The organism is Dyadobacter sp. NIV53 (assembly GCF_019711195.1).
Lineage (GTDB): Bacteria > Bacteroidota > Bacteroidia > Cytophagales > Spirosomataceae > Dyadobacter.
The window spans coordinates 1,730,145-1,845,487 of record NZ_CP081299.1; the positions used below are offsets into that span (position 1 = coordinate 1,730,145).

111 protein-coding genes, 1 tRNA gene and 5 pseudogenes (2 of these 117 cut by a window edge) are annotated in these 115,343 nt (G+C 41.7%); 58 read left to right on the top strand and 59 right to left on the bottom strand.

Translation table 11 applies throughout. The features are described 5' to 3' along the window. Both KZC02_RS06965 and KZC02_RS06970 read right to left on the bottom strand, forming a co-directional pair. Positions 1 to 291, bottom strand: partial view of a PadR family transcriptional regulator gene (locus tag KZC02_RS06965; protein ID WP_221394970.1) — the 5' portion only. The gene continues 63 nt to the left of window position 1, outside the view; the window shows 291 of its 354 coding nt (coding positions 1-291); it begins with the start codon at positions 289 to 291; its stop codon lies off the left edge, out of view. Positions 292 to 383: 92 nt separating this feature from the next. After that, positions 384 to 854, bottom strand: coding sequence for an Lrp/AsnC ligand binding domain-containing protein (locus KZC02_RS06970; RefSeq protein ID WP_221393436.1), 471 nt, complete (start codon positions 852 to 854; stop codon positions 384 to 386). Between the two features lie 719 nt (positions 855 to 1,573). Here KZC02_RS06970 and lepA point away from each other — a divergent pair. The 4 genes from lepA (at position 1,574) to hslV (ending at position 6,378) form a co-directional block, all read left to right on the top strand. After that, positions 1,574 to 3,361 carry a translation elongation factor 4 gene (gene lepA, locus KZC02_RS06975; protein ID WP_221393437.1) on the top strand — a complete coding sequence of 596 codons (1,788 nt, stop codon included), beginning with the start codon at positions 1,574 to 1,576 and terminating at the stop codon, positions 3,359 to 3,361. A 215-nt stretch (positions 3,362 to 3,576) separates the two neighbouring features. Then, on the top strand, positions 3,577 to 5,286 hold the full coding sequence (locus KZC02_RS06980; protein WP_221393438.1) for a pyruvate dehydrogenase complex dihydrolipoamide acetyltransferase: 1,710 nt from the start codon (positions 3,577 to 3,579) through the stop codon (positions 5,284 to 5,286). 26 nt (positions 5,287 to 5,312) lie between these two features. Beyond that, a complete protein-coding gene (locus KZC02_RS06985) occupies positions 5,313 to 5,726 on the top strand; it encodes a hypothetical protein (protein ID WP_221393439.1) in 414 nt (137 codons plus the stop codon). Positions 5,727 to 5,835: 109 nt separating this feature from the next. After that, positions 5,836 to 6,378, top strand: coding sequence for an ATP-dependent protease subunit HslV (gene hslV / locus KZC02_RS06990; protein ID WP_221393440.1), 543 nt, complete (start codon positions 5,836 to 5,838; stop codon positions 6,376 to 6,378). 60 nt (positions 6,379 to 6,438) lie between these two features. Here the strand turns inward: hslV and KZC02_RS06995 are convergent, their stop codons facing one another. The 3 genes from KZC02_RS06995 to dacB form a co-directional block, all read right to left on the bottom strand. Continuing rightward, positions 6,439 to 6,852: a GNAT family N-acetyltransferase gene (locus KZC02_RS06995; protein WP_221393441.1), complete on the bottom strand. Its 414-nt coding sequence runs from the start codon at positions 6,850 to 6,852 to the stop codon at positions 6,439 to 6,441. A gap of 3 nt (positions 6,853 to 6,855) precedes the next feature. Continuing rightward, complete coding sequence (locus tag KZC02_RS07000; protein ID WP_221393442.1) at positions 6,856 to 7,872, bottom strand: hypothetical protein; 1,017 nt, start codon at positions 7,870 to 7,872, stop codon at positions 6,856 to 6,858. Positions 7,873 to 7,958: 86 nt separating this feature from the next. After that, positions 7,959 to 9,428: a D-alanyl-D-alanine carboxypeptidase/D-alanyl-D-alanine-endopeptidase gene (gene dacB, locus KZC02_RS07005; protein WP_221393443.1), complete on the bottom strand. Its 1,470-nt coding sequence runs from the start codon at positions 9,426 to 9,428 to the stop codon at positions 7,959 to 7,961. A gap of 276 nt (positions 9,429 to 9,704) precedes the next feature. On the opposite strand from dacB, the gene KZC02_RS07010 reads away from it, so the two are divergent. From KZC02_RS07010 to KZC02_RS07035, 6 genes are all read left to right on the top strand, one after another. Beyond that, positions 9,705 to 11,129, top strand: coding sequence for an MBL fold metallo-hydrolase RNA specificity domain-containing protein (locus KZC02_RS07010; protein ID WP_221393444.1), 1,425 nt, complete (start codon positions 9,705 to 9,707; stop codon positions 11,127 to 11,129). Positions 11,130 to 11,164: 35 nt separating this feature from the next. Next, positions 11,165 to 12,118 (top strand): acetyl-CoA carboxylase carboxyltransferase subunit alpha, encoded by a 954-nt coding sequence (locus KZC02_RS07015; protein ID WP_221393445.1) that lies wholly within the window; start codon positions 11,165 to 11,167, stop codon positions 12,116 to 12,118. A gap of 84 nt (positions 12,119 to 12,202) precedes the next feature. Then, on the top strand, positions 12,203 to 12,838 hold the full coding sequence (locus KZC02_RS07020) for an HAD family phosphatase (RefSeq protein WP_221393446.1): 636 nt from the start codon (positions 12,203 to 12,205) through the stop codon (positions 12,836 to 12,838). Then, entirely contained in the window at positions 12,828 to 14,021 is a 1,194-nt protein-coding gene (locus KZC02_RS07025; protein ID WP_221393447.1) for a site-2 protease family protein, read from the top strand. Before KZC02_RS07020 ends, KZC02_RS07025 begins: the two co-directional genes overlap by 11 nt. A 27-nt stretch (positions 14,022 to 14,048) precedes the next feature. After that, a complete protein-coding gene (locus KZC02_RS07030) occupies positions 14,049 to 14,618 on the top strand; it encodes a 1-acyl-sn-glycerol-3-phosphate acyltransferase (RefSeq protein ID WP_221393448.1) in 570 nt (189 codons plus the stop codon). An 81-nt stretch (positions 14,619 to 14,699) separates the two neighbouring features. Next, the gene (locus tag KZC02_RS07035) at positions 14,700 to 15,704 is read left to right on the top strand and encodes a phosphotriesterase (protein WP_221393449.1); all 1,005 of its coding nucleotides are present in this window, start codon (positions 14,700 to 14,702) and stop codon (positions 15,702 to 15,704) included. Between the two features lie 177 nt (positions 15,705 to 15,881). Here KZC02_RS07035 and KZC02_RS32840 read toward each other — a convergent pair whose 3' ends face one another. The 12 genes from KZC02_RS32840 to KZC02_RS07090 form a co-directional block, all read right to left on the bottom strand. Further along, positions 15,882 to 16,487: a HAMP domain-containing sensor histidine kinase gene (locus KZC02_RS32840; RefSeq protein ID WP_310590417.1), complete on the bottom strand. Its 606-nt coding sequence runs from the start codon at positions 16,485 to 16,487 to the stop codon at positions 15,882 to 15,884. A 5-nt stretch (positions 16,488 to 16,492) separates the two neighbouring features. After that, on the bottom strand, positions 16,493 to 17,161 hold the full coding sequence (locus KZC02_RS32845; protein WP_310590418.1) for a hypothetical protein: 669 nt from the start codon (positions 17,159 to 17,161) through the stop codon (positions 16,493 to 16,495). Positions 17,162 to 17,163: 2 nt separating this feature from the next. After that, the gene (locus KZC02_RS07045; RefSeq protein WP_221393450.1) at positions 17,164 to 18,537 is read right to left on the bottom strand and encodes a sigma-54 dependent transcriptional regulator; all 1,374 of its coding nucleotides are present in this window, start codon (positions 18,535 to 18,537) and stop codon (positions 17,164 to 17,166) included. A gap of 130 nt (positions 18,538 to 18,667) precedes the next feature. Next, on the bottom strand, positions 18,668 to 19,081 hold the full coding sequence (locus tag KZC02_RS07050; protein WP_229254048.1) for a putative toxin-antitoxin system toxin component, PIN family: 414 nt from the start codon (positions 19,079 to 19,081) through the stop codon (positions 18,668 to 18,670). Then, positions 19,078 to 19,299 carry a hypothetical protein gene (locus KZC02_RS07055; RefSeq protein ID WP_221393451.1) on the bottom strand — a complete coding sequence of 74 codons (222 nt, stop codon included), beginning with the start codon at positions 19,297 to 19,299 and terminating at the stop codon, positions 19,078 to 19,080. Before KZC02_RS07055 ends, KZC02_RS07050 begins: the two co-directional genes overlap by 4 nt. A gap of 173 nt (positions 19,300 to 19,472) precedes the next feature. Continuing rightward, complete coding sequence (locus KZC02_RS07060) at positions 19,473 to 20,639, bottom strand: ABC transporter permease (protein WP_221393452.1); 1,167 nt, start codon at positions 20,637 to 20,639, stop codon at positions 19,473 to 19,475. A gap of 100 nt (positions 20,640 to 20,739) precedes the next feature. Then, positions 20,740 to 21,984, bottom strand: coding sequence for an ABC transporter permease (locus KZC02_RS07065; RefSeq protein WP_221393453.1), 1,245 nt, complete (start codon positions 21,982 to 21,984; stop codon positions 20,740 to 20,742). Between the two features lie 14 nt (positions 21,985 to 21,998). Beyond that, a complete protein-coding gene (locus KZC02_RS07070) occupies positions 21,999 to 22,382 on the bottom strand; it encodes a four helix bundle protein (RefSeq protein ID WP_229254049.1) in 384 nt (127 codons plus the stop codon). Between the two features lie 125 nt (positions 22,383 to 22,507). Next, positions 22,508 to 23,170, bottom strand: a complete 663-nt coding sequence (locus KZC02_RS07075; protein ID WP_221393454.1) for an ABC transporter ATP-binding protein — start codon at positions 23,168 to 23,170, stop codon at positions 22,508 to 22,510. Positions 23,171 to 23,242: 72 nt separating this feature from the next. Continuing rightward, positions 23,243 to 24,685, bottom strand: coding sequence for a TolC family protein (locus KZC02_RS07080; protein ID WP_221393455.1), 1,443 nt, complete (start codon positions 24,683 to 24,685; stop codon positions 23,243 to 23,245). A gap of 7 nt (positions 24,686 to 24,692) precedes the next feature. Further along, complete coding sequence (locus KZC02_RS07085) at positions 24,693 to 25,940, bottom strand: efflux RND transporter periplasmic adaptor subunit (protein WP_221393456.1); 1,248 nt, start codon at positions 25,938 to 25,940, stop codon at positions 24,693 to 24,695. Between the two features lie 235 nt (positions 25,941 to 26,175). Beyond that, positions 26,176 to 27,441: an asparagine synthetase B gene (locus KZC02_RS07090; RefSeq protein ID WP_221393457.1), complete on the bottom strand. Its 1,266-nt coding sequence runs from the start codon at positions 27,439 to 27,441 to the stop codon at positions 26,176 to 26,178. 197 nt (positions 27,442 to 27,638) lie between these two features. Here KZC02_RS07090 and KZC02_RS07095 point away from each other — a divergent pair, with 197 nt between their 5' ends. Continuing rightward, on the top strand, positions 27,639 to 28,883 hold the full coding sequence (locus KZC02_RS07095) for an ABC transporter permease (RefSeq protein WP_221393458.1): 1,245 nt from the start codon (positions 27,639 to 27,641) through the stop codon (positions 28,881 to 28,883). Positions 28,884 to 28,998: 115 nt separating this feature from the next. Further along, positions 28,999 to 29,082, top strand: a tRNA-Leu gene (locus KZC02_RS07100). A gap of 349 nt (positions 29,083 to 29,431) precedes the next feature. Here KZC02_RS07100 and KZC02_RS07105 read toward each other — a convergent pair. The 4 genes and pseudogenes from KZC02_RS07105 to KZC02_RS07125 all read right to left on the bottom strand — a co-directional run bounded on the left by KZC02_RS07105 (position 29,432) and on the right by KZC02_RS07125 (position 32,108). After that, positions 29,432 to 29,644, bottom strand: coding sequence for an SEL1-like repeat protein (locus KZC02_RS07105; RefSeq protein WP_221393459.1), 213 nt, complete (start codon positions 29,642 to 29,644; stop codon positions 29,432 to 29,434). A 3-nt stretch (positions 29,645 to 29,647) separates the two neighbouring features. Further along, positions 29,648 to 29,992, bottom strand: a pseudogene (locus tag KZC02_RS33245) (tetratricopeptide repeat protein); the annotation flags it as partial. After that, positions 29,974 to 30,675 carry a toll/interleukin-1 receptor domain-containing protein gene (locus KZC02_RS07120; protein ID WP_221393460.1) on the bottom strand — a complete coding sequence of 234 codons (702 nt, stop codon included), beginning with the start codon at positions 30,673 to 30,675 and terminating at the stop codon, positions 29,974 to 29,976. The gene KZC02_RS07120 and the pseudogene KZC02_RS33245, both read right to left, overlap by 19 nt. A 278-nt stretch (positions 30,676 to 30,953) precedes the next feature. Further along, positions 30,954 to 32,108 (bottom strand): DUF4236 domain-containing protein, encoded by a 1,155-nt coding sequence (locus KZC02_RS07125; protein ID WP_221393461.1) that lies wholly within the window; start codon positions 32,106 to 32,108, stop codon positions 30,954 to 30,956. A gap of 295 nt (positions 32,109 to 32,403) precedes the next feature. Between KZC02_RS07125 and KZC02_RS07130 the strand changes: the two genes are divergently transcribed. Then, positions 32,404 to 32,550 carry a hypothetical protein gene (locus tag KZC02_RS07130; protein ID WP_221393462.1) on the top strand — a complete coding sequence of 49 codons (147 nt, stop codon included), beginning with the start codon at positions 32,404 to 32,406 and terminating at the stop codon, positions 32,548 to 32,550. 560 nt (positions 32,551 to 33,110) lie between these two features. Here KZC02_RS07130 and KZC02_RS07135 read toward each other — a convergent pair. Together KZC02_RS07135 and KZC02_RS07140 are read right to left on the bottom strand one after the other, a co-directional pair. Next, the gene (locus tag KZC02_RS07135) at positions 33,111 to 33,587 is read right to left on the bottom strand and encodes a hypothetical protein (protein ID WP_221393463.1); all 477 of its coding nucleotides are present in this window, start codon (positions 33,585 to 33,587) and stop codon (positions 33,111 to 33,113) included. Positions 33,588 to 33,612: 25 nt separating this feature from the next. Beyond that, positions 33,613 to 35,004, bottom strand: coding sequence for a hypothetical protein (locus KZC02_RS07140; protein WP_221393464.1), 1,392 nt, complete (start codon positions 35,002 to 35,004; stop codon positions 33,613 to 33,615). Between the two features lie 251 nt (positions 35,005 to 35,255). Between KZC02_RS07140 and KZC02_RS07145 the strand changes: the two genes are divergently transcribed. Next, positions 35,256 to 36,433 (top strand): IS3 family transposase gene (locus tag KZC02_RS07145; protein WP_221389931.1). Its coding sequence is split into 2 segments (ribosomal slippage): positions 35,256 to 35,526 and positions 35,526 to 36,433, totalling 1,179 coding nucleotides; the frame shifts between segments, so codons are not numbered across the junction. 13 nt (positions 36,434 to 36,446) lie between these two features. Here KZC02_RS07145 and KZC02_RS07150 read toward each other — a convergent pair. From KZC02_RS07150 to KZC02_RS07175, 6 genes are all read right to left on the bottom strand, one after another. Then, entirely contained in the window at positions 36,447 to 36,626 is a 180-nt protein-coding gene (locus KZC02_RS07150) for a hypothetical protein (protein WP_221393465.1), read from the bottom strand. 415 nt (positions 36,627 to 37,041) lie between these two features. Then, complete coding sequence (locus KZC02_RS07155) at positions 37,042 to 37,884, bottom strand: IS3 family transposase (protein ID WP_221393466.1); 843 nt, start codon at positions 37,882 to 37,884, stop codon at positions 37,042 to 37,044. Positions 37,885 to 37,968: 84 nt separating this feature from the next. After that, complete coding sequence (locus KZC02_RS07160) at positions 37,969 to 38,121, bottom strand: hypothetical protein (RefSeq protein WP_221393467.1); 153 nt, start codon at positions 38,119 to 38,121, stop codon at positions 37,969 to 37,971. Between the two features lie 506 nt (positions 38,122 to 38,627). Next, positions 38,628 to 39,560 carry a hypothetical protein gene (locus KZC02_RS07165; protein ID WP_221393468.1) on the bottom strand — a complete coding sequence of 311 codons (933 nt, stop codon included), beginning with the start codon at positions 39,558 to 39,560 and terminating at the stop codon, positions 38,628 to 38,630. 237 nt (positions 39,561 to 39,797) lie between these two features. Continuing rightward, the gene (locus tag KZC02_RS07170; RefSeq protein WP_221393469.1) at positions 39,798 to 40,004 is read right to left on the bottom strand and encodes a hypothetical protein; all 207 of its coding nucleotides are present in this window, start codon (positions 40,002 to 40,004) and stop codon (positions 39,798 to 39,800) included. Positions 40,005 to 40,720: 716 nt separating this feature from the next. Further along, positions 40,721 to 41,191, bottom strand: coding sequence for a JAB domain-containing protein (locus KZC02_RS07175; protein ID WP_310590419.1), 471 nt, complete (start codon positions 41,189 to 41,191; stop codon positions 40,721 to 40,723). A 682-nt stretch (positions 41,192 to 41,873) separates the two neighbouring features. Between KZC02_RS07175 and KZC02_RS07180 the strand changes: the two genes are divergently transcribed. Continuing rightward, positions 41,874 to 42,074, top strand: coding sequence for a hypothetical protein (locus KZC02_RS07180; RefSeq protein WP_221393470.1), 201 nt, complete (start codon positions 41,874 to 41,876; stop codon positions 42,072 to 42,074). A gap of 497 nt (positions 42,075 to 42,571) precedes the next feature. Here KZC02_RS07180 and KZC02_RS07185 read toward each other — a convergent pair whose 3' ends face one another. Both KZC02_RS07185 and KZC02_RS07190 read right to left on the bottom strand, forming a co-directional pair. Next, entirely contained in the window at positions 42,572 to 43,087 is a 516-nt protein-coding gene (locus tag KZC02_RS07185; protein WP_221393471.1) for a hypothetical protein, read from the bottom strand. Positions 43,088 to 43,113: 26 nt separating this feature from the next. Further along, positions 43,114 to 43,596, bottom strand: coding sequence for a DUF6933 domain-containing protein (locus KZC02_RS07190; RefSeq protein WP_221393472.1), 483 nt, complete (start codon positions 43,594 to 43,596; stop codon positions 43,114 to 43,116). A 245-nt stretch (positions 43,597 to 43,841) separates the two neighbouring features. Between KZC02_RS07190 and KZC02_RS07195 the strand changes: the two genes are divergently transcribed. The 4 genes from KZC02_RS07195 to KZC02_RS07210 all read left to right on the top strand — a co-directional run bounded on the left by KZC02_RS07195 (position 43,842) and on the right by KZC02_RS07210 (position 55,762). Then, on the top strand, positions 43,842 to 46,361 hold the full coding sequence (locus KZC02_RS07195; protein WP_229254050.1) for an AAA family ATPase: 2,520 nt from the start codon (positions 43,842 to 43,844) through the stop codon (positions 46,359 to 46,361). Positions 46,362 to 46,959: 598 nt separating this feature from the next. Further along, complete coding sequence (locus KZC02_RS07200) at positions 46,960 to 50,817, top strand: DNRLRE domain-containing protein (protein WP_221393473.1); 3,858 nt, start codon at positions 46,960 to 46,962, stop codon at positions 50,815 to 50,817. 107 nt (positions 50,818 to 50,924) lie between these two features. Continuing rightward, the gene (locus tag KZC02_RS07205) at positions 50,925 to 54,725 is read left to right on the top strand and encodes a malectin domain-containing carbohydrate-binding protein (RefSeq protein WP_221393474.1); all 3,801 of its coding nucleotides are present in this window, start codon (positions 50,925 to 50,927) and stop codon (positions 54,723 to 54,725) included. A 641-nt stretch (positions 54,726 to 55,366) separates the two neighbouring features. Beyond that, entirely contained in the window at positions 55,367 to 55,762 is a 396-nt protein-coding gene (locus KZC02_RS07210; RefSeq protein WP_221393475.1) for a hypothetical protein, read from the top strand. A gap of 102 nt (positions 55,763 to 55,864) precedes the next feature. Here KZC02_RS07210 and KZC02_RS07215 read toward each other — a convergent pair whose 3' ends face one another. Beyond that, positions 55,865 to 56,038 carry a hypothetical protein gene (locus KZC02_RS07215; protein WP_221393476.1) on the bottom strand — a complete coding sequence of 58 codons (174 nt, stop codon included), beginning with the start codon at positions 56,036 to 56,038 and terminating at the stop codon, positions 55,865 to 55,867. 882 nt (positions 56,039 to 56,920) lie between these two features. On the opposite strand from KZC02_RS07215, the gene KZC02_RS07220 reads away from it, so the two are divergent. Genes KZC02_RS07220 through KZC02_RS07245 form a run of 6 tightly spaced genes read left to right on the top strand, consistent with a single transcriptional unit; the run spans position 56,921 to position 60,646 of the window. Beyond that, on the top strand, positions 56,921 to 57,250 hold the full coding sequence (locus tag KZC02_RS07220; RefSeq protein ID WP_221393477.1) for a helix-turn-helix transcriptional regulator: 330 nt from the start codon (positions 56,921 to 56,923) through the stop codon (positions 57,248 to 57,250). Positions 57,251 to 57,298: 48 nt separating this feature from the next. Continuing rightward, positions 57,299 to 57,877, top strand: a complete 579-nt coding sequence (locus tag KZC02_RS07225) for a DUF6428 family protein (RefSeq protein WP_229254051.1) — start codon at positions 57,299 to 57,301, stop codon at positions 57,875 to 57,877. Between the two features lie 18 nt (positions 57,878 to 57,895). Further along, positions 57,896 to 58,393, top strand: coding sequence for a GNAT family N-acetyltransferase (locus KZC02_RS07230; protein WP_221393478.1), 498 nt, complete (start codon positions 57,896 to 57,898; stop codon positions 58,391 to 58,393). 5 nt (positions 58,394 to 58,398) lie between these two features. Continuing rightward, a complete protein-coding gene (locus KZC02_RS07235) occupies positions 58,399 to 58,812 on the top strand; it encodes an arsenate reductase ArsC (RefSeq protein ID WP_221393479.1) in 414 nt (137 codons plus the stop codon). A gap of 8 nt (positions 58,813 to 58,820) precedes the next feature. Beyond that, a complete protein-coding gene (arsB, locus tag KZC02_RS07240) occupies positions 58,821 to 59,900 on the top strand; it encodes an ACR3 family arsenite efflux transporter (RefSeq protein WP_221393480.1) in 1,080 nt (359 codons plus the stop codon). Further along, positions 59,897 to 60,646, top strand: coding sequence for a metallophosphoesterase (locus tag KZC02_RS07245; protein ID WP_221393481.1), 750 nt, complete (start codon positions 59,897 to 59,899; stop codon positions 60,644 to 60,646). Before arsB ends, KZC02_RS07245 begins: the two co-directional genes overlap by 4 nt. Positions 60,647 to 60,718: 72 nt before the next feature. On the opposite strand, the pseudogene KZC02_RS07250 reads toward KZC02_RS07245, so the two are convergent. Further along, positions 60,719 to 61,287: pseudogene (locus KZC02_RS07250) on the bottom strand (recombinase family protein); the annotation flags it as partial. 176 nt (positions 61,288 to 61,463) lie between these two features. Here KZC02_RS07250 and KZC02_RS07255 point away from each other — a divergent pair. The 5 genes and pseudogenes from KZC02_RS07255 to tnpC all read left to right on the top strand — a co-directional run. Beyond that, entirely contained in the window at positions 61,464 to 62,498 is a 1,035-nt protein-coding gene (locus tag KZC02_RS07255) for a DUF4158 domain-containing protein (RefSeq protein WP_221393482.1), read from the top strand. A gap of 21 nt (positions 62,499 to 62,519) precedes the next feature. Further along, entirely contained in the window at positions 62,520 to 63,218 is a 699-nt protein-coding gene (locus tag KZC02_RS07260) for a plasmid pRiA4b ORF-3 family protein (protein WP_221393483.1), read from the top strand. A gap of 65 nt (positions 63,219 to 63,283) precedes the next feature. After that, positions 63,284 to 63,904 carry a recombinase family protein gene (locus KZC02_RS07265; protein WP_221393484.1) on the top strand — a complete coding sequence of 207 codons (621 nt, stop codon included), beginning with the start codon at positions 63,284 to 63,286 and terminating at the stop codon, positions 63,902 to 63,904. Positions 63,905 to 63,918: 14 nt separating this feature from the next. Next, on the top strand, positions 63,919 to 65,313 hold the full coding sequence (locus tag KZC02_RS07270) for an ISKra4 family transposase (RefSeq protein WP_221393485.1): 1,395 nt from the start codon (positions 63,919 to 63,921) through the stop codon (positions 65,311 to 65,313). Positions 65,314 to 65,347: 34 nt separating this feature from the next. Continuing rightward, positions 65,348 to 66,599 (top strand): annotated as a pseudogene (tnpC, locus tag KZC02_RS07275) (IS66 family transposase); the annotation flags it as partial. Here the strand turns inward: tnpC and KZC02_RS07280 are convergent. Together KZC02_RS07280 and KZC02_RS07285 are read right to left on the bottom strand one after the other, a co-directional pair. Next, entirely contained in the window at positions 66,585 to 67,535 is a 951-nt protein-coding gene (locus KZC02_RS07280) for a DDE-type integrase/transposase/recombinase (RefSeq protein ID WP_221393486.1), read from the bottom strand. The pseudogene tnpC and the gene KZC02_RS07280 overlap by 15 nt on opposite strands. 367 nt (positions 67,536 to 67,902) lie before the next feature. Then, complete coding sequence (locus KZC02_RS07285; RefSeq protein WP_221393487.1) at positions 67,903 to 69,096, bottom strand: IS3 family transposase; 1,194 nt, start codon at positions 69,094 to 69,096, stop codon at positions 67,903 to 67,905. 62 nt (positions 69,097 to 69,158) lie between these two features. Between KZC02_RS07285 and KZC02_RS07290 the strand changes: the two genes are divergently transcribed. The 3 genes from KZC02_RS07290 (at position 69,159) to KZC02_RS07300 (ending at position 74,579) form a co-directional block, all read left to right on the top strand. Continuing rightward, entirely contained in the window at positions 69,159 to 70,085 is a 927-nt protein-coding gene (locus KZC02_RS07290; RefSeq protein WP_221393488.1) for a YhcG family protein, read from the top strand. A gap of 164 nt (positions 70,086 to 70,249) precedes the next feature. Next, positions 70,250 to 73,498: a type I restriction-modification system endonuclease gene (gene hsdR, locus KZC02_RS07295; RefSeq protein WP_221393489.1), complete on the top strand. Its 3,249-nt coding sequence runs from the start codon at positions 70,250 to 70,252 to the stop codon at positions 73,496 to 73,498. 37 nt (positions 73,499 to 73,535) lie between these two features. Further along, positions 73,536 to 74,579 (top strand): N-6 DNA methylase, encoded by a 1,044-nt coding sequence (locus KZC02_RS07300; RefSeq protein WP_229254052.1) that lies wholly within the window; start codon positions 73,536 to 73,538, stop codon positions 74,577 to 74,579. Between the two features lie 241 nt (positions 74,580 to 74,820). Here KZC02_RS07300 and KZC02_RS07305 read toward each other — a convergent pair whose 3' ends face one another. After that, a complete protein-coding gene (locus KZC02_RS07305) occupies positions 74,821 to 75,735 on the bottom strand; it encodes an IS3 family transposase (RefSeq protein ID WP_221393278.1) in 915 nt (304 codons plus the stop codon). Positions 75,736 to 75,740: 5 nt separating this feature from the next. Beyond that, on the bottom strand, positions 75,741 to 76,133 hold the full coding sequence (locus KZC02_RS07310; protein ID WP_221393279.1) for a hypothetical protein: 393 nt from the start codon (positions 76,131 to 76,133) through the stop codon (positions 75,741 to 75,743). Between the two features lie 63 nt (positions 76,134 to 76,196). On the opposite strand from KZC02_RS07310, the gene KZC02_RS07315 reads away from it, so the two are divergent. From KZC02_RS07315 to KZC02_RS07325, 4 genes are all read left to right on the top strand, one after another. Further along, positions 76,197 to 76,760 (top strand): hypothetical protein, encoded by a 564-nt coding sequence (locus KZC02_RS07315; protein ID WP_229254053.1) that lies wholly within the window; start codon positions 76,197 to 76,199, stop codon positions 76,758 to 76,760. Between the two features lie 78 nt (positions 76,761 to 76,838). Further along, positions 76,839 to 77,960, top strand: a complete 1,122-nt coding sequence (locus KZC02_RS07320) for a PAS domain-containing sensor histidine kinase (protein WP_255637289.1) — start codon at positions 76,839 to 76,841, stop codon at positions 77,958 to 77,960. Between the two features lie 13 nt (positions 77,961 to 77,973). After that, positions 77,974 to 78,072, top strand: a complete 99-nt coding sequence (locus tag KZC02_RS32460; RefSeq protein ID WP_255637290.1) for a hypothetical protein — start codon at positions 77,974 to 77,976, stop codon at positions 78,070 to 78,072. A gap of 36 nt (positions 78,073 to 78,108) precedes the next feature. Then, positions 78,109 to 79,182 carry a response regulator gene (locus tag KZC02_RS07325; protein ID WP_221393490.1) on the top strand — a complete coding sequence of 358 codons (1,074 nt, stop codon included), beginning with the start codon at positions 78,109 to 78,111 and terminating at the stop codon, positions 79,180 to 79,182. Here KZC02_RS07325 and KZC02_RS07330 read toward each other — a convergent pair. Further along, positions 79,166 to 80,947 carry a hypothetical protein gene (locus KZC02_RS07330; protein WP_221393491.1) on the bottom strand — a complete coding sequence of 594 codons (1,782 nt, stop codon included), beginning with the start codon at positions 80,945 to 80,947 and terminating at the stop codon, positions 79,166 to 79,168. The two genes, KZC02_RS07325 and KZC02_RS07330, sit on opposite strands and share 17 nt — an antisense overlap. A 442-nt stretch (positions 80,948 to 81,389) precedes the next feature. Between KZC02_RS07330 and KZC02_RS07335 the strand changes: the two genes are divergently transcribed. After that, the gene (locus tag KZC02_RS07335; RefSeq protein ID WP_221393492.1) at positions 81,390 to 81,581 is read left to right on the top strand and encodes a hypothetical protein; all 192 of its coding nucleotides are present in this window, start codon (positions 81,390 to 81,392) and stop codon (positions 81,579 to 81,581) included. 248 nt (positions 81,582 to 81,829) lie between these two features. Further along, on the top strand, positions 81,830 to 82,693 hold the full coding sequence (locus KZC02_RS07340; protein ID WP_221393493.1) for a universal stress protein: 864 nt from the start codon (positions 81,830 to 81,832) through the stop codon (positions 82,691 to 82,693). Between the two features lie 6 nt (positions 82,694 to 82,699). Here the strand turns inward: KZC02_RS07340 and KZC02_RS07345 are convergent, their stop codons facing one another. The 6 genes from KZC02_RS07345 to KZC02_RS07370 form a co-directional block, all read right to left on the bottom strand. Next, positions 82,700 to 83,212, bottom strand: coding sequence for a DUF6691 family protein (locus KZC02_RS07345; RefSeq protein ID WP_221393494.1), 513 nt, complete (start codon positions 83,210 to 83,212; stop codon positions 82,700 to 82,702). Between the two features lie 8 nt (positions 83,213 to 83,220). Then, the gene (locus tag KZC02_RS07350) at positions 83,221 to 83,784 is read right to left on the bottom strand and encodes a YeeE/YedE family protein (protein WP_221393495.1); all 564 of its coding nucleotides are present in this window, start codon (positions 83,782 to 83,784) and stop codon (positions 83,221 to 83,223) included. Positions 83,785 to 83,802: 18 nt separating this feature from the next. Continuing rightward, positions 83,803 to 84,111 (bottom strand): rhodanese-like domain-containing protein, encoded by a 309-nt coding sequence (locus tag KZC02_RS07355; RefSeq protein ID WP_221393496.1) that lies wholly within the window; start codon positions 84,109 to 84,111, stop codon positions 83,803 to 83,805. Between the two features lie 9 nt (positions 84,112 to 84,120). After that, entirely contained in the window at positions 84,121 to 85,542 is a 1,422-nt protein-coding gene (locus tag KZC02_RS07360; RefSeq protein WP_221393497.1) for a rhodanese-like domain-containing protein, read from the bottom strand. A gap of 73 nt (positions 85,543 to 85,615) precedes the next feature. Further along, positions 85,616 to 86,116, bottom strand: a complete 501-nt coding sequence (locus KZC02_RS07365) for an isoprenylcysteine carboxylmethyltransferase family protein (protein ID WP_221393498.1) — start codon at positions 86,114 to 86,116, stop codon at positions 85,616 to 85,618. A 29-nt stretch (positions 86,117 to 86,145) separates the two neighbouring features. After that, complete coding sequence (locus KZC02_RS07370) at positions 86,146 to 86,946, bottom strand: sulfite exporter TauE/SafE family protein (protein WP_221393499.1); 801 nt, start codon at positions 86,944 to 86,946, stop codon at positions 86,146 to 86,148. A gap of 193 nt (positions 86,947 to 87,139) precedes the next feature. On the opposite strand from KZC02_RS07370, the gene KZC02_RS07375 reads away from it, so the two are divergent. From KZC02_RS07375 to KZC02_RS07400, 6 genes are all read left to right on the top strand, one after another. Continuing rightward, positions 87,140 to 87,778, top strand: coding sequence for a Crp/Fnr family transcriptional regulator (locus KZC02_RS07375; protein ID WP_221393500.1), 639 nt, complete (start codon positions 87,140 to 87,142; stop codon positions 87,776 to 87,778). Between the two features lie 141 nt (positions 87,779 to 87,919). Next, positions 87,920 to 88,492: an HdeD family acid-resistance protein gene (locus KZC02_RS07380; protein WP_221393501.1), complete on the top strand. Its 573-nt coding sequence runs from the start codon at positions 87,920 to 87,922 to the stop codon at positions 88,490 to 88,492. 14 nt (positions 88,493 to 88,506) lie between these two features. Further along, positions 88,507 to 88,788 (top strand): hypothetical protein, encoded by a 282-nt coding sequence (locus tag KZC02_RS07385; RefSeq protein WP_221393502.1) that lies wholly within the window; start codon positions 88,507 to 88,509, stop codon positions 88,786 to 88,788. Between the two features lie 10 nt (positions 88,789 to 88,798). After that, positions 88,799 to 90,511 carry an alpha-amylase family glycosyl hydrolase gene (locus tag KZC02_RS07390; RefSeq protein WP_221393503.1) on the top strand — a complete coding sequence of 571 codons (1,713 nt, stop codon included), beginning with the start codon at positions 88,799 to 88,801 and terminating at the stop codon, positions 90,509 to 90,511. Between the two features lie 128 nt (positions 90,512 to 90,639). Continuing rightward, a complete protein-coding gene (locus KZC02_RS07395) occupies positions 90,640 to 93,294 on the top strand; it encodes a cation-transporting P-type ATPase (protein ID WP_229254054.1) in 2,655 nt (884 codons plus the stop codon). A 175-nt stretch (positions 93,295 to 93,469) separates the two neighbouring features. Then, positions 93,470 to 94,141: a BON domain-containing protein gene (locus tag KZC02_RS07400; protein ID WP_221393505.1), complete on the top strand. Its 672-nt coding sequence runs from the start codon at positions 93,470 to 93,472 to the stop codon at positions 94,139 to 94,141. Between the two features lie 309 nt (positions 94,142 to 94,450). Here KZC02_RS07400 and KZC02_RS07405 read toward each other — a convergent pair whose 3' ends face one another. The 5 genes from KZC02_RS07405 to KZC02_RS07425 form a co-directional block, all read right to left on the bottom strand. Next, a complete protein-coding gene (locus KZC02_RS07405) occupies positions 94,451 to 95,356 on the bottom strand; it encodes an AraC family transcriptional regulator (RefSeq protein WP_221393506.1) in 906 nt (301 codons plus the stop codon). A 23-nt stretch (positions 95,357 to 95,379) separates the two neighbouring features. Then, positions 95,380 to 96,381: a trans-acting enoyl reductase family protein gene (locus tag KZC02_RS07410; protein ID WP_221393507.1), complete on the bottom strand. Its 1,002-nt coding sequence runs from the start codon at positions 96,379 to 96,381 to the stop codon at positions 95,380 to 95,382. Position 96,382: 1 nt separating this feature from the next. After that, the gene (locus KZC02_RS07415) at positions 96,383 to 96,709 is read right to left on the bottom strand and encodes a hypothetical protein (RefSeq protein ID WP_221393508.1); all 327 of its coding nucleotides are present in this window, start codon (positions 96,707 to 96,709) and stop codon (positions 96,383 to 96,385) included. 52 nt (positions 96,710 to 96,761) lie between these two features. Beyond that, positions 96,762 to 97,328 carry a DUF2652 domain-containing protein gene (locus KZC02_RS07420; protein ID WP_221393509.1) on the bottom strand — a complete coding sequence of 189 codons (567 nt, stop codon included), beginning with the start codon at positions 97,326 to 97,328 and terminating at the stop codon, positions 96,762 to 96,764. A gap of 162 nt (positions 97,329 to 97,490) precedes the next feature. Further along, positions 97,491 to 98,069 carry a TetR/AcrR family transcriptional regulator gene (locus KZC02_RS07425; RefSeq protein ID WP_221393510.1) on the bottom strand — a complete coding sequence of 193 codons (579 nt, stop codon included), beginning with the start codon at positions 98,067 to 98,069 and terminating at the stop codon, positions 97,491 to 97,493. A 150-nt stretch (positions 98,070 to 98,219) separates the two neighbouring features. Between KZC02_RS07425 and KZC02_RS07430 the strand changes: the two are divergent. The 6 genes and pseudogenes from KZC02_RS07430 to KZC02_RS07455 all read left to right on the top strand — a co-directional run. Next, positions 98,220 to 98,704 (top strand): annotated as a pseudogene (locus KZC02_RS07430) (SDR family oxidoreductase); the annotation flags it as partial. A gap of 42 nt (positions 98,705 to 98,746) precedes the next feature. After that, positions 98,747 to 99,028, top strand: coding sequence for a hypothetical protein (locus KZC02_RS07435; protein WP_229254055.1), 282 nt, complete (start codon positions 98,747 to 98,749; stop codon positions 99,026 to 99,028). 111 nt (positions 99,029 to 99,139) lie between these two features. Further along, the gene (locus tag KZC02_RS07440; RefSeq protein WP_221393513.1) at positions 99,140 to 99,454 is read left to right on the top strand and encodes an antibiotic biosynthesis monooxygenase; all 315 of its coding nucleotides are present in this window, start codon (positions 99,140 to 99,142) and stop codon (positions 99,452 to 99,454) included. 11 nt (positions 99,455 to 99,465) lie between these two features. Continuing rightward, complete coding sequence (locus tag KZC02_RS07445; protein WP_221393514.1) at positions 99,466 to 100,383, top strand: AraC family transcriptional regulator; 918 nt, start codon at positions 99,466 to 99,468, stop codon at positions 100,381 to 100,383. A gap of 197 nt (positions 100,384 to 100,580) precedes the next feature. Beyond that, positions 100,581 to 100,958 (top strand): VOC family protein, encoded by a 378-nt coding sequence (locus KZC02_RS07450; protein WP_221393515.1) that lies wholly within the window; start codon positions 100,581 to 100,583, stop codon positions 100,956 to 100,958. A gap of 95 nt (positions 100,959 to 101,053) precedes the next feature. Beyond that, entirely contained in the window at positions 101,054 to 101,941 is an 888-nt protein-coding gene (locus tag KZC02_RS07455; RefSeq protein WP_221393516.1) for an SDR family oxidoreductase, read from the top strand. Positions 101,942 to 102,063: 122 nt separating this feature from the next. On the opposite strand, the gene KZC02_RS07460 is transcribed toward KZC02_RS07455, so the two are convergent. From KZC02_RS07460 to KZC02_RS07470, 3 genes are all read right to left on the bottom strand, one after another. Next, positions 102,064 to 102,522: a nuclear transport factor 2 family protein gene (locus KZC02_RS07460; RefSeq protein ID WP_221393517.1), complete on the bottom strand. Its 459-nt coding sequence runs from the start codon at positions 102,520 to 102,522 to the stop codon at positions 102,064 to 102,066. Positions 102,523 to 102,738: 216 nt separating this feature from the next. Next, complete coding sequence (locus KZC02_RS07465) at positions 102,739 to 104,118, bottom strand: MFS transporter (protein ID WP_221393518.1); 1,380 nt, start codon at positions 104,116 to 104,118, stop codon at positions 102,739 to 102,741. A 192-nt stretch (positions 104,119 to 104,310) separates the two neighbouring features. Continuing rightward, entirely contained in the window at positions 104,311 to 105,054 is a 744-nt protein-coding gene (locus KZC02_RS07470) for an SDR family NAD(P)-dependent oxidoreductase (RefSeq protein ID WP_221393519.1), read from the bottom strand. 111 nt (positions 105,055 to 105,165) lie between these two features. Here KZC02_RS07470 and KZC02_RS07475 point away from each other — a divergent pair, with 111 nt between their 5' ends. Beyond that, positions 105,166 to 105,531 (top strand): helix-turn-helix domain-containing protein, encoded by a 366-nt coding sequence (locus tag KZC02_RS07475; RefSeq protein WP_221393520.1) that lies wholly within the window; start codon positions 105,166 to 105,168, stop codon positions 105,529 to 105,531. Between the two features lie 117 nt (positions 105,532 to 105,648). On the opposite strand, the gene KZC02_RS07480 is transcribed toward KZC02_RS07475, so the two are convergent. After that, positions 105,649 to 106,446, bottom strand: coding sequence for an SDR family NAD(P)-dependent oxidoreductase (locus KZC02_RS07480; RefSeq protein ID WP_221393521.1), 798 nt, complete (start codon positions 106,444 to 106,446; stop codon positions 105,649 to 105,651). Positions 106,447 to 106,575: 129 nt separating this feature from the next. Here KZC02_RS07480 and KZC02_RS07485 point away from each other — a divergent pair, with 129 nt between their 5' ends. Then, a complete protein-coding gene (locus KZC02_RS07485) occupies positions 106,576 to 106,956 on the top strand; it encodes a helix-turn-helix domain-containing protein (RefSeq protein ID WP_221393522.1) in 381 nt (126 codons plus the stop codon). A gap of 236 nt (positions 106,957 to 107,192) precedes the next feature. Here the strand turns inward: KZC02_RS07485 and KZC02_RS07490 are convergent. Both KZC02_RS07490 and KZC02_RS07495 read right to left on the bottom strand, forming a co-directional pair. Continuing rightward, a pseudogene (locus tag KZC02_RS07490) lies at positions 107,193 to 107,470 on the bottom strand (alcohol dehydrogenase catalytic domain-containing protein). Positions 107,471 to 107,646: 176 nt separating this feature from the next. Beyond that, complete coding sequence (locus KZC02_RS07495) at positions 107,647 to 108,216, bottom strand: DUF4136 domain-containing protein (protein WP_221393524.1); 570 nt, start codon at positions 108,214 to 108,216, stop codon at positions 107,647 to 107,649. Positions 108,217 to 108,502: 286 nt separating this feature from the next. Here KZC02_RS07495 and KZC02_RS07500 point away from each other — a divergent pair, with 286 nt between their 5' ends. Genes KZC02_RS07500 through KZC02_RS07515 form a run of 4 tightly spaced genes read left to right on the top strand, consistent with a single transcriptional unit; the run spans position 108,503 to position 111,349 of the window. After that, positions 108,503 to 109,351 (top strand): universal stress protein, encoded by an 849-nt coding sequence (locus tag KZC02_RS07500; RefSeq protein ID WP_221393525.1) that lies wholly within the window; start codon positions 108,503 to 108,505, stop codon positions 109,349 to 109,351. A gap of 37 nt (positions 109,352 to 109,388) precedes the next feature. Further along, entirely contained in the window at positions 109,389 to 110,273 is an 885-nt protein-coding gene (locus tag KZC02_RS07505; protein WP_221393526.1) for a universal stress protein, read from the top strand. Further along, positions 110,270 to 110,515 carry a hypothetical protein gene (locus tag KZC02_RS07510; RefSeq protein WP_221393527.1) on the top strand — a complete coding sequence of 82 codons (246 nt, stop codon included), beginning with the start codon at positions 110,270 to 110,272 and terminating at the stop codon, positions 110,513 to 110,515. Before KZC02_RS07505 ends, KZC02_RS07510 begins: the two co-directional genes overlap by 4 nt. 15 nt (positions 110,516 to 110,530) lie before the next feature. After that, a complete protein-coding gene (locus tag KZC02_RS07515) occupies positions 110,531 to 111,349 on the top strand; it encodes a universal stress protein (protein ID WP_221393528.1) in 819 nt (272 codons plus the stop codon). A gap of 91 nt (positions 111,350 to 111,440) precedes the next feature. On the opposite strand, the gene KZC02_RS07520 is transcribed toward KZC02_RS07515, so the two are convergent. The 3 genes from KZC02_RS07520 to KZC02_RS07530 are packed head-to-tail and all read right to left on the bottom strand — an operon-like array spanning position 111,441 to position 113,904. Then, positions 111,441 to 112,190, bottom strand: a complete 750-nt coding sequence (locus KZC02_RS07520) for an SDR family NAD(P)-dependent oxidoreductase (protein ID WP_221393529.1) — start codon at positions 112,188 to 112,190, stop codon at positions 111,441 to 111,443. A 48-nt stretch (positions 112,191 to 112,238) separates the two neighbouring features. Then, positions 112,239 to 112,760: a hypothetical protein gene (locus KZC02_RS07525; RefSeq protein WP_221393530.1), complete on the bottom strand. Its 522-nt coding sequence runs from the start codon at positions 112,758 to 112,760 to the stop codon at positions 112,239 to 112,241. A 25-nt stretch (positions 112,761 to 112,785) separates the two neighbouring features. After that, positions 112,786 to 113,904: a L,D-transpeptidase family protein gene (locus KZC02_RS07530; protein ID WP_221393531.1), complete on the bottom strand. Its 1,119-nt coding sequence runs from the start codon at positions 113,902 to 113,904 to the stop codon at positions 112,786 to 112,788. A gap of 199 nt (positions 113,905 to 114,103) precedes the next feature. Between KZC02_RS07530 and KZC02_RS07535 the strand changes: the two genes are divergently transcribed. After that, the gene (locus KZC02_RS07535; protein WP_221393532.1) at positions 114,104 to 114,796 is read left to right on the top strand and encodes a hypothetical protein; all 693 of its coding nucleotides are present in this window, start codon (positions 114,104 to 114,106) and stop codon (positions 114,794 to 114,796) included. Between the two features lie 145 nt (positions 114,797 to 114,941). Here the strand turns inward: KZC02_RS07535 and KZC02_RS07540 are convergent, their stop codons facing one another. After that, on the bottom strand, positions 114,942 to 115,343 hold the 3' portion of the coding sequence (locus KZC02_RS07540; RefSeq protein WP_221393533.1) for a DinB family protein. It continues 84 nt past the right edge of the window; only the last 402 of its 486 coding nucleotides appear in the window; its start codon lies off the right edge, out of view; it ends in the stop codon at positions 114,942 to 114,944.

The following is a 115,343-nucleotide window of genomic DNA, read 5'->3' on the forward strand; positions in this document are numbered from 1 at the left end:
ATCGTTTGTTTTATCACGTGCAGCTTCATTACCGGGTGTAGTCAGCGAATAATATTTCCTCAGCCTGCCATCCACTTCAACCGATTCCGTGATCAGCAAACCTTCCTGTTCCAGCTTATGAAGTACCGGATAAAGCGCTCCGAAAGTCAGTGCAATCGCTCCACCCGTCCGGTCTTTCACTTCCTGGGTTATTTCATAGCCATACATGCGGTCATGTTCTGCCAATAAATTTAATACGATGGTCTTCAAAGTTCCACGTACATATTCGTTACTTGTTGCGTTGTTCTCCATAATTCCGATTTGACTCATCAAATATATATAAGTTTTTTATATATACAATATGAATTTAAAATATTTATTTCAGTTTCTTTTTCCAGCTCCTTTTATTCATCCGTCAACGGAATAGATCTGTTTATTCTTTCTTCTAAAGAGATAAATGTTTCAGTCCTTTGTATTCCGCTAACTTTCTGAATTTTATCATGTAGTATCTCCCTGAGATGGCCGGTATCCCTGCAAACGATTTTTATAAAAATGCTGTATATACCGGTAGTATAATGGATATTGACCACCTCCGGGATACCTTCCAGCTCTGTGGCAACCTGTTCGTAAAGAGAACTTTTTTCCAGATAAATACCTAAGAAAGCGCTGATATCCCAGCCAAGTTTTGTAGGATCAATAACAAGCTGGGACCCTTTTACGATCCCCAGCTGTTCCAGTTTTTTCATCCGCACGTGTACTGTCCCTCCCGATACAAAAACGCGCTTGCCTATCTCTGTATATGGAAGTGCCGCGTTTTCTATCAATAAAGCCAGGATACGAAGATCAGTACCGTCAATGTCTGAATATTTTTGCATTTATATATTTTCCATTAGATATTTCGCAACAATTAACCACAATTTATGCCAAAATGATAAATTTTACGAATTTATTATGTAAAAATTTTATTATTAAAATCTTTACTACTAGTTTTGCAAAGTCAATTTAAGAAGCATTTATTGTTAAAGTGCCTGAATTGATAAAAATATCACATTGTAGGGTGATGAAACTGGCAGCCATGCCCTCCTGTCTCGGGGGTGGTGAATAAGGGATAAACGCAGCATAATGCCGACGCAAGTCGACTGGGGTGGACCACCAAATCAGTATTGTACCGTAGCTAACCGCACCGTGGGTGGTTCGAATCCCCCTCCTACAACAAAAAAACTTGACAAGCGATTATTTTCGTAGTAGTTTTATTTGGTTTTTAGTTTGTTGATGAAGTGTAATTTGACACGCGGGTTCATTTTGAAACCTGCGTGTTTTTCTTTTTATGCATAATCAACTGATTTAGTGAAGGTTATTTAAAATATTTCTGACATCCTGAACTGTTGTCTCAAATAAACTGCTAAACGTTACTTTTAACATATTGGAAAGTATCCGGGTGATTTGAAGTAACAGCCATATTTTATTGTAAGATTTCTTATCAGATATCAGAAAATTTAATAAATAAATCTTCCATTCTGTTAAAATCCCCAACAGCCTCGTAATTTTGTGCATCAATGACAAACCGTAAGTGGTTGTCGGCTTAATTTACTACATGAAGAAAATTCGTAATTTTTGTATTATCGCCCATATTGACCATGGGAAAAGCACACTGGCTGATCGTTTATTAGAATTCACTAAAACGGTAACGCAGCGTGAAATGCAGGCCCAGCTTTTGGACAATATGGATTTGGAACGCGAGCGCGGGATAACCATTAAGAGTCACGCCATCCAAATGACTTACCTCTACAAAGGAGAAGAATATACACTAAATCTTATTGATACTCCGGGACACGTCGATTTTTCATACGAAGTATCCCGTTCTATTGCAGCCTGTGAAGGTGCATTGCTATTAGTGGACGCGTCACAAGGAACAGAAGCGCAGACAATTTCCAATTTATACCTGGCGATCAATCATGACCTGATGATTATTCCGGTACTTAATAAAATAGATCTTCCAGGGGCAAGGCCTGAGGAAATAAAGGATGAAATGGTTGATCTTCTGGGTTGCACACGGTCGGATATTATCCCTGCAAGTGGCAAAGAAGGAATTGGAATTGAAGAAATCCTGAATGCCATTATAGAGCGCATTCCTGCACCGGTCGGTGACCCCGAAGCTCCTTTGCAGGCACTTATTTTTGATTCTGTTTTTAACTCTTACCGCGGTATTGAAGTTATTTTCCGTGTAAAGAACGGTAGTATAAAAAAAGGTGACCGTGTAAAATTCATGGCGACCGGTAAAGAATACAACGCAGACGAAATCGGAACATTAGGCTTGGTTCAAATTCCGAAGCAAGTCGTAGAATGCGGAGATGTAGGGTACCTGATCTCTGGTATCAAAGTAGCAAAGGAAGTGAAAGTAGGTGATACTTTCACGCATACTAACCGGCCTGCAAGTGAAGGAATTATTGGATTTTCGGAAGTAAAACCAATGGTTTTTGCGGGTATTTATCCTGTGGATACCACTGAATTTGAAGAGCTGCGCGAAGCTATGGAAAAACTTCAGCTGAACGACGCGGCCCTGGTTTGGGAACCGGAAACATCTGCTGCACTTGGCTTTGGATTCCGCTGCGGTTTCCTTGGCATGCTTCATATGGAAATTGTTCAGGAAAGGCTGGAACGGGAATTTGACATGACTGTGATCACAACGGTCCCGTCGGTTCAGTTCAGAATTCTGAACACAAAAAACCAGATGCTGAATATCAGTGCTCCGTCTGAAATGCCGGATTCTACGCATATCAAATCAATTGAAGAACCGTTTATCAATGCTCAGATCATTACCAAATCTGATTACATCGGCCCGATCCTCAACTTATGTATGGACAAGCGCGGAATCCTGAAAAACCAGGTTTATCTGACAGCAGACCGGGTAGAATTACAATTTAAAATGCCTTTGGCAGAAGTTGTATTTGACTTTTTTGATAAACTCAAAACCATTTCGCGGGGTTACGCTTCACTCGATTATGAGTTGGCAGGCTATCAGGAATCTGACATGGTGAAACTGGATGTGATGCTTAACGGCGAACCGGTAGATGCACTTTCTGCGATCGTTCACCGTTCCAAGTCATACGAATGGGGTAAAAAATTATGTGAGAAATTACGGGAATTAATTCCCCGCCAAATGTTTGAAATTGCAATTCAGGCAGCTATCGGACAAAAAATCATCGCACGTGAAACAGTTAAGGCCATGCGAAAGGATGTATTGGCAAAATGTTATGGCGGTGATATTTCCCGTAAACGTAAATTGCTCGAAAAGCAGAAAAAAGGAAAGAAACGCATGCGTCAGGTTGGGAACGTAGAGATTCCACAAGAGGCATTTATGGCTGTCTTGAAGATCAGTTAAGTTCCGGATATTACTGGCTCTGTTTCAGTCAACATCATTTGTCTTTTTGAAAATTACCCAAACACGCATGAGCGTTGCCTGATTACATTACGGATTTCCATAATGTTGTCATTATAGAATTTATACCAAAAGGAAGTGCTAAATTAGCCTTTTGTTGTAATTTTGACTGAAATCTTATTTTTAGACCGAGAAACTAAAATACCTTAACAAGCGATATGGCAGAAGTAATCCGTATGCCCAAGATGAGCGACACCATGGAAGAAGGTGTTATCGCAGAATGGCACAAAAAAGTTGGTGATAAAATCAAATCCGGTGAAATTATAGCTGAAGTCGAAACAGACAAAGCGACAATGGATCTTGAGTCATATTATGACGGTACGCTTCTATATATAGGCGTACAAAAAGGAGATGCAGTACCTATTGATGGTATTATGGCTGTTGTTGGCAACGAAGGAGAAGATTATAAGTCTTTACTGGAAGGTAGCAGCGAAAATGGTAAATCCAACGGCGCTCCGGAAGTAAAAGCAGAATCAGCTCCACCTGTTTCCACTGCCGCAGTGGAAACTGCCGCAGTGGAAACTGTAACGCCTGATAAAGAAGAGAAAAAACCTGCTCCGGCAGCACCTGCCAAATCAACCGAAAAGATAAATGCAACTGTCGTTCGTATGCCTAAAATGAGCGATACGATGGAAGAAGGAACTTTGGTGTCCTGGCAGAAAAAAGTTGGTGATAAGGTAAAATCAGGAGACATTCTGGCGGAAGTTGAAACCGACAAAGCCACAATGGAACTGGAAGCATATGAGGACGGAACGCTTCTGTATGTGGGTATAAAAGAAGGAGAAGCGGTACCGGTTGATGGTATCATAGCAGTAATAGGTGAAGAAGGAGCTAATGTAGAAGCATTGCTTGCACGTGAAAACGGAGAAGCAGAGCCAGAAGCAGCTGCGGCTACTGGCAGCAGTAATGGTGCTCCTGCACCGGATGCTTCAGCAGAAAAAGCGGTTTCTGTTGCAGATTCTGGTGACCGTATTAAAGCATCGCCTCTTGCCAAGAAACTTGCTGACGAAAAAGGAATTAATTTAAGCCAGGTAGAAGGAAGTGGTGACAACGGTCGTATCGTTAAACGCGATGTGGACGAGTTCAAACCTGCCGCAAAAGCAGAGGCTCCGGCAGCAGCTCCTGCAGCAGAGCAAAAACAAGCAGCTCCAGCAAGTGCACCTGCAGCCACTACACCGGCTACCGGCGACTTTACCGATACGCCGATTTCGCAAATGCGTAAAACCATAGCACGACGTTTGAGCGACAGTATATTTACTGCACCGCATTTCTATGTAACAATGGAAATTGTGATGGATAAAGCGATGGCTCTTCGTCCTCAGTTAAATGAAGTGAGCCCTGCTAAAATCTCTTTCAACGACTTTGTTATTAAAGCTTGTGCTGTTGCACTGAAACAACATCCTGCTGTAAACTCTGCATGGCTGGGCGATAAAATCAGAAGATACAATTACGTTAATATTGGTGTAGCCGTTGCCGTTGACGAAGGCTTGCTCGTTCCGGTAATCCGTGATGCCGACAAAAAAACGCTATCGACTATTTCAGCAGAAGTAAAAGATCTGGCTGGCAAAGCAAAAGATAAAAAATTACAGCCGAAGGACTGGGAAGGAAATACATTCTCCATCTCGAACCTGGGTATGTTTGGTGTGGACGAATTTACAGCCATCATCAATCCACCGGATTCTTGTATCCTTGCGATTGGAGGTATCAAAAAAGTAGCTGCTTTCAAAGAAGACGGAACAGTTTACCCAACAAATATCATGAAAGTAACGATTTCAGCTGATCATCGTGTTGTGGATGGAGCATTGGCTGCTGCTTTCCTGAATACGGTGAAGAAATTACTGGAAGAACCGATGAGTATGCTCGTTTAAAATTAAATTAAGAAGCAACACACACTATGAAATCAGGAGACCGCTTAGACCAGATTGAGCCATTAATAGTTGAAATGTTAATTAAGATCGATGCAACTTCTACGAAGGTTGATTCCCTTACAAGTGAAATATCACATCTTTCCGGGGAATTGTCACAACTTAAAGTAGTAACACATCGGACTATTGAGATGATCGACAAACAGAATGATAGTATATCATTTCTGCTTAAAAATCAATTAGAATTAAACGGCAAAATTGACAAGATTGATGGGAAGCTGGAATCTATGGATCATAAATTTGATTTAATTGATCATAAATTTGATTCAATCGATCATAAGTTTGATTCAATCGATCGCAAGTTTGATTCAATGGATTCCAGATTAGATAAAATGGAGATTACCCAGCAATCTATTCTGGCCATTTTGAGAAATAAAAACTAATATTTAATATTATCTTATCTCAAAATTCAAGAAATGTACAAAGTGTCAGGTTTTACGACCTGGCACTTTTGTTTTAAAGCTAGTTTCAGATTTAATTAAGAACCAATTCATGGAAAAAATACATGCAACTACCGTCCTTGGCGTACTTCATAACGGTACAGTATCACTAGGCGCGGACGGTCAGGCAACGATGGGAACTACTGTTGCAAAAGGAAATGTCAAAAAAATAAGGGTTTTAATGGGTGGTAAAATACTGGCAGGTTTTGCCGGATCTACAGCTGATGCATTTACGCTGATTGAACGCTTTGAAGAAAAACTGAATGCGTATGGTGGTAATATGAAAAGAGCGGCAATTGAGCTGGCAAAAGACTGGCGTACCGATCGTTACCTGCGAAAACTGGAAGCAATGATGATTACGGCTTCTAAAGACGAAATTTTGGTAATTTCAGGAACAGGTGATGTTCTGGAACCCGAAAACGGAATTGCGGCAATAGGATCCGGTGGGAATTTTGCTTTATCCGCAGCTCAGGCATTGAAAAAACATGCCCCGCATTTGTCAGCTGAAGATATGGTAAGGGAAAGTTTAACCGTTGCCGCAGACCTTTGTATTTATACCAATCACAATTTTGTTATTGAAAAAGTACAGCAGTAAAATCCTGACAGAAAAATGGCTGGAAGTTGTGTTTCCAGCCGTTTTTCTGTTTTCAGGGATTTATAAATTCTTTGCAATTTTGTAGTATTCGATTTCTTCCTTCATAAAAGAATCTGAGAACTTACTGAATCCAAATCTTTCATAAAATCCCAGGGCATTGGTCCGGGCGTCGCACCAGATTCTATTGTGCTGATGATCCCTGGAATAACTGATTACAAATTCCAGTAGTTTGGATCCTAATCCCTTATTCTGAAAAGCTGCCATTGTAGCAAATTTCCGGAAACGGACTCCTTCGTCAGTATCAGGAAACAAAGAAATAACAGAGACTAGCTCTTGATTGTAAAACATGCCAAAATGTAATCCGCTTTCATCCTCCGGTACTTTTACAAAATCCGGCGACTTCTGCGCCCAAAGCACCTGATGCCTTATCCCTAATATTTCACCGATTGTTACGCTCCGAATTTCTGTTGTCATATATTAAGCCTTAACTATCCGTCTGCCAAAATGATACATTTTCAATAATTGTTTTTTGATATTGAATTTTTGTATTCGCAGGCTGGAGAGAATCTGGTATTTTAAATTTAAAGTGACATTGATGTTATAATTTTCAAGAAGATAATTTAATGCGTTTTTTTCACTCAAATCATAATTATCTGCTTTGGAATAAGCCTGAATTCCCTGGCCGATCGGATTAAACATGGAGTGAATGGCATAATTTTCAAGTATAAAATGCTGAAACTGAAATCCGTCATTGACCATCTGATGAAACCAGCCTGTACCTAAATCTGCGGTAAATCCCCAGTTTCCGCCAAAACAAACATTTTTTGCAAAAGGCAATGTCGTTTTTCTGTAAATTTCCAGCCTGATCATACAGGCATATTCATTCAGCCTGCATTCAGGAAGTGGGTGCACCCTGCCCGTTTCGAGCACTTCAATATCCTTTGCTTTTCTAGGCGTATTATATTTTTCATGCAGAATGATCGCCTCCGCCTGATCAGGAACATATTCCTGAAATTTAAAACCATTACATAAATCAGCAAATGAGGCCGATGCCGGACATGACCAGCATTGTCCGATTGAACCGGTTCCTGCCAGCTTGTTATTCTGTCCGTATAGCGGAAACATCTCCCCTATCATATCACTATGAAAGACCATATCATTATGCATGATAAAAAGATATTCACCGGATGCGTTTTCCAAAGCATACTGATATGGAATGGACCAACGGTAATCCTTATCCGTTTTTACCCTTTCATAGTCCAGCGTATCCAGATCATAAAAATATTGGGGATAATACAGCTCAACCAGAATTAAAGGTTTGATGGCCTGAATTACTTTAAAAACATCTCCATATGTATCAAACGGCTGTTTTTTCTCAACAGTGATAAAAACTTTATTGATATGCTGACGGCTATATTTTAATAATGATAAAATAGAAATGATTGTCTGATAAGGTTTTCCAAAATAGATTACACAGATATCTGCCTTTTTCATAGTTCAGGTTGAGCAAACAATTAATCATTCGTTACTAAAAGTTAAATTATTACAAAAACTATAAATAATTTACAAAATCTTATTTTTCACAGTGCTGCCATCAAAGCCATTAACCTGACTAATTCTTCCGAAACAACACGGTTGCTGCCCGGCTGGTATTTATGTGCAATAATAGCAAAGCTCAAAAGCTCGCCTGAACGTGAAGTAACATAGCCTGCATAAGCACGGGTCCCTTCAATGGAACCGCTTTTAGCTCTCACATTACCGGAAGCTTTTGTTCCTTTGCCCAAATTACGCACTGTTCCTGTTTGCCCCAGAATTGCAATGCTTTTATAGAAATCATTAAAACTGGTTTCTTTGCTTACAGCACTTAAAATATCTGTCATGTTCTGAACGGTAACCGAACCTGACGGAGAAAGGCCGCTTCCATCCTTAATAAAAAAACCTCTTAAATCAGCCCTGCGTGTTATCCAGTAATCCGACATTGCTTTTGCGGAAGCATCGTATTCCGAATTTCCCGTCAGCCGTTTTCCTATTTGTTTTAGAAAAGTATCTGCATATAAATTAATGCTCCAGAGATTTGTTTGCAGGCATAATTCGCGTAACATGGGTGACTTATATTCGTCGAGAATTTTCCTTGGACTTAATAACGGAATGGGTGTGCCAGATAATTCATTTCCACCAACAACCGGAATCTGAAAACTTATCAGGGTTTCTTTTAAAGCAAAAGCTATATACTCCGATGGGTTCGGTATAGAACCTTTTACTGAAAATGTGGTAAAACCCAACGGAACAGTTCCGGTTAGCAAAACATTATTACCAAGAGGATCACTGTAAATGACAGTCTGATCACCCGAACCTTTTTCTCCCGTGGTTACCTGGTTTTTAAAAAACAAGTACGATATAGCCGGTTCAATTCCCAGATAAGCCGCAGGATCGCCCGGTTCAGTGCCCGGCTTGAATTTGACTTTATACTGATTTTCATTAAAATTTAGCCCCCGAACGCCCGCTCCATAGTAATTTCCCAAATCAGCCCATATCCAGCTGTCAGCTAAGGATTGTCTGTCGAAAAATGACGCATCACCAATAACCTGTCCTTTGATATATCGGATTCCGGCTTTCGAAACAGCCTCTGCCCACCTCTTTACCAATTCTGACGCGATTGGATACCCTTTAAAACGATCGCTTCCCAAAGACGGGTCTCCGGAACCACGAATATAAATATTGCCAGTTAAAGTGTCACCGCTGATCGTTCCGTCGTATTCAAGAAACGTTTGGAACCGGTAATCGCCTCCCAATACCGACAACACGGTTGCAGTGGAAACCAATTTTAAAATGGAAGCAGAAGGAAGGGAACGCTCCTGATTTAATGCAAAAACAGGTTTTCCTTCTTTAACAGTCTTTAAACTGACTGCCAGTGAACCGTTTCGGAATATTTCACTGTTTTGTAATTCTAAGACAGCGTCGCTAAAATTAGTTAGAGCCAGGCTATCAACAGATTGAGAAAAACCAGCATAACAAAAATGAATAAAAAACAGATTTAAAAGGAATTTCATATAAGAGTGAAATGGCAGGATTACCTGCTAAAATGAAAGATTCAGTTCTAAACTAATAAGTAATCACTTATACTCCGTCCCTTTTTTGATACTTTTGTACAAAATTAATAAGGATATATAAATAAGGACGTGTTAAATAATTGATAATATTCAGAATTTGACTTCCATCCATAATTAATTATTTGATTTTCCATTATTATAAACAAGATTTAAAAACAGTACAGATTTTTCCAGAAGAGAAAAATCAGGATATAGATATTCACCCCATTTAAAAGTATGAAATTGACATTTTGGGGAGCTGCACAACAAGTTACTGGTAGTATGTTCCTGTTGGAATCGGACGACTACCGTATTTTAATTGATTGCGGTTCAGATTTTGATTTAGATGAGATAGGTAAGAAAACCCGTTATGATGAACAAAAAAGTGTTTTTCCTTTCGATGCAAGTTTAATAAATACAGTACTGCTTACCCATGCCCATATTGACCATTCAGGCAATATTCCTAATTTATTCAAAGAAGGATTTGAAGGAAGAGTTGTTTGTACCGAACCTACTCTGGCACTTACTGCGCTACTATTAAAAGATGCAGCCAACTTACACCAAAAGCGGCTCAATGCCCGCAATGGAAGTAATAACAAGAAGAAAGGAAAAAAGAAAAAGGATCTTCCAAGAGATTACTTCGTTGAAAAAAATGTCATAGAAGCACTCGAAAATTTTGTACCTGTCTCTTTTGGACAGCGTTACAGGATAGCAGACCATGTGGCTATAACCTTTTACACAGCAGGGCATTTGCTTGGTGCCGCACATATTGTTGTAGAAATTACAGAAAACGGCGAGAAGAAAAAAATATGCTTTTCAGGAGATATAGGCCGTAGCAATTATCCGTTGCTAACAGACCCGCAGGACGTACCCCAGGTTGATTATCTGATCTGCGAGACCACCTATGGTAACCGGGTTCACGAAAACACAGATTCGCCTTCGGATGCACTGGCTGACGTAATTAAACGTACTTGTATTGATATTCCGGGACGGCTCATTATCCCGTCTTTCAGTGTGGGCCGGACACAGGCTTTGCTTTTCACACTTAACAAAATCTATACAGACCATTCTTTTCCAAATCTTAAAGTATTTTCGGATAGCCCTTTGGCACATAGCAGCACGAAAGTGTACCAGAAACATGTACGCCTGCTGAATAAGGAAGCGCGCACTTTTCAGGATGACAATGATATGCTTTTCGATTTTGATAACCTGATCTATCTGGAAAGCTCGGATGCAAGTAAGGCTATTTCAAATTACAATGAACCTTGTATCATCATTTCTTCTTCGGGAATGGTGCAGGGCGGCCGGGTTGAGCATCACGTTGAGGCTAATATTGGTAATCCCTATGCTACGATTCTCATGGTTGGGTATGCCTCAGAAGGAACGCTTGGATGGAGGCTTTTGAATGGACAAGATACCATTTCAATTCGTGGTAAACAGTTGCCTGTCTTGGCTAATATTGAAAAAATTGACGTATTTAGCGGCCACGGAGATCAGAATGATTTAATAAAATTTGTAAAAATGCAGGATCCGGACAAACTTAAAGGAGTTTTCCTGGTTCATGGAGAACAGCAAAGTATGGCTGATTTCCAGGGCAAAATTAATCAATTGGGCTATAATACGGTAGAAATACCATTGCGGGGACGCACTTACGAATTGTAACCCACAAAAATTAGCTCACAAACCAGAACCTAAAGATGAGAACATACCTGGATTTCGAAAAACCTATGGCCGAGCTCGAACGTAAGCTCGAAGAAATGAAAACATTAGCGTCTGAAAATAATGTGGATTTTTCAGGTGCCATTTCCTTATTGGAAAATAATATAACAGATCTTCGGAAAGATATATTTGAAAATCTTACCCGGTGGCAGCGTGTTCAATTATCGCGCCATCCAGACCGCCCTTATACTCTTGATTATATTGAGCGGATTTGTGATGAATTTATAGAATTGCACGGCGACCGCCAGGTCAGGGATGATCCGGCGGTTATCGGCGGACTTGCCAATGTTGGCGGACAGTCATTTATGCTCATTGGACAGCAAAAAGGACGTAATACGAAACAGCGCCAGCATCGTAACTTCGGAATGCCAAATCCGGAAGGTTACAGAAAAGCGTTACGGTTGATGAAACTTGCTGAAAAATTCAATAAACCTATCGTTACGCTGATTGATACACCGGGCGCGTTTCCTGGTATGGAAGCAGAAGAACGCGGACAGGGTGAAGCCATTGCTCGCAACCTGAAAGAAATGTTTATGCTGAAAGTACCTGTCATCTGCATCGTTATTGGTGAAGGTGCTTCTGGTGGTGCATTAGGCCTGGCTATCGGTGACCGTGTACTGATGTTGGAAAATACCTGGTACTCTGTAATTTCACCTGAAAACTGCTCGGCTATTCTTTGGCGCAGCTGGGATTTTAAAGAACAGGCAGCAGAGGCAATGAAAATGACTGCCAAAGACATGAAGGCCAATAAACTAATTGATGGAATTATTGCTGAGCCTCTTGGTGGCGCACATCTGGATCATGATTGGATGGCCGGTGAATTGAAACGTGTAATTCTTGAAAATATAAAAGAGCTTTCCAAAATGTCTGCTGACAAACGAGTGGATCAAAGAATTGAGAAATTCTGTGCAATGGGTGTTGTCGTAGAATAACGAAGGAGGGGAAAGGGAGGAAGGGTTAACGGGCTTTTGGAATTACGTTTTAAAGCTAAACGCCAAAAGCTAAAAGAGCTAAATATGAAAAACGACAAGATTAAAAATATCATTTTCGATTTAGGTGATGTAATCCTGAACATTGATGTTCCGGTTGCATCGCTTTCTTTTGCTAAGCTTAGCGGCAGGGAACAGCAGGAAATCCTTGATTTATTTAAAGAAAAAGATCTTTTCCGTCAGTTTGAAACCGGACAGCTTGATGAAAACGGGTTTAGAAATTATATCCGGGAAATACTGGTATTCCCTGACTGGACGGATGAAATGATTGATACCGCCTGGAATAGCCTGTTACTTGACATCCCAAGTGAAAGGATTGAATTACTCCAAAATTTAAGAAAGCATTACAAATTATTTTTACTCAGCAATACCAGTTCTATTCACATTACACAAGTAAACAAAATTCTGGAAGCGGCTACCGGGATTAAAAAACTGGATGAACTTTTTGACAAGGTCTATCTTTCCTACGAAATGGGATTGATGAAACCCGCCGCCGGCATTTACCAGCAGGTGTTGGACAAGGAAGGCCTTGTTGCTGAAGAAACACTTTTCCTGGACGATAATCTGGCAAATATTGAAGGAGCCGCCACTTTGGGTATAGAGACGATTCACGTCCGTAAGCCAACCACTATACTGGAATATCTAAAAGACTATGCAGTCTAATACAAGGACGTACGTAATTCAGGCCCTGCTTTTTATTGTAACAGTTATTACCACCACAATGGCAGGAGCCGAGTGGATGTACGGCAATATTTTCTCGTTTATTTTCGACTTCATTCAATTTCTTGGTGACGACAGGCCGGAAATTAAAGCGGCTTCTTTAAAAGCTATGGGCTGGCCACAATTTGTAAGCGGGTTTCAGTTTTCATTGCCTTTCCTGGCTATTCTAACCATTCATGAATTCGGTCATTATTTTGTTGCAAAAGCACATCAGGTTAAAGTTACTCTTCCCTATTATATTCCTCTCTGGTTTGGAATTTCGCAAAGTATAGGCACAATGGGTGCATTTATTCGGATTACATCGGTCGTACGTTCACGCTTAAAGTTCTTTGATATTGGAATTGCAGGTCCCCTAGCAGGCTTTATTGCAGCATTAGTTGTTTTATGGTACGGTTTTACACATTTACCACCACCCGAATATATCTTTTCTATTCATCCTGAATACGCCCGATACGGACTGAATTATCCACAGTTCGTGTATGAAAAAGCAGCAGGCAATATAACTTTGGGTGATAACATGCTATTCTGGTTCTTTAAAACATATGTTGCAGATCCGGCACGACTTCCTCATGCATATGAAATGATTCACTATCCTTTTATTTTTGCAGGATATCTGGCTCTTTTCTTTACATCGCTAAATCTGATCCCAATCGGCCAGCTTGATGGCGGGCACATTTTATACGGATTGATTGGCAAGAAAAAATTTGATGTTGCGGCTCCTGCGTTGTTTGGAATATTTGTTTTTTACGCCGGTCTTGGGCTTTTTAAAGCAGAGTCATTCGCTACCGGTGCAGATGAAATATTCTATAACCAGTTGCTTTATCTGGCTATTTACATTTACTTTTTGTACATCTGTTTTAGAAGAGCTTTCGAAACGCAAATGACTGCATTGATGGTGGCATTAATCATCGTTGTAGGCCAGTTTGCCGCATCTTACATCCGCCCGGACTTGGAAGGATACTCCGGCTTTTTGCCATTTATCTTTATCCTTGGCCGATTTTTAGGAGTCAAACATCCAGAAACGGAAGATAATACGCCACTTGACCTGCCACGTATTATTCTGGGGATTGCTGCGTTAATTATTTTTATTATATCATTTAGTCCGAAGCCATTTATTGAAATCTAGTCCGGCTTTTATTGTCAATATTATTTCATGTTAAGAGCAATTACCGCCTTTTTATTTCGCGCTGCCGGATGGAAAATCATAGGAAAGCCTCCTGTTGAAATCCGCAAAGCTGTTTGGGTCGGGGCTCCACATACTTCGAACTGGGATTTTATTGTTTGTCTGGGAGGGCGTGCTGACATGGAAATCAATATTGGATTTTTAGCTAAAAGCCAATTATTCAAATGGTATTCCGGTTGGCTTTTTCGAGCATTGGGCTGTTATCCGGTTTATAGAAATAAAGCCACTAATATGGTGGACACCGTTTCTGACATGTACAAGCAATATGATGAACTGCACATTGCCATTACACCCGAAGGAACCAGAAAAGATGTAGATAAAATTAAAACGGGTTTTTATCATATTGCCTTAAAAGCCAATGTGCCGCTCATTTTAATTGGTTTCGATTATGTCCGAAAAGCAGTAGTTGTCAGCGAGCCCATTTATCTCCAGAATGATTATCAGAAAGATATGAAGGTCATTTACGACTTCTATCTTACGATTGAGGGCAAGCGCAAAACCTGGATAAAAAATTACGAGGAAACGGGAATGATTGTTTGAAAAAATTGTTTTTTGAATGCGATATCCGTGGCACTGGGTTAATGGCAAATTCATGTATTGAACTTATCAAATTTCTTGCTCATGATCACTCGCCGGCAATTTCTTCAAACATGCATTGCCACTCCGTTAGCAACACAATTTTCCAATAATACTGGTGAAAAAATCTTCACTGTAAGTGGTATTATTAATCCAACCGATTTGGGAAAAACCTTGATCCATGAACACGTACTTGTAGATTTTATTGGTGCGGATAAAATCAGTCCTGATCGCTGGGAACACGACGCAGTTATCAAAAAAGCACTTCCATATCTTTTAGAAATTAAAGCCAGAGGGTTTAAGAGTGTTGTCGAATGTACGCCTGCTTATATTGGTCGTGATGTGAAGTTATTACAAAAACTTTCAGAACAGTCCGGACTACATATTCTTACAAATACCGGCTATTACGGCGCATCTGATAACAAATACCTGCCAAAATGGGCTTTCACAGAAAGCGCAGAACGATTGGCGGAACGGTGGATCAAGGAATTTAATAATGGTATTGATGGCACTTCTGTAAAACCAGGTTTTATAAAAACCGGCGTTAATCCCGGTACATTATCAGAATTACATCAAAAATTAATTAAAGCAGCCGCTGTTACACATTTACAAACCGGATTAACTATATGCTCTCACACCGGACCTGCCCTTCCTGCATATCAGCAACTGGACATATTGAAAGCAAACGGCGTTGATCCAGCTGCATTTGTTTGGGTGCATGCCAGCGGAAGTGATGAAGATTTTATAAAAATTACCAAATCGGGGTGCTGGATTAGTCTGGATGGAATTGGAGAAGATTCTATGGACAAAAATGAAAAGACCATTTCTCTTTTGAAATCTAATGGTTTATTGGATCAGATACTGATTTCACACGATGCAGGCTGGTATAAACCGGGAGAAAAAGATGGCGGTGAATTCAAGGGATTTACAACAATTCCCGACCAATTTGTTCCTTTACTAAAAACCAAAGGCTTTTCAGAAAATGAGATCAACCAGCTCCTCATTGAAAACCCTGCAAAAGCTTTTACAATTAAAGTCAGAGGAATTTAGATTTTTAGACTGAATTTTTTACGACAGGATTACAGGATTTGCAGGATATTAGTTATACAGTTGTTTTTTCTTAAATCCTGTTAATCCTGTAATCCTGTCAAAAAAAACGTTATCGTGGCAGCGGAACACTGCGCCAAACCGCACGGCTTACGCTCCCATAACTCTGCGTTTAAACCATTAAAACACAATAACAAACTCGGTCCAGCCGTCATCATTGGTTTTCAATGAAAAATGGAAGCCATGATTCAGTAATATTTCCCGGCTCAATGTCAGACCAATTCCTTGTCCATCTGGTTTACTGCTGTAAAACGGGTTAAAAAGCTGATTGGATTCTAGTTGAGAAATGGGTTTGCCGTTATTCCTGATTACTAACTGATTTTCAGAAATCACAAGTTTTACAAGATTACCTGGTTCACACGACTGAACCGCATTTTTTATCACGTTCACCAAAACCTGTTCTATCTGGCCGGAATCAGCCTGAATATTAATTTCAGACATGGTTTCCATTTGCAAACCAATTCCATTTTCCCAGGCTAACGATTGCATAAAAATAACTACATCATGAACCAGCTTATTGAGCTGAATACTTTCCAAATTAGGTAATGGCAGCCTGACAACATCTGCAAAATTCCTCATAAACTTTGTCAGCCTTAGATTCCTTTCCGAAGCAATACGAAGTGCATCATTTAAATCAGTATACTCATCTGCAACCAGATAACTACGTGTGGTCTGAAGTATGGAATCGGTTGCACCCAATGTGTTATTTACTTCGTGCGCCATCATTCTGATCACCTTTCCATACGCTTTTTTTCTGAATTGAGCATTTCAGCTGTCAGCTCTTCAATCATCAAAAATGCCCTCCGGAATCCTTTATCCATAAAATGGGACCGCTGCACTTTAAAAGTTTCAATTCCATCTGTTTTAACAATTCTTGATTCGCCATCCTGCATATTTCCTAATTCGATGAGCAATGACAAATTGGTTTCTGCTAACTTTTTCCCTTTTAATATTTCCGAATCCTGTTTAAACTGCTCCCTTGCTTTTATATTCATGGATTCAATTTTATCATCAAAATCCAGGATGATAATTGAGATCGGTGAAGCTGCAATGAGTTTTTCCAGAAAAAAATGCTGCTCATTAAGCTTTGTTCTTTCTTCGCGCAACTGGTCGATCATTAAATTATAAACCTCAATAAGGGAATCAACCTCCCCTTTTCCGGTCGGGACAAATTTGATGGTAAAGTCCTTATCCTTAATCGCTTCTATACCCGATCTTACAAATTCATTAGGTTGCATAAAATTCTGATATATTCTGATGGATGCAGCAATGGAAAGCAAAAGAAAAATTTCGGAAGAAATAAACAGTATTTTATCCTGAAACAGGATTTTGTAAACCAGAAAAATCAGCACCAGATGGAGCGCCAGAATATAGGTAATATATTTGCTTTTGGTAGACACCCTCATAGATCCTCCGATTCGTAAGATATGCCGTATTTTTCCAGTCGCCGGTACAGTGCAAATCGTGTGATCCCCAGGGAACGCGCTACTTTTGAAACTTTATTGTGATGAAAATCCATTGCACGCCGAATCATCTGGTATTCCATTTCTTCCAGCGTAATTGTTCCTACCTCAGGTAATGTTTTGGTTAGAGTTGGCGCATTATTCGCATTTAAGTTTTTTTGAAAATCAGCTACATCCAGAGTATCCTGGCCGGAAAGCAAAACAGTTCGTTCTACAATATTTTTCAGCTGACGGATATTTCCCTGCAAAGGCAAAGTCTTCAACCATTTCGAAGCTGTTTTACTTAATTGCAAATCAGGCCTTTGATAAATGACTTTTAAATTATTAATGAAAAATTCAGCCAGTAATGGTATGTCATCCGGACGCTCGCGTAAGGCAGGTAGTTTGACAGTAATAAGATTTATCCGGTAATACAAGTCCTCCCTGAAAGTCCCGGCTGCTACCATTTCTTCCAGATTACGGTTGGTTGCACAAATCACGCGCACATCTACTGTCCGGCTTTTACTGCTGCCTAGTGGCTCAAAAGTACGTTCCTGTAAAACCCTCAACAATTTAACCTGGCTCGAAAGATCCAGTTCACCAATTTCATCCAGAAAAATAGATCCGCGGTCTGCCATTTCAAACCTACCTGCACGATCTGTTTTTGCATCCGTGAATGCGCCCCGTACGTGCCCGAACAATTCACTTTCAAATAGTGTGGAAGAAATCCCACCCAGGTTTACTTTAACAAACGGTTTCGATTTCCTTTTACTATTTACATGAATCGCCTCGGCAATCAGTTCTTTGCCAGTCCCGCTTTCACCTGTTATCAGTACCGGAGCATCCGTAGACGAAACACGCCCGACAGTTTCCAGTATTTCAAGAAGTTTGGCATCTTTGCCCACAATATTTTCAAACTGGTATTGCTGTTCCAGTTTACGCCGGTTAGCAGCCTGCGGCGCTTGTTCTTCGAGATTTAGAATCGTTTTTACAGATTGCAGCAGATAATCGTTTTGCCAGGGTTTGGTAATAAAATCCTTGGCACCTTCTTTCATACCCTGGACAGCGAGATCAATTGTTCCCCAACCAGTAATCAGTATGATTGGAATTTTTGGATTAAACTGACGGATTTTTTTCAATAAATGCATTCCTTCCTCTCCCGAAGTTTCAATTGAAAAATTGAGATCCAGTAAGATCAGCTCCGGTATTTCCTTTTTTAGTATTCCAAACGTGTCCTCCGGCGAACCCGCACCTCTGACGCTAAACCCTTCCTTTTTAAGTAAAAGAGCCAGTGAAGTTCGTATGGCTAAATCGTCGTCAACTATGAGGAGCATTTTTTGTTTTGTTTGCTGTAATGAAGGATTTCACGCAAAGTAGAAGAGAAAGAGCAAAGAGACGAAGAAAATCGGGCAATGTTTGCTTTTTACCTTCTCCGCGACCCGTTCTTTTATTCTAAGTGAAATTTTAAACTTCCTGACTGAAAAATTCCTTAAACTCCAACAAATTCAATATTTGAATTTTAGGAAAATCAAGTTGTTTCACTATATTAAAATGATTGTCCTCGGTAACGATACAAAGAGCTCCTGCTGCAACATAACAATCCACGAATTTGTCATCATCGGGATCAGCTTTAACTGCTAACCAACGATAACAACGGGTGATGTGAACTATATTTGGCAGATTATCGAAAGTGCTTAATATCAATTCTGATACAGAATGGCCCAGTTTTCTGTCAATAATTTCGGCGTATTCATCCAATATTTCACTCGTTACGCACAACGTTAATTTCCCTTCAAGAATAGCTTTGAAAATCCAGTGAGAAGCAGAGCGGCTGGAAATCGAAACCCATAAAATATTAGTATCTATAACAACCTTCAAAACGTGGTCGATTTACGGTTGTGTTCCTGTGAAAGGCGTTCTGTATCCGTAGATTTCCAGCCATTTTCGTCCCAGGTTTTATCAGCCATTTTTATCGCTTTTTCAGCAAAATAGCTTGCGAGCATTTTTCGAATAGCCAGAACATCTTCATCTGCAATTTCTCGTGAAAATACTCGCAGTAATTCAAGTTGAAGATTTGAAAAAGATTGAATTTCCATGACTTTAAGATTGTTTTTCAGTAGCAAGTTACAAAAATCAGATTGAATTAGTAAGAAGGAAAAGTTTCTCGGGAGTGCCGCCGCGCAACGTTTGCAATAAAAGATAAAAAACAAAGAGAAAAAGCAGCGATCTCTGCGTTAAACTCTCTGCTCCTGTGAAACATCTTAAGCTCTTACTCCTCATGCAAAGCCAACGCCGGATGAATCCTTGAAGCCTGCCGGCTCGGGTACCATGCACAAAGAGTTACAATTAAGAAAATAATAACGATTGCTGCTAAAATTGCGGTGATATAAATTCCGCTCGCAATGTCAAAAACATTCATGATCGGAAACTGAATGGCAAATAACAAGCCAATAATTAAACTTAGTGTAGCCAAAACCCATATTTCTCCCAGGAACTGAATCGTCACTTTCCCTTCCGTAGCGCCCATTGCCCGGCGCAATCCAATTTCATTTCTCCTTCTGGCAATTCCAAGATTGAGGATTCCAAATAATCCCAACGCAACATTGGTCAATAAAAACCCGCTTACAATCAGGAAGATAAGCACGGGTACCAAAGTTAATTTATGCCTGTTTTCGCGGGATTCTTTCAAGTAGCTCACTTCAATTCCCCAGCCTGGCAGCATCAGTGCAATATTTTTAACCAGCTCTGCTTCAAAATTTGCGTCGGTACCCGGTTTTGTTTTTATCAATATATTCGAATTCCAGCCGTCGTCTTTTGCCATCATTTGAAACAATGCAGGATTATCTGCCATAAATTCTCCCTTTGCTTTAAATTTATCTACCACACCGACCACTTTAAAATAATTTTTCCCGTCTTGAACAACAACTTTTCCAATCGGGTTTTCATTGAGAAAGAGCTTTTCTTTCATTTTATTATTGATCACAACAGGAGTGAATTTAGAAACCCTGTCAGCTTCTGTGTACCATTTCCCTGTCAACATTGACAAACCAAGAGTCTTAATTAATTCGCTGTCTGAATGGTAAAAATCTGCTCCGACATTCACCTTGTTGTAGGTTACAGCGTTGCCCATCTGGTTGGCTGAAAACGGTGTATTGCTGCTCATTCGTGTGGCCGACTCTACTTCCTTACTGGCCCGGACCTGTTGCAGGACACGCTGTAATTTAGCAGCGACTTCAACAGTATCCTGATTGTTGGCCAGATCCAGATTCCAGACTTGCTCGTATTCAAAGCCAATGGGCTGCAAATAATTATTTAAGTTATAAACGATAAGTGAAAGCACTCCAAAAAGCACCATAAATGATGCCCATATTTCGATGATCAGTAAAGAGTGTGACCCCTTTTTATTCCAGATCAGTTTAAATAAATGACGTAACATAGTAGTGAATGTTAAATGTAAAGAAAGAAGTGGTCAGAGCAGAGGGAAGAGGCTTAGGGCATGGGGCAAAGAGGGATCCCTTTGCCCTAACAACTGTGCCCTACGCTTTCAAAGCGTCTACTATTTTTAATTTCGACATCCTGAAAGCAGGTAAAACACCCGATACAAGCCCGAAGACAAGACAAACCAGAATGCTTATCAGGAATACTGAAAAATTTATAGTAAGATCCGCATAAGCAATCCAACCACTGGAATTGATCATATTGATGATCAGAAATGACAAAGCCAAAGCGAATGCACCGCCAATAAATGTGATAAAAATGTTTTCGATTATAAACTGCCAGAGCAATGCTTTTGAAGGAGCACCAAATGCTTTTCTGACACCAATTTCAGAAGCACGTTCAAGAATCCGGCTTACATTTACATTTACCAGATTGATGGCAGGAAGCCCCATAAACATCGCGAGAACCAGTGCAGCAATCGTATAAGCAAAAATTTTCTGGCTGTTATCCCGGGCGAACGTATTCAGAAAATGGTCAAAATATTTTTCTGCTTTGACAATTAATACGGTGAAATTTTGTCCGTCCTGAATATCCGTTTTTGAAATGGTTGCTATTTTACTGTCAAATTCTGATTGGATTGCCGGAATATCAGATTCATTTTTAGCCAAAACAATAGCAACGTATCTTCCCCTCATTCCCTTATTTTCATAATTACTTTTTGGGGCAGTATAAGGGAAATAAATATCACTGTAAGTATAAACGCGCGTTGCAGGACTACCTTTTACAACACCGATGACCAGATAATTGATATTTTCAATTTCGATGTACTTACCTATAACCGTCCCGGCATCTTTCTCAAAATACTGGTCACGCAATGCATCCGTAATAACAGCCACATGATCTCCTTTTTTTACATTTTGATCATTATATGGCTTTCCTTCAAGAAACTCAAAATCAGTTACCTGCCAAAAATCAGAATCTGTGTATTTCGTATTGAGTTTAATCCTTTTCCCATTTACATAAGTATTGGAAAAACTGAAATTCGAAAGGATAGAAACCTTTTCAGGAGTTTTAAGCGATTTCGCATACTTTGTCAGGAAACCAAAAGTCGCCGGACCGGTAGACATAGAAGTACGTGAGGAGTCAGTTTGCATAACAGTAGCAATATACAATGAACGGTTTCGCTTCCCTTCGGGATAATGTGTACCAAACAGATGATCCAGAAAAGAAGTCAAAACCATTAAAACGGTCAGCGTGAGACTGATTCCGAACAAGGTAATGAATGTATAAAATGGATGGCGCAGTAATACCTTCCATGCGATTTTGATGTAGTTTATGAACATTTGGCGAATGGGGATTAGGGCATGGGTGGTTTTGGGTTCAGGACTTTCCGAAAGCTTGTAATCTTTCGGCTTATCTCATCCAGTTTATTAAAAATGGTTACTCTCATATCTTCTGTTATGTGATTACGTCGTTGTAAAATGATAATGATATTTGCGCATTCGTAAACGGATCTTCTGGCATAATTCAGAAATTGATCGAATTCCCTGTTGGATGTCGAACCTGATCCTTCTGCAATGTTGTTCGAAATACTAAGCCCAGCCCCACGAAGTTGCTCTGCAAAACGAAACAATTTTCTTGCTTCCAAGGAATCCGCAACATCAAATAAGGCATCTCCGATTTCTACACTTAACTTCCAGATTTCTAAATCTTCAAAACGAAACTTACGGGTTATGGGCATGGGGGTTTGAGTTAAGGGTAAGGGGGTAAGGGGCGAGAATTCCTGACATTTAGACTCACAAACCACGATGTAGTCTCAACAGTTTTCCTCCATCGACTCCCCTGCCCTTTTCCCCCTGCCCCTACCTAGAGCACCTGCGTTCCGTCGAATAGTCTAATCAGCCTGTGCGTTCTTTTGGCCATCGCGTCATCGTGCGTTACCATTACGATTGTTGTTCCGCCTTCATTTAATTTTTGAAGAATAGTCAGGATTTCGTTTCCCATGGCGCTGTCCAGATTTCCTGTCGGTTCATCAGCAAGAATAATTTCCGGCTTTCCTACAATCGCCCTTGCAATGGCTACACGCTGTTTTTGCCCACCAGACAATTGTTTGGGAAAATGCTTCATTCTGTTACTTAAACCGACTTTTTCAAGCGCTTCTTCTGCCAGTTCACGCCGCTGTTTGGCTGAACTTGTTCTGTAAAGCAAAGGGATTTCCACGTTGTCGATTACAGAAAGGTCATTGATCAGGTGAAAACTCTGGAAGATAAATCCCAGTTTCTGGTTCCGAAGATGGGCCAGATCCTTATCGCTGTATTTAATCACACGGCTTCCATCAATATCAATGGTTCCCTTTGATGGTTCATCAAGCAGTCCCATGATGTTTAGCAGGGTACTCTTCCCGCATCCGGAAGGACCCATAATGGATACAAATTCTCCCTTTTTTACATCCAGGTTGATGTTATTCAGGGCTAAGGTTTCTATCGAACTGGTGCGATAGACTTTTTCGACGTTCTGGAGTTTTATCATGGCTTTGTTCGCTTGGGTTTTGGGCATGGGGCGAGGGGAAATATGGCGAGGCCCTTTTCCCCATGCCCTCTGCTATTTAATTTTCTCGTTTTTTTCGAAATCGTATAACGTTAGCAATCTCAGACTGTAATAGGATTGCCAGTAATCTCTTAATGCAATGATATAATCTCTTTTTGCACGGTCTTTTTCCTGCATGGCAATTCCTAAATCCGTTACACTTAAATCACTTAAAATGAATCTGTCCTGTGCAATCTGGTATCGGTTGGCTGCAATGCCGTCAGTTATCTTGGTCAATTTTGCTTGTTTTTGCAGCATTTGTAAAAGCGTCACCTGCGTGAAAATCTGTTGCTCAAATGTAAGCTTGTCCTGTTCTACCGATTGTTGCGCAAATTCCTGATTAGCTCTGGCAATTTCGGTTGTAGCTTTATTACGTCCCCAGGTCATTATCGGTAAGGTAAATTGTAATTCTACAAATTCACGGTCCTGCGGTTTTACATATACATCACCCGGCCGTGCTCCTTGGTTGGACAAACCAAACGTTGCCTGTAAATTTGCATTCAGGCCATTATTCTTTCTGGCGCGTTGTAAGTCTCTTTCCGCTTCAAACAACCTGCGACGAAAACCGATGGCATCCGAACGGTTGGCAAATGCCTCTTCCAAAGCAAGTTGTGTATTTACCTCAAATTCTTTTGCTTCAATCGGTATTTCCAGTTCCAGCATTTTTTCATCTCGCGAACTGAGATACATTTTCAATTGTAAAGATGCCACCGCCGTTGCCTGTTGTGCCGAAGCCAGATCCTTTTGTGCAGTAAGCAAGCCCATTTGTAATTGTAAGAGATCATTTTGGGATATTTTACCCAATGCCAGTTTATGCTGTGCAATTTTGTAAAGCGTATCGTTATTGCTCCGGTTTTTCTCTGCAATCTGTAAATTAACCTGCGCCACGAGTAATTCGAAATAATAACCTGTGGCATTGAGCGCAACTTCTTCCAGAGCAGAAATAAATTGCTGGTTTCCTTCCTGAAATTTCAAAGGCTGGATTTTCCGCGTCCATTTCATTTCGTTGAACCTGAAAAGTGGCTGATTAATCCCGATCTCGAAGGGAACACCATTATAACTTTTAGTATTCCCGGCAAAATCGTCAAACCGTTGTAATTCCTGCTGAACAAATATGCTGCCACCAGTAAGCGCAATATTCTGGTTTAATGACAAATTCAACAGTGAGTTATTATACGATACGTTCCTGAATGAAATAGTACCATCCGGCTGTACAACCTGTATATAGGATCTGGTAAAACCCGGAACTGTACCGTTCAGGCTCAATTGCGGTTTGAAATCTGCCACGAACGAACGGTAAGTCCAGTAATTGGTTTTTTTTTGCGTGGTAGCCTGCTTGGACGCAATAGATTGTTCACGTGCAAGCTGGACCACTTCCGCCAAAGTATATTGCTGAACCTGTGCAACTGAATAGGTTCCTAACAAAATCAGATACAGTAAAAAGTATATTTTTTTCATTGACCGATCAGTTTTTGATTGAAATTTCTTCCAGGTGTTCATACTGATTCATGTCCGTAAGGATTACTTTCTCACCTGATGAGAGCCCTTTTTTTATTTCTACAAAATCAAAATTGGAAAGGCCTGTCTCAACCTCACGCCGCCGTGCAATATTGCCCTGCATTACATATACAGATTGTTTTCGTTTACCCGTAAAAGCGGGCCCGTTGGCAACGCGAAGGGTTTTTGAACTGCGATTGGTCACAACATACACTTCCACTTTCATATTGGGACGAAGCGATTCATTCTGTGCATTTTCCAGCTGAATCACAAAACCGATCACACCATCTTTCACCGCAGGTTTTACTTGTGTAATTATTCCTCTTAATACAGATTCATTTACCTTAATAATCACCGAAAGCCCGGCTTTCACTTGCTCAGCATACACATCTGAACACGAACCTTCTACACGAAAACTGCCCAGATCAGCAACACGAGCAAGCATTTCACCTTCGTTCACAGAAGAGCCGATATTTTCATTTACCCAGGTCAACACCCCCTTGCGGTCGGCAACGATATCAGCCATTTTGAGTTTATGCTGTAATTCTTTCAGATTTTTGCCTTCAATCTGTGCTCCAAGTTCTGTTTCCCGAAGGCTCGCCCCCATCGATTGCCGGTTATAAGATAAATCATTTTCAAGCTGTTTTTTTTCAAGCTCAGCTATTTTCAATTCATTTTCAGCTCTTGTAATATCTTCTTTTGTTCCTCCACCTACTTTTTCAAGCCGTTTTGCATCTTCCAGATCTGCCCTGAGTTTATTAATGTTCAGCAGTTTTATTTTATCACTGATCTCCGCATCATACAGATTTTTATCCAGTTTCATACGAAGCTGGTCAATACTGTTCTTCTTCAATTCAAGCTGATCCTGGTACCTTTCAAATTCAATCTGAGTGAGCGATTTGTCCAGTTCCACAATTGCCTGGCCCGGTACAACCTTTGTCCCTGGTGAAAGAAGTACGCTCTTGATACTGGCACGAATGGGACTGGTAATAATTTGTTCGTAAGCTGGAATCACTTCGCCAGTCGCAGAAAGTGTATTCTCTACATCGCCTGTTTGAACTACTCCCGTTCTGATACGCGAAGATTCAATCGAACTGCTTAATGATCTCTTAAAAAAGTATACGCCTGTAATTAGCAGGATAATTATGATGGTGCCTATAACCCACTTTCGGTTCCTTTCGTTTTTGACTAATTCCGGTGCGACTTCACGATCCATTGCTTTTCTGAATTGAGGCTTATTTTAATTTCATGGCTGATTGCCCATATATACCCCAACATTATGCCAATAATTAAACCACTTAAAATCAAGGTATTAGAAAATTCGAAAATAAAAAAAGCCGTGCGATAACGCACGGCAGGTGTCAATAAGAACAATAGACAAATGATGCCACCAAGGCACGAGGGCACAAATTCATTTATTTTTGGTGTCTTTGTGACTTGGTGGCAAAACACTAAGTTTTTAATTTTTTCTTCTTTGCGGCTGGGAATAATACATTGTTCAGGATCAACCGGTATCCTGCTGAATTTGGATGCAGGTTGAGATCAGTAGGCTCCTCACCTACCCTGTGCTGATAATCTTCCGGATCGTGCCCGCCGTAAAATGTAAAGAAACCCTTTCCATGCGTACTATGTATATAGCGCGCTTCCTGGGCCGATTTATTTTCCGCCAGCACAACCACTTCGGGCTTTACCAGGCGATTTTTAAAAGCAGTTGTTTGACCTAAAAAACCTTTGATGATAGTCTGGTGATTTTGTGTCAGCATACTTGGAACAGGATCCCACTTGGCCGAAAACTGGAAAAGAGAAAAATAATCATTCGATTCCACAACACCTACCCTTTCATCAGGCTGATTGTCAATGTCAGAAAATTCTATTTCGTAAGGATATGAGATCGTTTTAAAATCTTTAAAGGCAAATGTATTTTCGTAATGCAGCTTGCTGTTAGCCGTAGGATCTGCGGGCGTTCCATCGTACATGCTTTCTACGATATCGAGTCCATCTGCTGCGAGTGCTATATCAAAAGTATCCGTTGCATTACACATGGCAAACATATAACCGCCTCCTGATACAAATTCAGCAATCCTTTTAGCCACTGCCAGTTTCATCTGCGGAACATTGGCAAACTGGAATTTCTCTGCAATTCCTTCTGCTTCGTGCTTTTGCTCACGATACCAGGGGTAATCTTTATATTGGAAAAACTTACCGAATTGACCTGTAAAATCTTCATGATGCAAATGCAGCCAGTCGTATTCAGGAAGTTTGCTGCTTAATACTTCGTCGTCATAAACCACGTCATATGGTATTTCTGCATAGGTCAGCACCAGGGTTACTGCATCATCCCAGGGTAATTTTGACTTTGGGGAATAAACTGCGATTTTGGGCGCTTTCTGCAATTTTACCGCATCCATATTTACATTCGGTGAACTTATTTCACTAAGAATCTGACCGGCTTGTCCTTCTGAAATGACCTCAAAACTCACACCACGTACTGTCATTTCTGTAGCAAAAGTCTGGTTGAAAGGCACCATAAAGCTACCTCCGCGATAGTTAAGGAGCCAGTCCATTTCCATTTCGAAATTTTTCAGTATCCAATATGAAATCCCATAAGCTTTTAAATGGTTTTTCTGGGATTCGTCCATCGGAATAAGCAGGCGGTTTGACCAGCCATTGAAAGACATCGCTAAAAAAATGATGAGCGGAATAAAGAGGCGTGTCATTGGTTTGATTCTTTCACGTATCATTTGCAGCTTTACGGAATATATTTTGATTCAACAATTACGGTGAAATGGCAATCCCATTCTATTCATTTTCAGGAAAATTTACCAGGAACTAACTGATAAAGCTGCGATTGAACAGAATGCTAATTGTTCTAACGTAATATTACAAAATATGGTGCATAAGCTATAATTATACTATGAATATCCGTGAAAATGTAGATGAAGGCCTTCGCTCCATCCAGTCCAACCTGCTGCGAACTGTTCTGACCGCCTTAATTATTGCGATCGGGATTACCTCTTTAGTCGGGATCCTGACTGCGATAGAAGGAATCCAGAATTCGGTCAACAGCAGTTTTGCGGATTTGGGTGCTAATACTTTTACCGTTGAAAACCGCAATGATGACGGATTTCGTAACGGAGGCCGCCGTGAAAAACAATATCCTGTCATCAATTACCAGGAAGCTGGTGATTTTTCCAATCGATTCCGCAACGAATTTGACGCAACTGTCTCAATGTCAGCTAATATTGGTGGAGCCATTCAGGTAAATTACCTTTCAAAGAAGACAAACCCCAATATTAATATTGTAGGCGCTGATGAACAATTTATTGGTATAAAAGGATACAAAGTTGATTTTGGACGAAACCTCAATAAAAATGACCTTGAAAACTCGCTGAATGTTGCCATGCTTGGCCAGGAAGTAGCCCGGAACCTATTTGGCAATCTTGATCCCATCAGTAAAGAAATTACGTTTATGGGCTCCCGATATAAAGTAATTGGTATTTTACAAAAGAAAGGGTCTTTGGGAGGCGGAACAGATGCTGACAGGATAATCATTATTCCGCTTGATAATGGACGCGGATTGGCAGCAAACCGCTCACTTACTTACAACATTACGGCATCGGCACCCAATATTACGGACGGTGAATTCATATTGGAAGAAGCAAGAGGCCTTATGCGGCGTATCCGCGGCGATGAACTGGGAAAAGAAGACTCATTTTTGATTGAACGTGCAGATGCAATGGCCAAAGATTTTGAAGAAATATCCGGTTATCTACGTATTGGTGGTTTTGGAATTGGCATTATTACACTACTGGGTGCATCCATTGCATTAATGAATATTATGCTGGTGTCCGTAACAGAAAGAACCAGGGAAATTGGCATACGAAAATCATTGGGAGCAACACCAGCTGTGATTCGGTTCCAGTTTTTGATTGAAGCCATAGTGGTATGCATCATTGGTGGAGTTGCCGGGCTTTTACTTGGAATTTTGATTGGCAATGTGATTTCAACCTCCATCAGTTCAAATAGTTCGTTTGTAGTTCCATGGTTATGGATGGCGATGGGAATAATTGTTTGCGTCGTCGTGGGAGTAATTTCCGGAATATATCCTGCAATTAAAGCATCCAAACTGGATCCAATAGAAGCATTGCGTTATGAGTAAAAATGTAAGTAACAGATAATCAGATAATCAGAAGTTTTTATCTCCTTTTTTGTTTAAAACCCTTGCTTAATATCTTTTTCTGCCTACTTTTGCACTCCCAACAAGAAAGATCAATGCCCGGATGGCGGAATTGGTAGACGCGTTGGTCTCAAACACCAATGAGGTTACACTCGTGCCGGTTCGACTCCGGCTCCGGGTACATTTAAAGAGCGTAAGTAATTGTATATCAATTACTTACGCTCTTTTATTTTATTTTGGTTACGCATTTGGTTACGCATTCCCTTAAATCTCTAATTGCTATTGTTATATTTGAGTGTTCATCAAAAAAAACGAGCATTTATCCTTTATTTGGTAAGTGCTTTTTTATTTCTGTGCAAACAAGGCGCAATACATACTTTGCCAGTTGCTCGTTTCAAATATTTTAACTTGTCATTTGTCGTAAAGAAAAGCATAGGACAATTACTTTAAGGTTGCCCATGAATGAACTTAAAACTTGTAATATAAACATATAGTAACCAACTTAGCTATTTGTGATATGAGTCCATAATTCAATTTTTAAGATGCTTATCAAATAAAAACTTTCGCGGCTTAATTCCTAAATTTAAAATTTCAAAGGGTTCATTCAATCTTACTGTTGCTATTGAATCTCCTGCCTTTGATGCCTTTCTGTACCATAATTTCGCTTTATCTTTATCAATTACTACTCCTTTTCCGTATTGATATACCTCTCCTACTTTTCTCATACTTATTGCATTTCCCATTTCCGCAGATTTCCTATACCAGATTAATGCTTGGTGCCAATCCTGTTGAAAAGAATTGTATCCTTCAGCGTAAAGATTTCCAATATTTTTACAACTAGAAGGCGTGTTGCTTTCTTCATACCACTTATAAGCAATTTTAAAATTTTTTTGAACACCTAAGCCATGCTGATATAACCAACCAAGGTGATGGCTAGCATCAGCTAGAAAATAAGAATTAGTTGGAGCACCTTTTGAGATTGCTTTTTCAAAGTTGACAGCAGCTAAATTATATCGATTATTGTTGTAGTCATCTATTCCTGATTCATAGGCGGTGATTCCACTTATCTCTTCTATTCCCCTTTTATCCAGCTAAGTGTAAATTTACCACCATACCAAAGGCCAATACAGACTGCAACAACGAACAAAAAAAACACAAATATACTCATGCCCTCCTGAAAAGATGTCATGTCCTTTTGTTTCGATATAATTGTTCGCTCCTTTTGCGCGGGTGCAATTTTAAATGTTTCGATTTTTTCCTTATTAACTATTCCTTCAATTTGATTTAAGTTAGGTTTTGATTGTTCCTCGATATTGGGAAGATTTGGTCTTATTGGATCAAGATTAGATAACTTGCTTATATTCACCTCTACAAACGGATTACCATCAGCTACTATATCTAATTTTAATGCTACCATTAGTTTTGACAAACCAAAAGTATAATTACTAAATAGATCTATATATTGTAATCTGCGAATGCGAAACGGAATAGTGCAATTCTTGATAAGAACAGGTATAATTATTTTCCGCTCGTCTAATGCAAAAGAAATCTCATCTTGTACATTGATAGATGAAACTGAATCTTCAGAAAGAATTATCAACAAACCTTCACAATTATTCAATGCTTTTTCAATCGCAGAATCCCATAATACACCTGGTTCGAGATCACTGTCCAGCCAGAGTGATGCCTTGGCATCCCGAAGTTCCTTAACTAACTTTTTGACAAATTCGCTATCTTTTCTCGAGTAGCTCACAAAAAACTTCGGTATTGCCATGAAATTAATTACTTATATCATTTAATTTATGGATCTTATTTTATTAGTATATCTGACGCAATAATTGATAATACAAACATATCCTATATATCTTTGTTCTCTTTTACTGCTTCTAAATTACAAAAGTTATTATCCTGCATTTTACCGAATAATAAGTTTAAGACTCTTTTTTCTGTTATCAACTGGGCTTAATCTATCATACCTTTAACAACAGGTTTAAAGAAAAGGCCTTGGAACATTCAATTCATTATAATGTTATTTTAAATACTAAAATATATTTAACTATTGCCTTCATTAATGGCCAATAATTCCTGATAATCTAAGAATGCATTGTAAAAAGCAACAGTTAACTGTTTATTGCTAAATTCGTATTCTTCGTTCATACCCGTTTTTGAGGATAAACTGAGGTTGGTGTATTCGACAATGGGAATTTGATAATTATTTTTAAATCTTAGATCTGGACTTCCGTTTTTATTTACCTTAAACCATGTATACTCTAAAATTCTTGCATCTTTTGGTACAGGATCTTGTTCCACAAATCGAGTAAATTGGGCTTTTATAATAAACTCTTCTATGCCAATTATCCCAATTTCGCCTGATTGTGAACACATCACAATGAAACTTGGATAAATATAAATATCTGCACCATTAGCATTTTGAATCCACATAACATCTAAATCTGATTTAATGTCAGGAATAGACTTAATATTTAAGTCTATTTCAGTCCTGCTAATAGAAGCAGAATGTAGAGAACGTGTAGTTACTCGGTCATTGTATTCTGAGTTAGTAATATCCCACATCTTGATTGAGGCTCTTAATGCCTTGAATGCCTCAATCAGTTGAACATATTTAGACTTCACCTCAGCATCGAAATCGGCATCAAGCATTACATAACTTGACTGCATTTGTTTTTTCGTCTCAGAAATTGCCTCTAATTTTGAGCTGATATTTATCTCAATGTTCTCCTTAAATTTTTTAAATGCAAATCCATATAGAAAGATCTTACTAAAAAGTAAATTTCTTTTGCTACTAGATAGCGACGATTGTATGTCTTTTAAATCTTTGGCTAATTCGGCTCGTTGAGTTCTTGCAAGAAGTATTGCTTCTTTTATTCCCTGCTTATCGGCAGTTGTGATTTCATGTATGTCTACACTGAAAATATTACCCTTGATGTCTGCCTCACTGAGATTCTCTTGATCAGGTAAGACATGCAAAGGTTTAGAAGGGAGATAATCATACTTAGGCTTTTGGTCAGGAATGAAAACTCGATTCGAAAATCCAGATCCAGGAATACTTGCATTGAATGAAGTTCCTCGCTTACTAAACGTTACACTTCCTCCACGGCCACCAATAGATGTACTTATACCGTTTTTACTAAAATTTAAATGTAAGCCAGGAATTATTTTTACTCTTTTTCGGAATGACCAAGACATATTAATAATTTAGAGGGTTAAGTATGAAAGATAATAGATTTGTAGCTGAAATTTTACAGAGCTATAAAATATATTTATTTGCTACGGAACTGGATAAAATTCACAGCTTCCTTTTCTTAGAACTCAAACTAGAATCTCATTTTGCTAATTAAATGATTGATCAAAAGTGGTTATAGGGGTCTTAATTGTCGTATAATTCACTTTTAAGAAAGAATTACGTGGTATAATATAATCTCGATCAGGTCCTTTAATTTAACTTATAGTATACGTTTTAAATCTGGCTGGCAAGTATAATATGCAGCATAAGGCTTTGGAATATATTGAAGCCGGAAAGAAGATTCACTATTACGGCGGAGCCTTTGTTTTGTATGATCCGGTTAAGGCCTTAGAGAAGTGGGAAGGCAGGTTGAATAAATTGGAAGGAATTAAATATATAACTTAAATAGATTTTTTATGAGCGATAATTTTGATGTAAAATACGAAATCCGGGAATGCCTTACTACAATTCTAATGTTACGTGAAAAGTTAAATTATATATGCCAAAACAATTTAGACCTAAAAATACCTGAGGTGCACGAAGAAATTGAAATGAACAAAAAGGTACTTGAAAAATTTAAACAAGACAATCCTAAGTTCTATTCATAAATCTGAAATCTGAATAGGATTTATAAAGGTAAGATATAAAAAAAGCGAATACCGAACGAGGGTATTCGCTTTTGATGGACAAAAAATATCGACCTACATTACCATTTTCTTCTTTTCCTTTTTATCCTTCTCCTGATTCATTCTGCGATGGTAATCTTCGCGCTGCCGTTGTCAGATTTGTTTCTCAGTCATCGGTAAATACTCTTTGTCTCCCATGGCTTAATTTAATTAAATATCCGTTATCACAATAACCGTTTTCTGAGTAGTCTTACTTTCTGCCTTCACCTGGGTGTATTTGCGCTCTTTAATGATTTGCATTTTGTAATAAATGGCCCTGCCAGCGTTTAGCAGATACTGTTACTTGTAACCATATGAAGCTCTGACCTCCTTCACAGTATCAAATATGCTTATCCCGGTATCATCTGCTTTTATAACCAACGGCTTATTTAAAAAAGAGGGTTCAGTTGGCTTATTTAGGAATATTGCATTATTAATTGCTGCCCACCGAACCAAAGCTAGTACTTTTGAAAAATTATTTAATCGATCAAAATCCTCAAGTGATTTAGTTAGTAACGGCATTATATATTTGAACCCTTTGAATTCTGTATATGTGGTATCTTTTTCGCTAACAAAGTTAAAAAGTATACAACTTGCGTTCAAACGTAATTCCGAACTAGCTTTTAGCGGAGCTACGTTTATGAAATTTATATCAGAGCCTATGAACATTGGAGCATCAGTATATTTCCAACCATTAGATTCGTGACCAATTAGCCATTTATCCAAAATTGTGACCTCAGTCGGCGTTGGTCTGCTTATTAAAAGCTTGTTCTTCAAATATCTTCCAGTTCTTAACCACAAATCACACCTTTATCAAGCTCCTTCCCAATTCTAAATTCGCAATAGCTGGGTGCAAAACACATTTTTTATAGAAAAAAAATTCATATCCATGCCCATACCCATACAAAGAATCGTTCACATAGTCCCAGTCATAATTTTCCATGTAGTATTTTTCTGAATTTATTGGCTCATTTAGAAACTTTTTTCTAACCTTTATACTGGACGTATCAGTAATTAAGTAATTGGCACCTGCTAAACCAATTCCATCTCCTTGAAGATATTTTGATTTTCCGTTATCATCAAAAATTATTCTGTGAGCAGCATAAATATCTTCTAATAGTATGGAAGGAGTAACTTTGACGCTTCCATCAAAAAATTCAAATTCTAAACTACCATTGACCGATTCTCCTGGCTTGTCAGAAGCAGCTTCAATCCATTTAATATACTTTAATTTTTTATTTATGAGTGAAGCACTGGTAGAGACATTATTTCCAAATACCACACCACCATAGGTCTTGGTATCCATTTTCATATTTTGAAACTTTCGTGAGCTCTCTGTTTTGAAATGTCTTTCTTGGTAATTTTTATACTGATCTTCAATTCTAATCAATTGTTTATTTTCATTTAAAACAGTTCCTTGAGGCATTTTTTCAGAACTATAATACCTTGATATCTTATTCAATGCTGCATCAGTCTGCGCTGCCTGATATGACTTTTGTAGTTCTTTTACTATCTTTATAAGTCTGTCCCTTTGTGATGGTGGTATTGAAGCGCTGTTAATTCCCTTAATAAGAGCATCATAATTGTCTGAACTGCTTCTTAATATATCGTAGACCTTTTTATCTGTAAGATTAAAATAATTTTTTAAAATTCCTGTGGAACCGCCAAGTGCTCTTGCATCGCTATATTTAGTAATTGCCATTATAGGCTCTCTTACTGAGCTAGATATAGGTATGTTCGAAGATTCTATACTACTCAAATTCTTAAATAAAATTTTCTCTTCAGTATTGAAACTGAATTTGTCTAGTAAAGTTGTCAATGTGTGTTCATATCGGACCGATTCATATCTTTGGGCAAGATTATTTGCCAGTAATGCCAGCATACGCTCACCTGAGTTTCCGTCCACAGCCAAATATGCAGTTTCGATTTTGCGAACTGCAGGAAAACGATCCCATTTCAATTTTAAATTTTCTGGTGGGTTGAATCCTATCTCGGCTAGCAAACTGGCAGTTCTGTCAGATCCTAAATTAGTATATTTTGCTATTGACTCAATCGATGATTGAATGGGAATTGTCTGTCCTACCGAATATAATATCTGTGAAAAATATAAAGCTATTACTAATAAAACAGAAACATATTTATTAGTGATGAGTAATGGCCTTCCTGGTTTGATTATTCTAATAGACTTTTTCATATTTAACTGTTTTTAAGGTTCATTAAAGATTCGAGTAATTTCATTCTAGCAGACTTAGCTTTTGTGCTAAACTGATCGTAAGGAACCACTAAAAGTAAGGCTGCGAGCATTCGTGGTCCATTCAGCCTTGCTTCATGAAAAACGTCTTCCCAAAATTCAAATGGAGAAACCGTGTCTTCGGGTAATAGATAGTGGACTTGCTACCTTTAAGTGGACATTGAGTTAAGTGAAACTTTTATAACTTAACACTTATGTCTGGAGAAAGAAGAGTATTTGACAAGGAGTTCAAACTGATGAGCGTTGAACTAAGCAATAGCCGCACAGACCTTGCTGCACTGGCAAAAGAATTGGATGTTCCACCTGCTATGCTATACCGCTGGCGTAGAGAGTTTTCTGCGAAACAAAACGGTAGTTTTCCTGGCAACGGAAAGGTGATTTTAAGTGAAACGGAACAGGAATTGGCCCGGCTAAGGAAAGAACTCCGCGACACACAACTTGAACGAGATATCTTAAAAAAGGCTGTAGGCATTTTCTCCAGGAGCGATGGCAAATATTCGGGTTCATAAAGGATCACCGGAAAATATTTCCCATTGAGAAAATGTGCATGGTTTTTAAGGTAAGCAGAAGCAGGTTTTATACTTGGCTGAGCAATAAACTATCGGATACAGCTATTGAAAATCAGACCCTTATCGATAAAATAATTGTTATTCATGGGGATAGTAAACAAACGTACGGAAGCCCCAGGGTCACTCAGGAATTGTACAAACTGGGGGTGAAAGTGTCCCGTCCAAGGGTCGCCAGACTGATGAAGAAAGCAAAAATAAGAAGTATTGTCAAGAGAAAATTCCGTGTCACAACAGATTCTGAACATACATATCCGGTTGTAGCAAATAAGCTTAACAGGCAATTTAAAGTAGAAAAAATAGCTACTGCGTGGGTGTCTGACATCACATACATTAAAACGACGCAAGGTTGGCTATATCTCACCATAGTACTGGATTTAGCTGACAGGAGAGTAATTGGATGGGCGCTTAGTTCAACAATGAAAGCTATTGATACTGTGATACCTGCGTGGAAAATGGCTCTGAAAAATAGAAGCGTAACCTGTGAATTAATTTTCCATTCGGATAGGGGAATTCAATACGCCTGCAACGAATTTAAAAGTTTGCTGGACAAAAGCCCACTGGTAATAAGAAGCATGAGCAGAAAAGGAAATTGTTGGGATAATGCGGTTGCTGAAAGTTTTTTTAAGACCTTAAAAGCAGAATGTGTTTACCAAAATACTTTTATTAATAAACACCAGGCAGCAATAATTGTATTTGAATATATTGAAACCTGGTATAATAGAAAGAGGCTTCATTCTGCCCTCGGGTACATGTCACCAAAAGAATTTGAAGAACTTTTAAATATGCAGAAAATTGCGGCTTAACATTTTGTCCTCTTTATTGTTGCAATTCCAAATCCGATCCAAGTCCTATCGTTCTTGAATACCCTTCAAATTTCCCTGTCTGAATATACTCTACTTTAAATGAGGCACCACTTCCCGGAGTAATCTCATTTGCATCTTTTGAACAGGATAAAAACATAACGGGAATAACTAGAGCAAAAATAATCTTTCTCATAATTAGTTTATTTAAATAATCGATATACAAATTTATAATTAATAAATATAAATCAATAATATCTACTATTGAAACTTTAATTATGCATTAAAAGCTATCTTATGTAGCTTTATTAATGACTTTAGATTAACCTTACTCATAACAAGTCCCTTTATTTCGATATCCTTCTTTTTAGTTTGCGAATCTCTCTAATTACCTGTCCTTGATCACTAGATGCTCCGGCAAGTCTGAGGTTTATCTGACAAATGGGCGAAAAACGGCGCTAGAAAACTAGGTATTTAGTTTCTTAAAGTATTTTTTCATCATCCGCGACTACGATCCATTTGTAACGAAAACCATATGCTACTGAAATCGGTTGACACTTATCCGGTTTTTGCATATCCGGCTGGTATTGGACGTTTCCAAAACGTATTTTTTAGTACGGGTACCACTTAAGTGGCAGGGGGCCTGTCCGATGATGTGCCTGGTGAGGGGTCAGATAACCGATTGAAGCATGTGGCCGCATGGTGTTATAATTGTTGATGGCTTTCTCAACTGCCTCTCTTGCTGCTGAAAAAGAAACAAAACCATGCAGGCCAAAGTCTTCCTTTAGTGTCCGGAACACCCGTTCGGCCATGGCATTTTCGGTGGGATCGCCGCTCTGGGTCATGATGATGGTCACGCAGTTATCTCCCAGCCGATCAACATGTTTCCACGAGCAATACTGTACGCCCCGATCCGAATGGTGAATTAGGGGTTTGTCAGATTTTCCTCGTGACAAAAGTGCCATGTCCAGGGCCTGTACCGATCCTCTGGCCTGCATGGTTTTATCCAGATGCCAGCCGACGATTTTACGTGAATAAGCATCCATAATGACAGACCAATAAACAAAATTTGAACCCAGTGGGATATAAGTCATATCAGTGACCCATAGCATGTTAGGCCGGTTAGGCACTACATTTTTTGCCCGGTTCGGGTATTTGTAATAACAATGGTCAGAGTCAGTGGTCTTAACCCGTTTTCTTTTCTTGATTGACAATAAATTACTGTCCTTCAGTAGCTTATGCAATTTATCCCGTCCTAGTTTAAGCTGGTGCTTCCTGATAAGATCCTGTATAACCTCATGCAGTTTCGCAGTTCCAATACCTGGGATTTTGCGCCTGATCTGTCGGACTTCTTCCAGGATCAGATCCTTTTGAAAACATTTTTTCTCCTGACGCCCGGCAGCCGCATACCAGGCTTGTCTTGTCAACCCAAACAACTTACACAACTGCTTCATACCCGTAAGAGGGTAGCGACGGGTCAGTTTTTCGGTTGAACGGTCGGTCCGCCGATGCGGCCAGACTTTTTTAGGATCGGAATTTTAAACCGCGCTGGCGGCCCAGTCTTCTTCCGCAATCTGGATGGCAATCTCAAAGGCTTCGGCTTTAAGCCGCAGGAATTTGTTCTCTTTTTCAGATTCCAGAAGCCGCTTTTCAAGGACTTTCAGGTAAGATGCATCAGTTTTCTTTTTCATAGTCTGCTTAAAAAATGAATGGGAAGATAAATGACGTTTTAAACGGTGCCTGAAGTACCACCGGTTCAAGCGGCGGAGCTCCGTCGGTGAAATGTGCAGATTCTGATGGATCTCATGCTTGTCTGCTATTTCAGCACGATAAATTTCTACAACTTTTCTTTTAAAAGATATAGATTGCCTGCTTTTTTATTTCTTTGTAATACGTTAATATACAGGATGTTACGAGTTTAATGTACACTAAAACCAGTAGATATGATTTGTTGTATAACTTAGATTATGTTAAATAGAATTTATGAAGCGGTTATGATTTTAAAAAGCCCTGCTCACAAGAAATCAGTTAACCACCTTCCCTACTTTTGCTTTTTAAGGCCGCTCTACATAAATACTGCTCTCTGATTCTTTCCATCTGGCAAGAACATGATTGCGGCGCTGGCTTTTTTTCTGCCGGCCAGTTTCTTTGTCTAAAAAAGAGCCTGACATCAGCTTTTAGATTGCGAGAGTTAAATTTATTTGTCTGTCAGCACAAATATGCTGTCAAACAGGTTTGTTTTTGTGATGGTCAGCTGATCGAAAAAAGAGATCCCCTGATCATTTTTTCTTTCAATGTTTACCAAACCAAACCAGTGCGCAAAACTTTCAACAAAGCGGATGTCATAAACCAGATGAAAATCAGCTACGGCCGGGTTTTGTATGCCAGCCTGGTGGTTTTCCCATAGCTGCTTTTCAAAGGCCTGCATGAGTTTCAGACTGTAAAACTGACTGCTTCGGGGCTGATCTGCATACCTGGCTAATAATACTAGTGAGAACGCCCATCCCAGCTGCCCGTATCTTCCCTCATCCGGGTAATCGTAAAAGTTGCCCCAGTGAAATGTTGATCCAAAGAAAAGCAGCAGATTCTCAAAACGGTGGCTGTCACTTTGAATTCTGAATTTTTCACCTTTCTGGGTCAGTGAAAGGGTGTTGCCCCGTTTTTTTACAATCCCTTCACTAAGCAGGTAATGTTTCAGCGGCCATAGGTAAGGAATTTCCTCTTCCAGGATCCTTTTTGCATACGCCATGTACTTCCAGCTGATTAGATGCTGATTATAAAGAAGCTCACATACGCGGACAGGGAGGTTTCCTTTCGTTGTCAGTTTCAGACTACCTTCATGATAGATCTGACCTATCAGCAGGTCCGAAAGCCTCAGAAGCGGGACCTGACTAAAATGATTATTTACATGCTCTCTTATCTGTAATATACATCTGTCGGAAAGCGGCTGATTAAGTAAAACATCCATTTGAGAGGGACTTACGCTGTCAAAATCAGCGAGGGGCCGGTTATTGATCTGATTCTGATGTATGGCCATCAGTCGGTTCAGCTCGTCCAGGCTGAGCTGGCCGCTTTGCAGGTGCGGATGCAGCTTAAAAAATGAATGAATAAAGTCATCAGCTGCTCCCATTACCGTTAATTCAACTGTTAGTTTCTCAATTATAACCTGGTGTCAGACGAGTATAGTATACCTGAATCTCAAACCTAAATTACATCATTTTTTATTATTCTGATTTATAAGCATTTTGATACCGTCCATCAGGAATTTTTACTTTGATCATACTTTATACATCATTCTGCGCGAATAATTTTTATAAAGAATAATCTTCAACCTATATCTCTAAAAGTAAATCATTTTCAACCAGGGTTATTTTGATGCGCCAAAAATCATAATTAGCCTGTTTATAACTGATCCTGCCAATAAAGTCAGAGGATAAAACATGGAGCGTGTCCGCACAAATAACATTGGAATTACACCATTGTCAGACCGGCTACCAATCTCAGTCTGTATTGCCTGGAAATTAATCCTGATCTTCTGCCAGTCTGGTATATTAAAAAGGTTAAGGGTGCCCATATTAATGTAGCACCCTTAAATAGGTCAGGCTGTGAAGCCGCCTTAACAGGTCAGTCTTTTTAGGGACGCCTAGACAATAAAATTAAAAAACCGAAAATATAAATCAAAATAATTTATTCATTTTTTTAAATAAAAATTCAGGGTAAGATATGATATAATCATTTGTTATTGCAGCATATAATCCGGGGCTTTTCTCTTGACTGCCAGCCAAACCTAACAGCCTTGAGTTATAAGGCTATTTCTCCCTGATCAGCCAGGCATTTATCTTTCTTCGCAAAAGCAAGCAAAGCAAACATTTAGGATGAAGTTTATTCTTTTGATCAGTCGGCAGCTGGGGTAGGTTATCAAACCAGGTTCGCTCTTCCGGAGTCAGATAGTCTGACCCGTCCTAAAAAGCGTTGACCGTTAGTATGTCACTGAAATAAGTTGACAGTTTGGCCTACTCTACCCCGATATTTTCAACATAAAGCATCCAGTGCAACCCAGCCCCTATACGTTTCGTTTGACATAAAAACCTGTTATGAGAACAACTCATATGCTATTTTACGTGATTAACAAATGCTGCACGTACTTTAAAATTTTTCTTATAAAGTAGCAAACGGACCTGGAAGGATTTAGGCTACCAAGCTAACTATTGTGCTTAAAGACTGTAAATCTGTTTTAGCTGAATGAAAGACAGGAAGCAGTAACCTGGTCACTGCTTCCTAAAAAAGCTATTACAGCAGTCCCTCGTCTTCAAAGGAGATAAACCCTTCACTGCCCAGGATGATATGGTCCAAAAGCGGCAGGTCCAGCAGCTCCCCTGCCAGTTTCAGTCTTCTGGTAAAGGCCCGGTCTGCCTGGCTGGCTGTCAGGTTTCCCGAAGGGTGGTTGTGGGCAATGATAAATCCGCTGGCCCCTGCCTTCAAAGCGGCTGCAAAAATGAGCTTTACATCTACGATCGTACCCGACATGCCGCCGGATGAGATCTCACAGATGCCCAGTACTTTATTGGCCCGGTTTAAAAGCAGTATTTTACATTGCTCGATCAGATTGATTTTGCCCTGGTCCCAGGAGGCTATCAGTATATCGTACGCATCTTTCGAGCAGGTTACCTTCGGCATCTGTGAAGGTTTTACGGTGGTATGGTAAACGAGCTCGATTTCGGCTACCAGGCTGCAGAGTTGTTTGTCTGTGTTTTCCATCATCTTTTTTGTTAAAGTGAATGATGGTGCCCTTTCAGGGGAAGGCGGCAGTCCGGCACAAAAAGGAAATGGAATAAATCAAAGCCTTGTGCGTGTGGATCCGTGTTTATGCCGGACGCTTTTTGGCCCGGACTGCGCCACTCCCCTACCTTAGCAGCTTCATTCCCGCTCACAAAAAATGAGAGAAAATAACATATAACCAGACCCGGCCTGACCAAAAATGAAAGCGGGTGAATAACCACAATGGAAGATTACTGGTAGATAACTAAACTACCGCCTTTTAAAGAACTGTTCTTTTGATTTACCCATAACATGGCTGTACAACTGCTGTAAGAACAACTACCGATCTTTAGAGGAAAGTAATAGTTACCCCAGCATGGTTATCAATCGAAAATGAGCATTATAAATTAAGTAGCCCCGGATTTATTGGTGACTTTTTTTTAAAAGTGCGTCTTTTGCTAAAAAGAAATATGAAAGAAGAAATTTTAAAAGATCTTTCTACTGCAATCAAGACATACTGGCCGGAATCAGAATTATTGGTTCCTTTAAGTGGAAATTATACGTATGAAAGGTATATTTTTTTTATGTCAAAGATCCGGCATCGTTAGATTCCATCTGTCTATTTTTTAACAATGATAATGATGAATTTTCTTTGTCCAGTGTCGTTTGCCGATCAAAAGAATACATGGATTTCTTTAAACAACATTATCACGAAACCGGCGAAAATATCGGCATGAGCGCAAGTATAACCTTACAGTTATATATTACCCCGTATGGTCCCAATGACTATTGGCTTGAATGCATTTCTGATGATAGGGAGCTGGAGGCAGATATCAGAATTGATACTTTGGAACTGATTGACTGGATAGACAAGGGTTTTAAATAACCAACGATCTATCTAAAACAGATAGAACAATGCAGCACCTAAAAGCAGTCGGCTTAGATGAACCAGGATTGGTATTACTGATAGGGTAAGAATTCCCTATATAATTTCTTCTCATCAAGCTTTAAGGTAATATATTTAATCCGCTATTACCTGCCGGGAAAAATGCCGGATGTAAGGCAAAAGTCACTATGTAATCCGGAATTATGCCTGTCATGAAAGATAACAGATCCGAAATGAGAATGGTAGCCTGTTAAGCTGTTTCCGGCTGTCCGAAATACTACACCAGTAAAAAAGTGCAGTGAATACATGTATGTTGATTCCTTGCATCCTGATCGGAGCTGACACTTGTAATCAGACTTTATTTACAAAGCAGGTGCTGTATTGAAGAAATTGAATCAAGTCATTCCAGAATCTGATCAGGGCTTTGCTTTGAGCAGCAGGTATACTGTAAAGGCTTCTATTTAATACCGGACAGCTCCCACCTTTTTAGGATCTGTTCAAATCCTTGACTTACTGGTTATATGGCTGTACAGCTGCCGTAAAACCAGCTCCCGGCCTTCTGATGAAAGAGATAGAATATAGCTGCCCCAGTTGGCAGAATTGCCGTAGCGCTTGTCCTGAGCAGGAAGATTTGATAGTATAAGATCTTTTCGGCCGCCAATACCGTTATTATAAAAGTATTTGACCAATTCATGCAGCCAGGTGATGGTCATGGGTGCAGGGGCGAACAGGCTGAACATGGGATCAGCAGCCTGTTTGTCTTTATATTCTTTCAAGCCTTCTACCTGAATCCCCCAGGCCTCTAAGATGTCTGCCTGGATGGTATGGTCCAGGTTCAGATAGAAGTCACCAAAGTCATTATTTCTGCCTGCCCAGGAGTCGCACAAATGGTCAGCAATCCAGTCAGGGGAAATTACCCTTTTTATAAACCTTTCATTGGTTTCGATATCAGAATTTTCCATGTTCCGGTATTCATGGATAAAAAGAACCGCGTTATTGATATAAGATTCCATTTTGATCGTTTTGTCAGCTTTACAGGTTAATTTCGATGAGCTCTTTTAGCATTATATCTTTTGGATAGGCATATTTCAGTGCCTGCCAGGGGTATTTTATTGATTTCATACTGCCCTGCAGCTTTTAAGCCATCGGCAGCTACTGCCTGAATAATCGATATCATATTATTGATTACGCCAAGGGTTTTTCTGTCATTGTCAGTCGGAACAAACCTTATTTCTTTGTAAATAGCCCGGACCAGGCTTTGATGACGATCCGGAATCTTGTCTGCTTCAAGCTGGCTGATCAGCGCTTCGAGAAAAAGTTTGCTTAAATACACCATATCTTTTTTAAAAATATCCAGCAGCAGCACGGAATACAGCGTTTTCTTATGGACAAAAATGATGCATTTGCGTCCCGATACAAAAAACAAATGCGCCGACCAGTCATGCGATCTGCGCTCTGGCAGCTCACCCTTTGCAGTATTAAGAAATTTTCCCAGCTTTTGGGTGCAATAAATATGAACCATCAATAAGATATTTTGGCTTATACCGGTATGTAAAAGCGAATATAAACAAAAATCATTTACTGCTCTTTTTGTAGCTTTTCTGATTGGCAGCCTGGTAAATAGTGCTGTATTGCCATTCCAAGTTAAATTAATGGACAGAACAGCAGCTGGCATGCTATCTATTACGACGGCCGCGTATGCTTCTGTATTTTTTTAGCTGTAAAGAATAGCAGATTCAAAAAGCGGCCCTGCTTTCTATTAATTCTATGAAAGTACCTATAACTTTGCCTTTGAAATCACTGTATATGCCGGCTCTTGACAAATTAAATACAGCAGCGTTAGAAAGACTTTCAGGCATTGTCCTGCGCGTTACCTTCCATAGCGCGGAAACGGGTTTTTCTGTCCTGAAAGTCAGCAGCCTGCAAAGAGCTGGCCAGGAGCTTACCGTGGTAGTGCACCAGTCCAAAGTATTTGCGGGTGCCACGATGGATTTTTACGGCGAGTGGGTCACGCATCCCGGTCACGGCCTGCAGTTTAAAGCTGAGAAGGCCATTGAAAGAAAGCCGGCCACTACCAATGCGCTGGAAAAGTATCTGGGCTCGGGCCTGATCAAAGGGGTCGGTCCGGTGACAGCCAAAAGGATCGTAAAGCATTTCGGTGATAAAACCCTGGATGTCTTTGAAAGCAGTATCGGCCAGCTCACCCAGGTGGAAGGCATTGCAAGCCTGAAGCTGGACATGATCAGCAAAGCCTGGACAGAACACAAGGAAATCAGGAATGTGATGCTGTTTCTGCAGTCCCACAACATCTCTACACTGTTTGCAGTCAAAATTTACAAGACCTATGGCAATGAGGCGATTGAGGTGGTGCAGACCAATCCCTACCGGCTGGCTGAGGATATCTTTGGTATCGGCTTTCTGTCGGCTGACCAGGTGGCCATCAGTCTGGGCCTGGCAGCAGATTCTTCCCAGCGGATCCAGGCCGGTATCGGCCATGTGCTGCAAAGTGCCCGCCAGCAGGGACACTGCTATCTGACCCGCCAGCAGATCCTGCATGCGGTCGAGCAGCTGCTGGCGCTGCCTGGCAGTCCGGCCATTGAAAAGGTTTTGCAAGAGCAGCAGCAAAAAGAAGAGCTCAAAACCAGGCAGCTGCCCGGTGAGGATGGAGCAGAACAAACCTGCTACTATGCACACTCTCTGTACTTCGATGAGCTCTACATTGCCACCCGGGTCAAACAATTAATCAGCCTACCACTTAAAGCGGATCAAAAGTATCTGCACAAGGAGCTGGGCGCCTTCTGTCAGCAGCATCAGATCAGGCTGAGCGGGCAGCAAAGCCAGAGTGTGCTGCAGATTGCTGGCATGCGGCTTTCGATCCTGACCGGCGGACCGGGCTGCGGAAAGACCACAACGACCCGGGCCCTGGTCGGCGTACTTGAAAAGATGAACCGGAAAGTGATGCTGGCCGCTCCGACCGGACGTGCGGCCCAGCGCATGAGCGAGGTCATTGGCCTGGAAGCCAAAACCATCCACCGGCTGCTGGAATTTGATCCGGCCACAGGCGGCTTCAAGCGCAAGGAGGAAGATACTTTGCAGACTGATATTCTGATCATTGATGAGTGCTCGATGCTGGATGTGCACCTGACGGCTGCCCTGCTTCGGGCGCTGCCCATGCAGGCGCAGCTTGTGCTGATCGGTGATGCAGACCAGCTGCCCGCAGTAGGCGCCGGCAATGTGTTAAAGGATCTGATTCTCTCCGGCGCAGTTCCGTGCATGCGACTGACCCAGATATTCCGCCAGGCAAAGGAGTCACTGATTATATCATACGCCCATCAGATTAACCAGGGGGAAGTGCCCGCCATAGCCTCCCCTTTCCATACGCCTCAGGTCTGGCAGCAGAAAAAGGATTGTCTCTTTATCGATTCCGAAGAAGCGACGGCTGAGCAGCTACGGTTTATTTCCAGAGTGAAGCGCCTGGGCGGTGATACGGTGCAGACCAAAGATCCAGATGCTGACCCTTACCACCAGGATAACGGCCTGGTCATTCCGGCCAAATTCAGTCATGTGGACCTGGATGCGCTGCTGCAGGCCAACACCCATATTGACGAGCTGAAAGAAGTGACCGCACGTATCCATCCCTGGTCCTCGCTGCATTACGGCCTTTCGGCAGTGGGCATGGTCGAAAAACTCTACGAATCCATTATTCCCAAATATTACGGTAAACAGGCAGAGATACAGATTCTTTCCCCGATGACCCGTGGCAGTCTGGGAACGGCAAACCTGAACCAGGTGATCCAGGAAAAGATCAATCCTGCCGCTACCGGCAAAGCCCAGGTTACCGTCGGGGGAAAAACTTTCCGGCAGGGCGACCGCGTAATCCAGAAGCGCAACAACTATGATCTGAATGTCTTTAATGGCGACATTGGTCAGATCACCGCAGTTGACAATGAAGACATGGAAGTGATCGTGCAGTTTGGCGCGGGTCAGCAGCTCAGAGAAGTCATATATTCCAGAGAATCGCTGCTGGAACTGGACCTGGCTTACGCCATCACCATTCACAAATCACAGGGCAGCGAATTTGAAATTGTTATTATCCCCTTGGTCACCCAGCACTTTAACATGCTGTTCCGAAACCTGATCTATACCGGTATTACCCGGGCAAAGAAGCTGGTTGTATTTGTAGGGTCCGGAAAAGCGCTGGCCATGGCGGTCAACAAACAAAATACCGCTGTCAGGCAGACTGCCCTGGCCTATCTGCTCCAACAAGCGGATAAACACAAATCATGAAAGTAACAGACACCGGTTCTTTTTGCATAAGCAACACAGGTAATGTTTTACTTATATCATTTGGCTTTGTTCTCCTGGCGGGTCTGTGCTTGCCGACCTCAGAAAAACATACACCCTATTAAACATAAAAAAATTGCTATCCAATAAAATAATATTTGGTGCAAAGTTATAAAAAGCACTATTTTAGAGTTTATAGGTAAGTTTTATTTTGTTTTATAATTTAAGTTATGTTAAATAGAATTTTCTATTAGCTTGTCTTATTTTATTGTATCCCTCCTCTGCTTGTAGTTCTACTAAACTTGATGCACAATAGATCTGCTATGAAGTTATTGTAATTGGTTTAGCAAAGTTTATTTTCTATTATTAATCCAGGAGAGTGGCCGTCAATCACTAAAATTAAATATTCAATGGTGTGTTTTTAATCTTTGTATAGAGCCTTGTGCTTTATATCTATCTAATTTTTTTAATTCAATTAACAATTGTAGCTGCCTAAATAATACCAGTTTTTAACTAAATAAAATAGTAGGATAATCTAATATTAATTGTTACATTCAATGATTAATTTGAATAATAACAGGAATTTTAACCCTACGGCGAAATGATAAAACATCTACTATTCTCTGCCCTTTTTATCCTGGGGAGTATGTTACATCCTGCCTGGTCACAGCAGTTTGAGCTGATCAAGGATATTAATCCCAATTCCAGAAATTTTGCTCCGGATATCTCCAAAAACGTATCACTGAGAAATCTGCTGATCTATACAAATTCGGTAAATGTGTACAGTATGGATGGCACGAATGAAGGCATCAGGCTGACCAATCTTACATATAGTGAAAACAACACGGTTAGAGACCTGACGGCCGGCTCCAGGTACGTTTTTTTCAAGGCCTATTATGAGGGCAATCACTGGCTTTTCCGTACCGATGGAACAATTCTAGGAACACTTCCGCTTCACCAGATCTGGTCATCCAGGTCTGATGAAGGCGATATTCTCGACATCAACGGGACAGTGTATTTCTCAGGTGCCTTGGCCAGGGGCGCTCTGGAGCTGTGGAAGACCGACGGCACGGTGGCAGGAACTACACTGGTCAAAGCATTTTCTGTCGAGCCGGATTCTTCCCCACAAATTGTAGGATCTTACAATTTCAATGGTAAACTGGTTTTTCAGATAAAATCAGGATTTAATAGTAACGCTACCTTCCAGACCTGGACCAGTGATGGTACTGCGGCAGGCACCGTAGCCGGAGGCATCATTTATCCGGATATAGTTTATGTTACACTGGGCAGCTACCTGTACTATATTGAAGACAACGCATTGAAGCGCACGGATGGAATTACATCAGTTACGGTTCGGCAGGGCTTCACGTCTATATATGGATTAGTCACCGTTGGACCGCAGATCTTTTTTAGAGCGGATGATGGGATTTCAGGACCCGAAATATGGAAATCAGATGGCACAACAGCCGGGACTTTATTGGTGAAAGATCTCTTTCAAGGTACTTCTAACTTCTATGTTGGACCTCTTTATTGGATATCATACAAAGGTGGCTTATACTTTTTTGCGTCCAGTGATGCCGGCACGGAATTGTGGAAAACAGATGGCACGCCAGCCGGAACCGTACTGGTATCCGGCATCAGCGAAAATCCGGCCAGCTACATCATTTACCCTGTAGGAACTATTAATAATAATCAGCTGGCTTTTGTGGTTGATTTCGCAGGTTACCAGAGGCTCTGGAAGAGCGACGGAACCACTTCGGGCACTACTCAGGCAACGGATTTAGATATATCAAGCGTACCGTTTTTTGCTCTCAACAACGTATATTTTACGGTAGCGGCAGATGGCGGCTATCCGCTTTTTGTAAGTGATCTCACCGCAGACGGCACCAAACAGATATCCCGGCCGGTTAAGACCGGTTCTGACCCCAGTCAGCTCACAAATGCAGATGGCAGGGTATATTTCATTGCCGACCAGGGAACCGCAGGTGGGCAGGAACTATGGAAAACAGATGGGACCACGGCGGGAACCACCCTGATTAAAGACCTGCTTCCAACTTCCACCTACGGCAGCATTCAGCTCGCAGCAACCGTAAACAAAACCCTGTATATTATAACCAACCAGAACATGCTCTGGAGATCTGACGGCACAACGGCAGGTACCATTATGATCAAAGATGCCTCGTCAAACTACGGGGTAATAAACAGTTTCAAGATATTAAAGAATGTCTTGTATTTTGTAATTGATAACGAAACCAAACGTTCCATCTGGAAGACTGACGGCACAGTAGCCGGCACTTCACAAGTTAAACTTTTTGCTGGCGAACAATCTTATCATCTCAATCTGACTGTCTTCAAAGACGCACTGTATTTTGTTGCCTATGATGGCATAAACAGTTTTGAACTCTGGAAAAGTGATGGTACCACTGCGGGTACTGTTGTAGTGACCGATGACCCTCAGCCTAATGACTGGAAGCCTGTTTATGGGAATATGGTAGCAAACGGCAATTTTTTATATTACATGTTCTTTAAAGAGAATGGATTTAAGCTGATGAAATCTGACGGCACAGCCGCAGGTACCAGCCTTGTCAGAGACTTTCTTGATGGAAATTACGCTGACAGCGAATTTTCTGATTTTTATACAGCTGGTGGACTGACTTATTTCAGTTCTCTGGGTTTTGACAAGGAATACCTGTGGAGAAGCGACGGAACATCTGCCGGTACTTTTCAGCTGGCATCATTCGATGGAAATATTTTTCTGTCAGACCCTTACATCCGCCATTGGACGGATTTGGGCGGCAAGTTATCTTTTGTTCCGTATGATAAAGAGGAAGGCGACCAGCTCTGGGTAACTGACGGGACCATTGCAGGCACCCGCCAGCTAACCTTTATTGACAGGCCCCCTACCCTACGGTATGAAGACCAGTCCGAATACAGTATCAGATATTCCACAATGGCAGGCAGTATCCAGTATTTCGCATTATCGGATCCGGCAACAGGCAGAGAACTCTGGCGCAGCGACGGCACCCAGGCTGGCACCTTTATGGTTCTGGATTACCATCCTGAGCCCAGGACCGGCACGTCATTTACCGGTATGACCGATCTGAACGGAACGCTGATCCTGGGTGCAGACGGCGAGCTCTATAAAATCAAAACATCCGTACCTGCCGTATCGGCTATACGCATTAATTCCGGCGGAGCCATATTCAATGCCACTGCTGGCCGTCTCTTCAGTTCTGATGACTTTTTCAGCGGCATGACCAGCATTTCAAATGCTGTCAGCGGTGATATTCTCAATACCACCGACGATCAGCTGTATAAAGAGCAGCGTTTTGGCACTTCATTCAACTACGATATTCCTGTTAAAAACGGCAAAGTTGATATAATACTTCATTTTGCTGAAATCTACTGGGGTGTGCCTTCCAGAAGCGGCACAACAGGCACAAACAAAAGAAAGTTTAACGTCGACATAGAAGGCGTCCGCAAGCTGACCAACTACGATATTTTCACAGTAGCAGGCGGAGCCATGCGCGCCAGAACCGAGCGCTTTACCGTAAATATAACTGACGGCGTGCTTGATATCAGCTTTCTCTCCGGTACTGCCGACAAGCCCATTATTGCAGCCATTGAAGTGATCCCGGACGGGCAGTTTCTACTGGAACCCGTGGCTGACACTTATGTGCGCAACACGCCCAACCAGGAAATCAACTATGGTAAAGAAACCACCCTGGAAGTAAAAGCCGGGAGCCTGCCCAGTTATCAAAGGGATTCCTACCTTCGTTTTGCGCTTAACGGGATCAGCCAGCTCAGCTCAGCCAAACTGCGAATCTACGGCTCCAATGTGCAGAATACGACCAGTGCGTCTTTATCCGTGTTTGGCGTGGAAGATGATAACTGGCTGGAAACCGGTATTGCCTGGTATAATGCACCGGTAGGTACAGGCGGGTCGTTAAGCAGTGTAAATGTAAATAATACTGCCAAATATTATGAGCTGGATGTGACGGCTTATGTCAGATCGCAGCTTTCGGGCAACAGGGCAGTCAGCCTGCTTTTGACCAACCCGACCGCCCAGAATGCGCAGCTGAGCTTTAACAGCCGGGAGAATGCTGCAAACCGACCCCAGCTGGTCATTGAAACAGCGGCACCACCGGCAGCCAGGATGGGAGAAGAGCAGGAAATTGTACTTCTGGAAACCAGGCCCGAGGCATCCAGTATTTACCCTAACCCAGCGACAAAAAGCTTCTTCGTCCAAGTGTCCAAAGCGCATAAGGGAAACGTGGATTTGCAGCTGACCAATTTATCGGGAAACCCGGTTTGGGAACCCAAATTCGAGTCAGTCAGGCCAGCAACAAAGGTGGAAGTAGATCTTACTTCTCAGAAGCTTCCCTCAGGCATATATCTACTGAAAATCCGTTCTGCTGCCTTCAGCGAGACAATGAAAGTGCTGCTAACCGGCCAATAATAATCAAAAAAGGTAGGCTGCCAACGCTGTTTTCAATAAGCTTTGCGTCTTAAAATATTTTATATCAGATGAATAGTTATAATTAATTTTATTTAAAGGATAGCAGTATGAAAAGATACCTGCTTCTGTTCGCCTGCTGGCCGGTTATGTTTATGGCCGCAACTGTCTGTGCCCAACAGATCAGACTGGTTAAAGATATCAACGATGCACCCTCGCGCAGGGGACTTGACATTCAGGAAAGAGCAGTAGCCAATGGGCTGCTCTTTTTCTTTTCTGGTGATTTTAATGGTTATCAGTTGTGGAGAACTGACGGTACCCAGCAGGGGACGATCCGTCTGACCGAGCTTAATGAAGAAGAAGAACGCCCTAAAAACCTGACGAGTGCAAATGGATATGTTTTTTTTAAGGGTATTTATAAGGGAGGTGCCTGGCTTTTTCGCAGCGACGGCACCCGGGAAGGTACATTCCCTTTGCGAAGACTTTCGCACTTTTACAGTGAAAGAGACCTTTTGGAGCTTAACGGTATGCTTTATTTTTCAGGTTCGCAGAACTTCAACGAATCATTGCAGCTATGGAAAACCGATGGTAGCCAGGCAGGGACAACGAAAGTGAAGGATCTGGGCCCTGGTGCTTTCGAGGTCAGGGCCGACTTTTTTTCTAAAATGGACGGCAGGCTTTATTTCACAATAAATTCAGGGCCGGACAATCGATCTGTGCTCTGGAGCAGCGACGGAACAGAAGCCGGTACTACATCCGGTCCGCTGATTTACGGCTTTAATAATCCGGCTGCAGCAGGCGGTTACCAGTATTTCACCACTGACCACGAGCTGATGAAAACAGATGGCAAAAGCATCGTAACGGTCAGGTCCGGCCTGGAAAGGTTGGGTGAGCCGGTCGCAGCAGGCGGAACCATCTATTTTTCAGCGCTGGCAACTACCCAAAATACCGTACTCTGGAAATCCGATGGAACGCCGGAAGGAACAGTCATAGTCCAGGAATTTAGTCCGGGCAGTAACCCACCATATTCTCCAGAACTGCTCACAAATTTTCAGGACACCCTGTTCTTTTTCGCCATAAATGATGCCCGCGAGTATGAACTATGGAAAAGTGACGGCACTGCCGGCGGGACCGTTGAGATCAGTGACATTAATCTGGAAAATCATCAATCAGATTACTGGACAATGTTAGTAGCAGGCAACCAGCTGGTATTTGAAGGCAGTGACGGAATTCACAAACTCTGGAAAAGTGACGGGACCCGGCAGGGGACCCATGCCCTGACTGACTTTTCCATCTTGTTCCCTACACTTGTAGGGCAGGATGTGTTCTTTGCAGGATTTCCTGAATCGGGCTACCAGCTTTTCAAAACCAGTCTTACAACCGAGGAAACCCAGCCTATTACCGCGGTTACAACTGAAAGCTCTTTACCCCGGCATTTCACTGAGCTGAACGGAACAGGGTATTTTTCAGCAGCCATTCCGCAAGCCCGCAGAGGGCTTTGGAAAACAGACGGCACCGCTGCCGGAACAGTCCTGGTCAGGGAGATACCGGATGGTCTGGATTTGTTAATCCATACAAACCATTTACTCTTCTTTCAGTCTCGCAGGCAGCTATGGGCTTCTGACGGCACAGCCACCGGAACCATTCTGCTCAAAGATTTTGACATTCCTGATAAATATTACCATAGCATTGAAGGGTTTACCAGTATCGGAAATACGTTGTACTTTGGCATTTCCAGTTATATTGGCAGAATGGAGCTCTGGAAAAGTGACGGCACCCCGCAAGGAACCGTGCTGGTCAAAACCCTGGACAATACCGATTTTTTTACTGCGGCGGAATTTAACGGTGCGCTCTACTTTGGAGGTTGGAACGGGATCGACCGTCATGTACTCTGGAAAAGTGATGGCACCAATGCCGGAACATTGCCTGCCAGCGATATTTCCCTGGGAAACTTCCATTATGCCAACATGGCTATATCTGGTGGAAACCTTTTCTATCTGGCCTGGAAAAACGGAACATACAACCTGATCAAAACCGATGGAACCCCGCAAGGGACCCAAAAGGTCACTGCGCTGCCGTTTATTCCATCACGTTTGCTGGCTGCCGGAACCTACGTGTATACAGTAATCAGCAACTATGATACGGGCCAGAAGTTTCTATGGCGGACCGATGGCACAGCTTTGGGCACTATGGAGCTGGCAGCCATCAGCACGGCTGACGAAGAAAACAACCGGCGCTCTGTTGAATTTACTAATGTGAACGGCAAACTGTTTTTTATGCTCCCGGACTCCGCTACCGGGGTGCAGCTATGGGTAAGTGACGGCACGGTTTCAGGCACCAAACGCGTTACTTCCATGGATCAGACCCCTCTGCGTTTTCGTATAAGAACATTTGCGGGTATGGGAAACCTGCTTTATTTCAACTTCTATAAGCCGGCAACAGGCAATGAGCTGTGGAGAAGCGATGGAACGCCGGAAGGCACCTTTATGGTGGAGGACCTCACATCAGACGAAAATACGGGTATTGAAGAAATGGCCAATATCAATAACACCCTGCTGATCAGTGCCAATACATCTGAATATGGCTATGAGCTCTACAAATATGAACCTGTACCGGTTAACACACAGCAAATGCGTATCAATGCGGGCGGCAAGGCTTTTGAAGCATCCGGCAGCCGGGTTTTTACAGAAGATCAGTATTTTAGCGGTACAACGCAGATATCCCGTCCTCTTCAGGCTGATATTGCCGGTACGACCGATGACCAGCTTTACTTAGAGCAGCGCTTTGGCCGGGCTTTTAATTACAGCATACCCATTGCCAATGGAGAAAAAAAGATCGTCCTGCATTTTGCCGAGACGTTCTGGGGCGTGCCCGGCCGGGGCGGCCGGAAGGGTGCAAATAAACGCCGCTTCCATGTAGAGATCGAAGGCAGCAGAAAGCTGACAGACTACGATATTTTTGAAGCGGCAGGTGGAGCCTTACATGCCAGAACGGAGACGTTTGTTGTGGATGTAACGGATGGTATACTGGATATTGATTTCCTTACCGGTGCAGCTGACAACCCCATCATTGCCGCCATTGAAGTGCTTCCGACACAGCTGGTCCTGGAACCGGTTGCCGACACATACGTGCGTGGTGAACCTTATCAGCATACCAGTTTCGGCGCGGAAGGCGCACTTTTGGTAAAATCGGCACCAGGTCCGGGTGATCACCATCATCATACCTATCTGAAATTTCCACTGACCAATGTAAAAAAGGTAGGATCTGCCAAACTACGTTTATATGGTTCCAATATAGAAAGCAGCGCGAACATCACTTTGTCTGCCTACCGGGTTCCGGATGACTCATGGCCGGAAATGGGCACGAGCTACTCGTCAGCGCCTGCGGGCTTAGGAGGGGATCTGGGTTCGGTTTATGTTAATGATACTGTACGGTACTATGAAATTGATGTGACCCCATTTGTTAGAGCCCAGCTGAACGGGGATAAAACAGCCAGTTTCCTGCTGATCCAGCCGGATTTAAAAAATGCGATGCTCAGCTTTAACTCCAGAGAGAATCTGGCCAACAGACCTCAGCTGGTGATTGAAGCCACCACCCCGCCAGCTGCCAGGACAGCGGCAGAGGAAGATTTCGTGCTGCAGGTGCCTAAACCGGAAGTATCTAGTATTTATCCTAATCCAGCAGCAAAGCGCTTTGCAGTGTATGTGTCAGCCAAACATCAGGGACAGGTAGTTATGCAGCTGGTTAACCTGTCAGGGAATACTTTTCAGATACAATCGCAGCAATCAGCCGCACCGGCCAGACTGCATGAAGTAAATGTTTCGTCCATGCAGCTGCCAAAAGGGACTTACATCATGAAAATTCAGTCCAAGACGTTAACAGAGACAATTAAAGTACTATTGAACGAATAATGGACCAGCTGAAAGCTGCTTGGTTCCAGAATACACCTATTCTGAAATGAAGCTGAAATTTTAAGACATCTGACTGAACCACTACCTGTTCCAGAATTTATGGATTAGTACTTTAAATAATGTAAAGTTGCACCATCCTACCATTGCAGTGATCACAGTACCCATCCGGGTCATATTCTAAAATCCAGGTTATGATAATCTGATTTTAAACCCAGGCTGTGCTAACTTTTCAGACAGATTAAAATTATGTTACCGGTATTAATCCTAAAATGATCAGGTACATCCACCAGAAGATTTCAACAGTATCGGGCACTCTCCTACTTTTCAAATTTGTTTATAGAGAAACATGGGTTTGTAATTAGTGCTTATATGATCAAAGCAAAACAGTAAAATATCAAAGCGTTAAGAATTGATTTTGCCTTCTGATTTAAGAATAAATGATCTGAGCAGTTCTTATTGAATATTTTAAGTGATCCTGCCTGGATATTGAATTTTATATTTCAACTTGAAAAGTAAATTGCCTACCATTTGTCATAGCATAGCAAAGCTGTTCACTGGTAAAAGAAATTCATTTCAGAATAGGCCGAAATAAAAAGTAGTTTTTTAATAAAATCTCATTTTCAATAGATTAATAATTTTTTATGTCATCAATTATAATTGATAAACCAAAAATCAGAAAGGGATACAGTTATGTTCTTCAGTCTTCTGTTTTACAAAAGGCGATTGCTGATAGTAAACTTTATACTAGTGTACATCTGAAATACTGGACTCCTAACAACAACGAAAATGTTGACTGGCTTTTGATCAGGGGCGAATACTGGTTTCCTAACCAACAGGTAAGTTACCCACGGTTTTTTATAGAAATTGCAGCTGTACCTGTTAATCTCAAGCAGCAGGCAGCATTTGTTGTACAAACTGCTGTTATCTCTAAATTGATTAACTGGATGGTTCAACAAGAACAACTCGAATTACGATCAACAATCCTTGAACCCTACTTCAGGGCTGTTTTAACAAATGGCAGTTTAATTATAACCTGATTATCTAAAGTATTTGATTTTAAAATACTTATACAGAAACAATATTGAAATTACTAAAGATATGGTCAGCCTATTTTAGTTTAATACAAAATGAAGACCTTATCAATCTTTTTTCATTTTACCGGTTAGCTTAACGGTTACGCCGGCCGGATTGATTGCCCCTACTTCCTGCTGGGTAATTACATACAGTTCCCCTTCTTCATCCTGGCCGAAGCTATTAATCCAAAAGGGAAAAACATTTTCTTTTTTTCCCTCAAAATGGCATGCTTTCATCATCCATTTCTGGTTTTGCTTTTAAAGATAAAAGATTTTAAAGGCCCAATTTGCAAAAATGTATTTACCTGTCTTGGCCGGGTGATCCTGGGGTTCTTTTAGTAAATGGACAAAGAATAACTCTAAGAAAATACGACGTTTATTCTAGCTGACTATCAGCATTTTACAAAATTTAATATTTCCATGTAAAATACAAAAAATGTTAGACTGATAAAAATATGGTCTTAGAACTTTTACTGAAGCCTATGCTTACTTTCAAAATATCGCATTTTTACGGCCAAATGATTACCAAATACAGGTGAAAAATGAATAGCGCTATTCTTTGTCTAAATACTAAAAGAACCCCGAAAACTGCCTCGAATTTATTTTATGGTTGTTCTTTTACCGAAATTTGTAACACGCTATTCTCTGCTATACATTTTAAGTTGAAATAAAAAACCATTGGATAATCCCATCAAGTATAGATGTCGGATGTAATAAATTAAATTTTATTGTCTGAAATATTATCAAGGAAAGCTTTAAGATTTGAATACCATAGACATTTCAAGAAAAGAACCTTTGTGTTAAACCTGTAGGATTTTCCTATAGCCGATGCTCTGCTCTTATTTGATTTACTCCTGTTTAAGCTTACTTTTATATGACTACGATAATACTATGATTGATTTCTAATATTGGGGTAAACTAAAGAAAGGGAGAAAAACCGTCACGACTTTTGCATAGGATTATGATCTAACTATAATGCAGTACATTCAATTCTCAGCGAATATAAAATGTATACAAATGGCCAATGATCTCCATTCGGTTGTCCGGAATGCTACATCAACAAAAAATCAAAAATGTTTATCGTATTATTGCAATGAATAAAATAATTTCTACCTTTGGCACATGGGAGTTACAAAGACACAAGTTTTTACGGACAAGCAGAACCGTATCGCTGATTTGGCCAAGGCACTGGCGCACCCGGCAAGGGTTGCGATTATCCAGCATTTGTTGAAGGTGAACTCATGCGTTTGCGGAGATCTGGTAGAAGTGCTACCCTTGGCCCAAGCCACGGTATCCCAGCATTTAAAGGAGCTTAAAAATATTGGTATCCTGCATGGAGAAATCAATCCACCCCGTGTTTGCTATTGCATCAATGAAACGGTATGGCAAGAAGCAAAAGCTATATTTGGAGAAATCTTTGAATCAGATATTGAAGTAGCTTGCTGCAAATAAGTATGTGGACAAATAATTTATTTAACTTTATTTAATCGTAACATAGCAATGAATAACTTAAATCCAATGAACTGGCAAGCCTTCAAAAGCACACTTTTGGACAATCCGGATAAAATCCTTCAATTCCAATATGCAAAAGGTGAGTATGTAGATGCATCCTATCATATTACCGAGATCAAACAGGCTCCTATTGTATCTGTCGATTGTGGTGGGGTAATGAACAGCTGGACGGAAATCATTGTGCAGCTTTGGGAGCCGTCGGTAGCAGAGACTGAACGTGCCATGAAAGTAAGCAAAGCGCTTTCCATCATCAGCCTGGTAGAAAAATCGCTTCCACTTAATCCGCTAGGCGTGGTCAAAATAGAATTTGGTAATTCAAAGTTTGACACCCGCCAGATGTACCCTTCTGAATTTATAGCTGAAGGTGATTCCTTTACTATTAACCTGGCCGCAGATTTTACCCAGTGCAAGGCAATAACCAGGGGACAAAGCTGTGGTACTACACCTTCCGGTGAAGAATGCTGCACACCTTCCAGCAAAAAGGAAACGGATGTTAAACAAGTGCAGGTACTTGAAATGGTTGGTGCTGAAACTCAAAGTTGCACGCCAGGCGGGGGATGCTGTTAATAATCTAATCTGCTAAATATGATCACGATACGAAATTTAGAACCTGGTGACTGGCCAGCAGTCCGTGAAATTTATGAACAAGGTATAGCTACCGGCGATGCCACCCTTGAAACCAGTGCGCCCGAGTGGTCGGTTTGGGATCAGTCCCATGTAGCCCAGCACCGTTTTGTGGCAATTTCAGACAGCGGTGAAATTGCCGGGTGGGCAGTCCTGACACCGGTGTCCGGAAGATGTGTCTACGCCGGAGTAGCCGAAGTGAGTGTTTATATCGGTAGCCGCTTCCGGGGACAAAAAATAGGTGACGCACTTTTAAAGCACCTGATCCTGGAAAGTGAAAAAGGAGGCTACTGGACTCTTCAGGCAGGCATATTTGCCGAAAATGTTCCAAGTATCAAACTGCACGAGAAGAATGGTTTCCGTCTAATTGGATACCGTGAAAATATTGGAAAGATGAAGGGGATCTGGCGAAGCGTCAACCTTTTGGAAAGAAGAAGCAAAGTAACAGGAATAGATTAAGCAAAATGAAAAAAATATTAGTGCTTTGCACCGGTAACAGCTGCCGGAGCCAGATAGCCGAAGACTACCTCAGAAAATTTGCAAGTGAGAAAGCCACCGTATATAGTGCAGGGGTGGAAACCCATGGAGTGAACCCCAAAGCTATTTCCATTATGGCAGAAGACGGAATTGATATCTCTGGACATACTTCTAACAACATCGATGAATACCAAGACATTGACTTTGATTTTGTGATCACGGTCTGTGATAATGCAAAAGAGCGGTGTCCGTATTTCCCGACTAATGCGAAAAAATTCCATCATAACTTTCCGGATCCTGGAAAAGCAACCGGAAGTGAAGAGCAAATAACGGAGCAGTTTCGTACTGTACGCGAAATGGTCAAAACATACTCAGAAAATTTTGTCAATGAGAACCTTTAAAAATAATTATGTCTGCTACTAATTGTGCCCCGGCCGCTAACCGTAAAAAGCTGGGCTTCCTGGACCGTTACTTAACGTTATGGATTTTCCTGGCCATGGCAATTGGCGTAGGCCTTGGCAATTTTGTTCCCTCATTGCCGGATTACATCAACAATTTTTCAAGTGGTACAACCAATATTCCGCTTGCTATTGGCCTGATCCTGATGATGTACCCGCCACTGGCCAAGGTGAAATACAACAAAATGGGCGAAGTGTTCCGCAATACCAAAGTAATGACCGCTTCTCTGGTACTAAACTGGATCATCGGGCCGGCACTTATGTTTATACTGGCCATTATCTTTCTTCCGAATCATCCGGATTATATGATCGGGTTAATTCTGATTGGTCTGGCGCGGTGTATTGCCATGGTTCTGGTCTGGAATGAGCTGGCGGAAGGCAGCCGTGAATATGCTGCCGGACTTGTGGCACTAAACAGTGTGTTTCAGGTACTGCTTTACAGCTTTTATGCTTACTTCTTTATTACGGTACTCCCCCCATTGGTGGGATTAAAAGGACTGAATGTAAATATTACGATTGCTGAAATTGCTAAAAGTGTAGGCATCTACCTGGGTATCCCTTTTGCTGCCGGCATGATCAGCCGTTTTGGGCTGACTGCATTGAAAGGGGAAGACTGGTATGAGAAAAAATTTATCCTCATGATATCACCTGTTACTTTGGTTGCGCTTTTAGCTACGATCATGCTGATGTTCAGCCTGAAAGGCGAGTTGATTGTTCAGCTGCCGGATGATGTGCTTTTAATTGCTATTCCACTGGTCATTTACTTTGCGATCATGTTTTTGGTCAGCTTCTTTATGGCAAAATCCCTGGGGGCAGACTACTCACAAAATGCTTCGATTGCTTTCACAGCGGCAGGTAACAATTTTGAACTTGCTATTGCAGTCGCTATCGGGGTATTCGGGATTAACTCTGGTCAGGCCTTTGTTGGTGTAATAGGTCCGCTGGTAGAAGTGCCGGCATTGATTGCCCTGGTGAATGTGGCTTTTTGGCTGCGCAATAAATATTACAAAATTGAAACTTCCAATTTATGAAGATTGCCCTTTTTTCGGATATCCATGCTAATCTTCCCGCTTTTGAAGCAGTCCTCGAAGACCTTGAAAATCAGAAACCAGATGCAATTTACTGTCTGGGTGATTTAATCGGTTATAATGTGTGGCCAAACCAGGTAATTGGGCTAATCCGTAAACAAGGGATTGCTACCATTGCAGGCAACCATGATCTAAAAGTCTCTAAAATTTTATCATCTCAAGATGAGTGCAGCGTCCAGGAAAGCAGTGAGTATGCATATAAGTTGGTTGGTAACCAGGAACGGGATTATCTGCTTACACTTCCCCGACATTTAAAGCTGGAATTTCAGATCAATAACGATAATTTGAATATGCTTATGGTACATGGTAGTCCACGCAGCATCAATGAATATCTTTTGAAGGAACTTCCGGAACAATATATGTTGGATTTGGTTACGGAGTTTAATGCCGATATCCTGTGCTTTGGCCATTCACACAAGCCTTACCACAGGATCATTAACTCCGGAAAAAACGGTAATGACCATTATCATCACCTGATCAATACCGGATCTGTGGGTAAACCCAAAGATGGCGATGTAAGGGCATGTTACGTGATGCTTACCATTGATCATCACGCATCTTTTACAAATCCTAAAAGTATTGAAACTGAATTTATTCGGGTTAAATATGATGTTGAAAGGGCTGCGCAAGCAGTAGAACTTAGCATGCTACCAGATATATTTGCAGATAATCTTAGAAAAGCATACTGAACCAGCAATTCACGGATTTTCTAAGTCGATTAATATTTCTTTATGTACGATACAAGTTCAGATCTTACTATTAATTTGGACACCGCGGTGTCGTAGATACTTATAAAGTGTCATTTTTGAGATTTCCAGATCTGCAGCAATTTCGTTCACCCCTAACTTTCGTTCATTATATAAGGTCTGGGCAAGCATCGCTTTTTTTCAGCTTCTTTGGAAAGTCCGCGGCTGCGCCCACCTTTTCGGCCACGTGCACGGGCGGCTTCCAAACCTGATTTTGTCCGTTCCCTAATCAGGTCTCTTTCAAATTCTGCCAAAGAAGCAAAAATATTAAAGATGAGCCTGCCCTGGGCAGTAGTTGTATCGATGGAATCATTAATTGAGACCAGACCGATTCCCCGCTTTTCAAAATCGGAGGTCATTTCGAGTAGGTGTTTTAATGAACGCCCCAACCGATCCAATTTGTAAATGTAGATAACATCTCCTTCGCGAAGGATCTGCTGCATGGCAGCCAGCTGCGGCCTGTCTGATTTTATTCCGGAAGCTTTTTCCTGAAATACTTTTTCACAGCCAACCTTTTGCAAGGCATCCAGCTGCATTTCCAAATTCTGGTCCTGGGTCGATACCCGAGCATATCCTATTTTCACCTTCTGTCTACTTTAATGCATCTCATACATCAAATTTAATGTACTTAGATTGGTATACAAGTTTATTTTACTAATTTGATGAAATATGCCTGGTTTCAGGTCAATCTTTAGGCTCCAAAGGGTACGATAAGTTTGTACATTCTGAGCAACGTTTTTTTATACAAACAAATCGTCTCATGCCTAGAAAAGAATACCTGAATTCTGAAGCCCGGCAACGATTTGACAATCCTCCTGTTTTAAGTGCTGACCAGAAAGTGATTTTCTTAGAGGCTCCACAATGGGCCGCTGAATATGTCAAGACCTTGCAGACACCTTCCAATAAAGTAGGTTTTCTTTTGCAGGTCGGATACTTCCGGATTGTCAGCCGGTTTTTTGGATCGAACCGTTTTCATCAAAGTGACGTGGATTACGTAGCAGAAAGAATTTCGGTTGATATCAATGCGGTTCAGATAAGTGACTACGAAGGACGGACATCACTCCGGCACCGGGAAGATATTCTTGGATATTTCGGTTTTGCACCTTTTGAAAAATCTTCGATTGAAACATTGATCCAGGAAACACAGAGACTAGCTCATGTACAGACCAGGCCATACTTGATATTTGAAGGTATGGTAGATTTTCTCCAATCACATCATATTGAAATTCCAACCTACCAAAGCCTGAAAACGATTTTGGACAAAGCGCTTGCCAGTTTCGAACAAAATTTAGAGTCTATTTTAAATAAGTACCTGACTGCTGCTGATATTTCACTTTTAGAGCAGCTTCTGGTCGAACATACTTCTTATCAGCAGGACAGCAGGAAGCATTTAAAAGTAAAACGTTATGAGATTACATTTTTCAAACGGGTCTCTCAATCCATGGAGACAAAACAGATCCGTGAGCGTGTGGCAAACTTCCAAAGTTTGAAGATCATGTATTTGCAGTTACTACCGGTAGCCAGGCGCTTAAAACTATCTGATGCCACCATTCAGTTCTACGCTGAATATGTCATCAATAATCAGGTAACACAAATAACTACACGCAGCACGAACCGTTATCTGCTTTTAATTTCCTTTATCATCCACCAGTACTATATGTTAGGAGATGCACTTATCCTGACTTTGAATAGCGCGGTCACCAACTATGTCAACGTTTGTGAGAACTTAGTAAAACAAGAGCTTTATCAGGAGTGCATCAAAAAGTGTGGGGCAATTGATTCTTTGATAACTTGAGAAAGATTTGAAAGTCTTCTCATGAAAACAAAAAATGTTGTACAGCCAGTTGCCGTAGATCCTCGAACTGCCGTGTATCATTTGAAGGTACATATTCTGAATATTTCGCCGATGATCTACCGGCGCTTTATCATTGACGGAAATACTCACATTGCAGAGCTGCATCATTTGATACAGATGATGTTGGGGTGGGAAAACCAGCATTTACACGTTTTTCATATTTGGGGAGTGGATTATGGAATTGCCTATGAAGGAGGCACCTACTATCGTGATGACCCCAGTGAGATTCTTATCGGAGATTTAGGTTTGAGGGCTGGTGATAAGTTTTCATATGTTTATGATTTTGGCGACTACTGGAAACACGAAATTCGTATCGAGAAGGTTGAGAATGCCAGGCCCGGGTATCACCATCCAATTTGCACTGCTGGTCGAAGGGCTTGCCCTCCGGAAGATGTCGGCGGACCTTATGCATATCAGGATGCTTTGATCGGTCAGTTCAGCTGGATCCAGGAAACCTTATCAAACGTCTTCGAAAGTATTGAGAACCGAGAAGTTCCGGACCTTGATCTGGATAGTGCCCCCTGGTGGTATCTTAAACACCGCAGTGAAGTGTTCGACAAGAAAAAAATGAACCAGGCCTTGGCCAAACTGTATCAAAAAAAGGGTGATGGTAAATTCTGGAGAACCCTGGGCGGTTACGATGCTTATTTTGATGTTTAAGGATAGCACTTTCTGTATCAATAAAACCTAGTGGTTAATTTGATTATAGTTTGTAACTTGGTGTGATGGAAAAGGGAGTGATTTTTGTCCGGGTATCAAAAAGAGAACAGGACTACCAACGGCAGATAGAAGACCTACGGGTGGTGGCTCAAACCCAAAGCCTACGGATTGTTGCAGAAATAGCTGAGAAGGTAAGCGGTGCAAAGTATAATCAGGAGCGTGATGGTCTGCAGGAGCTACTGGCCATGGCGCGTAAACGCGAGATCAATAAGGTCTTGGTTCAGGAAGTTTCGCGTTTGGGGCGCTCGACCGTTGAAGTCTTAAATGTATTGGAAGAGCTGACCAAACTTCAAATCAGTGTTTACGTACAGAATTTTGGTATCGAAACCTTAAAAAATGGTAAGAGAAACCCTATTGCTCAATTTATGTTTACCCTGCTGGCCGAATTTGCACGGATGGAACGGGAAACATTACGGGAACGCATCCTTTCGGGAATGGACGAAGCACGCAGGAAAGGTAAACATCTAGGTCGGCCTGGTGGATCAAGCGAGGATAAGGAGGCTTTCTTAAAAAAGTATCCCTCGGTGGTTCGGAATCTACGTTTGGGTATCAGTGCGCGTAAAACCGCTAAAATTTGTGATACCTCTATCAATACGGTAAGAAAAGTTAAAGATTACATTTCCTGATAACCTTAATAATCATGAAATTCAAACTCCAATTAGTATGTGAACCTGGGGAAAATGAAACTACTTGCACTGACGAAATTTTCACCTTTGAAAAGACATTTGACACTTTTGAAAACATTGGATTGAACCTTTGTGAATCAAAGCAGCTATTGAAAAACCTACAGCAATCCATCGTTGAAAGGCAACTGGAAGCCTTTATCAAAAGCAAAAGGCTACAAAGGCTTCGTAAAAAAGGAAATTATACCATTAAACTCAAAACACTTTTCGGTAATATCACTTTTCAAAGCCCCAGATACTATGGCGAAGGCAAAAAGACTTTCAGCCCTCTGAATGAATTACTTACAAATCATACTACCCCTGAGCTTTTGTTTCTTGAAACAAAATGGGCCTGTTTAATCCCTTTTGAAAAGACGGCAAATTTATTAAAAGAAGTCCTGCCAGTAGCGGAAACGATTAATGCGACAACGATCCAGAACCATCTTTATGATTTGGCCTTAGCCCAGGAGCAAGAGATTGGAGAAGAACAGTGGATGTACGATTGTGGCAGCATAAACCAGCGGCAGGCGTTACCAAGGCCGGAAAGAACCATGGTTGTGGGTATTGATGGTGGTTATGTCCGGGACTGGAAAGATAAAAAGAGCATTTTTGAAGTAATAGCTGGCAAGTCGGTTCCGGCTGAAAAACCTGCCAAATGTTTTGCATTCGTCGGATCCTATGATTTAAAATCCAAACGCCGGTTTTATAACCATCTTGTATCACAAGGAATGCAGCCCCACCAACAGCTCGAATTTTTTTCGGATGGTGCTGATAATCTGCGAAATCTACAAACCTACCTTAATGCGGAATCCACACACATTCTGGATTGGTTTCATATTACCATGAAATTGACAGTTCTGCACCAGTGTACTTTAGGACTAATAAAAGTCGATGAAAAACGAGGGAAAGCTTTTCAACATTTATTGACCCGTATTAAATGGAATTTATGGCATGGTAATGCTGTAAGAGCTATTGAGCATTGTGAGGATCTTGACTTCTACCTTACTGATCATTTGGAAGACGAAGGCCAAAAGAAAAAATATGACAAGATTAAACCCTTCCAGACATACGTTACCGATTTCGACAAATACATTACAAACAATCAAAATTTTATTGTCAATTACGCCGAGCGGTATAATTACGGTGAAGTTATTTCAACCAGCTTTGTGGAATCCACTGTCAATTATGTAATTTCTAAACGGTTTTCTAAAAAACAGTCCATGCAGTGGACCAAAAAAGGCGCACACTTACTGCTTCAAGTCCGGACAAAAGTTTTAAACAACGAATGGGAAGATAGTTTTCGGAAAATGTATCCGGATTTCAGGCCAATCAAATTGGTGAAGGATCCTGATATCATACAGGAAGCGGCATGATCTCCCACACTTTTTGATGCTCTCAAGGCCCAACCATAAAGGCCGTGCGGCACTGCCCTCGCATTTACCCGTCGAAGAAATCGAGATTTACCCTACAGGTGATCTTTCTGAAATGATATGCATCGGCAAGGAAGTTACCGAAGATCGGACCGCCGACGCGGCTCGATTATGAACCTGCCCGCTTTTTGATCAAAAGATATATACGCTATAAATATGCGCCTAAAAATGGGGAAGGGGTAAAAATCGGTCAGCTTCCAGAGCGTGTAATTGATAAGGGAATACCATCAGCTGGACTTCTTGCCAGCATTTTAACCGATAAATACGTAGATCATCTCCCGCTTTACCGACAAAAACAGCGCTTTGCCCGGGAAGATATCCAGATCGCATCTTCAACGCTTGAAGGCTGGACTAAAGAAGCCCTAATCAAGCTCGAACCGCTTTACGAACAACTGGTCTTCGATATGAAATCGAAGGGTTATTGGCAGGTAGATGAAAGTCCAATCAAAGTACTGGAAAGTGACAAGAAAGGTGCTTGTCACCAGGGATATTATTGGGTCTATCACAGCCCTTTGGATGGCATGGTTCTCTTTGATTACCAACCCACAAGAGGATCTGCAGGAGCGAAAACGATGTTAGAAAGCTTCAAAGGCTATCTGCAGACGGATGGGTACGCAGTTTACGAAAAGCATGGAAAACGGAAAGATGTTATTCATCTGGCTTGCTGGGCGCATGCCCGCAGGGAATTTGAACGAGCTCTGGATAATGACAAAACAAGAGCGCAAAAAGCGCTATCGATGATCCAGCAGCTGTATGCTGTGGAGCGGAGGGCCAGCCAACAGATGATGGATGCTGCCGAAATCAAAGAGCTGCGGCTGGCAGAATCCCTTCCGGTTATCAATGAGTTGGGAAAATGGATCTTTGAACAAATTAAAAGTACACTCCCGAAAAGCCAGATTGGGAAAGCGATGCTGTACAGTTATGGCCGCTGGGATGCGCTAAGTGCATATTTATATGACGGAATTCTGCTGATTGATAATAATCAAATTGAAAATTCCATACGCCCGTTGGCCCTGGGCCGGAAAAATTACCTTTTTGCCGGATCACACGAAGCCGCACAGCGGGCTGCCATGATCTACTCCTTCTTTGCTATATGCAAAAAACACAACGTCAATCCTTACAACTGGCTAAAAAACAGCCTGCTAAACATCTCTACGATCAATCATAAAAACATCACCGACCTGTACCCGCAAAACTTTAACAATATTCAGCAGTTAACAAAGATGTAGTTGGTAGGCCGGATACGGTATAAAGTCCTTTAAAGCAAAATTAAGCTCCGTAAAAGTCAACTTTGGTTTAGAAAGAGGTTTGCCATTCTGGCTATAACCAGGTAGGCTTGCTAGAAGCGTGTCATTCAATGTTCTAAAAAACCGTTCAATTTTACCGCGGCTTTGTGGACGGCCCACAGCTGATTTGAAGTGACGAATCTTTAAACTTACACATACCTGTTGAATATGTACAGACATGAAATCAGTGCCATGGTCAGTGTAAAGAATCTGTGGTATTCCACAAATCTGCCAGCGTGGTTCCTCTTTTCTGGAAATTGCCTGTCTTAATGCCAAAGCGGTATTAATAGAGCTTGGATCCTCTACTGATAATAGAAATCCTGCAATCGCCCGGCTATAATTATCCATTATAATAGTAAGCCAGACTTTTATTTCCTTTCCATCACTATCTAGGACATAAATGTCAAGCTCTGTGTGATCACATTGCCATATTTCATTGGGGGCCTTGCACTCTCGACGATAAATGAGTTCAAATTTTTGTCGGTAAGCTCTAACACCTTCATGAGATAGCGTCAACAATGCCGGCTTGATCTTGCGTACAACATTATATAATGTTGTATAGGAAGGGGGCGTTTGATTGGACTGCTCAGCTAACAAAACAATTTTTTGATAGATAGCCCTAATTTTCAGTTTGGGTTTGAGTAAAGCGAATCCGCCGACCAGTTCTTGCATTTGCTGTGACATACACCTTCGCGTTCCCTTATCCTTTCTTTTTAAATGATGCAGTCCGGGAAGACCCAAGTTTATGAATTTTTTCTTCCAGTCACGCAGAGTTCGCACCGGTATATTATGAGTCCGGGATATTTCTTTTATAGAAACATCCTGACTGAGTGATGGCAGAATAAGTTGATACTTATCCCATGGGGTTCGCTTTGCCATAACAATTGGGGAGAAAGTAGCAGCAAAAATATTATAAAATAAACGTTCATTTAAATGATAAGAATAATTTAATGAAAAGATCTTAATATTTCTAAGGTACTCCTCATTTTCTAATACACTTTTACTACTGTAAGTTACTTCTTAATTATTGCCTGTAACATGTTTTAGTTTGTCTGGCTATCTTTGATTCTTAAAGGGAGATCGGATCAAAAGAAATTACAACAAACACAGAAAATTAAAGTATGAGTTTAGATAGTAGCCAAATACAGTTTATTGCCGAGATTAAGGAAAAGGTTAGAACAGCTCAGTACGAAGCTCTTAAAGCAGTTAATATACAATTGCTCTTTCCGCTTAAAAACTGGACTAGTTACGCAGCGATTTGAAAGTTAAAATATTCTTTTGGTGTTTTCATTTTTAAAGCTGAATGAGGAGCAAAATTATTATATTCATCTACCCATTTTTGTATTTGTGACATCACAACTGTTGGATTATCGAGACAATTTTCAAAGACGTAATCTCTTTTAAAAGTGCCATTCAGTGCCTCACACATGCCATTTGATTGTGGTGAATATGTCGGTGTATTACAATCTTCAATATTCCATTGTTTAAGACTTTTTCTTAGATTTTTCTCTATGTATTCAGGTCCGTTATCATGTAGTAGTTGAAGCTGCCCTTTTGGCGGTAAACTTTCACCGAATCTTTCAAATAGGGCATTCTGTACTAATAATTCGATATCACATCCTTGAATATGCGTGCCTGCTTTCCAGCTAATAATTGATCTGTCACAACAGTCGATCACAAAGGCCAGTCGAAGTTTTTGACCATTCCAACACTTAATAGACGTTATGTCGCTAGCCCATCTTGTATTGGATTTAACAACGGCTATTTTTCCAGTATGAATCCTACTATTTCCTCTGGTTCGAAATCGTTTTAATAGTAAACCTTCCTCTTTCATAAAGCGGTGAACCATATATTTGGATAATGTAACACCATAATCCCTTTGTAAAATAGCTCGCACACGAGGTGTTCCATAGGTTGACTTCATGCTTGATATTGATCGAATATTAGCCTTAGCCGCATCTGACAGGTATTTTTTTACAATTTTCTTTCTCTTGGGATAAGGCCTGGCTTGGTAATAGATGCTAGATTTGGCAACTCCCAATATTTTGATGATTCGGTTGATACTTAATCCGAATTCCCTGGATAGCGATTCAACTGCCGGTTTCGTAGTTGATCCATCTCCAGCTTTTTTTAGAACCTTAATATCAAGTGTGGCCTCTCCCAGAGCCCTCTTAAGTTCATCATTTTCTCTTCGCAAGACCTCTAACTCCGTTTTAGAGTGTAGCTGGCCATCATTTTTTATACTCATAACTGCTCCTGATTTTGCATCCTTACGCCATTTATATAGCTGGCTTGATATTAGACCGTGTCGACGACAAAACTCGGGACAAGACAAGCCAGATAAATCCCATTCTTCCACTAAGTAAGCCTTTTGTTGCGAGGTAAGCAATTTTCTTCCTGATGAACTTAGGCGTGCATTCTTAATCATCTCTAATACCATTTCTGTTTCTCGTTTGAGGCTACAAACTGGTCCAATGATTCAAACGGTTAGGAACACAATTATTGAATCTATACTGGGAGTTAGGTAAGGCAATTTCTGAAAAACAGGCTAGCGGTTGGGGAAAATCTATTGTAACAACCTTGTCAAACGAACTGCAAAGTGAATTTCCGGCTATGAGCGGATTTTCAGTAGCCAATTTATGGCTTATCAGTCAATTTTACACAGAATATGCACTTGATGAGAATCTCGTACCACTGGTACGAGAAATTAGCTGGACCAAACATATCGTGATTTTAAAGAAGTGTAAAAATAGTCAACAGCGTCAGTTTTACATTTTGGCAACTAAAAAGTTTGGCTGGACCAAAGATGTATTATCCCACCAAATAGCAAATAAAACGTACGAAAAATACCTTCTCAATCAAACCAATTTTGATGAAGTACTGCCAGAAAACCTGAAAAAACAAGCTTATTTAGCTGTAAAAGACAATTACACATTTGACTTTTTAAATCTTGCAGACCAGCACTCAGAAAATGACCTTGAACAAGCGCTAATCAAAAACATCCGTCAATTCCTGCTTGAAATGGGCTCAGATTTCACCTTTATTGGCAATCAATACAAATTATGGGTTGACAAAAGAGAGTTCAAAATCGATTTGTTACTATTTCATAGAAAGTTACAAAGCCTTATTGCGATTGATTTGAAAATTGGAGAATTTGAACCAGAGCACAAGGGTAAAATGGAGTTTTACCTTTCGGTACTCAACGACAAGATTAAACTGCCTCACGAAAATCCGGCCATCGGAATTATCATTTGTAAAAGTAAAAACCGCACAATCGTAGAATATTCTCTTAAATCTGCAACGCTGCCAATCGGTGTTGCAACTTATCAAACAACCAGCTCATTACCAGTTGAGTATCAGGCCCTGCTGCCTTCTGCAAATGTTATCAGTCAAAAATTAATGCAATTTCTTCAGGAAGCACAGGATTGATTTTAACAAGTCATTTTGTTAACAAAAAGGCTACATTTTGTTAACAAAACTTTATTATGGTTTTATAATCATCTTGCAGCTATAACGGATAATCAAAATAGTTGACATTTGGATTAGTATCTGACTATAACTAGTTTTATAAGAATTTTGTTTGTCCCTCTTCCATGAATAACTTCTCCAATTTTACTTTCCTCAAAAAGGAATTCCCGATTCTATATAACATTGGAATATCCGCTGAATATTACCTGCATCAGGATGCAGCAGCTTCATTATGGAAAATCAGAAACTTTGGTGAAAAGATTACAGAGATTCTTTTGAAGGAACATGCACTGCAATTTCCTGCCGACAACTCTTTTGCAAACCGGTTGCGATTATTGAATTTAGAGAATATTCTCCCTCAGGCTATAAAGGATCTGTTTTATTACGTCAGAGTCAGAGGAAACAAAGCTACACACGATCAGGTAGGTACCTTTCAGGAAGCAAAAGAAGAACTGATCTCTGCATTCAAAATTTCTAAATGGTTTTATGAGACTTACTCAGCAGAAAACCTGGATATTTTCAGGCTTACTTTTGCAGAACCGGCCAATCTGGATGCTCATCATGCTTTACACTTACTTGAAACAGACTATAAGGATCTGGAAGCTAAGTACAAACAATTACTTACAGAACGTGACGTCAATGGATTAACAACTGAAAAACAACAGGTTATCCAGCAACGCTCGGAAAAAGCTGCCAAAAAAATAGAATGGTCGGAGGCTGAAACGCGTGACCTGATCGACGAACAACTCAGAAAAGCAGGTTGGGAAGCGGATACCAGAATCCTTAATTACAAAACCATTAAAACGTTACCTCAGAAAGGAAAAAATATCGCTATTGCTGAATGGCCGGCTGGTTCTGGCTGGGCCGACTATGCCCTTTTTATCGGAATGGAATTGTATGGCATTGTTGAAGCAAAAAAATATGCACAGGATATTTCAACAGATCTGGGACAATCCAGAATTTATTCTCAAAAAATACGGCCATTGGCAGAAATCGTTATTTTAGATGAATGGGACGGTTACAAAGTTCCTTTTCTTTTTTCGACCAATGGAAGGCAATATTTCGAACAGATTAAAACAAAAAGTGGTGTATGGTTCTTAGATGTCCGTCAAAAAAATAATCACGCCAAAGCATTACATGGCTGGTATTCACCGGATGGACTGGTAAAGTTAAGAAACCGGGACATTGAAGAATCCAATAAAAAACTGGTGGAAACACCCCTGGAATTTCTAACGAAAAAAAGTGGATTGGGTTTACGGGAATACCAGATCAAGGCAATTTACGCAGTTGAAAGCAAAATCATCAACAATCCAGCCGACAGAAAAGCTTTGCTGGCTATGGCAACCGGCACCGGAAAAACGCGTACGATCATCGGACTTTGCTACCATTTAATACAAACCAACCGGTTTAACCGTATCCTTTTTCTGGTCGACCGCACACTTTTGGGGACTCAGGCGCTGGATGCATTTAAGGATAATAAAGTATACGGACTCAATACTTTTACTGAAATATACAAGATTACCGGCTTAAAGGATACGCTGCCGGATGCTGATACAAGATTGCACTTTGCCACCGTGCAGAGTATGGTTAAACGTGTCTATGACAATGAAAATGAGGCAAATATACCATCAGTAGATCAATACGACTGTATCATTATTGATGAAGCGCACCGTGGTTATATTCTTGACAAAGAAATGGACGAAAGCGATCTTGATTTTAAAAATCAGATGGATTACGTGAGCAAATACCGTATGGTGCTTGATTACTTTGATGCTTACGTGATTGGACTTACTGCTACACCTGCCTTGCATACAACTGAAATTTTTGGTAAACCTGTTTACACATATTCTTATCGTGAAGCTGTTATTGATGGTTTTCTGATTGACCATGACCCTCCTATTCTTATCAAAACAAAACTGAGTGAAGAAGGAATTGAATGGAAAAAAGGTGAAAAGCCTATGTCTTACGACAAAGAAACCAATACGGTCATTGAGCTGGACGAACTGGAAGACGAATTACAGATTGATGTATCCGGTTTCAATAAAAAGGTCATTACAGAAAGTTTTAACCGGACTGTAATACAGCAGCTGGTAAAAGAATTTGATCCTGACTTAGACGAAAAAACGCTGGTTTTTGCTGCTACAAACGATCATGCTGACATGGTTGTTTCTTTGTTTAAAGAAGAATTCCGAAACCTTAATATCAGTTTTCCGGATAATGCTATCATGAAAATTACCGGAAAAGTGTATGATCCGCAATCAGAAGTTACCAAATTCAAAAATGAAAAGTACCCCAATATCGTCGTAACGGTCGATTTGCTGACGACCGGAATTGACGTTCCTGCAATCTGTAATATTGTATTTTTGAGACGTGTAAAATCCCGCATACTTTTTGAACAAATGCTGGGACGCGCCACCAGGCGGTGTGACAGTATCGGCAAGAAAATATTCCGTATCTACGATGCCGTCAAAATTTATGATACACTGGAACAATACACACAAATGAAACCTGTGGTAGTAAATCCAACGGTAAGCTTTGCAAAACTGGCTGAGGAAATAGGTCAGATCGATAACGAAGGACGTGCGTGGCAGCAGATAGAACAGATCGTTGCCAAACTTCAGCGTAAGAAAAACCAGATGACCAGCCAGCATCGTGATATGTTTACGTACAGGGCGGGGAGTGTAAATATAGACGATCTGATAAAAGGATTACAGAAAAATCCACTGCCTGAAAGTCTGGAAAAGATTCAGCAATTAACTAAACTTTGGAAGTTCCTCGATGAACCGATTTCTTCTGGTCAGAGAACTTATTTTTCAGATCATGAAGATCAGTACCTTCGTACAGAAATCGGGTATGGAAATGCCAAAAGACCAGAAGATTACCTGGAAAGTTTTACCACGTTTATCAAGGAAAACCAGAATAAAATAACGGCTCTGCAAATAGTTTGCACACGTCCCGAACAACTGGACCGACGTTCGTTAAAGGATTTATTGATAGCTTTGGCAGATGGCGGATTTGAAACCAGTAAAGTCAAAGCCGCCTGGAAGCAGGCCAAAAATGAAGATATGGGAGCCGATATTATTTCATTTATCCGGACACTTGCTATGGGAAGCGCATTGGAAAGCCACGAGGACCGGATCAAAAAAGCAGTAAATAAAGTAAGAAGCATGCAGAGCTGGAACCGGGTTCAGCAAAAATGGATCGACCGTTTTGAAAAACAGCTGATCAAAGAAACCGTTTTGCAAATAGAAGATCTTAATCAATCACCATTTATAGAGGACGGTGGTTTTCAACAGGTAAACAAAATATTTGATCAGCAGCTTGAACAGGTCATTAAAAACATTAATCAAAATTTATATCAGATAACAGCATAATATGTTTTCTGTTTCTATCAATCAATAATAGATAACAATGAGTGCGGAAGAAATTGCTAATAAACTCTGGGGACTTTGTAATGTATTGCGGGATGATGGTGTGACTTATCACCAGTATCTTAATGAATTAACGTATATTTTATTTTTACGTCTATCAGAAACTAAAGGTTTTGAAAAAGATATTCCGGAAGAATACCATTGGTCTGCGTTAAAAGGAATTACGGACAATGTAACGCTATTTGATACATACCGTGAGTTGCTGGCTACCATCAGTACCAAGTCGGCCAATGCGGCGGTACAAGAAATATATACCAACGCTTCCACTACCCTTCGCAAGCCGGTAAACCTGAAAACACTGATCACGACGATTGATGCGATCAACTGGTTTGATGAACATGAGCAGGATAAAATTGCGACGATCTACGAAGAACTTTTAGAGAAAAACGCGGGAGAGAAGAAAAGTGGTGCAGGGCAATATTTTACGCCACGGCCACTGATCAACGTGATGGTGGAACTGATAGCGCCAAGACTGGGTGAACGCTGGAATGATCCTGCTGCGGGTACATTTGGTTTTATGATTGCTGCCGATCAGTATCTGAGAAACAAACATGATAATTATTTCGATTCGGCTGCTGACCGTACTTTCCAGGAAAATGAAGCATTCAGTGGTTGTGAGCTGGTACAGGATGCCCACAGGCTTGCTTTGATGAACGCGAAACTGCACGGACTGGAAAGCCGTATAGAACTGGGCGATACTTTGTCAGAACTTGGAAAAACTTTCAGGGACTTTGACGGTGTGCTGGCCAATCCGCCTTTTGGGACCAAACAAGGAGGCGAACGCCCTTCGCGGGACGACCTTACGTATTTGTCGGGGAACAAGCAGCTTAACTTTTTGCAGCATATTTACCGTTCCTTACACAAAAAAGGCGGAGCACGGGCGGCGGTGGTATTACCGGATAATGCCCTATTTGAAGATGGTGACGGACGTAAGATCCGCCGTGATTTGATGGACAAATGTAACCTACATACGATTCTGAGACTGCCAACCGGAATTTTTTATGCGGCGGGTGTATCGTCCTGAAAAAACCTTACAGTTTTTTGTGATAGTCCTGATTAAACTTTACGTTTCTTTTTTGTTAATACTGCAATTAGCTTACACCTGATTTTCTTAATACTGGAATTACTTTACAAGTATAGTATAAGCCTTTTTCTAATCTAAATTTTGCGGCTGTAATTTGCTACTGGCTTTGAACATTATTTCTTGTAATCCCCCTCATTAAAATGGGGGTTATAAGAAACAATGTGGAGATCGAACTGCCATATCATACTTCGATAGGCTCAGATGGACTTTTCTTTTTTCGATGGTATCGTTTCCAACGCTTTGATAATAACCCTTCATGAGCATGCGCCTGGTCAGGTGTTAAGTAATCGATACTTGCGTGGGGCCGTTTGCTGTTATAAATCTGAATAATCTTTGTGATAGCCTTCAATGCTTCTTTATGATTTTGGTAAATCCGTTTTGGATAAAATTCATTCTTTATAATTCCGTTTACCCGTTCTGCAAGTGCATTGTCATAGGGACTACCACTTTGAGTCATACTGATTGCAATATTTTCATCCTCTAAAATCTTCACATATTCTGCTGAGCAATACTGTATTCCTCTGTCGGAATGGTGGATCAGGAAATATGGTGAATCACGTTTTAATCCCTCAACAGCCATCTTTAAAGCGTTAACACAGCCCACTGCTTCTAAGGTATGATAAAGACAGTATCCTACAATTTTCCTTGAAAATGCATCTGTTATTAGACTTAGGTAACTAAATCCCTCCAAGGTTCTGATATATGTTATATCGCTCACCCACAGTTGATTCGCTCCGGTTACTTCCAGCCCTTTAATCAAATTAGGGTACTTTTTTAACCAGTGATGGGAATCTGTTGTCTTTACAAACCGCCTCCTTCTGCGGATTAAGAGGCCATGAAATCGCAACAATTCGAACAACTGATCTCTTCCAATTTTAATACCGTGTTGCTCCAAGTCAGGCATTAATAGAAAAAGTAGTTTTCTGGTTCCCATCAGTGGAATATCGATCCGGTACTCTCTGACTAACGTCAAAACCAGCATGTGAGCTATGGATGTTTTCTTTTCATGCGCTGCTGCATCGTAGTAAGCCTGACGTGTAACACCAAACAGTTCACAGAGACTTCCAAGGCTTTCCTGTGGATGTTTCTGTCTCATTTTCTTTACTGTCTGGTACCAGGCTTTTTTCTGATCTTAATGTGAAGTTCTTGTTCGCTGACTTCGATCATGGTCTGCAATCCGCTAATTTTAAGGTTAGCTTTTTCAAGTTGCTTCGTTAAATCCTGCACCTGTTTGGCAAGAATCCTTGTCTTTGAACTTTCAGTCATATCGCTGATGGCCTCTTCTGCCACCTCCTGTGGCTTTATATTAAACGAAGAAAAATCAGTTATCCATGCACTAAGAGTGTTTCGACTCAGACCGTATTTTTTTGCACAAGCTCTCTGACCAATTAATCCCGAATTTACTTCATGGACAATCTTCCTTTTTTCCCTCTCGCTTAAACGCTCGTAAGGTTTTCGATTTTTGACCGTAACTTTCTTCCCATTTGTTTTCATCCTTTTCTGCTTTAGTGTAAAGCTATATCAGGACAATACAATCTTCCCGATCCGGATAAAAAAATGGCGATCTACGAAACCGGACGAAACGTACTCGAACTTGCGGGCTACCAGGATATCGGCATGGATCATTTCGCCCTGAAAACAGACGAACTATATAAAGCGCAGCAGGAACAGCGGCTTCACCGGAATTTCATGGGCTATACCGACACCCGCACCAAACTGCTGATCGGCCTGGGCGCTTCGGCGATCAGTGACAGCTGGTCGGGCTATATCCAGAATGAGAAGAAAGTAGAGGATTACTATGCACGGATCGAATCCGGAGAGCTACCGATTACCCGCGGGCATGTTCTGACGCGGGAAGACCTTGTCATCCGCCAGCATATTTTAAGGTTCATGACACAGTTTGAGACTTCGTGGCCCAAAGCCGGTGAAGTATGCATCGATCTTTTTAAATCCATCGAGCGTCTTTCTGAAATGGAATTTGATGAACTCATCGAATTCAAGCCGTTTGGTGTCCGTGTAACTGAGAAAGGCAAACCGTTTGTCCGGAATATCTGCATGGCGTTCGACGCACGTTTGTGGGAAAAACAGCCTGAGGTACAACTGTTCAGTCAGACAATCTGATGCGTCTTATTTTGTCTATTCACCGATGTAATGTACCTTTCTATGTTTGATAGTGATATTTTAATACATACAAAGGTGATGACACGGCATATTGAAATGCTCGATGCCCTCTTTAAACATGCAACAGAAGGTATTGTTGTGGTCAATAAAGCGGGGACTATCGTCATGCTGAATCCAAAAGCGAAAGAACTCTTTGGTTATTCCGATATGGAACTGATCGGCAAAAAAATTGAAATGCTGATCCCGCAACGTTTTGCCGGAAATCACGTGCACTACCGGGATAATTACCTGGAAGCGCCGCGTGCGCGCGGCATGGGGCATTTAATGGATCTGTTTGCAAGAAGATTTGATGGCAGCGAGTTCCCGGTTGAGGTAAGTCTGAGTCCATTCAAAACGAGCGACGGAGAGTTTGTCGTGAGTTTTGTTATTGACATTACTGAGCGAAAAAAACAGGATACCCGAATCCGGGAAGCCAATCTTGAAATACAGAAATTAAATGCAGAGCTCGAAGAGCGTGTGGAACAGCGTACCCGCGAGCTTGCAGAAGCGGTAAAAAAGGTAGAGGAATCCCAGGAGGAAGTGATCCGCGCGCTGAAAAAGGAAAAAGAGCTGAATAATATGAAAAGCCAGTTCGTGACGATTGCTTCGCATGAATTCCGGACACCGCTGGCTACAATATTATCTTCCGCTTCGCTGATCGGCAGATATGTGACAACGGAAGATGAAGAAAAAAGACATAAGCATGTACATCGTATTAAATCCGCGGTAAACAACCTTACTGAAATACTGAACGACTTTCTTTCGATTGGAAAACTGGAAGAAGGCCGGATTCACAGCGTCCCGGTACAGGTAGATTTGCCCCTGTTCTGTAAAAGTCTGATTGAAGAAATTCAGGGACTTTGCAAGGAAGGCCAGGAGATTCGTTTTGATTATTCAGGGACTGAGGATGTATGGCTTGACAAGCAATTGCTCAGGAACATCCTGTTTAACCTGCTTTCTAACGGCATTAAATATTCAGACAACGGAAAACAGATCTTTCTGACCATACAGGCTGACCCGAAAATGATACATCTGAATGTACGTGACCAAGGTATCGGAATACCAGATGCAGACCAGGTAAATGTGTTCGACCGGTTTTTCCGTGCGCACAATGCGGGCAATACGCAAGGGGACCGGGCTGGGCCTCAACATCGTCAGTAACTATGTTGAACTTATGGGTGGATCGGTTACATTTACAAGCGAGGTGGGTTCGGGGACTACATTTTTCGTCGACCTGCCCAACCTAATTCCGTCGACTGGCAGACCGGAGTAAAATAGTGCATACAATCAACTACCTACTTTACAAAAAATGACAACCTTGGAAGCTAAAAAAATATTATTGATTGAAGATAATCCTGAAATGAGGGAAAATACGGCTGAAATCCTGGAACTGGCCAACTATAAAGTGATGACCGCTCAGAACGGCAAAGAAGGTGTGCACCTCACCATCGAGTTCAACCCCGACCTGATCATTTGTGACATTATGATGCCTGAGCTCGACGGGTACGGAGTCTTGCATTTGCTTGGAAAGAATGAGCAAACTGCCAGCATTCCATTTGTTTTTCTTACCGCCAAGGCAGAAAAAGAGGATTACAGAAAAGGAATGACGATGGGCGCGGACGATTATCTGACCAAACCTTATGATGACGTCGAGCTATTGAATATCGTAGAAATGCGGCTTAAAAAGAGTGAGCGGATGAAACGTCAATTTGATCGCTCTGCAAAAGGACTGGACCAGTTTATTGAGGAAGCCAAATCATTTGATCTGATTGCGAAACTGGCCGAGGATAAAAAAGTAAAAACCCTTAAAAAGAAGGAAACGATTTATACGGAAGGGAGCTATCCGTCTAATGTATTTTTTTTACAAAAAGGCAAAGTAAAGGCCTATAAATCAAACACAAGCGGAAAAGAATACATTACCGACCTGTATAAAGAAGGAGATTTTTTCGGGTACCTTGATCTGCTTCAGGGAGAACCGTATCAGGAAACGACGATCGCGCTGGAAGAAGCAGAAGTGTCGATGATCCCAAAAGATGATTTTTTTAATTTGCTGCAAGGAAACCGCGAAGTGTCCTCGAAATTTATCAGGATGCTATCCAATGAGATCAAAGACCGGGAGGAGCGTTTGCTGCATTTAGCTTACAATTCCGTGCGTAAAAGGGTGGCGCAGGCATTGGTAACGCTGGTACAACGTTATCAGGAAGATAAAGCAAAACCATTCTCCATGTCAATCACCCGGGAAGACATTGCTTCCATGGTCGGCACCGCAACTGAAACAGTGATCCGGACACTTTCAGATTTCAAAGACGAAAAACTCATCGATATGAAAGGCAGCCTGATCACTGTTTTTGAATATGAAAAGTTGGTCAGGATGCGAAACTGACCAGCCCGTTTTCGATGGTTTCCAGTTGTATCAACAAATTCTTCTGACTGTTTCCGGCTTCACCCATCAGTTTGGGAGCCAGTTCTTTATAGTACCGGATGCCCGCCAGCAACTGATCTCTGAACTTTACCAGGTACTTATCCTTTTTCTCACTGAAACTGATCGCATTCTCCGTCATTGCTTTCCGGTAGTGTTCCACATACAGATTCAGTTCGTTGATGAACATATTTGGCCTGGCCACGCCTGCCAGCAGGTCTACCCTGCCATAAATGTGGTCCACCATCTCACCGAGCGAATACACTTTTGAGAACCACGCGAGGTTAGGACCTGGACAAATAGAAACGGCGTGATTCTCATTTGGCCTCAACAGTCGATGCTTGATCAATGTCGCGGTGCTTAACCCTTCACACAGGCATAGTTTTTCGGTCACCGCATTCACCTGCCGCTCGCATTGCTCCGGAGTAAGTCCCAAAGATTCGATCTGCTTTATTTTCAGGTTTTGATATTCACGCGAAGCGGTACAAATGGGTTCGGCAGTAAATTCCGTGTTGGATACCAGGTATTTTTTCTTGCATGGACTACCCGGCTGACCTTTTGCTATCCGTTCCAGCCGCTGCTTTTCAGCGGTACTTCTTCGGAAATTATTGAACAGGACACCAAGCGGCGAGGAGTTGCTGACATAATAGTCGCTGCTGCCGGCTTCCGTGAGATCTTTCAGCGTCTGATCGTCCACGTTGGTTACCTCGGGCACAAGCAGGAACGGGCTCCCCCACCCTGTCGCGTCCACATGGTAGTAATCGATCAGAAATTGATGCTCTTCACTGGTTCCGATGCCGCCCTGTACGGTAATGCCTAATGTCGGCATTTTGGAAATGGCAATGGATTTTGCATTCAATGCATTTTGGTATAAGCCAAACAATTCTTCCAGCATCTCCTGCTTTTTAGTTTTAAATTCCTCTAAAATCGGTCCCAGCAGGTAACCATCGGTGGCAAATGCATGGCCGCCGCAGTTCAACCCCGACTCGATCCTGAATTCGGAAACCCATATTCCCTTTTTCGCCAGGTATTTGGCCTGAATGAATGCAGAACGAAAGTCACTCACTTTTAGAATGATCTTCTTTTTCAGCCTTTCATTTTTGTCTGGATAGAAATCTTTGAAGTTCTCAAGATAATTATACAACCTCGGGTTCATTCCGGCGGAAAGAACCAGTGAGGAATTTAAAGTACTTTTAGCAAATCCACGCAAAGCAGCCGAAGCATCAGAGAATTCATCTCCCAGGTCCTGACCATACACATCTTTATTCAACTTGTCCACCTTTGACATGATGTTCACATCGATTGCACCTTTTCGCATTTCCCATCGCAGATCTGTCTCCATTAGTGCCTTCTCTTCCGGAGGTTCTGCCGCCAGCATCCGGAGGTATTTCTGTTTCAGTTGAGACGCTTCGGGTAAAAGCCGGAAATACCTGGTCAAATCGGATGCTTCCGTAAAAGGTTGTTTTTTTAATAACTCGAAGTTCTTATTTACAATTCGGTCCATCAGGTCCAAATAAGCAGTAATGCGCCTGCTACGAAAATCGGGTTCCCGGTTGCGGATAGGAATATAGGTCTCACCGCTTTCCAGCGTATGGTGCATTCTCATTTTCTCAATCATCTCGTCGTCAACAATGGACGCGACCGACGATATGCCAAAATGAGAAACTTTAATTGGCGTATCGACAGAATAGCCTAGTCCTAATACAGGAATATGAAAAGTATGAAGCATTAGAAGTTTATGAATGATTTATTTTCAAAACTACTTTGGCGAACCAGAAACTTAATTGATCAGGATTGGCGAGGGAGATGATAAATGTCATAGGTTGGCTACGATACTATGAACTTCAAAATTGTTTTGCACAGATATTTAAGAATTGTTTTATGCTAAGGCTATCCAACGATGCTATCAAACTTGCAAATAAATACCTGATTACCAGGCACATCCCGAAAAAGACAAAATATCTATTAGGAAATCCGATACATTAATTCTGAAGTTTAAACATAAGGGAAGAAAGATGGAAGAGTTCCAGAGTACGATTATATTACAGAATAATTTGTCAGCCAACAGTAGTTGCATGATTGTGTTGGCGACCATATTATATTGTTCTGGAAATCAATTTTACTCCGTCAATCCAGTTGAACAAAACAACGAGATTAAAACAAGACAAAGCATGAATTATGACAATTACCAAAAACTCGTACAAGCCGAGCAGATCCGGTTTGCCAATGGCGAAAGCTCGCTGTTCCTTATCAACAGCCGTGAAAACAAAGCCCTTGAGGCACGGGAAAAATTGATTGAGCTTAAAACCAAATACTTTCAAACTGCCTATTCCTTACAATGGAGCGCGGGTTTGCTGAATTAAATTGTATTGGTTGAATCGCCAGGGAGGGATTAATATTAACTGATTTGCATATTCAGCCTTTGAAGGAAAAGAGTATGAAGAGGAAAGCAAAGTGAGATCCAAACCCATCATCCGGATACTTGGGTGCCCAGGATACAATAACTAATCAATCTCAGGACAGGCAATGACCTTGGTCATTCTCGTTTGCAATTACATTTTCCAAATTTGTACAAGCAACAATTCTACGCTGTTTTAACAAACCTTTGATCATGAAAACGATTCTGGTACCCATAGATTTTTCCAAAAACGCCGACAAAGCGCTGGAAGCGGCTAAACAAATTGCAGGCAAATCAGGCGCAAAGTTGTTAATCATGTATTCTTACCAGCCGTATATAGCAGATTACAGCATTCCTGAATCCATAGCCAGTTTGCCGATCTACAAAGAAATGGAAGATGATTACAGAACAAAACTGCATGATCGTGTTTCTCAGGCATTACTGGAAGGATACCACGCAGACGCGGTATGGGAAACAGATGGTGTTGAAACTGCCGTTTTGAGACAGGCAAATAAGGCATCAGCCGACTTAATCGTTGTGGGCAGAACGGGCTCAGGAAAGTTCTGGGACAAGCTAATCGGCAGTTCTGCGACTGGCATTGCATTGAACGCTTCCTGCCCGGTGCTCATAATCCCTCCGAATCATAAGGCTTCCCGATTTGAAAATATTGTTTATGCCACCCAATTAGAATTCGACGAGAACGATATACTTCGTGAGGTGATCGATCTCGTAAAACAATTGGAAGGCAAACTCAAGCTGGTAAAGGTGAACTCAGACTGGGAACCGGATATCCAACCCGACAGGCAGTATATTGAACAAATAGAGAATGAGCTTGCTATTAATCAGAAAGATATAGTGATACTAAATGGCAATCAGGTGATGCATACGCTTGAAGATTACTCAGATAAAATCTCGGCGGACCTTCTAATTGTCTCTACCCGTCAACGTGGATTTTTCGACAAGTTGCTTGAACCGGGAATGACTAAAAAGTTAACTGTGGACACCCACGTGCCGCTTTTGGTCTATCACCAAAAATCTCATAAAAATCAATATAAGGCTCCGATGGTAATATTATAATGTTATTTAATGCGGTAAATTCTCTCTGTACCGTCCGTAAACCCACGTTCCTGCAATTGCACTAAGCAATGTAACCGTCACAACGGTTGCACCCATACCGATTTGCGCGAATAATGGACCCGGACAAGCACCGGTCAATCCCCAGCCCAACCCAAAAAGTAATCCGCCATAAACTTGTCCCTGGCTGAATTTCTTATTGGTAAATGAAATCTTGTCACCGGAAATGGTTCTTATGTCAAAACGCTTGATAAGCCAAATTGAAATCACCCCGACCAGAACAGCGCTTCCTATAACACCGTACACGTGAAAAGATTGCAGCCGAAACATCTCCTGTATCCGAAACCAGCTGATCACTTCTGCTTTTACAAATAGTACACCGAAAAGCAGCCCGACCAGCAAGTATTTCAGGTTGTAATACCAATTGTGCTCTTTCTGGCTTTCGTTGATACAAATTGAATCCGTAGCCCGGATGTCGTGCTCACGCTGCTGAATAAAATTAACCTGATTTGACTTTTCCATTTGTTGAATTACAATGATAATATGAAAGGTAATATCCAGTTGGCCATTGCAAATCCACCGATCATAAAGCAGACAGTCGCCACCAGTGATGGCCATTGTAATGTAGAAAGCCCCATGATTGTATGCCCGCTTGTACATCCGCCGGCATAACGTGCACCAAATCCTACCAGAAAACCTCCACCGACCATCATGATGAATCCCGGAAGTGTTAAAAGCTTATCCCAACGCATCTGATCAGCAGGTACCATCGAAGAAAAATCAGTTATACCATATCCGGCAAGTTCCTTCACCAGCGTCGGGTTCAATTGCATTGGACCGGGATTGGCAAGGAAACGCACAGCGATTATTCCTCCAAGAAATATACCAGACACAAAAAACAAATTCCATTTTTCCTTCTTCCAGTTGTAGTGAAAGAAAGGAATTTTCCCGGGTATGCAGATGGCGCAAACATGCCGGAGCGATGATGAAATTCCAAAAGATTTGTTGCCCATTATCAACAAGGCAGGCACGGTCAAACCGATCAGCGGCCCGGCCACATACCATGGCCAGGGCTGTTTTATAACTTCGAGCATATTTTTGTAAGTGACCTTTTAAAGAATTTTTTGTTTGAGAGTACCCCAGCTTCCGCCGTTGTAAGCCTCTATCCCCGACGCTTTCAGAGATACCTGTGCTATACCGCTTCTGGTACCGCTCCGGCAGCAGGTAATCACCGGTTTTCCTTTGCTTTTCAAAAATGATAGCTGGGAGTTGATCGATTCCAAAGGAATATTCAAGCTTCCCTCAATGTGGCCGGATGCAAATTCCTGCGGGCTGCGGACATCGACGATCAGTGCGCCATTACCAACCAGATCTTTCAGATCCGTTTGACTATTTCCGAATATTGCTGAAAAAATTCCCATGACATTGTTTTATAAAAGTGTGCTCGGACAAACATAATTACTCACTTGTAAATCGGCCGATTCCTTGATCGCCTTGAATCCTCCCTGCACATCGATCAGATTATCATAACCTCTTGCTTTCAGGATTGAATTAAACATCATCGACCGGTAACCACCTGCACAGTGTACAAAGTATGTTTTGTTTTTATCGATTTGTGCAAAATGGTCATTGATGTAATCAAGCGGAATATTTTCGGCCCCGATGACATGCTCTGAATCGTACTCACTGGCTTTCCTTACATCCAGCAAAACCGCAGATGGATCGCTTTGCAGGCGCTTGCTTAATTGGTCAGCTTGCACGGATTCGATACGATCAACCTGCTTACCAGCCTTAATCCAGGCATCTATTCCGCCCTTTAAATACCCGATCGTATGGTCGTAACCTACACGTGCCAGGCGTGTGACGACTTCCTCTTCCCTATCCTGATCAGTGATCAGCAGAATCCTTTGTTTGATATCCGGTATCAGTGTGCCTACCCAGGGAGCAAAACTTCCATTGATCCCGATATTAATTGAGTTGGGAATAAATGCTTTTGCAAAAATTTCTGCATCTCTTGTATCGATCATCACGGCGTCCGTTTCATTGGCCGCTGCTTCAAAAGCTGCCGGATCCAGTGCGTGATCCGCCCTTTCGAGGACAGTGTCAATGCTTTCATATCCCCGGATATTCATCATGACATTTTCAGGAAAGTATGCCGGAGGCGGCATTAACCCTGCCGTAATTTCTTTTACGAACTCTTCCTTCGTCATATTTGCCCGCAACGCATAGTTGAACTTTTTCTGGTTGCCCAATGTGTCGGTGGTTTCCTTGCTCATATTTTTTCCGCATGCACTGCCTGCTCCGTGAGCCGGATACACGATAAGGTCATCAGCCAGAGGCATAATTTTATCCCGTAAAGAATCAAAAAGATGTTCGGCCAGCTTTTGCTGTGTCAGCTCGGCTACTACCTTTTGCGCCAGATCCGGGCGTCCGACATCACCAATAAATAGTGTATCTCCCGTAAAAATACCAACCTGTTTTCCCTGCTCATCTTTTAACAGATAACAGCTGCTTTCCATCGTGTGCCCTGGTGTATGGAGTACCGTAAGCGTAATATCTCCCACTTTCAGCTCCTCGCCATCCCTGGCTACGTGCGCTTCAAATCCTGGTTTGGCTGTTGGACCGAACACAATCTGAGCACCTGTTTTTTCGGCAAGGTCAATATGGCCTGATACAAAGTCGGCATGAAAGTGCGTTTCGAGCACATACTTTATTTTGGCACCATCCTTTTCTGCCCGGCTGATATAAGGGTCTACTTCACGAAGCGGGTCGATAACCACGGCTTCTCCATTACTCTCGATATAATACGCACCTTGGGCAAGACAGCCCGTATAGATTTGTTCGATTCTCATATCCTGTATGTTTAAATTTTATGCGTTTCTTATTGAGTTAACTATGCAAAGTTCGGTATGCCCCGGCAGGCGGTCAGTGATATTTATCACGTAGGAATAAAACATCGATAACATTTTTCCATTTAGGCAGAAACCTTCCGGTTTGCAGGCGGTATTGCTTGTAATCCGGATATGCAGTGAGAAGCATCCGCTCTTCATAGATGGATTTAAAATAAAACAGCACAGCAAGCAGCACCACAATGGTGAGTCGACCTGTATGGATGCTGTATAATCCATAACCAAACAGACCAGCGATGATACCCGTGTAAAGCGGATGCCGAATAAAACGGTAGATACCATTTGTGACCAGATGACCGTCGGACCGAACCGATGGAAATGGGGTCAGGCTTTTTCTCAGCTGGAATAAACCGGCCAGAAAAATACCGGTTCCAACAATAAGCAAGGCAAGCCCGACTATTCTGGTAATCTGATTTACCGCGACGTTTACGGGAGCCGGTACGAATAAGTAGCTAATAAATAACAGCACTTGAATGCCGACATAAATCAGATCTTTCTTTTTTCTGCTGCACATCATTCGGTTCTGTTTTGTTTAAAGCGGCACATTTATTGAAGGTGCAGCAGCTCGGTTGAAATAATGTAAATTCCCATTACCAGAACAAACCACCCAAAAGCCTTTTTTAAAGATGTTGCATCAATGCGTTTTGCTATTACGCCTCCAATCAGTATTCCTGCCATGGCGATGGCTGTAATTTTTAGCAGAAAAATCCAGTCAATCACAAAATGACCGAAGTCTCCTGCAAAGCCGATCAGCGAATTGAGGGCAATGATCAGAAGTGACGTACCAACCGCCTCTTTCATGGGCATGCCCAGCACCAGTACCAATGTTGGAATCAGCAGAAACCCTCCGCCGGCCCCTAAAATTCCGGTAGTTAAGCCAATCCCGACGCCGCTGAGCAGCATTTTAATTATATTTCCTTTCAAGTCGCATTCAAGACAGCCCTGTTTCCTTTCCTTGCTTCTGATCATTCCTACGGATGCAATCACCATCAAAACGGCAAAAAGAATCATGGTCAGCAAAGGCTCAGTAATCTGTAATTGTCCTATTGTAAAAAGCTCTCTGGGAATTAATGGAATGAGAAATTTGCGGGTTAAAAAAACCGTAGTAATTGACGTACTGCCAAACAGCAGCGCGGTTTTGATCTTCACCGCTCCTTTGCGATAATTATTATAAGCTCCGACAAGGCTGGTTGACCCGACAATGAAAAGTGAATAGGATGTGGATACGAGCGGGCTTATTCCAAACAAATACACCAATACCGGGACGGTCAGTATGGAACCGCCTCCTCCGATCAGACCCAGTGAAATACCAATAAATACAGATGCTAAGTAAGCTGCAATTTCCATTTTTGTGACTATTATGACACAAAATTCGGAAGCATTGTTTGCCTGAAAAGTGAGAAAAGTCACATAGACTGAAGAATATTATAATGTACTTTACAGAAAGAGAATATCACCTGTTCGGGGACTTTCGCCAAGCGGGAACCTTTCAAAATCAGTTCTTTATTTATGATTATGCACTTGCTATATCTGCCCCATTATGACTGAAAGTATTTCCTATTATCTCGACACTGTTTTTCCTGATTTTGAACCTGAGTTAAAACAGCATTTGCAAAGGGATTGCATTGTGAAAGCTATTCCTGCGGGAGAAGTGATCATGCGGACCGGCCAGTATATAAAACATACATTGCTCATCGGAAGCGGCAGAGTGAAATTGTACCGCCAGGGTGACGACGGTGAAGAAGCCTTTATTTATGATCTGGAACCCGGCAATGCCTGTGCTCTGTCTATGATCTGCAATACAAAACAGGAAGCCAGTGAAATTATGGCCAAGACAGTGGAAGACACCGTGGCGATCATGATCCCTATCCAGTTGATGGACGAGCTCATGCAGAAATACAAGACCTGGTATTACTTCGTCATTGCCAACTACCGCGCCCGTTTTGAGGAACTGCTTGTTGTATTTGACAATGTGGTCTTCAAAGGCATGGACGAAAGACTGGAATTCTACCTTAAAAACCAGTTTGAAAGTAGTAAAATCCAAACTCTGACCATTACCCACCAGGAAATTGCTAACGACCTGAATACTTCCCGGGAGGTAATTTCAAGACTGCTGAAAAAGATGGAGCAGGACAAAAAAATCAGGCTGCTGAGAAATAATATTGAATGGCTTTCCTGAATAAAATCTAAGATCCGCCGCCTCAACCCGTTTGCGTTACCTGTGTAATAACTGATCAAAGTCAGTCTGATAAATACCGGAGATCATAAAGTTCAATGATCCATGTGGATAGATTTGCATAAAACATCTAGTCTGATTCAAATGGAAAAATCTTTTTTAAAGGGACAACAATCACTTCGATTCTGGTGGATCTTTCTATTTTCGGGAGTGGCGCTACTTTCCCTGGGAGTGTCCGTTTTCATACATCCAACAATGATGCTGGCAGCATTCAGCCTGTATTTCGCTGTGGCCTTTTTTGTAAACGGACTTTTAGAGGTGTTTTTCACGCTTACTAATCACAAAATAATTCGTGACTGGAAATGGTTTCTTTTGGGCGGTGCTTTCGATTTACTTATTTGCAGCAGCTTTGTAACCAATCCGATCCTTTCTGCCGCTTACCTTCCTTTAATAGTCGGAGTCTGGCTGTTATGTAGAAGTATGGCTGTAATAGGCCGGGCTCATTACCTAAAACAATGGGCCATTATTAACTGGAAGTGGGCGTTGTTTTTTGGCATTGCCGGACTATTTTTCTCCTGGATCAACATATACAGTCCGCTGTTTGCAATAAAAATTACTGTTACCTGGACTGGCATCGCCCTTTTAACGTCTGGCGTTTTTTATATTTATTATAGTATCACCCTCAAAACTCTTGCGCACAGAATTCTTACACATTAATCCAGATCAAAACCATGAAACCTCAACAACAACAGCTCTCATCACCTGTATTCAACATTCTCGAATCAAATCCAGGACATGAAAATAAAACCAAGGCCAGTAAAAAATTAGCAAAGGAAATTACCAAAACGCTCAGCGAGCTCAGTGAAGATATTGATGCCATTGTGAAAAAGCGGATAACTAAGGAAGACAGAAAAATGGTAAAAGAGCTCAAACATCAGCAGAAAAAACTCAGAAAGGAAAGACGCGCTGCGGCAGTCGCCGAACTCTTGAAAGGTTATAAGTATACTTTCTGAAGAGTTAAATATGTCCCCCGACCATCCGATAACATCTATTCGAGAAATTGACCTCTCGCCTAAACCGGGAAAAACCTACTGGAAAAACGGGATCAGGGAATGGCGGGAAGAATTTATTTATTTTTTGCTAGTAGACCGCTTTCATGACGACCTGGAACGTAATCCGCTTCTGGTTTCCAATCATTCAAGCGGTTTTGGAAATCCCGATCAGTTGCGAACAACCTGCGGCGGGACTTTAAAAGGAATTGAAAAACATCTGGATTATATAAAAGACCTGGGTTGTACGGCGCTCTGGCTAAGTCCCGTTTTTGAAAACAATCCGGCTTCCTACCATGGTTACGCCATACAGAATTACCTAAAAATTGACCCCAGATTTGGCACAAAAGACGACCTGGAATCATTGGTAGATGCGGCACATAAACTGGAAATCTGTGTGTTTCTCGACATTGTGCTGCATCATTCCGGCGACAACTGGGCATATCCTGCCGATCAACCTTACTACTATTACCAGGGTGCCACATTCCCTTTCGAAGCCTGGCGAAACGAAGATACGCCGGTTCCGACCGAGCTCAGAAATTCGGAATTATATTGGAAGAAAGGAAGGATTCGCAATTTTGATACCTTTCCTGAAACGCGTGAGGGAGATTTCCATGCCCTTAAAACTTTTAAAAATGATGCCTCTCCCGAGGCACTATTGGTCCAGCAAATTCTGACAAAGGTGCATTGTTACTGGATGCGCGAAACCGATATTGACGGTTTCAGGATTGACGCCGTGAAGCACATGGGAGAGGAAACGGTAAGCCAGTTCTGTTCACACGTTCGTGAATATGCATACAAACTGGGCAAACGCAATTTTTTTCTGTTCGGCGAGCTGGTTGGTCCCGAGGAAATGTATAATAAATATATTGGCCCAAAAACCTCGGTTGTGGTGGAGGACAAGGCAATTTATTTTGGACTGAACTCTGTTCTTGACTTCCCTTTATACCACATTCTGTCGGACGTCATTCATGGAAAGGCCACACCTGAAAAGCTGGTGAAGCGCTATGAATCGCTGCGCAAAAATGCGATGAACAGAGGTGAATTCGGTGAATTTTTGGTAACTTTTATTGACAACCACGACCAGGTCGGGCAGAATTTGAAACAGCGTTTTGGCAGTGAAGCGACAGAAGAGCAGATCATTGCCGGAATTGGTTTTCTTTTGTGTGCTCTGGGAACACCTTGCATTTACTACGGCACAGAACAAGGTTTCAACGGATCAGGAAACGAAGACTCAGGCATCCGGGAAGCAATGTTCAGTCTGGACGATCCGACGCGCAACGCTCTGAATAAATCCTGTCATATTTACCTTGAAATTTCAAAACTAGCTTCGGTCAGGAAAAGCAGTGCAGTCCTTAAATTTGGCCGCATGTATATGAGAAAGCTTTCCGAAGATGGCAAAAACTTTCACCTGCCGACTTTCCCCAATTGCCTTCTAGCCTTTTCAAGGGTGTTATACGACGAAGAATTTGTGATCGCATACAATAGTTCCTTAACAGAATCCGACGAAGAGTACATCCTGGTAGACAGGCTGTTGAATCCGGCCGGAAGTATATTTAGATTTATTTACGGTCAATCCGGACAGGTTAACGTTCTCCTGAACGAAAAGGGAGATCTGCATTTTATCAAATTAAAACTAGCTCCTGCCCAGTTTGTGATTCTGAGCAATAACATGTCGGATGTTTAAGGAATAAATCTACCGGTACGGCAGACCGATGATGATTAGAGAACTGATCATCGTCATGATTTATAGCGACCGGTGTCAGTTCTAATCCAGACGCTTATGTGGTAATTGAACCCATAATCTGCATGGATATGGACAGCAAGCCTTTACACCGGATGACACCCGGGGAAATTTACGATTATTTAAGCGTTGACCCTTTTAATGGGCTCAGTACCACAGAAGCGATAAAAAGATTCGTACGTTACGGCCCCAACGTATCAAGTAAGCAGGTACCTGAAAATGCGTGGACCATTATGTTACGCCAATTCAGGGGTGCGATGGTTTTGATACTTGCAGTGGCTGCCGTCGCTTCTTTTGCCATTGGTGATACCATTGAAGGTTTCAGTGTGGCAGCAATTATTTTCATTAATGCGTCGATAGGTTTTGCGCTGGAATGGAATGCACGAAAATCTATGGAGGCCCTTGACAAACTGGATCAGATTCCTGCAAGAGTAATCCGCGATGGTGTGGTCGTTGAAATCCCTTCTGAAAATGTTACCAAAGGCGATATTCTGGTTATTGAGGCCGGTGATATAGTCCCCGCTGATGCGAGTATCATCGAAGCCAACCAGCTGGAAGTAGATGAATCAGCGCTGACAGGTGAATCTATCGGAGTTACCAAAGACACGCAGCTATCATCACAAGACGCAGCTTTGGCTGATCAACATAACCGGTTATTTAAGGGAACTGCTGTAAATAATGGGAATGGAAAGGCAATCGTGACAGATATCGGGAATTCCACGGAAGTTGGTAAGATATCCACGATGGTTCGCAACGCAGAACGCACTGCTACTCCGTTGGAAGCAAAACTGGAAGGGCTTGGCCAAGTTCTCATTTGGGTTACCGCCGGGCTTGCCAGTTTGTATTTAGTTGTTGGTGTAATTCGCGGAGAAGAACTTAGGCAGCTACTTGAAACTGCCGTTGCACTTTCGATTGCCGCAATTCCGGAAGGAATGACTGTCGTAGCAACAATTGCACTCGCGAATGGCGTGCTCCGGCTGGCAAAACAAAAGGTAATTGTAAAACGCTTGTCAGCCGTCGAAACTTTGGGAAATACCAATATAATCTTTACTGATAAAACCGGCACGCTTACACAGAATAAAATAGAAGTCGATACCATTCATTTACAAAAGGCGGGCTTAACTGCCAGAATAAACGAAGACAAAACAAACACAAAGAACGCTCTGCAACGCTCAGATTGTGCAGAATTTGACCTGCTTTTGCGCGTTTGCGCTCTTGCCAATAATGCCCAGATAAAAGAAGAAACCGGAAACAAAAATACCGGAGACCCATTGGAAATCGCACTCCTGACTTTTTGCAAAAGATTTGACTTCGACCTAAAAAAGTTAAAGCATGATTATATAAAAGTGGCTGAAAACACCTTCAACTCCAATACCAGAATGATGTCCACATTGCATCAATCCGGTTCCAAATATTTCATTTCTGTAAAAGGAGCAGTTGAGGAAGTTATGGAAAAGTGTGTTTGGGAGAATGAGAAAGCCAGACAACAGGAATACGATCTCTCGGAAAAAATGGCTGGTGATGGACTGAGAACGCTGGCATTTGCCTATCGCGAAACGGATGAAAATCCTGGCTCTGACTTCACTAATGACGATAAACTTATCTATTTGGGTCTGATAGGCTTTATTGACCCTCCCATCACTGCTGTTACTTCTGCCTTAAAAGCCTGTCGCGACGCGGGAATTAAGGTAGTGATGCTGACAGGCGATCATCCGGCGACTTCTCTCAATATCGCCATGCAGATCAGACTTGTATCTGATGATAATCAAAATGTAATCACAGGAAAAGATCTGCTCAACATGGATCCAAACGGTGAAGCTGACGAACAAAAACTCCTGAATTGTAACGTTTTCGCACGTGTAAACCCGGCTCAAAAGCTGGATATGATTAAGTTTTATCAGAACCGGGGAAGTATAGTTGGGATGACCGGCGATGGCGTAAACGACGCACCTGCTCTTAAGCAGGCAGATATAGGGATTGCGATGGGACTCAGAGGTTCGGCAGTTGCATCCGAGGCGGCTGATCTCGTGTTAAAAGACGACTCGTTCGTATCCATTGTCCATGCGATAAGCCAGGGAAGAGTGATTTTTGAAAATATCAGGAAGTTTGTCATCTTTTTACTTTCCTGCAATCTGACAGAAATTTTTGTGGTTACTTTCGCAGGATTCCTGAATGCAGGAAACCCTTTGCTTCCCCTGCAAATCCTGTTCATCAACATCGTCACTGATGTGTTTCCGGCTCTGGCATTGGGGGTGGGCAAAGAGAATAACCACCTTATGAAAAAGCTCCCGCGTGATCCCAAAAAATCGATCATCGAAAAAAGCGACTGGCGTAAAATTTTATATTATGCGTTGGTCATGACAGCGTCGGTTTTGGTAGTTTATTGGCTTGCAATCAATCATTTTGGGCTTAGCCAAAAGGAAGGCAATACCATCACATTTTTTGCACTTTCACTTTCGCAACTGCTTCATGTTTTCAATCTATATTCCGGGAAAGGCCGGTTTTATTCTAATGAAATCACGGCTAACAAGTTTGTCTGGCTGGCTACGGCATTGTGCATCCTGCTTTTATTGGGAACGTATTACATCCCTTTTTTAAGAATGATACTCAATTTGCAGCTTCTAAATGCCCGCGCATTCGGACTGATTCTGCTTGCAGGAACTATACCCATCTTAGTGATCCAGACTGTCAGATTTGCTTCATATAGGTTCACAAGAACGCATTAGCCGGCCGTTTTGAAGCTTGTCCCAATTTGCGAATCCAGGCCTTTACTGACTACACATTTTCTCTTTAAATAACTCAATTACAATCATTTTCAAGGATGAGAAGCATCATACTTACGGTTCTTAATGTGATCTATTTTTGATAAACAAAATAGATTCCACTTAAAAACTTTTAGAGATGAAAACGGATCTGGAAATTCAAAAAGACGTAATGGAACAGTTGAGATGGCAACCTATACTGGAAGCAACCGAAATTGGCGTTTCTGTAAAAAACGGAATAGCGACTTTGTCTGGTCAGCTAAATTCTTATCCCAAGAAACTGGCAGCGGAGAAGGCCGTAAAAAAGGTTAGCGGCGTAAAAGCTGTGATTGAAGACATCCGCGTTGTACTCCATCCTGGTCATGAGAAAACTGATCTGGAGATTGCAGAAGCGGTGGTAAATGTTCTAAAATGGAACTCAGCCGTTGCGGAAGAAAACATCAAAATCAATGTTGAAAATGGTTTTGTAACGCTCAGCGGGCAGGTGGAATGGGCACATGAACGCGCAATGGCCGAAATTGCTGTTGAAACCATAAAAGGTGTCAGGCTTGTGGTAAATCAAATCACGATCAAACCAAAACCTGTCTTGGAAAATATCAAACGAAAAATTGATTCGGCATTTCAGCGTCATGCATCCATTGACTCGGGAAAAATAAAGATAAACGTTGTCGGTAATACCGTTATTCTTAGTGGAACTGTCAGGGCTTACAGTGAAAAAGAGGACGCCGAAGATGCAGCCTGGGATGCACCGGGAGTCAACCGGGTCGAGAACCAAATTGAAGTAGCAGAAGACGAATTCGCATTTGACTAACACGTTCCAGGCATTGGCTATGGCAAAAAGAGGAACTGGCTATACCGGTTCCTTTTTGCATTCAGACAAAAACGAGAACAGAATCGCAGATCTTTTACCCCATATACAACACAGCCGCACCTTGTATTTTGCTTTGTGAAGATTATCGAGCGCCTGATTAGCGTCTTTTAGGGGGAATAATTGTATTTCTGTCTTCACAGGAACTTGTGGAGTAATTCTGATTAATTTTACCGTTTTGGGATACCATTATTGTGATGTTTTCTTATCAGTGTAATATTAGGTCGGTTTTCAGACGTAAAATTGTCAATATCAAACCGCTAACACTTTCCTCAATTTACTAGGCGTGGTGCCGGCATTTTTCTTAAAAAATTTGATAAAATGGGACAGGTCTTCAAAACCAAGACACCATGCTACTTCTCCAATATTCCATTCCGTATTCTGCAACAAACTTTTTGCTTCCAGAAAAATACGGTCTGCAATTACCTGAGAAGTTGTTTTTTCTGTAACTTCTTTTAGGGAACGATTAAGATGATTGACGTGAACGAATAGCGCGTCAGCGAACTCTGCCGGGTGCCTCAGGTGCATTTTATGTGACGGGCTCTGGATTGGGAATTGGCCTTCAAGCAGCTCCTGAAAATAGCTGCTAAGTCGCATGGAACTGTTGGATTCTATGAATTTCAAATCGGCATTAGGCCGTAGTCTGAGCGTATCCAGTATCAATTGGATTACCAGGACCCTAACCGCATCATACTTGTAATCAAAATCAGTTTCCATCTCGTGTTCCATTTTCTCAAACAGCTTTAAAAAGGAATCCATTTCTACATCTGTTATATCAATTAATGGCGAAGCACCCGGTTTGAACAGCGGATAATCGTTGATATTCATAAACCGATCAAAAAAACTTTCAGTGAAAACACAGAGGTAGCCCGGATGCTGCTGCTCCAACGGCTCAAAACGGTAAATCATATTGGGCCGGGAAAACAAAATAGCCTGCTTCTTTATCTCCACCATTTTGTCCGCATAATAAATCCGGTTAGCACCGTGATGAATACTGATTTTAAAAAGACCTTTCCTGTTATAGGGCGAACAGCTAAATTGTTGATCTTCAGAAGGAATGCGTATTACCTTAAAATCTTCACTTGTGTTTGACTTTTCACAAACCCTCCTCCGGTAATTACGCGCAGGTTCTGGGCGTCCTAAAAACTCTGTAACCATGGCGACTCAGTAATTATTACCATTTACAAATCAATAACTATAACCTCCAACGTTTCCAGTAACGCCTCCCCATATACCGAAGCCGGTGATTGAAAGCCAGCCTTGCAAAACCCGTTTAATATACGGGAAGCAACCTCGACCGCTGCCGTAACAGTCGGCATATAGCCAGCCCGCATAATTGCCATCGATCTCACAACAGATCCATCTGCCCCGGTCACCTCCGCCAAAATTCTGCTAGGCTCTTCCACCTTATCTGGATTTATTTCTCCACCCTGAACTGTTGAATGGTCTGACTCCTCGCTAGCAGGAAGGGCCATCTGAAAAAATTCTTCTATGTTGGGGATGCCTGTTGATTTGTAGCAAAGTACAACAGCGCCCAGTGGCGTTGGAAAACATTGCTGCGGCCCAGCACCGAAATCAAATTCAGAAGACTCTGCTTCGGTTAATTTTTCGATCAACCCGTTTCGTCTTATAAGAATACCGGCGTTAATAATATTGGCACTGCTGGCAATAGAACCTGGTGTAAATCCTCCACTGTACTGAAAAGCCGCTCTTAAAGCGACAGGATTTTTTACCCGTCTGGCAGTATGGACCACAAGCGGGTCATAGGTTGAAAATAGCCCGGCACCAGACAAGATCATAATGCCAGCAGCTTCCGCTGACAGGTTTTTGGACTCAGCCAACCGGTAAATTTCGACTTCGGCTGTAATGTCAACATAATGTACCTGGTGGCTGATACAGGCCTGCATGGCAAGTTCGGCGGTTTGACTGAATGGGCCCGCACTATTGAGAAGACACGTTTTTCCGCGAAGACTTTTTTCCCAGCTGGCCCGGTCATTCACATCAAAAACATGATAGGGAACACGTAGCTGCTGTGCTAACTCCGAAAGCTTGTGCTGATTTCTGCCAGCAATCTCAAAATCCAGTCCGCGTCTGGCAGCCTCATGGCAAATCAAGGTTCCGGTATATCCTGTTGCGCCATAAATAAGGAGCTTGCCTTCAGCTGTTTTTTTTATCGTCGTCATATTATTTTTTTAAAAGGTTTTCAGTCCTGGATAGAAAGCCCGCCAGCGCCGTTTGAATATCTATATCCATACGGTCGGCCAAAACAATCAGCCACCAGATACACTCGCCTAACTTATGATCCAGTTCCGAGGCCGCATTATCTCCCTTTGGCCAGCGTCCCTGCTGAGACATCGTCAGGCGGCCTACCAATCCTGCATCCGTAAGAAACGCAAGGGCGTCTTCTTCAACAGACCATTCACTGCCATGGTATTTCAATTCTAATTCACGGTACAGTTCTCGTAACTTCAAAGACCGGTTTACTGCATCATTTAAGGTTAATTCTTTCATATTGATATACTGGTTTGATTATTTAATACATGCTATAAACGTGTGTGAACATCTAATTTTTAAGAAAGGAGAAATAAGTATAACACAGGTTTCCCACATCATACCGCTCACAGTGCTGATGACCAGTCGGCAATTGTGTGTGCGGTCCGATGATTTTTAGTTCCTTCATATATTCGCTGGTTATCAGTACGTAGGTACTCGACGGAACGCTGTTTTTGAGCAACCTATGCGCATCCACCAGCGGTCTTCCGAATAGTTTAAAAAAACGGCCGATCTCGTAGATGCTCATACGCCCGTAATGAACAATAACCTTAATGCTCAGATCGGTTACCTCAGGAAATAAAATTCTCAGCTGGTTTACCTGTGCGTTGAAAGAAGCCAGCATTTTTTCAAACTGAGCCAATATTTTTTTCACCGCAATTGGTTTGCCAAACTGATAAAACAAAATGGCATCGCCCTCTATTTCAGAAATTTGCAAGAACAAGCAGTTTGCCTTGAGGATGGAAGTAAATAACTTTTTGATAATCCTTGTGCCATCAGCATTGTTTGTCTCCTTAATGAACCTGGTGTAACCACTTATGTCCACAATAAAAACGGTGCCTTTTGTGCCTTCTTTCATAACATATCTTTGTTTTCTTGCTGGCAAAGTTCACACAAACCAGAGACGTGTTTGTTGCCAAAGCTGCAAGAGTTGTATCCAACTCGGGGAGTTTTCCAATGTTCAAAAATGCGGTGCTTCTATCCTATTTTAAAACAATCGTTTCAGATTAGGATAAAAGAATTATCTCGAAATCTGGGTGATCAGATATTTTGCCATTTTTTTTATCCTTGCAGCATCCTGATGCAAGATATACGACTCGTGCCATCCTGTAAAGGAATTGACGATATAATCTGCCATCATTTCAGCATCAGTAGCCGGGTCAATCTCTTTTTCTTCAAGTGCTCGCCTGACCAGTGATAGAAAAAAATCATAAGTAAGATCGCTTTCATTTTTCAAAATTGCTTGTACATCCTTATCCGTCACAGCGAGTTCAAAAGTTGTTTTGATGGCCAGACAGCTGTTACTGGCGTATAAAATCGAATTTACAGACTCGTTAATAATACTAACAAGCGCTTTTAAAGGAGATTTAAAATTTGCTGCATGTTTTTTCACCGCCTGAATCCGCCCTTGGGTGTAATCATGGATACACCTGATAAAAAGCTGACGCTTATCTCCAATTGTATTGTACAAACTGCTTGGATTGATCTGCATCGCATCGGTCAGATCGCGCATGGAAGCTCCATTATATCCTTTCTTCCAAAAGACCTCCATTGCCTTTCGGACTGCTTCCTCCTGATTGAATTCTACGTTTCTCGCCATAACTGGCTACAAATATACGAATATTTAAAACAGTTGTTCCAGAATGGCAAAATTTTTTTGCTTCGCTATTTTGGATACACAATTTACCAAAACGGAAACACTGGACAGACAACACAGCCGGATCTTTGTATCGAACAATAAATCAAAATCATGCAAACAATATTCATCACCGGCGCTTCGTCCGGATTAGGAAAGACAACCGCCAGATTATTTCAAGCAAACGGCTGGAAGGTAATTGCTACTATGCGTAATCCTGAAAAAGAAACAGAACTTGGTCTGCTAGAAAATGTCACCTTGTTGCCCATGGATGTTACCAACCCCGACCAGGTGACGCAAACAGTTCAGAAAGCAGTTACACTTGGCGTTGACGTGGTGTTAAACAATGCCGGATACGGACTTGTCGGCGGGTTTGAAGCCTACACAGATCAGCAGATCAGAAAACAGCTTGAGACCAATTTACTTGGTGTTTTGCGGGTTTCTCAGCCGTTTATAACTTATTTCAGAGAACAAAAAAAGGGGGGATATTCCTTACCATCACTTCTGCTGCCGGCATTGCAGCAAATCCGTTGGCTTCTGTTTACAGCGCCACAAAATTTGCATTGGAAGGTTGGAGCGAGGCGATGAATTATGAAACCAATCAATTTGGTATACGTTTTAAAACCATCGCACCCGGAGCCATGAATACCGACTATGTTGGAAGGTCCCTGACCTATGTTGCCAATGAGGCGTATACTCCACTTTGGAATAAAATGATGTCAGGTTTCGAAGACGGAAGTACAAATGTTGTTTTTTCGGAGCCCGAACAGATTGCAGCTATCATCTACGAAGCAGCGACGGACAACAAAACACAGCTTCGTTACCTGGCTGGCCCGGACGCCGTCCACGCATCACAAACGCGTCAGAAACTTGGCATACAGGCGCACAGCGAACAGATCAATGAACTTTACAAATTCAACTGATTTTGTAAAAAATATTTAAGTGGGATTTGGGTGGCATTCACTTAAACAAACTTTTATCAGGAAAGTAACTGTTTAATCAATTACCCTCATATTATTAAAACGAACACGACAATGTCAGATATAACTAAACCAGGTGGTCTGGAAATGACGACCTTTAAATTGGAAAAAGGAAAGACATATAAGAATTTTATAGCGGCCAATGCAGATGTAGATTCCTGGTTAAAAAAACAACCGGGTTTCCAGTCCAGACAAATCGCACAGCAGCCTGACGGCACCATCATCGATGTACTCATCTGGGATTCGCAGGAGGATGGGACCGATGCGATGCACCGCCTGATGGATGAACTTTCCGATTCACCTGTTCATGATCTCATCGATCAGCGAACCGTATCCTGGAATATATATCCGGTTTATCACAAGATCTAATTCGCTAGCCAATGAAGAAGGAAAATACTCCGCAAGTCATCCAAAGTGTATCCGAACTACTCCGGATGTTGGAACTTCCAAGACCTATGCACCCACTTGTAGCACTGGTTGACTATAAAGATATCCGGGCAGACACCACGCATCTTGGAAAAGGATACGTGCTGAATTTTTACAAGATATCCTTTAAAAAACATTTTGCAGGCCAAATACGGTACGGACAGGGGTATTATGATTTTGAAGAAGGGGGTCTTTCCTTTACAGCACCGAATCAGTTAATTACAGCGGCAGAAGAAGAAAAAGATTACAGCGGCTACACCTTGTTGTTCCATCCTGATTTTATCCGCAGTTATCCAATCGGAAAGAACATTGTCAATTATGGCTTCTTTTCTTATTCAGTGGCAGAAGCCCTGTACTTATCCGATAAGGAAAAGAAGGTTATATTTTCGGTATTCGATGCGATCGCGATTGAACTCGAGAACAATATTGACCATTTTAGCCAGGATGTGCTCATCACACAAATAGAGCTTCTGCTCAATTACAGTAACCGTTTTTACAACCGGCAATTCATCACCCGGAAAACAGTTCATAACGATCTGATCGGGGAAATGGAGTCGTACCTGACCGAATTCTTTGAAACGGAAAAATCACTGTTTGAAGGACCGCCGACGGTGCAGCAGCTCGCAGATCACCTCAAAGTTTCACCCCGTTACCTGAGCGACATGCTTCGGTCTCTTACCGGACAAACGACCCAACAGCATATTCATAACAAACTGATTAACCAAGCCAAGGATATTCTCAGCACAACCAATCTGACCATTGCTGAAATTGCTTATCAACTTGGTTTCGAGTACCCGCAATCCTTCAATAAACTTTTTAAAAGTAAAACCAAAATATCCCCTCTTGAATACCGCCAGGCATTTAACAACTAAAAAATAATCTGCGGCAGGAAAACCTGAAGGCTGGTTTATCCCGAAAGCCGGGCAAACATACCTGTAATACTTTCAATCACCTTTCGGCAGCCAATGCATACCGATTTTTGAGTAAAGATGAAACGAAAATCATCTGGTTAAAGTGTTGTGCCCATCGCCAAGAGTATTTATACCTAACAAATTAACGATTAGAAATTATGGATAGCAGTTTAAAACCAGGAATAAATCACATTGAATTCTGGGTATCGGATCTCGGCCAAACCATGAGATTCTACAATAGTTTCCTCCCTTTGATCGGCTGGAAACAGATTAGCGATGTCTCCTTTTCAAATGGAAGTATGGTCATCTATTTCAAAGAGATGAGAGATCTCGTAAAAAACAGGTCTCTTGGAGTCAGACACCTCTGTTTTCAAGCTGTCGAAAAACAGCAGGTTGATCAGGTATATCAGGCACTAACAGGTCAAAACACATCGTTCATTCGCGGCCCATTGGCAATGCCATATTCGAAAGATTACTACACAATTGACTTCTATGACCCGGATGGCCAGGTAACAGAGGTCGCGCACACGCCATAACAAATTGTGCGGAGACAGTTCCTTGGGGTTACGAATGAAACGCAACAAAATAATTAATTACCTCAATATTTTAATCACCAGATCATAAAATTAACATGGAGAAGAAAATTCTGATTACCGGGGCTACTGGAAATTTGGGCGGACTTGTACTTGAATCATTATTAAATAAAACGGCAGCTAAAAACATAGCGGTGATGCTAAGGAGTGAACTTCATGCCGAAATATTTGAAAGCAAGGGGATTGAAATTCGCATTGGAAATTACGATGATAGTGAATCAATGATCAACGCTTTTGAAGGCATCGGCATACTATATTTTGTTTCCGGCCCGGATCTTGAAGGCCGTTTGGTTCAACATGAAAATGTAGTAGCGGCTGCAATACAGGCAAAGGTTGGTCATGTGGTGTATACCAGTTTTTCCAGAAAAGATGGTCACGAAAATCACCCTCTATTAACACTCGCTCAGGGCCACATTATTGCAGAAGACGCCATCAGGGCATCGGCAATACCGTACACAATTTTACTGAATAACTATTACATGGAAGTTATCCCGCTCTTTGTCGGGGAAAATATACTTACAGCCAAAACCATATTCTTTCCGGCATCACAGGGAAAAAGTGGATTCATTGCCCGCAGAGACATTGCAGAACTATCTGCCGAAATCCTGACAACTCCGGGCCACGAAAACAAAGTCTATGAAGCAAGTGGCGAGGTAGCCTACACCTTTGAAGAAGTGGCACAACTAATTACAGAGGTAAGCGGAACAAAGATCGACTATGTTTCGCCAACAGAAATAGATTTCGAGAATACATTAAAAAATTATGGAGTACCACAAACTGGAATCGAAATTAGCACTTTGTCTGCCAGAGCCATTGTGGAAGGAGAATTCGAAAAAACATCTGACACTTTCAGGCGTATCACAGGCAAAGAGCCTGTAAGTTTACCGGACTTTTTGAAAGAATTATATGGGGCAAAGATTAAATAAGCTGTTCATTGTCAGTTGGTATAAGTTCAATAATGTTTTACAACAAAAATGCGACGGTGTTAGACCGTCGCATTTTTGTTAAACTGTCCAGCGATATAGATATCTAACCGATAATGAACGTTTTAGATTCCTGTAAGAACGCCAGGATCGCCCGTACGCCAGATATTATCAATTGTGACGATCTGAATAACCCATACTTCGCCCTGCCTCACAAGTTCAACGTCGTACCGATTTTTCATTAAATAGTGCCGCGTATGGTCGCTGGAAGGCACGTGTTGCGCTTCGACGAGTGCGTCCAAAACGGCCTTATCTCCGTCGATTGTTACCCTCGGATTGCTTACCGAATACGTGGTATCGATTTGACTGAGTGACCCCATCAGCGCGGCGACAATGTTTTCCCTGCCTTCCAGCACCGGATATTCAAAGCCAGCTTTTTTTCCTGCCGGCCTGAAATCGGATGTAGCATCCGTTGCAAAAGCAGATGCAAGAAGGTCGTTATCCCGCAGGTCCAGTCCCGCAGCAAAGCGGTACAGCGTCTCAATTACGGCAAATTTATCTGAGGTTTCCTGAAAAGTGATCATGTCAATTTGTTTTGAATTAATTTAAAAGTTAACTCCACAAATTTCCGGGTTATCAAACAGGTAAAACAGGCATAATCAAACCGATAACTTGCAAAATCAAACAACCAGGTCATGCAGAAAGTCATTTGCCTTTCTTTTGGACAGATAATCTTTTTTATACGAATCGTGTCAGAAAAGGCCGTTGCTTCCGCAAGAGCGCTGATATCAGGATAAATTTTATTTGCTTATTTCAAGTTGTTTTTCCGGAATGGTGAAAATAGTAATGATAGCACCCGTAATCGAAATACCTGCAGCGATTAAGAATGCGGCATTAAACCCGGACGAAAAATCCTCAGGAAGCAGATTTGCCGTATAAATAGAAATGATAGCAGCTATCCCAATAGCACCACCAATCTGTTGACTGATCTGTAAGACCCCGGATAATATTCCAGCCTCCTGATCATCAACGCCATCCAGAATGACAATGCTTCCTGGTACAAACACCAATGCAATACCTAAGCTGTGAACAAATAAAGGCAGAAGCACATCTCCCATGTAAGTGCTCGTGCTGGTTAATTGTGAAAAACCGACGAAACTTACCGCCACCAGCATACTTCCGGTTATTAAAAGAAAGCGGACTCCAAATTTAGCAACAAGGCGTGGGACGAACTGAGACACGATTGAAACGACCGTTGTCAGAGGCAGATAAGCGCATCCTGCCAACAATGGATTGTAACCCAAGACTTCTTGAAAATATTGAAGGATTAAAAACAATGCTGCAAAATGCATCCCAACAATCACCGCCATTACAGCCAAGCCCCCACGTCGTTGTTTTGAGTTTAGGATACTCAGATCTAAAAGCGGTTCTGCAACTTTCGATTCTATCCAGACAAAAAGTAAAAGCAGGATCACCGCGCTGACGAAACTAGCAATAGTGATATCCGACGTCCAGCTATTTTCACCTGCGCTAATGAAGCCGAACACGAGCACAGTAAAGCCCAAAGCTCCCGTTAAAGCGCCAAAAAAATCTAGTTTTCCCTTTACCTTTATAGTTTCCGGGACAAGAAAAGCAATCACTGCAAATGCAAATGCTCCGATGGGTACATTAATAAGCAGCGACCAACGCCAGGACATGTATTCTGTTAAGGCTCCACCCAAAATCAGTCCCAACGATGCCCCGGTGGAAGATACGGCAATAAAAAGAGACAGTCCGCGATTTTTTTCGGCTTCATTTTCAGCCAAAATGGTAATCAAAGCCAGAACACTCGGAGCAGCCAATGCTGAGCCTATACCTTGAAAGACACGAGCTAAGATCAATATGGGAGGTGACAATGCCAGGCCTCCTGCAAGGGAAGCAAGCACAAAAATTGCTACCCCGATCCGAAAGGCTTTTACCTGTCCGATCATATCACCTAGCCGGCCTCCTAAAAGCAGCAATCCTCCAAACGCCAGACCGAAAGCATTCGGTATCCATGATAAATCGGTTGAAGTAAAACCCAGGTCAGCCTGAATGTCTTTTAATGAAATGACAACGATCAGAAAGTCCATCGCCAGCATGAGCTGAACGGTAAGTATAACGGCTAAGGCAGTTTTTTTATGAATTATAGTAGTTGGCATGTATTTATTTGAAACATTGATTTGATGGCTTCTGAGTCATCAAAGAAAAATTAGTTTTAGCGCTTCTATTAAAAATGAAAGCAGAATCACTTCATTCATAACCAGCTTAATTTGTTATAATAAAAAATGGTTTTGCTGGCATTATCATGCTGGCAAAACCATTTTTCTTCTTGCAGATTTTACCTGAAATTCTTAAAGTAATGTCGATCCTCCATCAATAATATGATCAGAACCGGTAATGAATGACGCCTCATCACTCGATAGGAAAGCAACGAGCTGACCTATTTCGCTCGGTTTTCCGATACGGCCCAAAGGCGTTAAGCCTATCAGGTAGTCGGTCATGCCATTTAAGGTTTCATCATCCATACCCATTTTGCTGAATAATTCAGTGTCAATTGCACCCGGACTAATTGAATTCACCCTGATTTTTCTTGATGCAAGTTCCAATGCGGCTGTTTTTACGATAGAATTAACTGCTGCTTTGCTTGCGCTGTAAACACTTAATCCCGCACCCACTGTGGAAGCCAGGACTGAGGAAAGAACCACAACAGATGCACCGTCATTAAGATAAGGAATGAATTTACTCAAAGTAAAGTAAACTCCCTTGTAATTGACGTCGTTGATCTTGTCGAAGTTTTCCGGTGTTTCAAGTTCAATGGAGGATGTTCCCGATATGCCCGCATTGATATAGAGAATGTCAACCTTTCCGAATTTTTCCGTCACCTCCTTTACCAGACTATCAATGTCTTCAAGCTTTGCCTGATCTGATAAAATCGCCGTAACTCCCAGTTCCTGGGCGGCCTGGTCAAGAGCCTCTTTTCTTCTACCTGTAATGATAACGGTGGCACCCAAATCTTTAAGAACTTTTGCTGTTCCGAAACCCATGCCACTGTTTCCGCCTGTAATGACTGCTATCTTATTTTCAAATTTTTTCATCACCATATTTTATTCTAAAAAATCATTTACTCAAAGGTAAAATCTCTTAACTTTACTTTTGATACGGGTTTCCAAAAGTAAAGTGGGTTCCCTTGGTAAACCTTTGTAATTATGGAGAAAATTAAATCAATGGTTGAAGAGCAGGTTGATTGTTCGAAGATACTTTTTGCAATACAGGACGCGCTTGATCTGATAAGCGGTAAATGGAAGATCAAGGTGATCAGCGTTCTGCTTTATGGTAAAAAGAATTTTACAGATTTACAGAAACAGATTGACGGTCTTGGGTCCAAAATGCTTTCAAAAGAGCTGCAAGACCTAGAAATTAACGGGCTTATCACACGGACCGTTAACATCACCAAGCCCATTACTGTAAGTTACGAATTGACAGCCTACGGCCACACATTGGAGCCGATCATCAAAGTGCTTGCAGATTGGGGAACAGAGCACCGGCATAAGATTAAGGTGGGTGATCTCTGAAAATTGATGATTGTTTTGATTAACGGCCAGCTATTAATATATAATTGAAACGCCAATCCTGAACACAGGACTGGCGTTTTGCAATTGCCTTCGGATACAACATTTCGATTATCAGGACTAGACTGAAAAAGTTTGACCTCCGTCTACACGAACGATCGATCCCGTAATGTTATCAGCGTACGGGCTCATCAGATAAGCTACCGCGCCTGCCACTTCTTCTGGCCTACCAAATCTTCCCGTATCATTTTGCAAGAATTGGGCTGCTGCATTTTTTTCAATTTCATCCCAGTTATCTCCCCAATTATTTTGTTTTGCCATGCCAAGGATCAGTTTTTTTACGGATTCTACCAACATTGCTCCCGGCGCAACCGTATTAGAAGTAATGCCTGAACCTTTCAGCTCCCTGGCAAGTGATACCGTCAGGTTATGCCTTGCCGCCATTGCCGCATTATAGTCCGGCTGAATTGCCATAGGCTGGATCGCCGTTATACCGCCGATCTGAACTACCCTTCCCCAACCAAGTTTACGCATTTGAGGAAGCAAACGCTGAGTCATTCTTATACCTGATACCACGTTGATATTGTAAGTATCCAGCCATTCTTTCGGTGTCACATCCAACCAGGGCTGCCCACGGTAAACCCCTGCATTGTTGATCAGAATATCGACCTGTCCATTGGCCAAAGCTGCGGCTACCACACGATCAGCGCCGTCTTCGGTTGTCAGGTCTCCTATCGCGTATTCGGCCTTTCCACCAAATTTATTAATCTTATCTGTAACCGATTTGGTCCTCTCTTCATCACGACCATGAATAATCACCTCAGCGCCTTCGCTCGCCAGCATACTAGCAATTGCTTCTCCCAGACCAGAACTTGATCCGGTAATTAATGCTCTTTTTCCTTTAATTTTTAAGTCCATTTTATTTTGTAATTATCAATTACTTACTTTTGGTAAGTCAAAGGTATTTGGTAAGTAAGACTCAAACAAGAACGTACCAGAATCTCAGTCACTTACCGCCATGTTTGTTATATTGAAAACTAAGAGGTTATGATTCGAAAAGAAATAAAAAAAGATTTTGACATGGCTGATTGCGGTATCCGTAATCTCCTTGACCGTGTTGGGGACAAATGGTCTTTGATGATTATGGACATTTTGGGAAGCGACGGAACACTGCGTTTTAGTGAACTGGATCACAAAATAGAAAGCATATCACAAAAGATGCTCACTGTAACACTGAAAAGTCTGGAAACGGACGGGCTTATCAACCGAAAGATGTATCCCCAGATTCCGCCCAAGGTTGAATATTCGCTTACTGATCTTGGCAGAACACTACTGCCTGCCATTACTATGCTGAAAAACTGGGCAGTAGAAAGTATGCCGGCTATTTTGGAAGCAAGAAGCAGAATGGAATCGAAGAAAAATATATAGCTAACCGCAATTCAGAGCTTAACTACTCTATTGACTTACTTTTTCCCAGTGTAATTTCAGCACCTGAATTGTCACGTCTGGAAAAGCAACTTCCATCTTTTTACGAGGTTAAAATTACTTTTCCGAACGACTCTATATCAAAAGGATTTTAAAGAGCTGCGGGCAAAATTGTACGTTTAAGTACTTGCCCATATTTGCATAAAAACTGTCAAGCGGAAACCAATATTGTTCATAAGCTACCGTAACTTAGCGTACCCGCCGTCCACCGTATAGCCTGTAAAAAGGGCGTTTTCGCAAAGATTCTCCTGATTTCGCTCACAATATTTGCAGTATCCGCAGGTATATCTGAGCCAGGGAATGCCGACAAAATCGCCAACTTATGCCTGGAAACTTCACTTCCCGATTGCACCACTTGCCCGACAATTTCGTGCCCCGGAATAAGGTCTGGCTTTGGATCTGCTAGTTCCCCGTCCACAATATGGAGGTCGGTTCTGCAAATCCCACAGGCGATCACCTTTACGAGTATCTGATTTTCCTGAGGAACCGGTATTGGTACTTTTGAAAAGGCCAATGGCTTTCCCGGTGAATGGAAATCATAGCGTTCATGGTATCCGGCAGATTCATAACGATTGGGCTCGGCTTGACTGCAACAACCTAACCATCAGAAGATCAATAGATTCGAGTTACACTTTACTGTTCACGAAAAGTGACAGTTGGATCAATATCTCCTTTCGATTCAGGAAAATTTTGAAAAATTTTTGCTACTGCTGATCTGATCAGGATATCCGTGTCTTTGGTGTCGTAAAGCACTACTTCCATGGCGGCAACCGCCCATCCGCGCCAGACCAGATTTTGGTTTTTTGTACTCATGAAGTCAATGATCAAAGTTCCTTCGCGGTAGCTGAATACGTCGGATCTGGGACGCATGAAGTAATCGCCATACATATAGCCGTAAGGATCCGGAGTCAGCATTGAGCGCTCTTCCATTACAATGTGATAGTGCAGCGTGAGGTCAGGATTCTGGTCGGTACGGACATACCCTTTTGCCTGCATCAGGTCGCTGGCGGCTGCTCTTATCCGTTTATCGTTCAATTCGCTGTAATATAACGGATTGCCTTTTTTCTCCGTTTGACTTGCCCCCTCCCAGGTGAAGGTCTTATAATTTTGGACGTTATCCGCCTTGTCGTAATCATAATATGCGCGAATCGCAGGACTACAACCGTATAAACCGATCAACAAAACCATGCATAGCTTTTTCATGACGTTTTGATTTAGCTTTCTTCAATATCTAGTTCAGCTCAAATTTATCCGGATGGATTTTGGCAAAATATGTTCTCCTGCATGATTTAAGCTGATATTACTCATGAATTGTGCTTTTGAAATTCAGAAAACAAGACCCCACAACCTCCTCTCCCGAATATGGGCGAGTCATGACCAAAGTCAGGTTTCATGCCAATGAACATCATTCTAATCTTTTTTGATAATCAATAGTTTAGCATCGTCAATCAACAATTTGATGACACGCCAAACCATTAATCGAACAACCATGAAAAAGATCCTCGTGCCCTGCGACTTCTCAGATTCTGCAAGACAAGCTTACAAGTTTGCTATTGATCTTGCTGCTGCCAATGGCGGCGAGGTAATTTTGGTAAAGATTATAGATCTCACACCTGTATATGTTGAAAGCCTGGATTCGAATCCTTATTATTTGCATGTGACGTCTGTGTTAAAAGAACTGGAAGTGGATGCCTGGGATGATTTTGAGGTTTTTACAAAAGCAATAGATGCTAAAAATGTGAAAGTAACTTTTGTAACTGAGCAAGGCACGGTATGCCAGACATTACTGAACCAGATCCACAAACAAGAAGCAGACCTTGTGGTGATGGGCACACGCGGCGTACATGGATTGAAAGAATTCTTATTAGGCTCCAATACTGAAAAAATTGTTCAATGTGCACCTGTTCCGGTATTTGTCATTCACCATGCGCAAAGTTTTTCCAGGATCAAAAACATCATTTTTCCTACTGAAATTGATCTGACTCAAAATGCAATAGTCGAAAAAATTAAAGCACTGCAGGCCTTTTTCAATGCAACCCTTCATTTATTATATATTAAAACACCAGTCAATGATGAAAAAATTGAGGAACTGGAAATGAGTCTGGGAAACATGGCCCGCTTCTACGATCTGACCAATTATACAATCAATGTCCGGGAACATAACAATGAGGAAGATGGTATACTAAAATTCTCAACTGCTTTAAGTAACTCCATTATAGCAATGGGCACGCACGGGAATAAGGGACTTAAGCACTTCATGGCCGGTAGCATTGCTGAAAGTGTTGCGAACCATTCAAAGGAAACGATCTGGACGTATTCAATTGGGGCTCAGCAGTGATGCCGCGTAGATCCAACATTACAAAGGCTTTATTTATATGAAAAAGATCCTTGTGCCGTGCGATTTCTCACCCTGCTGTGAAAATGCGTTGAGATTTGCCATAGAACTGGCAGGCAAATGCCATGCTGAGGTGATCATTCTAACCATTTTGAAACTCCCGGAGAAACTCTCCGATGCTAAGGATCTTGATTTATACAGAAAACTGGCCAGAGTTGGTTTTGAAAAAATTAAAAAGACTTACCGGCTTCCCATCAGGATCAGGCACGAAATTACCGTGGGAAAAATATTACCGGAGATACTCGGATGTATAAACAGGAAGAACATTGACCTGGTTGTGATGGGAACGAAAGGCTCCCGAGGTTGGGAACAGATATTCATGGGTTCGAATACTGAAAAAGTGGTTAGGGCCTCGCCAGTTCCGGTGTTGTCGATTAAGGGACTAACTGCGGTTGGTTCAATAAAAAATATCGTTCTTCCCTGCGATCTGAGACATCACCAATTTGAATTCATAGAGCAATTAAAATTCCTCCAAAAAACTTTTCAGGCTAAACTTCACTTGCTGCGTATAAACACGGACGTCAGGGTCGAAAATAGCTCGCTCGAATCCCGGCTGCGGGAATACATCATTCATTATGGACTTGACGATACGACCTGCAACGTCAGGTTTGACGATGATGAGCGGGCGGGAATCGTCCACTTCGCAAAGGAAATGAATGCAGATATGATCGCTATGTCAACACACGGCAATCTTGATGCCGGGCATTTGTTTGCCACCAGCATTGCAGCAGATGTAGTGAATCATGCCAATATGCCTGTCTGGACTTGTGCTGTAAACAAGAGACTTGCCGAGCCTAAGCCGCCAATAACCGAAAAACGTGCCTCGACCCATAAACCACTAAGTTCAAAATTAACCATACCATGACCTACAAACCTACCACCCAGCAAATGAGTTTTGTTCTGCCATTGTATTTCACAAAGGCCGAAGTAGTATTTACGAAAGGCAGTGGAAGCCTTGAAAATATCAGCTTTCAGATACTTGAAAAAACTGAACCAAGGCATGTGGTGTCGACAGAAAAACTTGAAAAAGGATTTTGGCTGGCTCAGCTTGTCTGGTCTATGGGAAGATCCCAATACTGTACCGAAAAGTTAATTGAAATCGCTTAAACAAAAAATTACTTTATGAAAACCATTGTCCTAGCCACCGATTTTTCAAAAGAATCAGCATCCGCCTCCGAGTTCGCAGTAAAAATCGCGGGGATTTTAAAGTCACGTCTGCTGATTTTGCACGTTTATAAGTCATCATTCCATATTCCAACCTGGACGGATCTGCCTGTTCCAGAAGAAGACAAAGCGAAGCTCAAAAGTATGCGCCAGTTGTACCACCTTCGGAAACGGCTTAGGGAATTTTCCGGAAAGTCAGTAGAGATAATCCTGTCCGCAAGGGAAGGCGACGCCATCGACACTATTAAAGAAGTAACAAGCGAGCAACATGTCGACTTGCTTATCATGGGCACTGCTGGTGCAAAATCTCCGGGCTATACTTATTTTGGCAGCAAGGCTACCGAGCTGATTTTACAGATTACGGTGCCTCTACTCCTGGTTCCGCCAAAAGCACACTTCTCTCAATTTGAAAAAATGGTACTGGCTGCCGATCTGAGACACCCTGTCAATGCAGCCGCACTGGAAAATGTGATACATTTTTGCAAAGAGTTCGGGGCGACCTTAGACGTCGTATGCATCAGCGAGGAGCCTTCCGACCCGAAAACCCTTGAAACCGGCCAGCATATCCGTAATCTTATGTTATCTATCCCTCATACAATGAGTATTGTTTCGGGACATAATGCGACTGCGAAAATAATGGACTTTGCCACAGACAACCATGCCGACCTGCTCATTATGCTTCCCAGACAACACAACAAGCTTTTATATGCAGTGCTGGAAAGCAATACACAACAGATTGCCAGACAGGCTGATATATCTGTAATGGCAGTGATGTAAGAAGTTGTTTTGTGCATCAATCAAAAGAAAGACCGCCTGGAATTTATGCTCCCGACGGTCTTCTTTTTATTTAGCTTAGGTTAAAAATCTTTCAGGAAGCCAGGTAACCTCCGTCTACGGGATAGTAGCACCCTGTAATAAAAGAAGCCTTATCCGAACAAAGGAATAGAACAAATTCTGCGACCTCATCAGGGGTTCCTATTCGTCCAATCGGGTGCTTACCGGCAAGCCAGTTCATTGTATCTTCGTCAAAATCTTTCAGCAAAGGCGTTTTGATAAAAGCCGGCCCAACGGCAATCGCCCTTATATTTTTAGGACCATATTCGAGCGCTATATTTTTAGTGAGACCAACCACACCATGTTTTGCAGCAACATAAGCAGGGCTGTTTGCAAAACCAACTTGTCCCAGAATAGAAGCCATGTTGACAATGACACCACCACCTGATTTTAGCATTTCGGGAATCTGGTAACGCATACCATAAAAAACGCCGGATAAATTAACAGCAATAACCTTGTCCCAGCCGTCTATGGGGTACTCGCCTGTTGGTGCTGACGGCCCTCCTATTCCTGCATTGTTACATGCAAAATCCAATCGGCCAAATTTTTCGATTGTTTTCAAAACCAGCTGCTCATTATCTGCCGCGTTACCTGAATCTGCACGGACAAAGAAGGCTTCACCTCCCTTTTCATGGATCATTGAAACCGTTTCATTTCCTTCGTTTTCGTTTATATCCGAAACCGTCACGTTAACGCCTTCGCGTGCAAAAAGCAATGCGATACTTCGCCCAATACCAGAACCTGCCCCGGTAACAATGGCCGTTTTTCCTTCAAGTGAATACATGATATTTTTCGTATTAATGAATTAATATTAAATCGATATAAAAATAAATTAGTGGGAAGCATGCGCCAGGTGTGGCTTTTTGTGCTCATCATGTTTTCTCTCCCACAGGTATAGATTATCGTTTTTCTTTTGAAGTAAATACAAGGCAATGGCCATAAAGACGGTTGCAGGAAAAGCAGCATAAGTTCCAAGTGGAGCGACTGCCAAGCCGAAAACAATCCCTCCCCAGCAGCCAATTTGGAATAGCTTGCCTTTGAGCAGCATAGCGATGGCAATTAAAGCCTGACAAATGGCAATTACCAATACCATGGGCGTTATGATGGCTTCAAAAGTCCCCAGAATGAACTGTTTATAAAGTGGAATCGCACTTTCAGCATAGTCCTGATATACCCACGGCGAATCCAAAGCCATGGAAGAATTGATCCAGCACGCCCAGCCGAAAAGCATTAGAAAAAACAAGCGTGCAAATTTCGGAAACCTGATCGAGGCAAAAATAGAGAGCAGCGCCAGTACATTGGAAGTAATGTAGGCCAGCACAAAAAAGAACGGAGTAAAAGGCAGGTGGTCCATGATGATTGTGTTTAGTGATTGTGAATTACATTTTGACTTTTTGCCAGCCATAAACATCCGGATAAAAATGGAGCTGGTTATCTTCATCCAGGTCAACGAGTTGATAGGTGATGATAATCGGAATCGCCGCTGGCAGGGCAAATATCTTTGAGGGGACATTCGTCTTTTCCGTGGTTAAGAAAGAGGTTGTAAAAGTCTCTTTTTGCAAAACCAGATTAGCTAATTCAACAGGCTTGGCAAGTCTGATACAGCCATGACTTAAAAAAAGATTTTCCGCTTCAAAAAGCTCCCGGTGATTGGTATCGTGCAGGTAGACATCATAGGGACTGTTCAGATCAAACTTAATGACACCCAATGCGTTATCACATCCGGTTGACTGCCGCAAACGGTAAGGAAAGTTTCTGGCCGACAGCGATTTCCAGTCGATCACACCCGGATCTACAATTTTTCCCTGGCTATCAAGCACCTGCATTTTCAGATTATCGAGGGTAGCAGCCGGATTACGTTTTATTTTTGGAAGCAATTCTTTTGTTGCAATTGACCTTGGGACATTCCAATAAGGAAAAGTAATAATACGAGTTAGGTAGGCTCCGAAAAGTGGAGTTGGTGTATGACGCTGACCAAGGATTACCTTCGAATAAAGTAATTGGCAACCATTTTTAGTAACGACTCTTAATGTTGAAGATGGGATATTGACTATGATTAAAGCGTCAGACGGAATCCTGTTTAACCAACGGTATTCATTTAATGCAGAACAAACTATGTCGAAACCTTCATTGCTATCCGCTCCATCGGCATGCGACGAATCCAGGTAGGACTTCAAATATTTGTAGGGAAGGAAACCTGGTTCGAGTGATTTCCATTGATCTATCCATCCCTCCTTCTGCCCGATTACTGCGTCTGTGACTATTTTAAGTCGGGCCGAATCAACTTTTTGCGGAATTTTCCAATGGCCAAGATGGTATGGCCGGGATCCATAACTAACAAGTCCTGACACGCGATTGATCGAAACAGTGTCCCCGCTAATTCCGACCGTATCTACACCTGATTTGTATACCATCTCTTTCCAGACCGACAGATCCTGTCCAACGCCTGCAACTTTGACAAGGCATAAATAAAGGATCAACGCGGCGTTCAGGTTCATAATAATAGCGAAGTCACTAATATATTGTCATTCAAAACTAGCGTCTCACTTTATAAAAAAAACTGACGCAATTAGCTATAAGAACTGATAAAAATCATAAATGGGGTATCGTTAATTGATGTACTTGCCTGAACAAAAATATCTGACAATCAAATAGTACACCCAATCTATAATTAACCGACTATTCACCTGCACGCTTATGAAAACAATATGTTTACTCAAATCAATAACTGTTAGCGCTCTGCTGGTTACCGCATCTTTCCTGGCCTGCACCGACCATGTGATTCCAGATCCTGAGTCAAATTGTACTCTTTTGAATGGGTCAGCCAGATTATATTCCTGCGAATTTGAAATCACCAAAGCAGAGTTTTGCAAGGGTCTGGCAATTAACGACGTTTTTGGAACCGTAACACCGGAGCATCCGGAAATAACCTTACCGCTTGAGAACGCATGGTTCAATTTCAGCGCCGTACCAAATGCGAAAAATGTCACTTACAAGGTGAAGCTTCACATCAAACGGATCGCAAATCCATCAGTAAATGCATCAGAGGGTTATATTGTTGACAAACCAAAAGGAACTCCTGCAAACATTTTAAATAGTACTGCCGGTGAATTTCCATTGCCAGTACTTCATCCACAGGTCCCAACGGATCTTCAATCCTTACCAGTTGGGAACAGCACCGTTTTTATCACGGATGCAGAATATCACATTGAGGTTTCATATCTGGTCCCATTTAACACGCCGGTCTATTCCGATTTTACTGGTAATGTATTGTTTCTTCTACACAATATAGCTACTTCAAAAATGCTGCTGGTACCTCCGCACAATTACAAATTGCGAATTGACCTGGCGGAGGCACATATATTGGTCAGGCCTACTTTCGTAGACTAAAACATGCTGATCCGGTTTATGAAGACTTACTATACCAGTCAGCGCCAGAATTCCGTCAAATAACGCACAACAATAAACGTCCTTCAAATTCGACATAGTCAGGCCGATTTTGAAGGACGTCAGATTTTCTTCCGATGAGACCGTATTAAAAAGCAATCCCTGCGTAATGTTCCTGATGTGCATATTTAAGAATGATCGCCAGTTGGCCTCCATGATGCGCTGTGTGAGAAATGATCCTGCCCAGAGATTCCGCCTTGGTTTTCTTTCCAAATTCTTTGGTAACCACTTCTGTTTCCCAGTCCTCTGCACCTTGCTTACTGATAATGGCTTCAAGCGTTTTCGCCGAATAGGCCACGTATTCGATTAATTCTTCCAAATTCGTCCACTCACCGGTATCATGCTGGGCAATAAGCGTTTTAGCACTCACTTTCACATCACTTCCAAACACATTTTTAGCAAACAAAAGCTCTACATCACCCACATGCCGTATCAGAAAGCCTACGCTGTTTTGGGTAAGTGGCAACTTTTTGGTCAGGTCCTGAGGAGT

Coding starts and splice junctions, on each gene's coding strand:
- KZC02_RS06970 (WP_221393436.1), bottom strand. CDS start 854: ATGCAAAAATATTCAGACATTGACGGTACTGATCTTCGTATCCTGGCT.
- lepA (WP_221393437.1), top strand. CDS start 1,574: ATGAAGAAAATTCGTAATTTTTGTATTATCGCCCATATTGACCATGGG.
- KZC02_RS06980 (WP_221393438.1), top strand. CDS start 3,577: ATGGCAGAAGTAATCCGTATGCCCAAGATGAGCGACACCATGGAAGAA.
- KZC02_RS06985 (WP_221393439.1), top strand. CDS start 5,313: ATGAAATCAGGAGACCGCTTAGACCAGATTGAGCCATTAATAGTTGAA.
- hslV (WP_221393440.1), top strand. CDS start 5,836: ATGGAAAAAATACATGCAACTACCGTCCTTGGCGTACTTCATAACGGT.
- KZC02_RS06995 (WP_221393441.1), bottom strand. CDS start 6,852: ATGACAACAGAAATTCGGAGCGTAACAATCGGTGAAATATTAGGGATA.
- KZC02_RS07000 (WP_221393442.1), bottom strand. CDS start 7,872: ATGAAAAAGGCAGATATCTGTGTAATCTATTTTGGAAAACCTTATCAG.
- dacB (WP_221393443.1), bottom strand. CDS start 9,428: ATGAAATTCCTTTTAAATCTGTTTTTTATTCATTTTTGTTATGCTGGT.
- KZC02_RS07010 (WP_221393444.1), top strand. CDS start 9,705: ATGAAATTGACATTTTGGGGAGCTGCACAACAAGTTACTGGTAGTATG.
- KZC02_RS07015 (WP_221393445.1), top strand. CDS start 11,165: ATGAGAACATACCTGGATTTCGAAAAACCTATGGCCGAGCTCGAACGT.
- KZC02_RS07020 (WP_221393446.1), top strand. CDS start 12,203: ATGAAAAACGACAAGATTAAAAATATCATTTTCGATTTAGGTGATGTA.
- KZC02_RS07025 (WP_221393447.1), top strand. CDS start 12,828: ATGCAGTCTAATACAAGGACGTACGTAATTCAGGCCCTGCTTTTTATT.
- KZC02_RS07030 (WP_221393448.1), top strand. CDS start 14,049: ATGTTAAGAGCAATTACCGCCTTTTTATTTCGCGCTGCCGGATGGAAA.
- KZC02_RS07035 (WP_221393449.1), top strand. CDS start 14,700: ATGATCACTCGCCGGCAATTTCTTCAAACATGCATTGCCACTCCGTTA.
- KZC02_RS32840 (WP_310590417.1), bottom strand. CDS start 16,487: ATGATGGCGCACGAAGTAAATAACACATTGGGTGCAACCGATTCCATA.
- KZC02_RS07045 (WP_221393450.1), bottom strand. CDS start 18,537: ATGCTCCTCATAGTTGACGACGATTTAGCCATACGAACTTCACTGGCT.
- KZC02_RS07055 (WP_221393451.1), bottom strand. CDS start 19,299: ATGGAAATTCAATCTTTTTCAAATCTTCAACTTGAATTACTGCGAGTA.
- KZC02_RS07060 (WP_221393452.1), bottom strand. CDS start 20,639: ATGTTACGTCATTTATTTAAACTGATCTGGAATAAAAAGGGGTCACAC.
- KZC02_RS07065 (WP_221393453.1), bottom strand. CDS start 21,984: ATGTTCATAAACTACATCAAAATCGCATGGAAGGTATTACTGCGCCAT.
- KZC02_RS07070 (WP_229254049.1), bottom strand. CDS start 22,382: ATGCCCATAACCCGTAAGTTTCGTTTTGAAGATTTAGAAATCTGGAAG.
- KZC02_RS07075 (WP_221393454.1), bottom strand. CDS start 23,170: ATGATAAAACTCCAGAACGTCGAAAAAGTCTATCGCACCAGTTCGATA.
- KZC02_RS07080 (WP_221393455.1), bottom strand. CDS start 24,685: ATGAAAAAAATATACTTTTTACTGTATCTGATTTTGTTAGGAACCTAT.
- KZC02_RS07085 (WP_221393456.1), bottom strand. CDS start 25,940: ATGGATCGTGAAGTCGCACCGGAATTAGTCAAAAACGAAAGGAACCGA.
- KZC02_RS07090 (WP_221393457.1), bottom strand. CDS start 27,441: ATGACACGCCTCTTTATTCCGCTCATCATTTTTTTAGCGATGTCTTTC.
- KZC02_RS07095 (WP_221393458.1), top strand. CDS start 27,639: ATGAATATCCGTGAAAATGTAGATGAAGGCCTTCGCTCCATCCAGTCC.
- KZC02_RS07105 (WP_221393459.1), bottom strand. CDS start 29,644: ATGGGAAATGCAATAAGTATGAGAAAAGTAGGAGAGGTATATCAATAC.
- KZC02_RS07120 (WP_221393460.1), bottom strand. CDS start 30,675: ATGGCAATACCGAAGTTTTTTGTGAGCTACTCGAGAAAAGATAGCGAA.
- KZC02_RS07125 (WP_221393461.1), bottom strand. CDS start 32,108: ATGTCTTGGTCATTCCGAAAAAGAGTAAAAATAATTCCTGGCTTACAT.
- KZC02_RS07130 (WP_221393462.1), top strand. CDS start 32,404: ATGCAGCATAAGGCTTTGGAATATATTGAAGCCGGAAAGAAGATTCAC.
- KZC02_RS07140 (WP_221393464.1), bottom strand. CDS start 35,004: ATGAAAAAGTCTATTAGAATAATCAAACCAGGAAGGCCATTACTCATC.
- KZC02_RS07150 (WP_221393465.1), bottom strand. CDS start 36,626: ATGAGAAAGATTATTTTTGCTCTAGTTATTCCCGTTATGTTTTTATCC.
- KZC02_RS07155 (WP_221393466.1), bottom strand. CDS start 37,884: ATGAAGCAGTTGTGTAAGTTGTTTGGGTTGACAAGACAAGCCTGGTAT.
- KZC02_RS07160 (WP_221393467.1), bottom strand. CDS start 38,121: ATGAAAAAGAAAACTGATGCATCTTACCTGAAAGTCCTTGAAAAGCGG.
- KZC02_RS07165 (WP_221393468.1), bottom strand. CDS start 39,560: ATGGGAGCAGCTGATGACTTTATTCATTCATTTTTTAAGCTGCATCCG.
- KZC02_RS07170 (WP_221393469.1), bottom strand. CDS start 40,004: ATGGGCACCCTTAACCTTTTTAATATACCAGACTGGCAGAAGATCAGG.
- KZC02_RS07175 (WP_310590419.1), bottom strand. CDS start 41,191: ATGATGGAAAACACAGACAAACAACTCTGCAGCCTGGTAGCCGAAATC.
- KZC02_RS07180 (WP_221393470.1), top strand. CDS start 41,874: ATGGATTTCTTTAAACAACATTATCACGAAACCGGCGAAAATATCGGC.
- KZC02_RS07185 (WP_221393471.1), bottom strand. CDS start 43,087: ATGGAATCTTATATCAATAACGCGGTTCTTTTTATCCATGAATACCGG.
- KZC02_RS07190 (WP_221393472.1), bottom strand. CDS start 43,596: ATGGTTCATATTTATTGCACCCAAAAGCTGGGAAAATTTCTTAATACT.
- KZC02_RS07195 (WP_229254050.1), top strand. CDS start 43,842: ATGAAAGTACCTATAACTTTGCCTTTGAAATCACTGTATATGCCGGCT.
- KZC02_RS07200 (WP_221393473.1), top strand. CDS start 46,960: ATGATAAAACATCTACTATTCTCTGCCCTTTTTATCCTGGGGAGTATG.
- KZC02_RS07205 (WP_221393474.1), top strand. CDS start 50,925: ATGAAAAGATACCTGCTTCTGTTCGCCTGCTGGCCGGTTATGTTTATG.
- KZC02_RS07210 (WP_221393475.1), top strand. CDS start 55,367: ATGTCATCAATTATAATTGATAAACCAAAAATCAGAAAGGGATACAGT.
- KZC02_RS07215 (WP_221393476.1), bottom strand. CDS start 56,038: ATGATGAAAGCATGCCATTTTGAGGGAAAAAAAGAAAATGTTTTTCCC.
- KZC02_RS07220 (WP_221393477.1), top strand. CDS start 56,921: ATGGGAGTTACAAAGACACAAGTTTTTACGGACAAGCAGAACCGTATC.
- KZC02_RS07225 (WP_229254051.1), top strand. CDS start 57,299: ATGAATAACTTAAATCCAATGAACTGGCAAGCCTTCAAAAGCACACTT.
- KZC02_RS07230 (WP_221393478.1), top strand. CDS start 57,896: ATGATCACGATACGAAATTTAGAACCTGGTGACTGGCCAGCAGTCCGT.
- KZC02_RS07235 (WP_221393479.1), top strand. CDS start 58,399: ATGAAAAAAATATTAGTGCTTTGCACCGGTAACAGCTGCCGGAGCCAG.
- arsB (WP_221393480.1), top strand. CDS start 58,821: ATGTCTGCTACTAATTGTGCCCCGGCCGCTAACCGTAAAAAGCTGGGC.
- KZC02_RS07245 (WP_221393481.1), top strand. CDS start 59,897: ATGAAGATTGCCCTTTTTTCGGATATCCATGCTAATCTTCCCGCTTTT.
- KZC02_RS07255 (WP_221393482.1), top strand. CDS start 61,464: ATGCCTAGAAAAGAATACCTGAATTCTGAAGCCCGGCAACGATTTGAC.
- KZC02_RS07260 (WP_221393483.1), top strand. CDS start 62,520: ATGAAAACAAAAAATGTTGTACAGCCAGTTGCCGTAGATCCTCGAACT.
- KZC02_RS07265 (WP_221393484.1), top strand. CDS start 63,284: ATGGAAAAGGGAGTGATTTTTGTCCGGGTATCAAAAAGAGAACAGGAC.
- KZC02_RS07270 (WP_221393485.1), top strand. CDS start 63,919: ATGAAATTCAAACTCCAATTAGTATGTGAACCTGGGGAAAATGAAACT.
- KZC02_RS07280 (WP_221393486.1), bottom strand. CDS start 67,535: ATGGCAAAGCGAACCCCATGGGATAAGTATCAACTTATTCTGCCATCA.
- KZC02_RS07285 (WP_221393487.1), bottom strand. CDS start 69,096: ATGGTATTAGAGATGATTAAGAATGCACGCCTAAGTTCATCAGGAAGA.
- hsdR (WP_221393489.1), top strand. CDS start 70,250: ATGAATAACTTCTCCAATTTTACTTTCCTCAAAAAGGAATTCCCGATT.
- KZC02_RS07300 (WP_229254052.1), top strand. CDS start 73,536: ATGAGTGCGGAAGAAATTGCTAATAAACTCTGGGGACTTTGTAATGTA.
- KZC02_RS07305 (WP_221393278.1), bottom strand. CDS start 75,735: ATGAGACAGAAACATCCACAGGAAAGCCTTGGAAGTCTCTGTGAACTG.
- KZC02_RS07310 (WP_221393279.1), bottom strand. CDS start 76,133: ATGAAAACAAATGGGAAGAAAGTTACGGTCAAAAATCGAAAACCTTAC.
- KZC02_RS07315 (WP_229254053.1), top strand. CDS start 76,197: ATGGCGATCTACGAAACCGGACGAAACGTACTCGAACTTGCGGGCTAC.
- KZC02_RS07320 (WP_255637289.1), top strand. CDS start 76,839: ATGACACGGCATATTGAAATGCTCGATGCCCTCTTTAAACATGCAACA.
- KZC02_RS32460 (WP_255637290.1), top strand. CDS start 77,974: ATGGGTGGATCGGTTACATTTACAAGCGAGGTGGGTTCGGGGACTACA.
- KZC02_RS07325 (WP_221393490.1), top strand. CDS start 78,109: ATGACAACCTTGGAAGCTAAAAAAATATTATTGATTGAAGATAATCCT.
- KZC02_RS07330 (WP_221393491.1), bottom strand. CDS start 80,947: ATGCTTCATACTTTTCATATTCCTGTATTAGGACTAGGCTATTCTGTC.
- KZC02_RS07335 (WP_221393492.1), top strand. CDS start 81,390: ATGAATTATGACAATTACCAAAAACTCGTACAAGCCGAGCAGATCCGG.
- KZC02_RS07340 (WP_221393493.1), top strand. CDS start 81,830: ATGAAAACGATTCTGGTACCCATAGATTTTTCCAAAAACGCCGACAAA.
- KZC02_RS07345 (WP_221393494.1), bottom strand. CDS start 83,212: ATGGAAAAGTCAAATCAGGTTAATTTTATTCAGCAGCGTGAGCACGAC.
- KZC02_RS07350 (WP_221393495.1), bottom strand. CDS start 83,784: ATGCTCGAAGTTATAAAACAGCCCTGGCCATGGTATGTGGCCGGGCCG.
- KZC02_RS07355 (WP_221393496.1), bottom strand. CDS start 84,111: ATGGGAATTTTTTCAGCAATATTCGGAAATAGTCAAACGGATCTGAAA.
- KZC02_RS07360 (WP_221393497.1), bottom strand. CDS start 85,542: ATGAGAATCGAACAAATCTATACGGGCTGTCTTGCCCAAGGTGCGTAT.
- KZC02_RS07365 (WP_221393498.1), bottom strand. CDS start 86,116: ATGATGTGCAGCAGAAAAAAGAAAGATCTGATTTATGTCGGCATTCAA.
- KZC02_RS07370 (WP_221393499.1), bottom strand. CDS start 86,946: ATGGAAATTGCAGCTTACTTAGCATCTGTATTTATTGGTATTTCACTG.
- KZC02_RS07375 (WP_221393500.1), top strand. CDS start 87,140: ATGACTGAAAGTATTTCCTATTATCTCGACACTGTTTTTCCTGATTTT.
- KZC02_RS07380 (WP_221393501.1), top strand. CDS start 87,920: ATGGAAAAATCTTTTTTAAAGGGACAACAATCACTTCGATTCTGGTGG.
- KZC02_RS07385 (WP_221393502.1), top strand. CDS start 88,507: ATGAAACCTCAACAACAACAGCTCTCATCACCTGTATTCAACATTCTC.
- KZC02_RS07390 (WP_221393503.1), top strand. CDS start 88,799: ATGTCCCCCGACCATCCGATAACATCTATTCGAGAAATTGACCTCTCG.
- KZC02_RS07395 (WP_229254054.1), top strand. CDS start 90,640: ATGGACAGCAAGCCTTTACACCGGATGACACCCGGGGAAATTTACGAT.
- KZC02_RS07400 (WP_221393505.1), top strand. CDS start 93,470: ATGAAAACGGATCTGGAAATTCAAAAAGACGTAATGGAACAGTTGAGA.
- KZC02_RS07405 (WP_221393506.1), bottom strand. CDS start 95,356: ATGGTTACAGAGTTTTTAGGACGCCCAGAACCTGCGCGTAATTACCGG.
- KZC02_RS07410 (WP_221393507.1), bottom strand. CDS start 96,381: ATGACGACGATAAAAAAAACAGCTGAAGGCAAGCTCCTTATTTATGGC.
- KZC02_RS07415 (WP_221393508.1), bottom strand. CDS start 96,709: ATGAAAGAATTAACCTTAAATGATGCAGTAAACCGGTCTTTGAAGTTA.
- KZC02_RS07420 (WP_221393509.1), bottom strand. CDS start 97,328: ATGAAAGAAGGCACAAAAGGCACCGTTTTTATTGTGGACATAAGTGGT.
- KZC02_RS07425 (WP_221393510.1), bottom strand. CDS start 98,069: ATGGCGAGAAACGTAGAATTCAATCAGGAGGAAGCAGTCCGAAAGGCA.
- KZC02_RS07435 (WP_229254055.1), top strand. CDS start 98,747: ATGAATACCGACTATGTTGGAAGGTCCCTGACCTATGTTGCCAATGAG.
- KZC02_RS07440 (WP_221393513.1), top strand. CDS start 99,140: ATGTCAGATATAACTAAACCAGGTGGTCTGGAAATGACGACCTTTAAA.
- KZC02_RS07445 (WP_221393514.1), top strand. CDS start 99,466: ATGAAGAAGGAAAATACTCCGCAAGTCATCCAAAGTGTATCCGAACTA.
- KZC02_RS07450 (WP_221393515.1), top strand. CDS start 100,581: ATGGATAGCAGTTTAAAACCAGGAATAAATCACATTGAATTCTGGGTA.
- KZC02_RS07455 (WP_221393516.1), top strand. CDS start 101,054: ATGGAGAAGAAAATTCTGATTACCGGGGCTACTGGAAATTTGGGCGGA.
- KZC02_RS07460 (WP_221393517.1), bottom strand. CDS start 102,522: ATGATCACTTTTCAGGAAACCTCAGATAAATTTGCCGTAATTGAGACG.
- KZC02_RS07465 (WP_221393518.1), bottom strand. CDS start 104,118: ATGCCAACTACTATAATTCATAAAAAAACTGCCTTAGCCGTTATACTT.
- KZC02_RS07470 (WP_221393519.1), bottom strand. CDS start 105,054: ATGAAAAAATTTGAAAATAAGATAGCAGTCATTACAGGCGGAAACAGT.
- KZC02_RS07475 (WP_221393520.1), top strand. CDS start 105,166: ATGGAGAAAATTAAATCAATGGTTGAAGAGCAGGTTGATTGTTCGAAG.
- KZC02_RS07480 (WP_221393521.1), bottom strand. CDS start 106,446: ATGGACTTAAAAATTAAAGGAAAAAGAGCATTAATTACCGGATCAAGT.
- KZC02_RS07485 (WP_221393522.1), top strand. CDS start 106,576: ATGATTCGAAAAGAAATAAAAAAAGATTTTGACATGGCTGATTGCGGT.
- KZC02_RS07495 (WP_221393524.1), bottom strand. CDS start 108,216: ATGAAAAAGCTATGCATGGTTTTGTTGATCGGTTTATACGGTTGTAGT.
- KZC02_RS07500 (WP_221393525.1), top strand. CDS start 108,503: ATGAAAAAGATCCTCGTGCCCTGCGACTTCTCAGATTCTGCAAGACAA.
- KZC02_RS07505 (WP_221393526.1), top strand. CDS start 109,389: ATGAAAAAGATCCTTGTGCCGTGCGATTTCTCACCCTGCTGTGAAAAT.
- KZC02_RS07510 (WP_221393527.1), top strand. CDS start 110,270: ATGACCTACAAACCTACCACCCAGCAAATGAGTTTTGTTCTGCCATTG.
- KZC02_RS07515 (WP_221393528.1), top strand. CDS start 110,531: ATGAAAACCATTGTCCTAGCCACCGATTTTTCAAAAGAATCAGCATCC.
- KZC02_RS07520 (WP_221393529.1), bottom strand. CDS start 112,190: ATGTATTCACTTGAAGGAAAAACGGCCATTGTTACCGGGGCAGGTTCT.
- KZC02_RS07525 (WP_221393530.1), bottom strand. CDS start 112,760: ATGGACCACCTGCCTTTTACTCCGTTCTTTTTTGTGCTGGCCTACATT.
- KZC02_RS07530 (WP_221393531.1), bottom strand. CDS start 113,904: ATGAACCTGAACGCCGCGTTGATCCTTTATTTATGCCTTGTCAAAGTT.
- KZC02_RS07535 (WP_221393532.1), top strand. CDS start 114,104: ATGAAAACAATATGTTTACTCAAATCAATAACTGTTAGCGCTCTGCTG.